At 62.4% G+C, this 113792-nt stretch carries 95 protein-coding genes and 1 tRNA gene (2 of these 96 cut by a window edge); 36 read left to right on the forward strand and 60 right to left on the reverse strand.

Annotated features, from left to right (window positions below; all coding sequences use genetic code 11):
• Together pcaD and pcaC are read left to right on the forward strand one after the other, a co-directional pair.
• Window positions 1-775 carry the 3' portion of a 3-oxoadipate enol-lactonase gene (gene pcaD / locus ACIPZH_RS12060; RefSeq protein ID WP_400636292.1) on the forward strand. 17 nt of this gene lie to the left of the window's left edge, so only the last 775 of its 792 coding nucleotides appear in the window; its start codon lies beyond the left edge, outside the window; it ends in the stop codon at window positions 773-775.
• Window positions 776-785: 10 nt separating this feature from the next.
• The gene (gene pcaC, locus ACIPZH_RS12065) at window positions 786-1184 is read left to right on the forward strand and encodes a 4-carboxymuconolactone decarboxylase (protein WP_241804785.1); all 399 of its coding nucleotides are present in this window, start codon (window positions 786-788) and stop codon (window positions 1182-1184) included.
• A 34-nt stretch (window positions 1185-1218) separates the two neighbouring features.
• On the opposite strand, the gene ACIPZH_RS12070 is transcribed toward pcaC, so the two are convergent.
• The 5 genes from ACIPZH_RS12070 to ttgA form a co-directional block, all read right to left on the reverse strand.
• A complete protein-coding gene (locus ACIPZH_RS12070) occupies window positions 1219-1731 on the reverse strand; it encodes a DUF962 domain-containing protein (RefSeq protein ID WP_241804786.1) in 513 nt (170 codons plus the stop codon).
• 154 nt (window positions 1732-1885) lie between these two features.
• Window positions 1886-3139 (reverse strand): OprD family porin, encoded by a 1254-nt coding sequence (locus tag ACIPZH_RS12075; RefSeq protein ID WP_400636293.1) that lies wholly within the window; start codon window positions 3137-3139, stop codon window positions 1886-1888.
• Between the two features lie 437 nt (window positions 3140-3576).
• Complete coding sequence (locus tag ACIPZH_RS12080; protein ID WP_241804788.1) at window positions 3577-5031, reverse strand: AdeC/AdeK/OprM family multidrug efflux complex outer membrane factor; 1455 nt, start codon at window positions 5029-5031, stop codon at window positions 3577-3579.
• Window positions 5028-8180 (reverse strand): multidrug efflux RND transporter permease subunit TtgB, encoded by a 3153-nt coding sequence (gene ttgB, locus ACIPZH_RS12085; RefSeq protein ID WP_241804789.1) that lies wholly within the window; start codon window positions 8178-8180, stop codon window positions 5028-5030. Before ttgB ends, ACIPZH_RS12080 begins: the two co-directional genes overlap by 4 nt.
• Before the next feature lie 3 nt (window positions 8181-8183).
• Window positions 8184-9338 (reverse strand): toluene efflux RND transporter periplasmic adaptor subunit TtgA, encoded by a 1155-nt coding sequence (gene ttgA, locus ACIPZH_RS12090; RefSeq protein WP_012312947.1) that lies wholly within the window; start codon window positions 9336-9338, stop codon window positions 8184-8186.
• A gap of 255 nt (window positions 9339-9593) precedes the next feature.
• Between ttgA and ttgR the strand changes: the two genes are divergently transcribed.
• Entirely contained in the window at window positions 9594-10226 is a 633-nt protein-coding gene (gene ttgR, locus ACIPZH_RS12095; RefSeq protein ID WP_241804791.1) for an efflux transport transcriptional regulator TtgR, read from the forward strand.
• Between the two features lie 73 nt (window positions 10227-10299).
• On the opposite strand, the gene ACIPZH_RS12100 is transcribed toward ttgR, so the two are convergent.
• Window positions 10300-11751, reverse strand: a complete 1452-nt coding sequence (locus ACIPZH_RS12100) for an MDR family MFS transporter (RefSeq protein WP_400636294.1) — start codon at window positions 11749-11751, stop codon at window positions 10300-10302.
• 382 nt (window positions 11752-12133) lie between these two features.
• On the opposite strand from ACIPZH_RS12100, the gene ACIPZH_RS12105 reads away from it, so the two are divergent.
• On the forward strand, window positions 12134-13003 hold the full coding sequence (locus ACIPZH_RS12105; RefSeq protein WP_241804793.1) for an oxaloacetate decarboxylase: 870 nt from the start codon (window positions 12134-12136) through the stop codon (window positions 13001-13003).
• A 106-nt stretch (window positions 13004-13109) separates the two neighbouring features.
• On the opposite strand, the gene ACIPZH_RS12110 is transcribed toward ACIPZH_RS12105, so the two are convergent.
• Window positions 13110-13985 (reverse strand): LysR substrate-binding domain-containing protein, encoded by an 876-nt coding sequence (locus ACIPZH_RS12110; RefSeq protein ID WP_400636295.1) that lies wholly within the window; start codon window positions 13983-13985, stop codon window positions 13110-13112.
• Between the two features lie 111 nt (window positions 13986-14096).
• Between ACIPZH_RS12110 and ACIPZH_RS12115 the strand changes: the two genes are divergently transcribed.
• Entirely contained in the window at window positions 14097-15734 is a 1638-nt protein-coding gene (locus tag ACIPZH_RS12115; RefSeq protein WP_400636296.1) for a 5-guanidino-2-oxopentanoate decarboxylase, read from the forward strand.
• Between the two features lie 12 nt (window positions 15735-15746).
• Here the strand turns inward: ACIPZH_RS12115 and ACIPZH_RS12120 are convergent, their stop codons facing one another.
• Window positions 15747-16667: an AraC family transcriptional regulator N-terminal domain-containing protein gene (locus tag ACIPZH_RS12120; protein ID WP_400636297.1), complete on the reverse strand. Its 921-nt coding sequence runs from the start codon at window positions 16665-16667 to the stop codon at window positions 15747-15749.
• Between the two features lie 202 nt (window positions 16668-16869).
• Here ACIPZH_RS12120 and ACIPZH_RS12125 point away from each other — a divergent pair, with 202 nt between their 5' ends.
• Both ACIPZH_RS12125 and ACIPZH_RS12130 read left to right on the forward strand, forming a co-directional pair.
• Window positions 16870-17163, forward strand: a complete 294-nt coding sequence (locus ACIPZH_RS12125; protein WP_400636298.1) for an antibiotic biosynthesis monooxygenase family protein — start codon at window positions 16870-16872, stop codon at window positions 17161-17163.
• 57 nt (window positions 17164-17220) lie between these two features.
• Window positions 17221-17454 carry a hypothetical protein gene (locus ACIPZH_RS12130; protein ID WP_349976197.1) on the forward strand — a complete coding sequence of 78 codons (234 nt, stop codon included), beginning with the start codon at window positions 17221-17223 and terminating at the stop codon, window positions 17452-17454.
• On the opposite strand, the gene ACIPZH_RS12135 is transcribed toward ACIPZH_RS12130, so the two are convergent.
• From ACIPZH_RS12135 to bglX, 6 genes are all read right to left on the reverse strand, one after another.
• Window positions 17455-18060: a flavin reductase family protein gene (locus tag ACIPZH_RS12135; protein WP_400636299.1), complete on the reverse strand. Its 606-nt coding sequence runs from the start codon at window positions 18058-18060 to the stop codon at window positions 17455-17457.
• A 116-nt stretch (window positions 18061-18176) separates the two neighbouring features.
• Window positions 18177-18542: a heme utilization protein gene (locus tag ACIPZH_RS12140; RefSeq protein ID WP_349976199.1), complete on the reverse strand. Its 366-nt coding sequence runs from the start codon at window positions 18540-18542 to the stop codon at window positions 18177-18179.
• Window positions 18543-18930: 388 nt separating this feature from the next.
• Window positions 18931-20250 (reverse strand): MFS transporter, encoded by a 1320-nt coding sequence (locus ACIPZH_RS12145; protein ID WP_400636300.1) that lies wholly within the window; start codon window positions 20248-20250, stop codon window positions 18931-18933.
• A gap of 276 nt (window positions 20251-20526) precedes the next feature.
• On the reverse strand, window positions 20527-21861 hold the full coding sequence (locus ACIPZH_RS12150) for a sigma-54 dependent transcriptional regulator (RefSeq protein WP_241804802.1): 1335 nt from the start codon (window positions 21859-21861) through the stop codon (window positions 20527-20529).
• A complete protein-coding gene (locus tag ACIPZH_RS12155) occupies window positions 21855-23612 on the reverse strand; it encodes an ATP-binding protein (RefSeq protein ID WP_400636301.1) in 1758 nt (585 codons plus the stop codon). Before ACIPZH_RS12155 ends, ACIPZH_RS12150 begins: the two co-directional genes overlap by 7 nt.
• An 82-nt stretch (window positions 23613-23694) precedes the next feature.
• A complete protein-coding gene (gene bglX, locus ACIPZH_RS12160; protein ID WP_400636302.1) occupies window positions 23695-25986 on the reverse strand; it encodes a beta-glucosidase BglX in 2292 nt (763 codons plus the stop codon).
• Window positions 25987-26172: 186 nt separating this feature from the next.
• Between bglX and ACIPZH_RS12165 the strand changes: the two genes are divergently transcribed.
• Both ACIPZH_RS12165 and ACIPZH_RS12170 read left to right on the forward strand, forming a co-directional pair.
• Entirely contained in the window at window positions 26173-26790 is a 618-nt protein-coding gene (locus ACIPZH_RS12165; RefSeq protein WP_400636303.1) for a TPM domain-containing protein, read from the forward strand.
• Window positions 26791-26889: 99 nt separating this feature from the next.
• The gene (locus ACIPZH_RS12170) at window positions 26890-28104 is read left to right on the forward strand and encodes a class I SAM-dependent methyltransferase (protein WP_400636304.1); all 1215 of its coding nucleotides are present in this window, start codon (window positions 26890-26892) and stop codon (window positions 28102-28104) included.
• 80 nt (window positions 28105-28184) lie between these two features.
• Here the strand turns inward: ACIPZH_RS12170 and ACIPZH_RS12175 are convergent, their stop codons facing one another.
• The 3 genes from ACIPZH_RS12175 to ACIPZH_RS12185 all read right to left on the reverse strand — a co-directional run bounded on the left by ACIPZH_RS12175 (window position 28185) and on the right by ACIPZH_RS12185 (window position 30978).
• On the reverse strand, window positions 28185-29096 hold the full coding sequence (locus tag ACIPZH_RS12175) for an EamA family transporter (protein WP_400636305.1): 912 nt from the start codon (window positions 29094-29096) through the stop codon (window positions 28185-28187).
• A complete protein-coding gene (locus ACIPZH_RS12180; RefSeq protein WP_400636306.1) occupies window positions 29093-29323 on the reverse strand; it encodes a hypothetical protein in 231 nt (76 codons plus the stop codon). Before ACIPZH_RS12180 ends, ACIPZH_RS12175 begins: the two co-directional genes overlap by 4 nt.
• A 644-nt stretch (window positions 29324-29967) precedes the next feature.
• Complete coding sequence (locus tag ACIPZH_RS12185) at window positions 29968-30978, reverse strand: DUF4917 family protein (RefSeq protein ID WP_400636307.1); 1011 nt, start codon at window positions 30976-30978, stop codon at window positions 29968-29970.
• Between the two features lie 113 nt (window positions 30979-31091).
• Between ACIPZH_RS12185 and ACIPZH_RS12190 the strand changes: the two genes are divergently transcribed.
• Complete coding sequence (locus ACIPZH_RS12190) at window positions 31092-32159, forward strand: glycerophosphodiester phosphodiesterase (RefSeq protein WP_400636308.1); 1068 nt, start codon at window positions 31092-31094, stop codon at window positions 32157-32159.
• A 92-nt stretch (window positions 32160-32251) separates the two neighbouring features.
• On the opposite strand, the gene ACIPZH_RS12195 is transcribed toward ACIPZH_RS12190, so the two are convergent.
• The 5 genes from ACIPZH_RS12195 to ACIPZH_RS12215 form a co-directional block, all read right to left on the reverse strand.
• A tRNA-Gly gene (locus ACIPZH_RS12195) sits at window positions 32252-32325 on the reverse strand.
• A 119-nt stretch (window positions 32326-32444) separates the two neighbouring features.
• Window positions 32445-33335, reverse strand: coding sequence for an alpha/beta fold hydrolase (locus tag ACIPZH_RS12200; protein ID WP_400627736.1), 891 nt, complete (start codon window positions 33333-33335; stop codon window positions 32445-32447).
• 344 nt (window positions 33336-33679) lie between these two features.
• The gene (locus ACIPZH_RS12205; protein WP_349976206.1) at window positions 33680-34372 is read right to left on the reverse strand and encodes a pseudouridine synthase; all 693 of its coding nucleotides are present in this window, start codon (window positions 34370-34372) and stop codon (window positions 33680-33682) included.
• Window positions 34373-34405: 33 nt separating this feature from the next.
• Window positions 34406-34636: a cysteine-rich CWC family protein gene (locus ACIPZH_RS12210; protein WP_400627740.1), complete on the reverse strand. Its 231-nt coding sequence runs from the start codon at window positions 34634-34636 to the stop codon at window positions 34406-34408.
• Window positions 34629-36119 carry a diguanylate cyclase gene (locus ACIPZH_RS12215; protein WP_400636309.1) on the reverse strand — a complete coding sequence of 497 codons (1491 nt, stop codon included), beginning with the start codon at window positions 36117-36119 and terminating at the stop codon, window positions 34629-34631. Before ACIPZH_RS12215 ends, ACIPZH_RS12210 begins: the two co-directional genes overlap by 8 nt.
• Before the next feature lie 211 nt (window positions 36120-36330).
• On the opposite strand from ACIPZH_RS12215, the gene ACIPZH_RS12220 reads away from it, so the two are divergent.
• Complete coding sequence (locus tag ACIPZH_RS12220) at window positions 36331-36771, forward strand: hypothetical protein (RefSeq protein ID WP_400636310.1); 441 nt, start codon at window positions 36331-36333, stop codon at window positions 36769-36771.
• Window positions 36772-36802: 31 nt separating this feature from the next.
• Here the strand turns inward: ACIPZH_RS12220 and ACIPZH_RS12225 are convergent, their stop codons facing one another.
• Window positions 36803-37909, reverse strand: a complete 1107-nt coding sequence (locus ACIPZH_RS12225; RefSeq protein WP_400636311.1) for an enoyl-CoA hydratase/isomerase family protein — start codon at window positions 37907-37909, stop codon at window positions 36803-36805.
• A gap of 125 nt (window positions 37910-38034) precedes the next feature.
• Between ACIPZH_RS12225 and ung the strand changes: the two genes are divergently transcribed.
• A complete protein-coding gene (ung, locus tag ACIPZH_RS12230) occupies window positions 38035-38727 on the forward strand; it encodes a uracil-DNA glycosylase (RefSeq protein ID WP_241804817.1) in 693 nt (230 codons plus the stop codon).
• 329 nt (window positions 38728-39056) lie between these two features.
• Here the strand turns inward: ung and ACIPZH_RS12235 are convergent, their stop codons facing one another.
• The 5 genes from ACIPZH_RS12235 to ACIPZH_RS12255 form a co-directional block, all read right to left on the reverse strand.
• Window positions 39057-40088 (reverse strand): AbrB family transcriptional regulator, encoded by a 1032-nt coding sequence (locus tag ACIPZH_RS12235; RefSeq protein ID WP_241804818.1) that lies wholly within the window; start codon window positions 40086-40088, stop codon window positions 39057-39059.
• The gene (locus tag ACIPZH_RS12240; protein WP_241804819.1) at window positions 40081-41595 is read right to left on the reverse strand and encodes a tripartite tricarboxylate transporter permease; all 1515 of its coding nucleotides are present in this window, start codon (window positions 41593-41595) and stop codon (window positions 40081-40083) included. Before ACIPZH_RS12240 ends, ACIPZH_RS12235 begins: the two co-directional genes overlap by 8 nt.
• 3 nt (window positions 41596-41598) lie before the next feature.
• Window positions 41599-42057, reverse strand: coding sequence for a tripartite tricarboxylate transporter TctB family protein (locus tag ACIPZH_RS12245; RefSeq protein ID WP_400627748.1), 459 nt, complete (start codon window positions 42055-42057; stop codon window positions 41599-41601).
• Between the two features lie 119 nt (window positions 42058-42176).
• Complete coding sequence (locus ACIPZH_RS12250; RefSeq protein WP_400636312.1) at window positions 42177-43157, reverse strand: Bug family tripartite tricarboxylate transporter substrate binding protein; 981 nt, start codon at window positions 43155-43157, stop codon at window positions 42177-42179.
• Between the two features lie 31 nt (window positions 43158-43188).
• Window positions 43189-44478, reverse strand: coding sequence for an OprD family porin (locus ACIPZH_RS12255; RefSeq protein ID WP_400636313.1), 1290 nt, complete (start codon window positions 44476-44478; stop codon window positions 43189-43191).
• Between the two features lie 200 nt (window positions 44479-44678).
• Here ACIPZH_RS12255 and ACIPZH_RS12260 point away from each other — a divergent pair, with 200 nt between their 5' ends.
• Both ACIPZH_RS12260 and ACIPZH_RS12265 read left to right on the forward strand, forming a co-directional pair.
• On the forward strand, window positions 44679-45350 hold the full coding sequence (locus ACIPZH_RS12260; RefSeq protein WP_241804823.1) for a response regulator: 672 nt from the start codon (window positions 44679-44681) through the stop codon (window positions 45348-45350).
• Window positions 45343-46722: a sensor histidine kinase gene (locus ACIPZH_RS12265; protein ID WP_241804824.1), complete on the forward strand. Its 1380-nt coding sequence runs from the start codon at window positions 45343-45345 to the stop codon at window positions 46720-46722. The genes ACIPZH_RS12260 and ACIPZH_RS12265 overlap by 8 nt, the downstream gene beginning before the upstream one ends.
• 39 nt (window positions 46723-46761) lie before the next feature.
• Here the strand turns inward: ACIPZH_RS12265 and ACIPZH_RS12270 are convergent, their stop codons facing one another.
• Together ACIPZH_RS12270 and ACIPZH_RS12275 are read right to left on the reverse strand one after the other, a co-directional pair.
• Complete coding sequence (locus ACIPZH_RS12270) at window positions 46762-47568, reverse strand: HDOD domain-containing protein (RefSeq protein WP_241804825.1); 807 nt, start codon at window positions 47566-47568, stop codon at window positions 46762-46764.
• A 31-nt stretch (window positions 47569-47599) separates the two neighbouring features.
• Window positions 47600-48541, reverse strand: a complete 942-nt coding sequence (locus ACIPZH_RS12275) for a folate-binding protein YgfZ (RefSeq protein WP_241804826.1) — start codon at window positions 48539-48541, stop codon at window positions 47600-47602.
• 133 nt (window positions 48542-48674) lie between these two features.
• Here ACIPZH_RS12275 and ACIPZH_RS12280 point away from each other — a divergent pair, with 133 nt between their 5' ends.
• The gene (locus tag ACIPZH_RS12280; protein WP_008094993.1) at window positions 48675-48929 is read left to right on the forward strand and encodes a succinate dehydrogenase assembly factor 2; all 255 of its coding nucleotides are present in this window, start codon (window positions 48675-48677) and stop codon (window positions 48927-48929) included.
• Window positions 48913-49371 (forward strand): protein YgfX, encoded by a 459-nt coding sequence (locus tag ACIPZH_RS12285; RefSeq protein ID WP_400636314.1) that lies wholly within the window; start codon window positions 48913-48915, stop codon window positions 49369-49371. Before ACIPZH_RS12280 ends, ACIPZH_RS12285 begins: the two co-directional genes overlap by 17 nt.
• Window positions 49372-49422: 51 nt before the next feature.
• On the opposite strand, the gene nadB is transcribed toward ACIPZH_RS12285, so the two are convergent.
• A complete protein-coding gene (gene nadB, locus ACIPZH_RS12290; protein WP_400636315.1) occupies window positions 49423-51027 on the reverse strand; it encodes an L-aspartate oxidase in 1605 nt (534 codons plus the stop codon).
• Between the two features lie 435 nt (window positions 51028-51462).
• On the opposite strand from nadB, the gene rpoE reads away from it, so the two are divergent.
• The 10 genes from rpoE (at window position 51463) to pdxJ (ending at window position 61369) form a co-directional block, all read left to right on the forward strand.
• Entirely contained in the window at window positions 51463-52044 is a 582-nt protein-coding gene (gene rpoE, locus ACIPZH_RS12295) for an RNA polymerase sigma factor RpoE (RefSeq protein ID WP_003252049.1), read from the forward strand.
• A 31-nt stretch (window positions 52045-52075) separates the two neighbouring features.
• Complete coding sequence (locus ACIPZH_RS12300) at window positions 52076-52666, forward strand: sigma-E factor negative regulatory protein (protein WP_241804834.1); 591 nt, start codon at window positions 52076-52078, stop codon at window positions 52664-52666.
• Between the two features lie 12 nt (window positions 52667-52678).
• Window positions 52679-53644 (forward strand): MucB/RseB C-terminal domain-containing protein, encoded by a 966-nt coding sequence (locus ACIPZH_RS12305; protein WP_400636316.1) that lies wholly within the window; start codon window positions 52679-52681, stop codon window positions 53642-53644.
• A gap of 209 nt (window positions 53645-53853) precedes the next feature.
• Window positions 53854-55260 (forward strand): DegQ family serine endoprotease, encoded by a 1407-nt coding sequence (locus tag ACIPZH_RS12310; RefSeq protein ID WP_400627884.1) that lies wholly within the window; start codon window positions 53854-53856, stop codon window positions 55258-55260.
• 182 nt (window positions 55261-55442) lie between these two features.
• On the forward strand, window positions 55443-57242 hold the full coding sequence (gene lepA, locus ACIPZH_RS12315; protein ID WP_241804837.1) for a translation elongation factor 4: 1800 nt from the start codon (window positions 55443-55445) through the stop codon (window positions 57240-57242).
• A gap of 5 nt (window positions 57243-57247) precedes the next feature.
• The gene (gene lepB, locus ACIPZH_RS12320) at window positions 57248-58102 is read left to right on the forward strand and encodes a signal peptidase I (protein ID WP_241804838.1); all 855 of its coding nucleotides are present in this window, start codon (window positions 57248-57250) and stop codon (window positions 58100-58102) included.
• Between the two features lie 161 nt (window positions 58103-58263).
• Window positions 58264-58953: a ribonuclease III gene (rnc, locus tag ACIPZH_RS12325; protein ID WP_012312992.1), complete on the forward strand. Its 690-nt coding sequence runs from the start codon at window positions 58264-58266 to the stop codon at window positions 58951-58953.
• Window positions 58946-59848, forward strand: a complete 903-nt coding sequence (gene era / locus ACIPZH_RS12330; RefSeq protein WP_400636317.1) for a GTPase Era — start codon at window positions 58946-58948, stop codon at window positions 59846-59848. Before rnc ends, era begins: the two co-directional genes overlap by 8 nt.
• A gap of 53 nt (window positions 59849-59901) precedes the next feature.
• Window positions 59902-60585 carry a DNA repair protein RecO gene (recO, locus tag ACIPZH_RS12335; RefSeq protein WP_400627764.1) on the forward strand — a complete coding sequence of 228 codons (684 nt, stop codon included), beginning with the start codon at window positions 59902-59904 and terminating at the stop codon, window positions 60583-60585.
• A 61-nt stretch (window positions 60586-60646) separates the two neighbouring features.
• Complete coding sequence (pdxJ, locus tag ACIPZH_RS12340; protein ID WP_372490472.1) at window positions 60647-61369, forward strand: pyridoxine 5'-phosphate synthase; 723 nt, start codon at window positions 60647-60649, stop codon at window positions 61367-61369.
• Between the two features lie 327 nt (window positions 61370-61696).
• Here pdxJ and cmoB read toward each other — a convergent pair whose 3' ends face one another.
• The 7 genes from cmoB to ACIPZH_RS12375 all read right to left on the reverse strand — a co-directional run bounded on the left by cmoB (window position 61697) and on the right by ACIPZH_RS12375 (window position 72688).
• A complete protein-coding gene (gene cmoB / locus ACIPZH_RS12345; protein ID WP_241804841.1) occupies window positions 61697-62653 on the reverse strand; it encodes a tRNA 5-methoxyuridine(34)/uridine 5-oxyacetic acid(34) synthase CmoB in 957 nt (318 codons plus the stop codon).
• Complete coding sequence (cmoA, locus tag ACIPZH_RS12350; protein ID WP_400636318.1) at window positions 62650-63393, reverse strand: carboxy-S-adenosyl-L-methionine synthase CmoA; 744 nt, start codon at window positions 63391-63393, stop codon at window positions 62650-62652. The genes cmoB and cmoA overlap by 4 nt, the downstream gene beginning before the upstream one ends.
• Window positions 63394-63482: 89 nt before the next feature.
• On the reverse strand, window positions 63483-63875 hold the full coding sequence (locus ACIPZH_RS12355; protein ID WP_241804843.1) for a protease inhibitor I42 family protein: 393 nt from the start codon (window positions 63873-63875) through the stop codon (window positions 63483-63485).
• Window positions 63876-64042: 167 nt separating this feature from the next.
• Window positions 64043-66469, reverse strand: a complete 2427-nt coding sequence (gene lon, locus ACIPZH_RS12360; RefSeq protein WP_400636319.1) for an endopeptidase La — start codon at window positions 66467-66469, stop codon at window positions 64043-64045.
• Window positions 66470-66645: 176 nt separating this feature from the next.
• Complete coding sequence (locus tag ACIPZH_RS12365) at window positions 66646-69057, reverse strand: glucose/quinate/shikimate family membrane-bound PQQ-dependent dehydrogenase (RefSeq protein WP_241804845.1); 2412 nt, start codon at window positions 69055-69057, stop codon at window positions 66646-66648.
• 28 nt (window positions 69058-69085) lie between these two features.
• The gene (locus ACIPZH_RS12370) at window positions 69086-70432 is read right to left on the reverse strand and encodes a carbohydrate porin (RefSeq protein ID WP_400636320.1); all 1347 of its coding nucleotides are present in this window, start codon (window positions 70430-70432) and stop codon (window positions 69086-69088) included.
• 216 nt (window positions 70433-70648) lie between these two features.
• Window positions 70649-72688, reverse strand: coding sequence for a TonB-dependent receptor (locus tag ACIPZH_RS12375; protein ID WP_400636321.1), 2040 nt, complete (start codon window positions 72686-72688; stop codon window positions 70649-70651).
• Window positions 72689-72856: 168 nt separating this feature from the next.
• Between ACIPZH_RS12375 and ACIPZH_RS12380 the strand changes: the two genes are divergently transcribed.
• Window positions 72857-73078: a VF530 family DNA-binding protein gene (locus tag ACIPZH_RS12380; RefSeq protein WP_012313003.1), complete on the forward strand. Its 222-nt coding sequence runs from the start codon at window positions 72857-72859 to the stop codon at window positions 73076-73078.
• A 1-nt stretch (window position 73079) separates the two neighbouring features.
• On the forward strand, window positions 73080-73760 hold the full coding sequence (locus ACIPZH_RS12385; RefSeq protein ID WP_241804847.1) for a Pr6Pr family membrane protein: 681 nt from the start codon (window positions 73080-73082) through the stop codon (window positions 73758-73760).
• A gap of 9 nt (window positions 73761-73769) precedes the next feature.
• On the opposite strand, the gene ACIPZH_RS12390 is transcribed toward ACIPZH_RS12385, so the two are convergent.
• From ACIPZH_RS12390 to ACIPZH_RS12400, 3 genes are all read right to left on the reverse strand, one after another.
• Window positions 73770-74528: a siderophore-interacting protein gene (locus ACIPZH_RS12390; protein ID WP_400627775.1), complete on the reverse strand. Its 759-nt coding sequence runs from the start codon at window positions 74526-74528 to the stop codon at window positions 73770-73772.
• A complete protein-coding gene (locus ACIPZH_RS12395; protein ID WP_241804849.1) occupies window positions 74521-75063 on the reverse strand; it encodes a PadR family transcriptional regulator in 543 nt (180 codons plus the stop codon). Before ACIPZH_RS12395 ends, ACIPZH_RS12390 begins: the two co-directional genes overlap by 8 nt.
• Before the next feature lie 89 nt (window positions 75064-75152).
• Window positions 75153-78290 carry a transglycosylase domain-containing protein gene (locus tag ACIPZH_RS12400; protein WP_400636322.1) on the reverse strand — a complete coding sequence of 1046 codons (3138 nt, stop codon included), beginning with the start codon at window positions 78288-78290 and terminating at the stop codon, window positions 75153-75155.
• Window positions 78291-78683: 393 nt separating this feature from the next.
• Here ACIPZH_RS12400 and ACIPZH_RS12405 point away from each other — a divergent pair, with 393 nt between their 5' ends.
• Window positions 78684-80102: an amino acid permease gene (locus ACIPZH_RS12405; RefSeq protein ID WP_241804851.1), complete on the forward strand. Its 1419-nt coding sequence runs from the start codon at window positions 78684-78686 to the stop codon at window positions 80100-80102.
• 40 nt (window positions 80103-80142) lie between these two features.
• Here ACIPZH_RS12405 and ACIPZH_RS12410 read toward each other — a convergent pair whose 3' ends face one another.
• Both ACIPZH_RS12410 and ACIPZH_RS12415 read right to left on the reverse strand, forming a co-directional pair.
• Complete coding sequence (locus tag ACIPZH_RS12410) at window positions 80143-81762, reverse strand: FMN-binding glutamate synthase family protein (protein ID WP_400636323.1); 1620 nt, start codon at window positions 81760-81762, stop codon at window positions 80143-80145.
• Between the two features lie 100 nt (window positions 81763-81862).
• On the reverse strand, window positions 81863-86137 hold the full coding sequence (locus tag ACIPZH_RS12415; protein WP_400636324.1) for a DEAD/DEAH box helicase: 4275 nt from the start codon (window positions 86135-86137) through the stop codon (window positions 81863-81865).
• Between the two features lie 117 nt (window positions 86138-86254).
• Between ACIPZH_RS12415 and ACIPZH_RS12420 the strand changes: the two genes are divergently transcribed.
• Entirely contained in the window at window positions 86255-86668 is a 414-nt protein-coding gene (locus ACIPZH_RS12420) for an NUDIX domain-containing protein (protein WP_400627785.1), read from the forward strand.
• Here ACIPZH_RS12420 and metR read toward each other — a convergent pair.
• Window positions 86652-87569 carry a transcriptional regulator MetR gene (gene metR, locus ACIPZH_RS12425; RefSeq protein ID WP_400636325.1) on the reverse strand — a complete coding sequence of 306 codons (918 nt, stop codon included), beginning with the start codon at window positions 87567-87569 and terminating at the stop codon, window positions 86652-86654. The genes ACIPZH_RS12420 and metR overlap by 17 nt on opposite strands.
• A 196-nt stretch (window positions 87570-87765) precedes the next feature.
• Here metR and ACIPZH_RS12430 point away from each other — a divergent pair, with 196 nt between their 5' ends.
• On the forward strand, window positions 87766-88761 hold the full coding sequence (locus tag ACIPZH_RS12430) for an alpha/beta fold hydrolase (RefSeq protein ID WP_400636326.1): 996 nt from the start codon (window positions 87766-87768) through the stop codon (window positions 88759-88761).
• Between the two features lie 27 nt (window positions 88762-88788).
• Here the strand turns inward: ACIPZH_RS12430 and ACIPZH_RS12435 are convergent, their stop codons facing one another.
• From ACIPZH_RS12435 to ACIPZH_RS12460, 6 genes are all read right to left on the reverse strand, one after another.
• A complete protein-coding gene (locus ACIPZH_RS12435; RefSeq protein ID WP_267821381.1) occupies window positions 88789-90117 on the reverse strand; it encodes a sigma-54 dependent transcriptional regulator in 1329 nt (442 codons plus the stop codon).
• Window positions 90114-92018: an ATP-binding protein gene (locus tag ACIPZH_RS12440; RefSeq protein ID WP_267821383.1), complete on the reverse strand. Its 1905-nt coding sequence runs from the start codon at window positions 92016-92018 to the stop codon at window positions 90114-90116. Before ACIPZH_RS12440 ends, ACIPZH_RS12435 begins: the two co-directional genes overlap by 4 nt.
• Before the next feature lie 69 nt (window positions 92019-92087).
• Window positions 92088-92822, reverse strand: a complete 735-nt coding sequence (locus ACIPZH_RS12445; protein ID WP_241804858.1) for an amino acid ABC transporter ATP-binding protein — start codon at window positions 92820-92822, stop codon at window positions 92088-92090.
• Window positions 92819-93490 (reverse strand): amino acid ABC transporter permease, encoded by a 672-nt coding sequence (locus ACIPZH_RS12450; RefSeq protein WP_241804859.1) that lies wholly within the window; start codon window positions 93488-93490, stop codon window positions 92819-92821. Before ACIPZH_RS12450 ends, ACIPZH_RS12445 begins: the two co-directional genes overlap by 4 nt.
• Complete coding sequence (locus ACIPZH_RS12455; protein ID WP_400636327.1) at window positions 93491-94237, reverse strand: amino acid ABC transporter permease; 747 nt, start codon at window positions 94235-94237, stop codon at window positions 93491-93493.
• A 142-nt stretch (window positions 94238-94379) separates the two neighbouring features.
• Window positions 94380-95297, reverse strand: a complete 918-nt coding sequence (locus tag ACIPZH_RS12460; RefSeq protein WP_400636328.1) for a glutamate/aspartate ABC transporter substrate-binding protein — start codon at window positions 95295-95297, stop codon at window positions 94380-94382.
• 337 nt (window positions 95298-95634) lie between these two features.
• On the opposite strand from ACIPZH_RS12460, the gene ACIPZH_RS12465 reads away from it, so the two are divergent.
• The gene (locus ACIPZH_RS12465) at window positions 95635-99765 is read left to right on the forward strand and encodes an NEL-type E3 ubiquitin ligase domain-containing protein (protein WP_400636329.1); all 4131 of its coding nucleotides are present in this window, start codon (window positions 95635-95637) and stop codon (window positions 99763-99765) included.
• A 35-nt stretch (window positions 99766-99800) separates the two neighbouring features.
• Here ACIPZH_RS12465 and glpD read toward each other — a convergent pair whose 3' ends face one another.
• The 4 genes from glpD to ACIPZH_RS12485 form a co-directional block, all read right to left on the reverse strand.
• Window positions 99801-101330: a glycerol-3-phosphate dehydrogenase gene (gene glpD, locus ACIPZH_RS12470; RefSeq protein ID WP_400636330.1), complete on the reverse strand. Its 1530-nt coding sequence runs from the start codon at window positions 101328-101330 to the stop codon at window positions 99801-99803.
• Window positions 101331-101503: 173 nt separating this feature from the next.
• Window positions 101504-102259, reverse strand: a complete 756-nt coding sequence (gene glpR, locus ACIPZH_RS12475; RefSeq protein WP_241804864.1) for a DNA-binding transcriptional repressor GlpR — start codon at window positions 102257-102259, stop codon at window positions 101504-101506.
• Between the two features lie 112 nt (window positions 102260-102371).
• Window positions 102372-103871 (reverse strand): glycerol kinase GlpK, encoded by a 1500-nt coding sequence (gene glpK / locus ACIPZH_RS12480; RefSeq protein ID WP_267821395.1) that lies wholly within the window; start codon window positions 103869-103871, stop codon window positions 102372-102374.
• 41 nt (window positions 103872-103912) lie between these two features.
• Window positions 103913-104764: an MIP/aquaporin family protein gene (locus ACIPZH_RS12485; RefSeq protein ID WP_349976223.1), complete on the reverse strand. Its 852-nt coding sequence runs from the start codon at window positions 104762-104764 to the stop codon at window positions 103913-103915.
• Between the two features lie 300 nt (window positions 104765-105064).
• Here ACIPZH_RS12485 and ybaK point away from each other — a divergent pair, with 300 nt between their 5' ends.
• Entirely contained in the window at window positions 105065-105535 is a 471-nt protein-coding gene (gene ybaK, locus ACIPZH_RS12490; protein ID WP_400636331.1) for a Cys-tRNA(Pro) deacylase, read from the forward strand.
• Between the two features lie 45 nt (window positions 105536-105580).
• Here the strand turns inward: ybaK and ACIPZH_RS12495 are convergent, their stop codons facing one another.
• Together ACIPZH_RS12495 and argF are read right to left on the reverse strand one after the other, a co-directional pair.
• A complete protein-coding gene (locus ACIPZH_RS12495; RefSeq protein WP_400627800.1) occupies window positions 105581-106690 on the reverse strand; it encodes an ABC transporter ATP-binding protein in 1110 nt (369 codons plus the stop codon).
• Window positions 106687-107607 carry an ornithine carbamoyltransferase gene (gene argF, locus ACIPZH_RS12500; protein WP_046787764.1) on the reverse strand — a complete coding sequence of 307 codons (921 nt, stop codon included), beginning with the start codon at window positions 107605-107607 and terminating at the stop codon, window positions 106687-106689. The genes ACIPZH_RS12495 and argF overlap by 4 nt, the downstream gene beginning before the upstream one ends.
• Before the next feature lie 362 nt (window positions 107608-107969).
• Here argF and ACIPZH_RS12505 point away from each other — a divergent pair, with 362 nt between their 5' ends.
• A complete protein-coding gene (locus ACIPZH_RS12505) occupies window positions 107970-110078 on the forward strand; it encodes a molybdopterin oxidoreductase family protein (protein WP_400636332.1) in 2109 nt (702 codons plus the stop codon).
• Window positions 110079-110169: 91 nt separating this feature from the next.
• Entirely contained in the window at window positions 110170-110505 is a 336-nt protein-coding gene (gene grxD, locus ACIPZH_RS12510; protein ID WP_241804870.1) for a Grx4 family monothiol glutaredoxin, read from the forward strand.
• 57 nt (window positions 110506-110562) lie between these two features.
• On the opposite strand, the gene bfr is transcribed toward grxD, so the two are convergent.
• Complete coding sequence (gene bfr, locus ACIPZH_RS12515; protein ID WP_012313030.1) at window positions 110563-111036, reverse strand: bacterioferritin; 474 nt, start codon at window positions 111034-111036, stop codon at window positions 110563-110565.
• A gap of 199 nt (window positions 111037-111235) precedes the next feature.
• Window positions 111236-111457 (reverse strand): bacterioferritin-associated ferredoxin, encoded by a 222-nt coding sequence (locus tag ACIPZH_RS12520; protein WP_039601808.1) that lies wholly within the window; start codon window positions 111455-111457, stop codon window positions 111236-111238.
• Window positions 111458-111670: 213 nt separating this feature from the next.
• Here ACIPZH_RS12520 and ACIPZH_RS12525 point away from each other — a divergent pair, with 213 nt between their 5' ends.
• Window positions 111671-112273 carry a peroxiredoxin gene (locus ACIPZH_RS12525; protein ID WP_012273884.1) on the forward strand — a complete coding sequence of 201 codons (603 nt, stop codon included), beginning with the start codon at window positions 111671-111673 and terminating at the stop codon, window positions 112271-112273.
• Between the two features lie 211 nt (window positions 112274-112484).
• Here the strand turns inward: ACIPZH_RS12525 and rnt are convergent, their stop codons facing one another.
• Window positions 112485-113096, reverse strand: a complete 612-nt coding sequence (gene rnt, locus ACIPZH_RS12530; protein ID WP_372490474.1) for a ribonuclease T — start codon at window positions 113094-113096, stop codon at window positions 112485-112487.
• A gap of 59 nt (window positions 113097-113155) precedes the next feature.
• A protein-coding gene (gene pyrC, locus ACIPZH_RS12535; RefSeq protein ID WP_267821412.1) for a dihydroorotase crosses the window boundary here: on the reverse strand, window positions 113156-113792 show its 3' portion. 410 nt of this gene lie beyond the right edge of the window; only the last 637 of its 1047 coding nucleotides appear in the window; its start codon lies beyond the right edge, outside the window; the stop codon is at window positions 113156-113158.

The following is a 113792-nucleotide window of genomic DNA, read 5'->3' on the forward strand; positions in this document are numbered from 1 at the left end:
GGCCGATGGCGTACTGAACTATCGACTCGATGGCCCGGATGATGCCCCGGTGCTGGTGCTGTCCAACTCCCTGGGGACCGACCTGGGCATGTGGGACAGCCAGATTCCGCTGTGGAGCGAGCATTTCCGTGTACTGCGTTACGACACCCGCGGTCACGGCGCTTCGCTGGTCACCGAGGGCCCCTACAGCATCGAGCAACTGGGCGGTGATGTGCTGGCGCTGCTCGATGCGCTGGATATCGCCCATGCCCACTTCGTTGGCCTGTCCATGGGTGGCCTGATCGGCCAGTGGCTGGGGATCAATGCAGGCGAGCGCCTGCACAGCCTGACCCTGTGCAATACCGCTGCCAAGATCGCCAATGACGAGGTGTGGACTACCCGCATCGACATGGTGCTCAAAGGCGGGCAGCAAGCCATGGCCGACCTGCGCGACGCCTCGATCGCTCGCTGGTTCACCCCTGCTTTTGCCCAGGCTCAACCTGAGCAGGCGCAGCGCATCTGCCAGATGCTCGCGCAGACCTCTCCACAGGGCTATGCCGCCAACTGCGCGGCGGTACGCGATGCCGACTACCGTGAGCAACTCGGCCGTATCCAGGTGCCTACGCTGGTTGTCGCCGGTACCGAGGACGTGGTGACCACGCCGGAACATGGCCGCTTCATGCAGGCCGCGATCATCGGTGCCACCTATGCCGAATTCCCGGCAGCGCACCTGTCCAACGTCGAGATCGGCGAGGCGTTCAGCCTTCGCGTACTTGACTTCCTGCTGGCTCGCTGAGGACTCTGCCATGGATGAGAAACAACGCTACGACGCCGGCATGCAAGTACGCCGCGCGGTACTGGGCGATGCCCATGTAGATCGCAGCCTGGAAAAACTCAACGACTTCAATGGCGAGTTCCAGGAAATGATCACCCGCCATGCCTGGGGTGATATCTGGACCCGCCCGGGCCTGCCACGGCATACGCGCAGCCTGATCACCATCGCGATGCTGATCGGCATGAACCGCAACGACGAACTCAAGTTGCACCTGCGCGCGGCGGCCAACAACGGTGTGACTCGCGATGAGATCAAGGAAGTGCTGATGCAGAGCGCTATCTACTGTGGTATCCCGGCGGCCAATGCCACCTTCCACCTGGCAGAGTCGGTGTGGGATGAACTGGGTGTAGAGTCTCGTCAACAGCCGTGAAGCTCACGCCTGTAGGGGCGGCCTTGGGTCGCGCCTACACAGAGCGCAGCGCCACCGGCCCGGCATTGGCCTCTACAGCCTGCTTTAGCGCCGGGCACATGCCCAGCATGAATGCCGCTTCTGCCACCACGAACAGCGGCCCTATGATCAGCCCACTGATATCGTCGACGAACGCAGGCTTGCGGCCTTCGTAGTAATGCCCGACGAACTGGATGATCCAGCCCAGCACGAACGCTCCTGCCCCAGCACTTAGCCACAGCGCGGTGCTTTGCAGCGCCAATGCCTGGCCAACCCATAGGCACAGCCCCAGCAGCAAGCCCATCACCAAGCCGAAACGCAGGTCCAGGCGCAGGTAGAACCACACCGACGCCGCAGCGGCCAGCAGGGCAGGGGACAGCCACACTCCGGCCACGTCCCAGCCTGGGCGCGACAGCAGGATGGTCACTGCCAGCACGATCAGCGGAATGCCGACGAAGTGGGTAGCGATATTGCGTGGGTCGCGGTGGTAGCTTGCGTACTGGCTCAGGTGTTCGACGAGGTTTTTCATTGTCGTTCCTCCCTCGGTGGCCTGCCTGCATGGGGGTAGCCTGTGCCGCCGTGGTGGGGGCACAGGCCACTCATGATGCTCAGGATAGCCTGTGGCGCACCACCATCATCAGCTTAGCGAATGGTGGCACTGCGCATGGCTGATGGCCGGGGGATCACAACAGGTTCAACGGGTAGCTGACGATCAACCGGTTCTCATCGAACGCGTTGGTGCTGAAGTCCCTGCGCATGGTGGAGTTGCGCCATTTCACCGAAAGATCCTTGAAGGACCCCGACTGCACCACGTAGGCCAGTTCGGTTTCCCGCGCCCATTCCTTGCCGTCGTCGATGCTGCCAGAGGTGACATTGTCACCTTTGATGTAGCGGTTCATCAGGGTCAGTCCGGGGATACCGACGCTGACGAAGTTGAAGTCATGGCGCACCTGCCAGGACCGTTCCTTGGCATTGTCGAAGCTGGAGTTGTAGCTGTCGTTGGCCAGGGTGCCACCGCTGGTGCCGTTGACCCGCAACCAGGCATCGTCGCCACTGACTTTCTGCAGGCCGACGTAGAAGGTGTTGCCCTTGTAGCGTGCAGAGAGCATCGCCGAGGCAGTACGGTTGTCGAGCTGGCCTGCACGTTCGGCGCCGTCTTCCTTGCCGATGAAGTAGCCGAGGTTGGCGCCCAGGGTCCATTCGCCCAGCGGCTGGCTATGTACCAGGTTGATGTATTGCTGACGGTAGATGTCCTTGAGCTGGGCATCCCACAGGCCGATCATCGTGCGCTTGTCGTTGAAGGTGTATTCGCCACCGCCAAAGTTGAAACGATCGGAGGTGAACGCCGCTCGGCCGTTGAGCGACATGTCTTCCATGCTTGCGTCGTTGCGTGGGCTGTTGGCGCGGAACTGACCTGCGTACAGGGTCAGGCCCTCGATCTCTTTCGAGGTGAGCTGGCCGCCACGGAAGGTCTGCGGCAGCGACCGGCCGTCATCCGAGCGCAGGATCGGCAGCACGGGCATCCATTCGCCTACTTTCAGCTCGGTCTGCGACAGCTTGGCTTTCAGCGCAACGCCCAGGCGGCCGAAGTCGTCGGCAGGCCGGCCGTCATCGTGGACCGGTAGCAGGTTGGTGTTGGTGGTGCCTTTGCCGCCGTCGAGCTTGACCGAGTACATGCCCAGCACATCCACGCCGAAGCCTACGACGCCCTGAGTGAAGCCGGAGCGGGCATCGAGGATGAAACTCTGTGTCCATTCCTCGCCCTTGGCTTGGGAGTGCGCCGGGTCGACGAAGTTGCGGTTGATGTAAAAGTTGCGCAGGTTGAGGGTGGCCTTGGCGTCCTCCATGAAACCACCTTCGGCGGCCAATGCGGGGAGGGCGCAGGAGATGGCCAACAGGCCGGGCAGCAGCTGGCGTGCGGGGTGCGAAATGCTCATCTGTCGTGGATCTCTTGTTTTTATTGGCGAACCGGTGCGCTGCAGCGTGCGGCCTGCAGGGCGGGTCTTTTCTGTCAAATTGGCAACGTGTTGCTGGGGAGGATGGTGCGGGGGAGGGCAGCGGTGAGGCAATTCGTCGCAAGCGGAAGCGGGCGATAATCGAACGGAATGTTCCAGGTGGTTAATTATTTATCAGGCAGCGTGGTGATGTATAAACATCCCTGGCAGCCAGTAAGCGTTTTCAGGGCTGCTACGCACCCCATCGCCGGCAAGCCGGCTCCCACAGGGATCTGGGCTGCCCCCCAAAAGATGGAGGATGTCCGCTATCTGAGGTGCACCCTAGAACTCTGTGGGAGCCGGCTTGCCGGCGATGGGCCGCAAAGCGGCCCCAATATGCCGGACTGACTGGCACCACCTGGTGCTTTAAACCCGAGCACTCAGCTCTTCGGTGTTGCCGCCGATGCCTGCTGATTGGCCTGGCCAGTCTTCTCATACCAGCCACCGCCGAGCGCTTTGTACAGGTTGACCTCGCTGGTCAGCTGCGACAGGCGATCGGTGATCAGTGACTGCTGTGCACTGAACAGGTTGCGCTGGGCATCGAGGAAGGTCAGGTTGCTGTCGATGCCGATGCGGTAACGGCGTTCGGCCAGGCGGTAGTAATCCTGGTTCGCTTGCACCAGGTCACGTTGCGCCTGCAACTGCTCTTCGAAGGTCTTGCGCGCCGCCAGGCCATCGGAGACTTCCTGGAAGGCGGTCTGGATGGTCTTTTCATACTTGGCGACGTTGATGTCCTTCTGGATCTTCGAATAGTCCAGGCTGGCCTTCAGGCTGCCGGCGTTGAAGATCGGCAGGTTGATCTGCGGCTGGAACAGCCAGGTCCCCGAACCACCCTTGAACAGCCCGTCCATGTCCGGGCTCAGGGTGCCCGCGTTGGCGGTCAGGCTGATGCTCGGGAAGAACGCTGCGCGCGCTGCGCCAATGTTGGCATTGGCGGCCTTGAGCAGGTGTTCGGCTTCCTGAATGTCCGGGCGGCGCTGAAGAAGGTCCGACGGCAGGCCAGCCGGCACTTCCGCCAGCTGGTCGGCATCGAGCTCCAGCGGCTTGGGCAGGTTGGCCGGGATGCCGGTACCCACCAGCACAGCCAGGCTGTTGAGGTCCTGGGCTACCAGGCGCTGGTATTGCGAGTACTTGACCCGCGCCCCTTCCACAGCGGTGCGCGCCTGGCTGAGGTCGAGCGCCGACGCCACACCGACTTCGTTGCTGCGGCGGGTCAGGTTGTAGCTTTCTTCGTAGGTCTTGAGCGTTTCTTCGGTCAGCTTGAACAGCGCCTGGTCGGCCTGCCAGGTGTAGTAGGCGTTGGCCACGCTGGCCACCAGGGCGATCTGCGTGGAGCGACGCGCCTGCTCACTGGACAGGTAGGTTTCCAGAGCCTGCTCGGTCAGGCTGCGTACGCGGCCGAACAGGTCCAGCTCATAGGCGCTGACACCCAGGGTGGCCGAGTACTGGCTGGTGATGTTGGCTTCGCCGGTGGTCGACAGGTCAGCCGGGACGCGCTGGCGGCTGCCGCTGCCAGTGGCCGAAACCGCCGGGAACAGGTCAGCGCGCTGGATGCGGTACTGCGCACGGTAGGCATCGAGGTTCAGCGCCGCCACGCGCAGGTCGCGGTTGTTGACCAGCGAAGTCTGGATCAACTGCTGCAGTGCCGGGTCGTGGAAGAACTGGCGCCAGCCCTGTTCGGCGGCGGCCACATCGGCCGACTCGGTCGGCGAGTACGCAGGGCCTTGCGGCCACTGCGCAGCCACCGGTGCTTCCGGGGTCTGGTAGTCAGGGATCAGCGAGCAGCCGCCGAGAATGAAAGCGGTTACCGCAAGGGACAACAAAGACTTGGTCATTGCCCAGCCTCATAACGTGGAGTTTCAGGGGTGGCGTCCTTTTCCGGCTTTTTGCTGCCGAACAGCGACGACACTGCGACGAAGAACAGCGGTACCCAGAAGATGGCCAGTACGGTCGCACTGATCATGCCGCCAATTACCCCAGTACCGATGGCATGCTGGCTGCCCGCGCCCGCGCCGCTGGAAATGGTCAACGGTACCACGCCCAGGATGAATGCCAGCGAGGTCATGATGATCGGGCGAAGACGCATGCGGCATGCCTCGATCGCTGCGTCAAACAGGCTCTTGCCTTGCTCGTGCAGTTCCTTGGCGAATTCCACGATCAGGATCGCGTTCTTCGCCGCCAGGCCGATGGTAGTCAGCAGGCCGACCAGGAAGTACACGTCATTGGACAGGCCGCGCAGGCTGGTGGCGATCAGCGCACCGATGATGCCCAGTGGAACGACAAGCACGACGGCGATCGGGATCGACCAGCTTTCATACAGTGCAGCCAGGCACAGGAACACGAACAGGATCGAGAGGGCGAACAGTGCCGGCATCTGCGAGCCGGAGAGCTTTTCCTCGTAGGACATGCCGGTCCAGGAGTAGCCGATACCGTCCGGCAGTTCGCCAGCGATACGCTCCACCTCGGCCATGGCTTCACCGGTACTGTAGCCTGGGGCCGGGGCACCGAGGATTTCCATCGCCTCGACACCGTTGTAGCGCGAGAGCTTGGGCGAACCGTAGGTCCACTCGCCGGTGGCGAAGGACGAGAACGGCACCATCTCGCCTTCGCCGTTGCGCACGTACCACTTCTGCAGGTCTTCCGGGCTCATCCGGGCGTTCGCTTCGCCCTGGATGTACACCTTCTTGACCCGGCCGCGGTCGATGAAGTCGTTGACGTAGCTGGCACCCAAGGCAATCGACAGGGTGTTGTTGATGTCGGAGATGGTCACGCCCAAGGCGCTGGCACGTTCGTCATCGATGGTCAGCTGGTACTGCGGCTCATCGTTCAGGCCGTTCGGGCGCACGCCGCTGAGCACCTTGCTCTGGCCGGCCTTGGCCAGGAACTGGTTGCGCGCTTCCATCAGTTTTGCATGGCCGACACCCCCACGGTCCTGAAGGAACACGTCGAAGCCGGTGGCGTTACCCAGTTCCATTACCGCAGGCGGCGCGAAGGCGAACACCATCGCATCACGGAAGCTGAAGAAGTGCTGCTGGGCACGCTCGGCCAGGCCGAACACGCTGTTCTCCTTGGTGCGCTCGTCCCATGGCTTGAGCATGATGAACGCCATGCCCGAGCTTTGCCCGCGACCGGCAAAGTTGAAGCCGTTGACGGTGAACACCGACGACACGGTATCGGCTTCGTCCTTGAGCAGGTAATCACGCATGTTGTCGATCACCACCTGGGTGCGCTCGGCACTGGAACCGGCCGGGGTCTGTACCTGGGCGAACAGTACGCCCTGGTCTTCCTCTGGCAGGAACGCGGTAGGGATGCGGGTGAACAGCCAGATCATGCCGACGACAATCAAGACATAGCCCAGCAGGAACGGCACCTTGTTGCGCAGGATGGTGCCCACGCTGCGCTCGTAGCCGGTCACGCCGCGGTCGAAGTTACGGTTGAACCAGCCGAAGAAGCCACCTTTGGCTACATGGTGCTCGCCCTTTTTGAGTGGCTTGAGCATGGTGGCGCACAGGGCCGGGGTGAAGATCAGCGCCACCAGCACCGACAGGCCCATGGCCGAGACGATGGTGATGGAGAATTGCCGGTAGATCACCCCCGTGGAGCCGCCGAAGAAGGCCATCGGCAGCAGTACTGCCGACAGTACCAGGGCGATGCCCACCAGCGCGCCCTGGATCTGCTCCATCGACCGCTTGGTTGCCTCTTTGGGCGGCAAGCCTTCCTCGGACATGACCCGTTCGACGTTCTCCACCACGACGATGGCGTCGTCCACCAGCAAGCCAATGGCCAGAACCATGGCGAACATGGTCAGGGTGTTGATGCTGAAGCCCGCTGCGGCAAGGATGCCGAAGGTGCCCAGCAATACCACCGGTACGGTCATGGTGGTGATGATGGTGGCGCGGAAGTTCTGCAGGAACAGGTACATCACCAGGAATACCAGGACCACGGCTTCGATCAGGGTGTGGATAACCCCGCTGATCGATTCGGTGACCACCGGTGTGGTGTCATACGGGAATACCGCTTTCACCCCTGGCGGGAAGAACGGCTCCAGCTCGCTGATGGTCTTGCGCAAGGCCGTGGCGGTATCCAGGGCGTTGGCACCGGTTGCCAGCTTGACCGCAAGGCCCGAGGCCGGCTTGCCGTTGAACTGGGCGCTGATGGCGTAGTTTTCGCCACCCAGGCCGACCTGGGCAACATCACTCAGGCGAACCTGCGAACCGTCGCTGTTGACCTTGAGCAGGATCTTCTCGAACTGCTCGGCGGTCTGCAGGCGGGTCTTGCCGATGATGGTGGCGTTCAGCTGGGTGCCCGGCATCGCAGGCAGGCCGCCGAGCTGGCCGGAGGAGACCTGCACGTTCTGCGCGGCGACCGCGTTCTTGACGTCGACCGGGGTCAGCTGGAACTTGTTCAGCTTGGCCGGATCGAGCCAGATACGCATTGCGTACTGTGCACCGAATACCTGGAAGTCACCCACACCTGCCGTACGCGAAATCGAGTCCTGCATGTTGGAAACGATGTAGTTGGCAAGGTCATCCTTGGTCATGCTGCCGTCTTCGGACACCAGGCCGATCACCATCAGGAAGTTCTTCACTGCCTTGGTGACGCGGATACCTTGCTGCTGCACTTCCTGCGGCAGCAGTGGGGTGGCCAGGTTCAGCTTGTTCTGTACCTGAACCTGCGCGGTATCAGGGTTGGTGCCCTGCTCGAAGGTGGCGGTGATGGTCATGCTGCCGTCGGAGTTGCTCTCCGAGGACACATAACGCAGGTTGTCGATGCCGTTGAGCTGCTGCTCGATCACCTGCACCACGGTGTCCTGCACGGTTTGCGCCGAGGCGCCCGGGTAGGTCACGGAGATGGCGATAGCCGGCGGCGCGATGCTCGGGTACTGGTTGATCGGCAGCTTCAGGATCGACAAAGCGCCGACGAGCATGATCACCAAGGCGATCACCCAGGCGAAGATCGGGCGATCGATAAAGAACTTCGACATGGTTTACTCCGCTTTGGCGTCTGCTTTGGCCGCGCTGGCCTGATCAGGGCTGCCCGGTTTCTTGACGTTGGTGGCATCGCTGACCTTGACCTCGACACCTGGGCGCACGTACTGCAGGCCTTCGGTGATCAGGCGGTCGCCCGGGTTCAGGCCTTCTTCGATCAGCCAATCGCTGCCCAGGGTGCGGCTGGCCTTGAGCTGGCGCAGTTCGACCTTGTTCTCCTGGTTGACTACCAGCGCAGTCGGTGCACCCTTGAGGTCACGGGTCACGCCTTGCTGCGGGGCCAGGATGGCATTGCTGTTGACCCCGGCCTTGAGCCGCGCGTGCACGAACATGCCGGGCAGCAGGGTGTGGTCAGGGTTGGGGAAGATGGCGCGCAGCGTCACCGAACCTGTGGTCTCGTCGACCGCCACTTCGGAGAACTCCAGGCGACCTTCCTGCTTGAACAGGCTGCCGTCTTCGAGCACCAGTTGGACGGAGGCGGCGTTGTCGCCGGACTTCTGCAGCTGGCCACTTTCCAGGTCACGACGCAGTTTGAGCAACTCGGCGGTGGACTGCGTGACATCGACGTAGATCGGGTCGAGTTGCTGGATGGTAGCCATGGCATTGGTCTGGCCATTGCTCACCAGCGCACCTTCGGTGAACGACGAGCGACCGATGCGGCCACTGATCGGCGCCAGTACCTTGGTATAGCGCAGATCGATCTGGGCGCTCTTGAGCGCGGCCTCGGCCTGCAATCGTTTGGCATTGGCGTCGTCGTATTCCTGCTTGGACACCGCCTGTTCGTCGATCAGCTGCTTGTAGCGCTCGGCCAGCGAACGGGTAGCCTGCAGGTTGGCCTGGGCGTTGGCCAGGGTCGCCTCGTAGACGGCAGGGTCGATCTGGTACAGCTGCTGACCGGCCTTGACGTCGCTGCCTTCCTTGAACAGGCGCTTGAGAATGATGCCATTGACCTGTGGGCGCACTTCGGCAACGCGATAGGCGCTGGTGCGCCCCGGCAGCTCGGAGGTCAAGGTGAAGGCCTGGGGCTGGATTGTCACGACGCCGACCAGAGGAGCCTGTGCTGCGGGCGCGGCTTCTTCTTTCTTACAGCCACTTAGCAGAGTTGCCAGGGCGACGGCGGAAACCAGAGCGGTAACGGCTGGCTTGAATTGCATGAGGATCCTCGGGTCGCTAGAGCAGGGAGACGCTCAAGAGTAATGGAAGAGTCTTGTCAGAAAAAATGCTATCAGGTTGGATAAATAGCTTACTAACGAATATACTTACATTCATGTTGTTTGTAAATACCGTAGGGTGGTACTTGGCTACTATCCGGCCCCTTGATTAGCCCATCCGGAGGCGCCCTTCAGAGGTGACCCCGGCGGATTCCCCACCGGCAGCGTGCCTGTGGGCCCAGATGAGGTTGTACTGCCATGGTCCGTCGAACCAAAGAAGAAGCCCAGGAAACCCGAACTCAGATCATCGAGGCGGCGGAAAAGGCTTTCTACAAGCGTGGGGTTGCACGAACCACCCTTGCTGACATCGCCGAGCTGGCGGGCGTGACCCGCGGTGCCATCTACTGGCATTTCAACAACAAGGCGGAGTTGGTGCAGGCGCTGCTCGACAGCCTGCACGAAACCCATGACCATTTGGCGCGGGCCAGTGAAAGCGAGGACGAGCTGGACCCTCTCGGCTGCATGCGCAAGCTGCTGTTGCAAGTGTTCAACGAGCTGGTGCTCGACGCCCGGACCCGGCGTATCAATGAGATCTTGCATCACAAGTGCGAGTTCACCGATGACATGTGTGAAATTCGCCAGCAGCGCCAAGGCGCGGTGCTGGATTGCCACGAAGGCATTACCCTGGCGTTGGCCAATGCCGTACGCCGTGAACAGTTGCCGGCCGGGCTGGATGTGGAGCGAGCGGCCGTGGCCCTGTTTGCCTATGTCGATGGCCTGATCGGGCGCTGGTTGCTCCTGCCAGACAGCTTCGATCTGTTGCGCGATGCCGATAAATGGGTGGACACCGGGCTGGATATGCTGCGCTGGAGCCCGGCGTTGCGCAAATGACACTTTGTTAAGGATTGTGAGGGAGTGTTTTCCCTGAGTATTAAGGGATGATTAATACCTTCAAGGTGTGCCCCTAGCGTCCACGCAACTGCCGGTCTGGCAATGCCACCGCCGCGACCAGCCCGAGCATCGCCACTGCGGCGCTGCCCAGCAGCAGGTACCTGAAGGTTTGCAGTAATCGTGCCTGGGTTGCTGGGTCCGCTTCGCCTGCCTGCAGGCTCCCCAGCAACGGATTACCCAGCAGCTCGAACCCACCCTGGTGCAGCAGTGCCAGCAATACGCTGGACATGCATGCCACGCCCATCGCGCCGCCCAGTGAGCGGAACAGGTTGGTCGTGCTGGTGGCCACGCCGATGTCCTTGCTCTCCACAGCGCTCTGTGTGCCTACCAGCGATGTCGGGAACTGCAGCCCGCAGGCGATCCCGGTGCACAGCATGAAGAGCGCGCTGAGTACGCCCGACTGTGGTGGGGTGATGGCCATGGCGAAGATTGCCACCGGCATCAGCAACGCACCGGCGAGGATCTGCGGCTTGTAGCGGCCAGTGAAGCTGGTCATGCGCCCGCCGGTGAATGCACCGATAGGCAAGCCGATGGCCAAAGGCAGCAGGTGTAGCGCCGCGCTGTCGGCCCCGGCCCCGGTGATGCCCTGGTAACGCAGGGGCATCAGCATGGTCAGAGAGATCGATTGGAAGCTGGCGAAGAAAATCACCGCCCAGCACAGCACGGCAACCCGGTTGCCGAACAGCCCCAGTGGCAGCAATGGCTCCTGGCAGCGACGTTCATGCCCGATGAACAAGGCCGCGCCAAGCCCGGCGCAGGCGAACAGGGCCACCACGGCGGGCGCAGTCCAGGCATGGCCCTGGCCGACCAGGGTAATGCCCAGCAGCAGGCTGCCCAGGCCAAGGATCAACAAAACCGCCCCCACATAGTCCACCTGGGCCCGCCGCCGTTGCACGGGTATGCCCCGTAGGGCGCGGTGGAGGGCCCACAGGGCGACCAAGCCCAAGGGCAGATTGATCCAGAACACCCAGCGCCACGACAGGTATTCGGTCAGCCAGCCACCTAGCACCGGCCCTGCCACACTCGCTGCGGCATACATGCTGCTGAAATAGCCCTGGTAGCGCCCACGCTCGCGCGGCGGCACGAAGTCGCCGATGATCGCCTGGCTCACCGAGACCATTCCGCCCGCACCGATGCCTTGCAGTACGCGCGCCAGCACCAGTTGCTGCATGTCTTGGGCCAGGGCGCAGGCGATGGAGGCCAGGGTGAACAGACTGATGCCGGTAAGGATCATGCGGCGGCGCCCATACAGGTCCCCCAGCTTGCCGTAGATCGGCACCGCCACGGTCATCGCCACCATGTAGCCCGAAATCACCCAGGCCAGCAGCCCGACGTCATTGAACTGCGCAGAAATGGCGGGCAGTGAGACGGCGACGATGGTCTGGTCCAGGGCGCCAAGGAAAATGGCCAGCATCAACGCGTTGAGCACGTTACGCAGGCCGGCAGGAGGCAGGGCGGCGGTCACGGGGGTACCTTGTTTGAACGACGGCGGTGGCTTTGCCGGCCCGCGGAACGGGTCGGCATGAAGGGTGCAATTGTAACCCGACTTAGGTAGCTACCTATCCACTATCTGCATCGCCTATGCAAGATCGGCATTGGTGCATTCATCCAGTGCTGCATGGCCGCGTGATATCGTGCATAGGCCGCAGAGCCTTGAATCCTGGGGTTGCACCAGCGTGGTGCAACATTATGTCGCAGGTTTCCAGTGCCGCTGTTTCCCACACCTTTTATTCCTCTGCCTGCATGTCGAGCATGACCGCCCAGATGGCGACGGTTGGAACAGGTCAGGTAGACCCGATTCAGGGGTCGGTAGCAACCGTTCATTTTTACGTATAAGCGGAGTGATCATGCCCAAGGCTTCCCATCAAGATCTGCGTTTTGCCTTCCGCGAGCTGCTCGCTTCAGGTTCCTGCTATCACACGGCGTCCGTGTTCGACCCGATGTCGGCGCGTATCGCCGCTGACCTGGGCTTTGAAGTCGGCATTCTCGGCGGCTCGGTCGCCTCGCTGCAGGTGCTGGCCGCACCAGACTTCGCCCTTATCACGCTGAGTGAATTCGTCGAGCAGGCTACCCGCATCGGCCGGGTGGCCCAGCTGCCGGTGCTCGCCGATGCCGACCACGGTTATGGCAATGCGCTGAACGTCATGCGCACCGTCGTCGAACTGGAACGCGCCGGTGTGGCTGCGCTGACGATCGAAGACACGCTGCTGCCGGCCCAGTTCGGGCGCAAGTCCACCGACCTGATCCCGGTCGAGGAGGGCGTTGGCAAGATCCGTGCGGCGCTGGAGGCACGGGTAGACGCGTCGCTGTCGATCATCGCCCGGACCAACGCCGGTGTGCTCAGCACCGAAGAAATCATCGTGCGCACACAGAGCTACCAGAAGGCCGGTGCCGACGCCATCTGCATGGTGGGTGTCAAAGACTTCGAGCAACTGGAGCAGATTGCCGAGCACCTGAGCGTGCCGCTGATGCTGGTGACCTATGCCAACCCGAACCTGCACGACGATGAGCGCCTGGCGCGCCTTGGCGTGCGGATCGTGGTCGATGGCCATGCCGCCTATTTTGCCGCGATCAAGGCCACTTATGACTGCCTGCGCCTGCAGCGCGGTCGGCAGAACAAGTCGGAAAACCTCACCGCCACCGAGCTGTCGCACACCTACACCCAGCCTGAGGACTACATCCGCTGGGCCAAGGAATACATGAGCGTCGACGAGTGACCGGGATGGCGCCGTTCCGCCTGGCGGGCGGCGCTCAACGGGCAAGCACCATAGGGCATTCGTTGGCCGGTGCTTGCCGATACTGCCGCGCTGCGGGCTCAGGCGTTCAGCGGTTGGCGCGCGCTTGCAGCCAAGCCATCAACTCGACCAGCCCAGGCGGCACATTCCTGGCCTGACAGGCCAGGTAATAGCCTTTGCCGGTCATCACCTTGAGCCCGAACGGCATGCACAGCCTGCCGCTTTTCAGGTCGTCACCTATCAGCGCCCAATCACCTATGGCCACCCCGGTGCCCTGGGAGGCCATTGCCATGGCCATGTCCAAGGTTTCGAAATGCTGCCGGGGCCCTTGAGTGTCGAAGGCGACCCCAGCGGCCTGTAGCCATAGGCGCCAGTCATGTTCATCACGCGAGGGGTGCAGCAGCATGTGGCGCTGAAGATCCCCAACCTCTTTCAGTGGCACCGGCCCTGCCAGTAACGAGGGGGCGCATACCGGCGTGAGCTGTTCATCGAACAGCTTGCACACGTGCAGCCCATGGTTCGGCGCATCGCCGTAGACGACCGCTGCATCGAACCCTTCACGACGAAAATCCACGCCATGCTGCACTGTGGTGGTCAGCTCTACAGGCACATCCGGGCGCAGCGCCTGCCATTCCATCAGGCGCGGCAGCAACCAGCGCATCACGCAGGTCGGCGCCTTGAGCTGGAGGGTCGCGCTGCGCCCGCCCACTTCCCGTACGCCCTGATCGATCAAGGCAAATATCTGCTGCACGCGCGGCAGCCAGTCCTGCCCTTCACGGGTCAGGCTCAGGCCACGGGCCTGGCGCTGGAACAAGGCGTACCCCAGGTGCTCTTCGAGCCCAGCGATCTGCCGGCTGACGGCGCCCTGGGTGATATGCAACTGCTGTGCGGCACGGGTGAAGTTGCAGTGCTGGGCGGTGATCAGGAAGGTGTGCAGGGAGGAAAGCGGTGGTAGGCGTTTCATCGCTCAAGCCATGATTTAAAGACATGGCTAGTATGTTTTTTTTTGCCTTGTCGCGATAGCCCCGGTTGGGTCCAATGAGCGCAGATTCCAACGGATACAAGGTGAAACGTGATGGCTACCTGCGGCGAAGTACTGGTCAAACTCCTCGAAGGCTATGGCGTTGACCATGTTTTCGGCATTCCCGGCGTGCATACCGTGGAACTCTACCGAGGCCTGGCGGGCTCGTCGATCCGGCATGTCACACCGCGCCACGAGCAAGGCGCGGGCTTCATGGCTGACGGCTATGCGCGTACGCGTGGCACGCCGGGGGTATGTTTCATCATCACCGGCCCCGGGATGACCAACATCACCACCGCGATGGGCCAGGCTTACGCTGATTCGATCCCGATGCTGGTGATTTCCAGCGTGCAGTCGCGCAGCCAGCTGGGCGGGGGGCGTGGCAAGCTGCATGAGTTGCCCAACCAGAGCGCCCTGGTGGCTGGGGTGGCCGCGTTCTCGCACACCTTGATGAGCGCTGATGACTTGCCGCAGGTACTGGCGCGCGCGTTCGCCGTGTTCGATGGCGCCCGGCCGCGCCCGGTTCATATCGAGATTCCGTTGGATGTGCTGGTCGAGCCTGCCGACCACCTGCTACCGGGGCGCCCTGTGCGCAGCAGCCGGGCGGGCGCTGCGCCGCAGGCGGTCGCACGGATGGCCGAACGTCTGGGCAAGGCGCGCAAGCCATTGATCCTGGCCGGCGGCGGTGCGTTGGCTGCCGGCCCTGCGTTGGCGCGCATGGCCGAGTATCTGCAGGCACCGGTGGCACTCACCATCAATGCCAAGGGCCTGCTGCCCTCTGACCATCCGTTGCAGATCGGTTCGACCCAGTCGCTGGTCGCTACCCGTGCGCTGGTGGCAGAGGCTGATGTCGTGCTGGCGATTGGCACCGAGCTGGCTGAAACCGACTACGACGTGACATTCAAGGGCGGCTTTGAAATCCCTGGCGCACTGCTGCGCGTCGACATCGATCCGGACCAGACCGTACGCAACTACCTGCCGGAGCTGGCGCTGGTCGCCGATGCCGAGCTGGCAGCGCAGGCACTGCTCGATGCCCTGCACGACCTGCCACAGCCTGCTCGCGATGGCGCGTGGGGGGCGGCACGCGTAGCGCGCCTGCGCGCGTCACTGAGCGCGACATGGGACCAGCCAACCCTGAGCCAGACCCGTTTGCTGACCAGCATTCTGGAACGTTTGCCCAACGCCATCCTGGTGGGTGATTCGACGCAGCCTGTGTACAGCGGCAACCTGGCCCTGGATATGGACCAGCCACGCCGCTGGTTCAATGCCTCGACCGGCTACGGCACCTTGGGCTATGCGCTGCCAGCGGCGATGGGAGCGTGGCTGGGCAGTGCCGAGCGACCCGCCGCGCGTGCCCCGGCAGTGTGCCTGATCGGGGACGGTGGGCTGCAGTTCACTTTGCCGGAGCTGGCCAGTGCGGTGGAGGCCCAGGTGCCGCTTATCGTGCTGTTGTGGAACAACCAGGGCTATGAGGAAATCAAGAAGTACATGGTCAACCGTGCCATCGAGCCGGTCGGGGTGGATATCCATACCCCTGATTTCATCGGCGTGGCACGTGCCTTGGGGGCTGAAGCGGAACAGGTCGGCGATGTGCAGCAGCTGCAGGCGGCCCTGGGGAGGGCCGTGGAGCGTAATGGGCCGACGTTGATCCAGGTCGATCAGAACCAGTGGCAGGCAGCGGTCAAAGGCTGAGCCCGCAAACCATCACCCGGCACTGGCCCGCAGCCGTGCCACATCCCGGATCGGCGGGGCGCCATACAGCCGGCTGTATTCGCGGCTGAACTGCGAGGGGCTTTCATAGCCCACCCGATAACCTGCCACCGCCGCCTCGAGGCCGTCGTTGAGCATCAGGCGGCGGGCCTCCTGCAGGCGCAATTGCTTCTGGTATTGCAACGGGCTCATGGAGGTCACGGCCTTGAACCTGTGGTGCAAGGTTGACGTGCTGAGGTTGACCTCACGCGCCAGGTCCTCGATGCGCAGCGGCTGCTGGAAGTTCTGGTTGAGCCAGGTAATGGCTTGGCACACCCGGTGCGTCTGGCTGTTGGCCAGGGCTATTTCATACAGGCGGTAGCCCTGAGGGCCGCGCAGCAGTCGGTAAAGGATTTCCCGGCGGATCAGCGGCGCGAGCATGGCGATGTCACGCGGCGAGTCCAGCAGACGAATCAGGCGCAGCAGTGCGTCGAGCAGTTGCGGGTCGGTCCTTTCCACGTACAGGCCGCGGCCTGAGGGCAGGTTGGGCACCAGCATCGGCCCGCTTTCGGCGATCAACTGGCTGATCTCGGCCGGGTCGAGGTCCAGGCGCAGGCCCAGGCTGGGGTTTTCCGGGCTGGCATCGAGCTTCGCGCCGCTGAGCGGCAGGGTCACCGACACCACCATATAGTGCAGCGGGTCGTAGGCATACTGCTCGTCGCCCAGAAACAGCGTCTTGCTGCCCTGGGCAAGGACACACAGGGCCGGCTGGGCCAAGGTCGGCACCGAGCGCACATTCTCGGTGTAGCGCACCAGGTATAGGTCGTCGATGGCCGACGCGGGGCCGTGGGCCTCGCCGGCATGTCGTCCGATCAGCTCGGCCAGTTCCTGGCGCTGCACTTCCAGGGTCGGATCAATGGACGGGACGGTGGTCATGATGGCTTTCCTCTGCTGATCGACGCAGCATAGGTTTGGGCAATGGTGGGCGCTAGTCCAAAGCTGCACGTCGATTGCCTGATCCTGCCGCGCGGCAGGATCAGGCAATCGACGTGCAGTAATGGCCTAACGCGCCGCGCGAGGGCGCCACTAACCTTGGCAGCCTGGTTTTCCCGTCCATCTGCTCCAAGGAGATCGTGCAATGGCCCTTCTACAACCGGTCACCCACTTGGCTTTCATCCGTGCCAGCAGTGGTCGCTCGGCAGAGCTCGGCGTGCGTTTGCGGGACCTGGTCGAACCCTCGCTGAGCGCGCCTGGCTGCCTGAGCTTTACCGTACAGCGCTCGCAGGCCGATGCCGATCTGTGGCTGCTCAGCGGGAGCTGGCGTGACCAACAGGCGATGACAGGTTATTTCGAGTCGCCGGCCCTGCAGGTGTTCGGCGAGCTGGTGCAAGCCCAGGTGGTCAGCAGCCTGGATCTGCATACCTTTGGTTGAATGCCACGCCGCGCGGGGTAGAATCCCGCCCCTCGATCAACGACGCGGATTGCAACAATGGCACGTAAAGAATTCCCGCATTTCGAAGCGGTTTCGGCGATGGTCCCGGTGGAGGGCGGCGGTTACCACGCGGCTATCGCGGTCAAGGCCTTGGGCATGGGGGGAGCGCCGCGTTTCCACAAGGTGCTCGATGGCCAGGTGTTCAAGAGCGCCATGGCGGCCGACGAGGCCGCCTGCGCTGAGCTTGATCGCCTCAAGGGCGTGGGTGAAGAAGGCGAATTGCTCTGGTGATCACACCTGTGGCCTTCTCATCTTGAACAGGTTGCCCAGTTCGAAGTAGTCCGCCGGGCCACCGCCTCGCAAGATCGGCTCGGCGGCCGCGGTATCGTAGATACCGTCCTTGAGCAGGTGCTCAGCGATGTGCACCGCCACCACTTCGCCCAGTATCAGCCAGCTCGGCACCGGCTCCTGGTCGGCCCGCGTGAGCTGGACGATCTGGCTCACCTTGCATTCGAAGGCCACCGGGGTTTCGCCCACACGGGGCACCTTCACCAGGCTCGACGGGGTTGCGCTCAACCCGCTCAAGTCGAATTCGTTGACCTCTGCCGGTACGGCTGCGCAGCTCTGGTTCATGGCTTCGGCCAGCGGGCGGGTGGCCAGGTTCCAGACGAACTCGCCGGTCTGCTCGATATTGTTCAGGCTGTCTTTGCGCCCGACGCTGCAGAAACCGATGATTGGCGGGATGTAGTTGAAGGCGTTGAAGAAACTGTAGGGCGCGAGGTTCAAGCGGCCTTCGCGGTCCTGGGAGGAGATCCAGCCGATCGGACGTGGGCCGACGATGGCATTGAACGGGTCGTGGGGCAGGCCGTGGCCTTTGGCGGGTTCGTAGTAGTACATCTGTGGGGCTTGGGGCCCTACCTCCAGAGGGGACGAGGCGCCTAGTGTGCCAAGCTTGTGCCCGCCTGGAAATGATCAAGCCCGACCGAGGCCGGGCTGGTGGCACGCATCAGGGATCAGCTGATGCGGTGGGCGTTGGTGCGATCGAAGCCATCTTCGGCGAAGCGTTGTGCGCCAGTGCGGTCGAAGCCATCTTCGGCGAAGCGTTGTGCGCCAGTGCGATCGAAGCCATCTTCGGCGAAGCGTTGTGCGCCAGTGCGGTCGAAGCCGTCTTCGGCGAAGCGTTGTGCGCCAGTGCGGTCGAAGCCGTCTTCGGCGAAGCGCTGTGCACCGGTACGGTCGAAACCGTCTTCAGCGTAAGTGGCCGCTTGGCTGTGGGCCGCTGCGAAGCTGTGGCTGTTGGTGCGATCGAATCCATCTTCGGCAAAGGCGCCAGTGGCGAAAACCGAGAAGGCCAGGGTAAGGATCAGTTTGTTTTTCATGGTCGTTGCTCCGTTGGGTTCAAGAGGTGTTTCGTTTCTATGGGTTCAATACTACGCCGATTAATTTGATTAAAAAGCGCAAAAATCCGCGCTAATAAATCGAATTAGCAGATGTTTTTGGGCGCGCTCATGGCGAACATCGCACTTGGTGAAGCCACCGGAACGCCGGTGAGGCAGTTCGTTTGCAATGGGCTTATCAGCGTATGCAGGATGGCGCAGCGGAATTAATGCGGAGTTAAGGCGGGTATTGGGTTGGCTGAAGGGCAGGTGTCACGGGCCGCAGAACACTCGAACCCTGCACTCAGCGGCATCACAAATGCGTTTTTGCACAATGAAAAAAGGGGCTCCCAGTTACCTGGGCGCCCCTTTTCAAACCGCAGGATCACGGTCAGTCAGTCGTAATCCGCGAATGCTGCTTGGTGTCCTTCATGGTTGCGTACACCAACAACGAACAAGCGATGCACGCTGTGACGTACCAGTAGAAACCGCTCTCCATCCCGGCGCTCTTGAACCACAGGGCTACGTATTCTGCGGTGCCGCCGAAGATCGAGACGGTCAGGGCATAAGGCAGACCGACGCCCAGCGCGCGAATCTCGGTCGGGAACAGTTCCGCCTTGACCACGGCGTTGATCGAGGTGTAACCGCTGACGATGATCAACGCGGCCATGATCAGGAAGAACGCACCCCACCACGTCTGGATGGTGTGCAGGGTGCTGAGGATCGGCACGGTGAACAGGGTGCCCAGCACGCCAAAGGCAATCAGGATCGGGCGACGGCCGATCTTGTCGGACAGGCCGCCAATGATTGGCTGGAGGCACATGAACAGGAACAGCGTGGCCGCGGAGATGGTGGTCGAATCACTGATGCTCATGCCGACGGTGTTGACCAGGTATTTCTGCATGTAGGTGGTGTAGGTATAGAAGGCCAAGGTGCCGCCCATGGTCAGGCCGACCACGGTCATCAGTTCCTTGGGGTGGCGCATCAGGGTGCGCATCAGGCTTTCCTTGGCCTTTTCCTTCTTGGTGAACGAGGCGGTTTCTTCCATGCCACGGCGCAGATACAGCGCGACCACCGCGCACAGTGCGCCAATCACGAACGGCACGCGCCAGCCCCAGGCATACAGTTGCTCGGTGGTCAGCGTCTGCTGCAGAACGATCAGTACTGCCAGGGCGATGAGCTGGCCGGAGATCAGGGTGACGTACTGGAAGCTGGAGAAGAAACCACGGCGGTCCTTGCTGGCCATTTCGCTGAGGTAGGTAGCCGAGGTGCCGTATTCACCACCCACCGACAGGCCCTGCAGCAGGCGGGCGATGACCAGCAGGACGGGGGCGGCGACGCCGATGGTTTCGTAACCCGGGGTCAGGGCGATAACCAGGGAGCCGGCGCACATCAGCAGCACAGACGCCATCAACGCAGCCTTGCGCCCCTTGCGGTCGGCGTAAAGGCCCATCAGCCAGCCACCGATCGGGCGCATGAGGAAGCCCACGGCGAAAATCGCGGCAGTGTTGAGCAGTTGTGCGGTGGAGTCGCCGGCCGGGAAGAAGGCCTTGGCGAAATACAGCGAGAATGCTGCGTAGACGTACCAGTCGTACCATTCGACCATGTTGCCGATGGAGCCGCTGAAGATCGACTTGAGGCGGCTGGCGGTGGTTCTGTCTGCGGCGGGCGCGACAGCTGCCCCGGTTGGCAGGGAGGTGGCGTTATCCATCAGGGATACCTTCTCGTTGTTTTTGTGGAGCGCGCCGAAGCGCAGCTTGCCAGCAAGATTGCAGAAGGTGTGCCAAACGGGTGCGTGGTGATTCATTTGAGGGCGCGTCGCGCCGTTCGTGGGCGTGCCGGGGCCACGGGAGGCGCGCTGCTGCTGGCCCGTCGCGGTTGCATCGGCGCGAGCTCGCAGGTGAGGAACTGCAGGGCAGGCCTATGAAAATACGTAGCAGTAAGCGGATTTTTGCTTATTGAGGTTAGCCTGTAGGCGGATTTCCGCTCATTCCCTTGCGATGAAATCCTCGCGTACCAGCCCATGGCGCTGCATTTTTTCGTTGAGGGTGCGCCTGGGCAGTTGCAGGTCGTGCATCACCCCTTTGATTTCGCCCTTGTGCAAGCGCAGTGCCGCGCGCAGGCATTGCGCCTCGAACGCTTCCATCTGCGCTGCCAGGGAATGGCCTGCAGGCAAGCTGTCCAGGCTCGGCGAACCCAAACCCAGGGCGTGGCGTTCGGCGGCATTGGCCAGTTCCCGCACGTTGCCCGGCCAGTCATGGGACAGCAGCTGCGCCAGTTGCGTACCCGACAGCGGCGGGGCTGAGCGGCCGAGTTTCTGCGCTGCGGCATGGGCGAAATGTTCGAACAACAGCGGGATGTCCTCGCGCCGCTCGCGCAACGGCGCCAGGCGCAGCTCGGCGACATTCAGGCGGTAGGCCAGGTCTTCGCGAAAACGCCCGGCCCGCGCTTCTTCAAGCAGGTCAGGCTTGGTTGCAGCGATGATTCGCAGGTCCACACTGATGCTCTGATTGGCCCCCAGCCTTTCCAGCTTCTGCTCCTGGATCACCCGCAGCAGTTTGGCTTGCTGGGCCAGTGGCATGCTTTCTATTTCATCGAGAAATACCGTGCCGCCGTTGGCATATTCGAGCTTGCCGATGCGCTTGCCCTGGGCGCCGGTAAAGGCACCGCTTTCGTGGCCGAACAGCTCGGCTTCGAACAGCGACTCAGGAATGGCTGCGCAGTTGAGTGCCACGAAGGGTTTGCCGGCACGCGGGCCGAAGTCGTGCAGGCAGCGCGCCACGCGCTCCTTGCCACTGCCGGTTTCGCCGCGGATGAGCACATTGACCGGCAGGCTGGCCAGGTCCAGCACCTGCCGACGCAATTGTTGCAGGCCTTGGGACATACCCAGAAGCGTGGATTCCAGGCGCGACTTGAGGTCTGCCTGCTCATGCAGGCGGCGGTTCTCCAGCACCAGTTGGCGCTTCTCCAGCGCGCGGCGCAGGCTACCCAGCAGGTGCTGTGGGGTGAAAGGTTTTTCCAGGAAGTCATAGGCACCGTTGCGCATGGCTTCCACCGCCATCGGCACATCGCCATGCCCGGTCAGCAGGATGATCGGCAGGTCCGGGTCATCGGCCTGCACACGCTCGAGCAGCTGCAAGCCACCCATGCCCGGCATGCGCACGTCGCTGATCACGACCCCTGGAAAATGACGGGGCAACTGAGCCAGGCAGTCCTCGGCGCGGGCAAACAATTGCACGTTGAAACCTGACAGGTTCAACCATTGCTCGACGGCGCTTCGAATGCTGGCTTCATCATCGACGACGATCACTGAATTCAACATACAGGCTCCAGGTCACGGGGCAGAGTTAGGCTCAGGCGCGCACCGCCTGGCAGGTTTTCGGCCTGCAGCTGGCCGCCGGCCTCATGGATGATGCCATAGGAAATCGCCAGGCCCAGGCCGAGCCCCTCACCCACGGGTTTGGTGGTGAAGAAGGGGTCGAACACTTTGGCCAGGTCGGGCTCGGCAATCCCGCCGCCAGAGTCGAGCACGCTCAGGCGCCATTGATCGTGCTCGGGCTCGATGCGGATTTCCAGGCGTTTGTAACGTTTGTCGGCCATGGCGTCGAGGGCGTTGCGCAGCAGGTTTATCAGCACCTGCTCCAGGCGGATCGCATCACCGCGGACCCATGCCGGGCGGGCCAGGTAGAGCGCCACTTCGACCTCGTCGTTACGGATGCGTGTGTCCAGCAGGTGCAAGGCCTGATCGACGACGGTCGCCAGGTCCAGCGGCTCGCGCAGACCGACCGGGCTGTTACGGGCGAAGGTTTTCAGGTGGCTGGTCAGCGCGGCCATGCGCGTGAGCATCTGCTCCAGCGGTTCCAGCGCCTGGCGTGCCTCTTCGTAACGGCCGTGATCAAGCAACAGGCGCAGGGTCTCCAGTTGCATGCGCTGGGTTGTCAGCGGCTGGTTGATCTCGTGGGCCATGGCGGCTGACATCTGCCCCAGTGCGGCCAGCTTGGCCGACTGCACCAGGCCCTCCTGGGCGGTACGCAGCTCGCGGGTGCGCTCTTCCACCTGGCGCTTGAGCTCTTCGCGGCTGCGCCGGCGCAAGCGGGCCAGGCGCAGCCGCTGGCTGACCAACAGTGCGGCGAACACCAGGCTCAGCCACGCGGCGGCTGCGCCCAGGGCTGCGTTACGGCCATCAGCGGCCAATTGTGGTTTGCGCAACAGGTGCAAGGTCCAGTCTTCACTTTCCAGCGGCAGGCTTTCCCACAGGTACTCGGCCTGCCCATCAGGCCCCTGCACGCGGCTGAGGGTGCTGTTGCTGGCGAAGCGGGTCAGCACCTGATGCTGCAGCGGTATCAGCGGCTGCTTGTCGTACTGGCGGGTCTCGGCCAGTTCTGCGCGATCGGGGCCGCTGAGCGGTTGCAGTTCGCGGTAGCGCCAGCCGTCCTGGTTGGCGATGAAGGTGATACCGCGGGCGTCGCTGACCAGCAGGATGTCGTTGCCCTGGCGCCACTCGCGTTCAAGTTCGGGAAATTCCAGCTTGACCACCATGGCCCCGAGAAAGCGCCCTTGTTCATCGGTGACTGCACTGGACAGGAAATACCCCGGCACGCCGCTGGTCACGCCCACGGCATAGAAGCGGCCGCTGCCCTGGCTGAGAGTTTGCTTGAAATACGGGCGAAAGCCGTAGTTGGAGCCTACGTAGGTGGTGGGCAGCCGCCAGTTGCTGGCCGCCACGGCAAGCCCGGTGCTGTCGAGCAGCTCCAGGGTGGAGGAATTGGCGGCACCATTGATGCGTTCGAGCTTGCGGTTGAGTGCGTTCTGCACCGGCTCGCTGATCGGGCCGCGCAGTGCCTGGATCAGTTCAGGGTCCAGCGCCAGCACCGCAGGCAGGGCGCGATAGCGTTCGATCAAGGTATGCAGCGAGGTGGCGTACAGCCCCAACTGTTGGCTGGCGCGGCGGGCATCCTCCTCCATGGCTTGGCGCTTGGCCTGTTGCATGGCCCAGCCGGCACTGAGCGCAGTGCCGGCCAGGATCAGCAGGGTGATCAGCCCCAAACGCAGGGCGCGAAAGGAAAATGGCATGGGGCAGGTCCGGATGATGGGGTTGTCCGTACCGTCCTGTCGCCGTCAAGCCAGCGAGAGGACGGTAAGGCTTGCAGGGCCGTTACAGCAGGTTGAAGCCCTTTTGTTGCACCGCCTCTGAGTCCAGGCCGACCTGGACATTGAACGCGCCAGGCTCAGCGACCCGCTGCAGCTGCCCATTGAAGAACTTCAGGTCTTCTTCGCTGATACGGAAGGCCAAGGTCCGCGACTCTCCGGCCTTGAGCATCACTTTCTGGAAGTTCTTGAGCTCTTTGACCGGACGGCTCATGGATGCCGCGACGTCCTGCAGGTACAACTGGACCACGGTCTCGCCATCGACGTTGCCGGTGTTCTTCACCGTCACCTTGGCCTCCAGCGTGTCGCCGCGCTTGAGGTCCTTGTGCGACAGGTTCAGCCCCGACAGTTCGAAAGTGCTGTAGCTCAAGCCGTAACCGAATGGATACAGCGGGCCGTTTGGCTCTTCGAAGTACTGTGAGGTGTAGTTGCCCGGCTTGCCTGGGGTGAACGGGCGGCCAATGCGCGTGTGGTTGTAATACATCGGGATCTGCCCGACCGAACGCGGGAAGGTAATGGCCAGCTTGCCCGACGGGTTGTAGTCACCGAACAGCACGTCGGCGATGGCATTGCCGCCCTCGGTGCCAGCGAACCAGGTTTCCAGGATGGCATCGGCCTGTTCGCGTTCCCAGGCGATCGACAGCGGCCGGCCGTTCATCAGCACCAGCACCAGCGGCTTGCCGGTGGCTTTCAGGGCCTTGATCAGCTCGCGCTGGCTGGCCGGGATCTCCAGGGTGGTGCGGCTGGACGACTCGTGGGACATGCCACGGGACTCGCCCACCACCGCCACCACCACATCGGATTGTTTCGCTGCCTTGACCGCTTCATCGATCAGCACCGCGGCCGGGCGCGGATCGTCAACGATTTCCGGGGCATCGAAGTTGAGGAAGTTGAGGTAATCGACGATCGCCTTGTCGCCGGTAACGTTGGAGCCTTTGGCGTAGACCAGCTTGGCCTTGCCCTCGACGGCGCGGCGCAGGCCTTCGCGCACGGTGACCGAGTGCATCGGCTTACCGTCGGCAGCCCAGCTGCCCATCATGTCGATCGGCGCATCGGCCAGCGGGCCGACCAGGGCAATGGTGCCGGTTTTTCTCAGCGGCAGAGTCTGCTTGCGGTTTTCCAGCAGCACCAGGCTGCGGCGCGCCACGTCGCGCGCGGCCTCACGGTGCAGCCGGTCCTCGCCGTAGTAATCCTTAAGGTCGGTTTCGGCTTTGCCGATACGCACGTACGGGTCCTTGAACAGGCCCATTTCATACTTGGCGCCGAGTACTTCGCGCACGGCCTGGTCCAGTTCGGCCTGGGTCACCTCGCCTGACTTGAGCAGCCCTGGCAGCTCTTCGCCGTACAGGGTGTCGTTCATGCTCATGTCGATGCCGGCCTTGATCGCCAGTTTGGCCGCTTCGCGACCATCATGGGCAACGCCGTGGCGGATCAGCTCCTGGATGGCGCCATGGTCACTGATGGTCACGCCCTTGAAGCCCCACTCCTTGCGCAGCAGGTCGTTCATCAGCCAGGTATTGGAGGTGGCCGGCACGCCGTTGATCGAGTTCAGCGCCACCATCACCCCGCCGGCACCGGCGTCGAGCGCGGCGCGGTAGGGCGGCAGGTAGTCGTTGTACATCTTGGGCAGGCTCATATCGACCGTGTTGTAGTCGCGCCCGCCTTCCACCGCGCCATACAGGGCGAAGTGCTTGACGATGGCCATGATGCTGTCGGCGTTGGCCGGGCTGCTGCCCTGGAACGAGCGGACCATCGCCTGGCCGATCCGCGAGGTCAGGTAGGTGTCTTCACCGAAGCCCTCGCTGGTGCGGCCCCAGCGAGGGTCGCGGGCGATGTCGACCATGGGCGCAAAGGTCATGTCCAGGGCGTCGGCGGCGGCTTCGATGGCCGACGTGCGGCCGACCTTGGCGATGGCGTCCATGTCCCAGGTGGCGGCCAGCCCCAGGCCGATCGGGAAAATGGTGCGCTCGCCGTGGATGGTGTCGTAGGCGAAGAACATCGGAATCTTCAGGCGGCTGCGCATGGCGGCGTCCTGCATGGGCCGGTTCTCGGGGGCGGTGCGCGAGTTGAAAGTACCGCCGATACGGCCTGCGGCGATTTCCTCACGGATCTTTTCCCGTGGCATCTCCGGGCCGATGCTGATCAGGCGCAACTGGCCGATCTTTTCAGCCTCGGTCATCTGGCTGATCAGATGCTCGATGAATGCCTGCTTGTCCTGCAGGGGCGGGGCGGTGGGGGCGGCAAGGGCCGCCTGACTGGCAAGGCCCAAGGCCAGGCCCAGCAAAGACAGTTTCATCATGAATCCCGTTGTCGAGGCCTGTGCCGTATCCACAGTGATACGCGCGCGGCAGAAGTTTTCAGGCGGCTATTGTTGTACGATTTACCGGCATTAATTCCAGCGGCGGATTATGCCTGATTATGTCGCTCGCTGAGGATCGCCCGCGTGCCGGGACAACAACTATAAAAACGATCAGAGACCGAAGGCATGACCCCCCTCGACGAATACCAGCAGCGCCAGATCGCTGAGGCCATAGCGCGCGTGGAACGGCGCACCGATGCCGAGCTGGTGACCGTGCTGGCCCGACGCGCCGATGATTACCCCTATCTTCCACTGTTTTGGGCCGCCGTGCTGGCGCTGACGGGGCCTGGCCTGCTGCAGCTGGTGCTGGGCTGGCCGGTTGGGCACGCGCTGCTGGTGGCCAACCTGCTGCTGTTCATTGGCCTGTGCGCGCTGCTGCGCATCCCACGCCTGAACGCCTGGTTGGTGCCCCCTGCGCTGCGCCGCTGGCGGGCATCGCGCCTGGCCCGGCAACAGTTTCGCGAGCAGAGACTGCATTGCACGGCCAAGGGGGCTGGGGTGCTGATCTTCGTGGCCGAAGCTGAGCTGCATGTGGAGATTCTGGTCGATCAAGGTATCGATCGGCACCTCGATGCCCATGCGCGTGCGGTGATCGGCGCCCGCTTTGCCGAGCAGGTGCGCCAGGGCCACACCCTTCTGGGCTTCATCGAGTGCATCGAGGCTTGCGGTGAGCGGCTGTGCGAGCACGTGCCACGCACCCACGCAGGCAACGAGCTGCCGAACCGCCTGGTGATTCTGGAGTGAACCACGCCCATCGCGAAAACCTTCGCCTGAGCCGGGCATCAACGTAGAATGCGCGGCATTGTGCAACGCACTCACCGCTATCCGAGGCACCTGTTTTCCATGTCCGCCAGTACTTCCGCTTCCATCGCGCCGGATGCGCGCGCCCAGTTTCTCGACCTGCTGAGCGCTGCCTTGCACGGCAACACCCTGGTCAAGCTGGTGCTGGCGCGCCATGTCGGCGCCGACCCGACCCTGCAGCGGATCATCGCCAAGCCGGTGCAGGTCAAAGGGCAGGCCAACCTGTCGCTGGTCTACCGCCATCAAACGCGCGACATCACCCGTAACGTGCCGCTGGAGCAGGTCCAAGCATTGATTGCCGGGCTGCTGCCGGAAAGCTTTCGCAATGCCCACTTGTTCGACGCCGAGGGTGAAGTGCAACTGACCTTCAGCAAAAAGGGCAAGCCGATGCTCCAGCGCCACGGTGCGCAGGCGCCGCGCGACGCTGCTGCCAGCACGGGCCACGACCGCGAGAAGAAGCGTTACCTGGAACTGTCGCGCCCCTTCCTGCGTGATCTGGGCGTGACCGACGCACAGGGAGCGCTGATCCCGTCCATGTCGCGCAAGTGGAAGCAGATCAACAAGTTCGTTGAAGTGTTCGATCACGCCCTGGCCAATGCGCCGGTGCCGGCTGAGCAGGTGCTGCGGGTGGCCGACTTCGGCTCAGGCAAGGGCTACCTGACCTTCGCCATGCACGACTACCTGACCAACAGCCTGGGCCGCGCGGCGCAGGTGACCGGGGTGGAGCTGCGTCCGGACATGGTCGATTTGTGCAATGCAGCCGCTTCGCGCCTGGAGCATCCGGGCCTTGAGTTTCAGTGCGGCGATGTGCGCAGCGTCGTACCCGAGGCCATCGAGGTGATGATCGCCCTGCATGCCTGCGACATTGCAACTGATTATGCGATCCACACCGGAATCCGTTGCAACGCCGCGATCATCATGTGCTCACCGTGCTGCCACAAGCAAATTCGCCCGCAACTGCAAAGCCCAGGCTTGCTGCAGCCGATGCTGCAATATGGGCTGCATCTGGGGCAACAGGCCGAGATGCTCACTGACAGCTTGCGCGCGCTGTATCTGGAAGCCTGTGGTTACGAGACCAAGGTGTTCGAGTTCATCTCGCTGGAGCACACCAACAAGAACAAGATGATTCTTGCCGTGAAACGCAAACAGCCCGCACCGGCGCAAGCGTTGCTGGAGAAGATTGCGCAACTGAAAGCGTTTTATGGCGTGCAGGAGCATTGCCTGGAGACGTTGTTGCGAGGGGATGGTTTGATTTAAACCCGTCACGGGGCTAGCGGGCCGGTCGGACCGTGGAGTTACGCTAGCCCCGAAAACGATAAACCTGCGCAGCTCTGCCATCAGCGCGCAGTCAGTGAGATCACCGCGACGCCAGCCACGATTACGAGTATTGAAGCAATTTTTCGGAATAAGCTGGTCGGCGCGATATCTTCGGTTAGCGTATTCGGAAAATACCGTGTTGCGACGTAACCGAAGAGAAGAACAAACAGTGGATGTATGCTGACGACGACGGATACCAGTGCAGCTCCACCACCTGCAGACAATGCAGCCATGAAAAAAACATAGCCGCCTACATCCAAGGTGTTGGTGGTGCCAAAAATGCAATATTCTTTGGTGGTTAGTCGCTTCAGGTCGTGAGTGATCAGCTTTCGGCAGAAGGGGACTAGCAAGAGCAGTACCCCGCCAAGTGCGTAGCCTGCAAGGTTGAAAAGCAGTACGGATTCCAGGCTTTTTGTTTTGAGTATTTCATCTGAGATGATGGTGGATGCCGCACCGAAAAAAGCGGACACCAAAATCATTGATAGGTGCCTCTTCTGGCCTAATCCGCTCATTGTTTTACGTGAAATACAGAGCAGCAAAATACCCCCGGTTATCAGCACGAATCCACTTGCCTGCCCGTATGTGGGGATCGAATTGAATAGCAATGCTGAGGCGATGAGAACGAACAGCGGTTCCGATTGATGGATCGGGATTACGGCGGAGACGTCCATTTCCTCCAGTGAATAGCTATAGGCGAAATATTGCAAGAATATTGCCAGGCCGGACAGTAAGTTTATACTTGCGGTCAAAGGGTCTAGATCAGTTGGTCGAAGCAAAAAGTAAATGCCAATGGCGAAGAATATGTTGCCAATGCTCAGTAGAAAGGTGAATGAAATATAGTGCGATGTGATGTTATTGATCGCAAATTTGTCCACCATGTTAGAGAGACTCCACAGCAGTGGCGCCATCAGCGAAAAATATAACCAGCTCATGTTGGCCTGCCTAAAACTTCAAGAATCGTAGAGCGGCTATGGTTGAGTAATGCTTGGGGACTCTCGTAGGCAGGGATGCTGAAGCGCAGTACTTGTACCTTCGTCTCTTTATCTTTTGCTGAGGGTGCGATGATTTTCAGCGATTTTATTTCGTGGAGTAGCTCCTTGATAAGAAGGGGGAGGGCTGCGCGGGATAACGCTCCGTAGCCAATAATGATGAGTTTCATATGCTAACGCCCTGGTTGTTATTGTTGTGTGAAGGTGCGCGTGGTGTGCCGGGAGTAATGTTTGGCACAATGTTTTTTAATGTGTACTTTCGATGGGTTGTTATGGTGCAGGTGGCGCGGTTCAAGTTAGTGTGTATAACGAAGCGTTAAGTGGTTTTTAATCCGTGCCTTGGTGTCGTATTTCATCGGGTAATGACGTTTTGTGAGTCCATACAATAGCTGTATTGCTAATAGGTCAAGGGTATTCTCGTGAATACCTGATTTTTCAGACGTGTACTACAGATATAGCGCTGCGTTGCGTGGGATTTTTCTTATTAGTAGCTAGTTCGAGCTAGATATTTGAGATCTGGTGTGCACTTTCGAAAGTGCATGGTTGGTACGTGACTATCCAGGCATAGATACGCCACCCATGAGGGAAGTTGATTCATGCCTTCATGATGCCGGAATGGAGTTCGCATCAAGGGAGTACCTCCCTTGGCATCGCCAACGTGCTGGCCTGGTTGCAGACCAGCGGAAGTCATAGCATCGGCCAAGACATGCTGGCCTGACTCAGGATGCAATGGTCGCGATGTGTTAAGCGCTCATGCACGCACGACCAAGGGCACACGGCTTCTGCTTATTGAGAACGAACCCTGGAAGCGGTCTTAACGGCGCACCGTCGGCACTTCGATCGCCAACGCTGCAGCCCCCAGCGGATGCGTACCCGCATCGAAGAAATGCAGCGCTGTGCCCGCCAGATCACCAAACCGTTCCACAAAGTGCTGTTTCTGATTGATCACCGAAGCCTCGCTCAACGGCCGTATGGCAATCGCAAGATGGCGCGGCCGCGCCTGGCGAATGGCGTCGAGCAGATGCTGGTCGCTGCTGTCCAGATGCTGCCCGAACAGGCATATGCCCTGGCTTTCCTGGGCCAACTGGCCCAGGCACCAGCCCAGGTAGTCCGAGTTGCGAATGGCGCGCAATTTTTCGTCGCTCCGGTCTTCGTTGACGAACAGCGGTACTTCCCCCGGGATGTTCACGGCAAAGCCGTCCAGCAGTTCGGCGCTTTCGGCGCTGCGCTGACGGGTGGTGCCGTCTGGCAGCTTGAGCAGGTGCAGGCCACCGTGCACATGCAGCACGCGCGTCCCTTCGCTGCGGGTGCGGCGTACGTCAAAGAAACCTTGCTCATCGAACAGCGTGGCGAAGCCCTGAGGTGCATGCTGCACTGCCCAAGGCAGGATCAGGTCATAGTTGCTGGTGTAGACACTACGGTAGCTGCGTAAGGCTTGGTTGATGGACGCCAGGGTCGTCACTGGCATCTTTGGCCATGGCAGGTGCACGGTGCGCACGGCGTGGATCAGCGCTTCCTTGATCGAGTAGTAGCGGTTCAGCGGTGCAGTAGAGTTGATCGCCAGCGCCGCATTGGCGCGCACGGTCTGGTTCAGTGTAGTGAGTACCGGTTCGAACAGTTCGGTGCCCAAGGACTTGAACAAGGCTTGGTCGCTGATCGCCAGCCCTTTCTTGCGGCCGGCGCGCTGGGCCTCTTCGAACAGCGAAAAGTAGCCGAATGGTTTCCACAGTACACGGCTGGCGCCGTTGCCCAGTAGCAGGGCTTCGCAGGGGTGGCGGTGGGCGAGTTCCTGCCAGGTGGCGAGGTGGGCGTCTAGTGCGGGCATGATGGGTCCATTCGCTGGAGCGGGAAACGGGGGCGACTTTAGCATGTCATGCAATGTGTGCGAGGGTTGCGCTAGAGCCACGACCAGGTTCGCAGAACGAAAGAGGACTTCAGATGCGCAATTGTTTGATCGGGATGCTGGCCTTGGCAGCGCTGGGGCCGGCCGGCGTGGCATTGGCAATGGACGGCAAGGCCCTCGCCGCAGCCCAAGGCATACCCTACCCGGCAGTGATCGCTCACCGCGGCGCCTCCTATGATGCACCGGAATCCACCAAGCCCGCCTACCTGTTGGCCCGCGAGTTGGGCGCCGACTATCTGGAACTGGACCTGCAGCGCACGCGCGACGGCGTGCTGGTTGTGGTCCACGACGATGAGCTGTCACGTACCAGCGATGTCGCCGAGCGTTTCCCCGAGCGCAAACACAGCCCAGTCAGTGCCTTTACCCTCGCCGAGCTCAAGTCCCTGGACGCCGGCAGCTGGTTCAACGAGGCCTATCCGGCACGTGCACGGGCGTCGTTCGCCAACCTGCCGATCCTCACCCTCGACGAAGTCATCGATATTGCCGAAGGCAACCCGCAGCGCCAGCCCGGGTTGTACATCGAGACCAAGGTGCCCAGCCAGTTTCCCGGTATTGAGCGCCAGCTCAAGGAGCGCTTGAAGGCCCGTGGCTGGCTCGACCGGCCTGGGCGCGTGGTAGTGCAGACATTCGACCGCAACAGCCTGGCGCTGCTGCACGAGACGATGCCGCAGGTACCGAAGATTCTGCTGCTGTGGGTGGGTACCAAGGCCATCGCACCGGCCTCGGGACACGATTTCGCGGGTTCAGGCGAAAGCGACAAGGCCGCTTTTTATGCCCGCCAACAACCCAAGAGCCGGGCTGAATTCCTGCGCTGGCTGGACTTGGCCAAGCAGGGCGGTGCAATTGGAACCGGGCCTTCTGCCAAGCGCGGCAAGCTGGGCGAACAGAGCTACGCCGATCTCATTGAGCCATGGATGAACCAGGCCAGCCATGAGCGTGGGCTGTTGGTGCACGTCTATACGCTCGACGAGGCGCAGGACTTCGACGCAGCCATGAAGGCGGGGGTGGACGGGATCTTCACCAACAGGGCGGGTGCGCTATTGCGCTTTTATGATCGCGCGGCTGAACGTGAGTCGGGTGTGCTGAAAAGGCTGGGGTACTGAGCGTTTGGAGGTGTCAAGCCGGCCGGCTTGGGGGTGATCTTCGCCTCGAGGGCAGCGATGACGTTCTGGAACGCCATGCGGGGGATGCGGAGTGGAGCGGGTAGAGGGAATCGAACCCTCGTCGGAAGCTTGGGAAGCTACTGTTCTACCATTAAACTATACCCGCGTCTGCGCTCGACTTTTTACCAGAACCTGCCTGGAATTAGAAGCCCTCGTTATAAACCGGTGAAAAAAAACTGTCGGCGCCCATAGCCTGCAGGCCATGGCTACAGGGCGCCGATGCACTCATATTGCCCATGCATGCTGCTCTTGGCTGGCATTGTACGCAGTACGTGCCCGCACCTGGCGCACGGTCGGCTTGAGGAAACCGAGCAACGCGCTGCGGGTGGCTTCGCAGGCCGTCTTGTTTTCCATGTCCAGGAAGTGCCCGGCATCCCGGATCACCGTGAAGTGACTGTTGTCGACATGCTTGCCGAACTGGCGAGCGTCTTCGGCTGTGGTGTACTCGTCACGGTCGCCGTTGATGAACAGCACCGGGATGTCGATGTTACGTGCGCCTCGCAGTGCCCGTTCCAGGTCATGCTGCAGTACCTGATTGATGTGGAAGTGCATCTGCGCATATTCATGGCTGTCCAGGCTGCTGACGTGCCGGTAGTTGAAGCGCTTGAACAGCGATGGCAAGTGCTTGCCGATGGTGTCGTTGACCAGGTTGCCGACCTGGTAGCGATCGCAGGCAGCCAGGTACTGGCAACCGCGGTTCAGGTAGTCGCGCATCGGTTCGTTGATCACCGGCGAGAACGAGCTGACCACCGCCTTTTTCACCATACGCGGCTGGTGCGCCAGCGCCAGCAGGGTGCAGGCACCGCCCCAGGAGAACGACATCACGTGGTCGGCCTGGAAGTGCTCGATCAGCTCAAGCAGGATATGCGCCTCGTCTTCCTTGCTGATCAGGCGTTCCTGGCGGTTGTGCGCCTTGGACTTGCCCGAGTAGGGCTGGTCGTACAGCACGACATTGAACTGTGGGTGCAGGTTACGCACCGTCTGGGCGAACGAAGCCGTGGTGGCCAGCGAGCCATTGATCAGGATGATCGTCTTTTCGGCTGCATCCGCGCGATAGAACTCCGTGTAAACCCGATACTGACCTTGGATATCAAGTACAGCGATTTCTGGCCTCATGTCATCGACTCCTGGCGCAAAAAGGGTGTTCGCGTCACCTAGGGTGCACGTTCTTTATGACAGGTAGGCATTTGCCTGAAGGAATTACCGGGCCCTGTGTCGATCCTTGGCACACGTGTCGACGGTATTGTTTTTGGCGGGCAATCTGCCGTGCCCCAAGGCATCGAGGCCTTGGGTAGCCGACAAAAAGATGTCTTGGCGCGCAGCGTGACCGACGAGTCACGCGCGGACCGACGAGTTAGGAGTCAAGCATCGGGTCTGGCATCACGCAAGTGCCGGCTGGATAAAATTGTGACTTTTCTCGCCGGGCGGTCGTACGACGTGTGGGCCGTGCCTGAACCGGTCTAGACCGAGGCGATTTCTGCAGCCGTGAGCGCCCGGAATTCGCCCGGTGCCAAGCCTGGATCGAGCTGTATCGCCCCCATGGTTTCGCGGTGCAGCCCCACAACCTTGTTGTCGAAGTAGCCGAACATGCGCTTGACCTGGTGATAACGCCCTTCAGTGATGGACAGCTGCGCCGTACGCGGGCCAAGGATGTCCAGGTGCGCGGGGAGGGTAGTCAGGTCTTCGAAGGCGAAGTAGAAGCCTGCGCGAAACTTGTCGATGTAGTGCGCGCCGATTTCATCTTCCGTTTCCACCCGATAGCGCTTGGGCAGCTTCGTCGCCGGCTGCGTCAGGCGCCGGGACCACTGGCCGTCGTTGGTCAGGATCATCAGGCCGGTGGTGTTGTAGTCGAGCCGCCCGGCAATGTGCAGGTCCTCGCGCAACGGCGCAGGCAGCAGGTCGAGTACGGTGCGGTGCTGTGGGTCGTGAGTGGCGCTGACGCAGCCGGGCGGTTTGTGCAGCATCAGGTAGCGCGCCGGGCGCCCGGCCTGCAGCAGCTGATCATCCACCTCGATGCGGCTGAACACACGGACTTCGGCCTGCGGGTCGGTTACCGTTTCGCCATCCACCCGCACGCGGCGCTGTACCAGCAGCAAGCGTACTTGCTGGCGGTTGTAGCTGGGCAGGTTGGCAAGGAAGCGGTCGAGGCGCATGGCGTTGAGGTGGTCCAGGGAGGGGCGCGCAGTCTAGCGCTTTTTTGCCTCGATCCGTGCAGGCGCGTCCTCGGCCAGGCCGGCGCCTGCGGCGCAGCGCGGGCACAGGCAGGATTTGTCGCGCAGTTCATCTGGCAGAGCCTGCAGAACTGCAGGGTCGATTGTCACCGCATAGCACCAGCAGGCTGCGGCTGCGGTACGTGGGTCGGCCAGGGTGCACTGGTTGAGGGCGCCACAGGCAGGGCAGTGCTGGCTGTCATTCATACACAAGTCCGGAATTTTCACTGCAGACGCGGTTGCGGCCGGCCTGCTTGGCACGATAAAGCGCACGGTCGGCGCGGGTCAGCAGGGCTTGTAGGGTATCGCCCGGCTGCAGGCCGCTGAGGCCTATGCTGGTGGTCAGGCGCAACGGCTGTTCGTCATGGCTGAAGGTCAGTTGCTCGGTACGCCGACGGATCTTCTCCGCCACGTCGATCGCTTGCCGGCCTTGAGTTTCACGCAGCAGCACGATGAACTCCTCGCCGCCCCAGCGGCACAGTATATCCGACTGGCGCAGGCTGCCCTGGAGCACATTGGCAAACTGGCGCAGCACTTCGTCGCCTGCCAGGTGGCCGTGGTTGTCGTTGAGCGTCTTGAAGTGGTCCAGGTCGATCAACAGCGCCACCAGCGGGGCGCAATCGCGCTGGGCTTGTTGCAAGGCTTTTGCCGCCAGCAGATCGAAGCTGCGCCGGTTGGGCAGCCCGGTAAGGCTGTCGAGCGTGGCCAGGGACTCGATACTGGCCTGATGGCGCCTGAGCATGGCATGCAGCAGCGACACTACCACCAGGCTGATCATCGCGCAGATCGCCAGGTTGAGGTAGAGCGAGTGGCGAATGCGCGCCAAAGCGCCGGCCTCGCGTTTATCCACCAACAGGTACCAGTCAAGTTCGGGCAGGTGCCTTACGTTGAGAAAGTGGCTGTGGCCCTCGCTGTCTTTGTATTCATGGCTGCCCTCGGCGGGTACCGGCTGCTGAGCCTGCAAGGCATCCAGTTCGGGGTTGTCGCGCAGTGGCTGGCCGACCCGCAGGCCATGCGGGCCGCCGTCGGAGCCGGTGAGCAAGATTTTGCCCTTGGCATCGGTGAACAACACCGAACGCTGGTAACGCCGCTGGTAGGTGTCGATCAGCTTGACCACCGTGTCCACGCTCAGGCCCACCCCGGTCGCACCGATGAACCGCTGCTGGTAGTCCAGCACGCGGTAGTTGATGAACACCGTGAGGCTGTCCTGGTTGGCCATGTCCAGGTCGACGTTGATTTCATAGGGTGCTTTCTGGTCGCGCAGGCGGAAATACCAAGCGTCGCGCCAGCTGTCGGGCTCGACCTGCTTGAGCACACCTTTGGCCTGGTAATAGGTCAGGGTGCGGTCGGAGACGAAGAACGAAGTGAAGGTGTCCTGCTTGCCCATGACTTCGCCAAGGAAGCGCGTGATGCGCTGAGTGTCCTGCTCGCCAGCGAGCACCCAGTCACGCAGGAAAGTGTCCTGGGCCATCATCGAGGCGATCAGTACCGGCCGGATGAGGTCTTTCTGGATTTCCGAATAGACCGTGTCGGAGGTCAGCGGCAGTTCAGTGTTGACGATGCCATCGCGGATCGCGCTGCGGGAGGCGAAATAGCTGAGCAGCGAGGTGGCGATGAAACCGCAGGCCAACAGCATCAGGATGGTGAGGATCAGCGAGCGGTGCGCGAACAGAGCGGAACGTGAGGGCATGATCATCCCGTGATGTGTGCCGAGGCGATCATTCTAGTGATAAGCCCGGGAAAAGACTGCAGGTTTATTGGGGGTATCCAAGCTATTTCAAATTATTGCGGAAATGGCACTGCACGATGGCGACAATGTCTTATTCCTTGTCGATGTTCGCTTTGGCGTCGACGCTCGGCAGCGCCGCTGTGCGGGCACCCCAGCGGTCCAGGAGGCCGCCATGTCCTATCGAATTCTGTTGATCGCCCTGTTGGGCCTGATGACAAGCGCGTGCGTGCCCTACCACGAGGGTGGCCGTTATTATCGTACCGATTACTACACCGCTGACCGGTATGTCTCGCCGGGCTATTACCGTCATGACCGCTATTACGTCGCCCCCCAGCCGCGCTACTACTACCAGCCGGCGCCGCGCTACTACCGGCCTGCGCCGGTGCCGCAATACCGTGCGCACCCTCAGCCGGGGGTGAAGCAGTGGCATGGCAACCCGCGTAACGACTATGGCAATCGCCAGCGTTATGACTACGGCCGTGATCGCGACCGGCATGATTACCGCAATGACAGCCGGCGGTATCAGAACGACCGCTGGCACTCCAATGGCCGGGGTGATCGTGATCGCCGTCCGGAGGGTAGGCGCTCAGGTGACCGCAACTGGCAACGGTGAAGGTGTGTCGGGAGGGGCATAGCGGCCCCGGTCAGGCAAGATCTGCCAAGGGATGACGCCCCTCCCATACCTTTTCAAAATGGGCCTCGACCACGGCCGCCGGCACTTGCGCAACATCCGGCCAGTGCCAGCGTGGCTGGTTGTCCTTGTCCAGCAGGCGGGCGCGCACGCCTTCGCTGAATTCGGGGTGACGGCAGCAATTGAGGCTCATGCTGTATTCCATCTGGAACACCTGGGCCAATGACAGATGCCTGGCCCGACGGATCTGTTCCCAGACCAGGTGCGCCGTGAGCGGGCAGCCCTCGTGCAGGCGTTGCCCAGCGGCGGCCAGCAAGGGGTCTTCATGCTGCTTGAGCCCCTCCAGTGCCCGCCACGCGGCCGCCGGGTCGGCAACATCGAGCAGGGCGTCGATCAGCTGGCGCCGCGGCAACCACTGCGCCTGCGGCAGTTCGGCATAGGCACGGTGCTGCTCCGCCTTGAGCAGGCTGTTCAACTGCAGGTCGGTCTGTTCTTGCCAGTTGAGTTGCAACAGCTCTTCGATAAGCCCGTCTTGTTGATGCTCGCCAAAGAATCGGTCCGCCAGGCCCAGGTCGATGGCGTCCCGGGCGTTGATGGGGGCGCCGGTCAGCCCCAGAAACAGCCCAAGCCTGCCCGGCAGGCGCCCAAGAAACCAACTGGCGCCCACGTCGGGGTACAGGCCAATACTTATTTCTGGCATAGCCAGGCGGCTGCTGGGCGTGACGATGCGTACCCCGGCCCCCTGCAACAGCCCCATGCCACCCCCCAGTACATGGCCGTGGCCCCAGCACAGCAACGGCTTGGGGTAGGTGTGCAGGAGATAGTCGAGGCGGTATTCGGCGGCGAAGAAGGTGGCTGCCAGCGGTGGCACGCTGCCAGGGTGGTCGCGGCACGCCTGGGCCAGTGCCCGTACATCGCCGCCGGCGCAAAATGCCTTGGCGCCGTTGCCACGCAGCAATACACAGACTACGCCCGGGTCGCGTGCCCAGTCCTGCAGGTATTCGCCGAGCACTTCGATCATCGGCAGGCTCAGGGCATTGAGCGCCTTGGGCGCGTCCAGTGTGGCAATGCCGATGCGGGCGCCATCGGCGCCGGTAAGTACCTCGCAGTGAATGGTCATGGCTACCTCGTTCAAGTCATCGCTCAAGTATGGCTTGCCTGGGCGATCATGCAGGCCACAGGTCGGACTGATTGACAAGGGCAGATGGCTTACCTAGTGTCGCGCCATTGTTTACGGATGGCCCCATGACTGACGACGATCGCATCAAACTCGAACCCAGCTGGAAAAACGCCCTGCGGGCCGAGTTCGACCAGCCCTACATGCACCAGCTGCGTGAATTCCTGCGCCAAGAGTATGCCGCTGGCAAGGAAATCTACCCACCCGGCCCGATGATCTTCAATGCGCTCAACTCCACCCCGCTCGATCAGGTGAAAGTCGTCATCCTCGGCCAGGACCCGTATCACGGCCCGGGCCAGGCTCACGGCCTGTGCTTCTCGGTGCAGCCGGGTGTGCCGACCCCGCCGTCGTTGGTCAACATCTACAAGGAACTGCAGCGCGACCTGAACATACCCATTGCCAGCCATGGTTACCTGCAGAGCTGGGCCGAGCAGGGGGTGCTGCTGCTCAACACGACCATGACCGTCGAGCGCGCCAATGCCGCTTCGCATGCCAAGAAAGGCTGGGAATTCTTTACCGACCGGATCATCCAGGTGGTCAGCGAGCAGTGTTCGAACGTGGTGTTCCTGCTGTGGGGCGCGCATGCCCAGAGCAAGCAGAAGCTGATCGATGGCACCAAGCATCTGGTATTGAAGTCGGTGCACCCCTCGCCACTGTCGGCGTACCGGGGGTTCCTGGGTTGTGGGCATTTCAGCCGGGCCAATGGCTTCCTCGAACAGCGTGGCCTGGCGCCGATCAACTGGGCGTTGCCGCCGCTTTGAAAGGCAGGGGGCTCTGAGGGGGGAGTGAGCGGCTGCCTGCCTGGGTTGTCGATGCAGCGCTGCATGGCACCGGCTTCGCCGGTGATCGCCGGCAAGCCGGCTCCCACATGGATTGCGCCGGCTTTTAGAAGATGGTTGCCTCCCCCAGTAAAGCGCAGCCCTGAAGAACTGCGCGGTCGCGGTGGGGGTAACTGTTCTTGCTCAACTTCTAAAAGTTGGCGCGGTTGGGGTGGGAGCCGGCTTGCCGGCGATGGGCTGCGCAGCAGCCCGGACCACACTGACTGTCTGGCATCAACCTCAGGACGCCTCCCACAACTGTTGCGTTCGCTTCAGTCCTGGCCTTTCACCCAGCATCTGAACAGCGGTTCGGCCAGAAACAGCACGAACAGCAAGCGCATCACTTGCAACGCGGTCACCAACGGCACCGACAACTGCAACGTCTCTGCGGTCAGGCTCATCTCGGCAATGCCGCCCGGCATCATGCCCAGCGTCAGCGAGCGCAGATCCAGCGCAGTCATCACGCTCAACCCCCAGGCGGCAGCGCCCGCGATCAACATGCACAGCGCGGTGGCGAGCAACGTGCGCAGCAAGAACGACGGCGCTCGGCGGAAGAACGTGCGGCTGAAGTGGCAGGCCAGGCCACTGCCGATCAACCATTGGCCAATCTGGCTGGCACCGTCGGGCAGGGCAATCTGCAGGTTGCCCGCCAGGCTTAGCGTGGCGGCCACCAGCAGCGGCCCGAACAGCCAAGGGTTGGGCTGGCGCAAGCGCTGCCAGGCGAGAGCGACCGCCACACCCAGCGGTGCGATCAGTGCCAGCCAGCCCCAGCTCACACTGGCGGTATGATTGAGCGGCACACCGTCACCGATCAGGAACTTGAACAGCGCCGGTACGCACAGCACCACCGCCAGCACCCGCAGGCTTTGCGCCGCAGCCACCTGGCTGAGCACCGCGCCGTTACGCGCGCCGAGGTTGACCATCTCCCCGGAACCCCCGGGCATGCTGGCAAAAAATGCCGTGGCACGGTCTTCGCCGGTACGCCGCAGCAACCAGACGCCCACCCCGCTGGAAACCGTGGTTAGCAGCGCGGCAAAGAAGATCAGCACGAAATGGCTGGCCACCTGTTCGATCACGGCAGGGGTGAAGTGCAGGCCGATACCCAGGCCGATGATGCATTGGCCGCATTTGCGGCCATTGGGGATTTCCGAAAGTTGCCAGGGCGTCAGGCAGCGCACCAGGATGATCGCCAGCAAGGCGCCGACCATCCAGGGCAAGGGCCAGCCGACCAGGCTGGCGAGATACCCGCCCGCCAGGCCGACCAGCCCTGTCGCCCAGTACAGCGGTAACGACCGATCAGGCATCGGCCATCGCCCGGCGCTGCAGGCTGCGCTTGCGCCAGATACGCAGCAGCGGCAGGCAGAGCATGAACACCACCAGTGCCCAGATGCCCATGCTGATCGAGCTCGACCACAGAATGCCCAGTTCGCCATTGGAAATCGACAGCGCACGGCGCAGGTTCTGCTCCATCAGGCCGCCCAGAATGAAGCCGAGCAGGATGGGCGAGAGCGGGAAGTCCAGCTTGCGCAGGATGTAGCCCATGATGCCGATGCCGACCATCAGGAACAGGTCGAAGGTGGTGGCGTGCACGGCGTATACACCGATCGCGGTGATGATCGCGATTACTGGCACCAGCGCCCAGTTCGGTACGGCGAGGATGCGCGTGAAGATGCGGATCATCGGGATGTTCAGGATCACCAGCATGATGTTGGCGACGAACAGCGAAGCGATCAGCCCCCAGACAATGTCAGGTTGCTGTTCGAACAGCAGGGGGCCGGGGGTGATGTTGTACAGGGTCAGTGCACCGATCATCACCGCCGTGGTGCCCGAGCCGGGAACACCCAGGGTCAGCATCGGCACCAGGGCGCCGCAGCAGGACGCGCCGATGGCCGTTTCCGGGGCAGCCAGGCCACGGGCATCGCCCTTGCCGAACTTGCCACTTTCGCCGGCGATACGCTTCTCGGTCATGTAGGCCACGGCGCTGGCCAGGGTCGCACCCGCACCTGGCAGCACGCCCATGATGAAACCGAGCACGCCACAGCGAACATTGATGACGAACACCGAGGCTGCTTCCTTGAAGTTGAACAGCATGCGCCCCGTGGCTTTGACCGCCTGGTGGCCATGATGAGTCTTCTCCAGCAGCAGCAGGATTTCGCTGATCGAGAACAGGCCCAGCACCAGCACCACGAACTGGATACCGTCGGCAAGGTGCACACTGTCACCGGTGAAGCGGTACACGCCGCTGTTGGCGTCGATGCCCACCGCTGACAGGAACAGGCCGATCAGTGCGGCGATGAAGGTCTTCAGCGGTTTGTCCCCGGCCATGCCGCCCAACGCAACGATGGCGAACACCATCAGCACGAAGTACTCCGCCGGCCCGAAGGCGATCGCCCATTTCGCCAGCAATGGGGCGAACAGCACCATGCCGCAGGTGGCGATGAGTGCGCCGATGAACGAACTCCACGCCGACAGCGACAGGGCAACGCCAGCCAGGCCGTTGCGGGCCATCGGGTAGCCGTCCAGGGTGGTCATCACGGTCGAGGCTTCGCCCGGGATATTCAACAGGATCGAGCTGATCCGCCCGCCGTATTCGCAGCCCAGGTACACCGCTGCCAACAGGATCAGTGCCGACTCTGGGGGCAGGCCGAGGGCGAAGGCGATCGGGATCAGCAACGCCACGCCGTTGATCGGGCCCAGGCCCGGCAGCAGGCCGACCACGGTGCCGATGAGGGTGCCCGAAAGGGCGGTAACCAGGTTGTAGGGGGTCAGGGCAACGCCAAAGCCCTGGCCCAGGTAGCTCAAGGTATCCATCTGTCAGTTCTCCAGTACGCTCAGCAGGCCGAGGGGCAGGGGCACATCCATCACGCGGTCGAACAGCCAGTAGAGGAACAGGCTCATGCCTACCACCACGAGGGTGCTGTGCAGCCAGCGGCCGCCGTACAAGCGCGCCATGGGGATGCCAACCAGGATGGCGCTGAGGATGAAGCCCAAGGCTTCAAAGGTGCTGGCGAAGACCAGCAGCAGGCCGACGCAGACAGCAATCTTGGTCAGGGTCGCGCGGTCCAGCGCAGGCTCGTCGTCCTTGTGCACGATGGGCGTGGGGCGTATGGCGAGATAGAGCAGGCCAAGGCTCATCAGGCCAAGCATCAACAGCGGGTAGGCCCGTGGGCCGACCGGTTCGTAGGAAAAGGCCGCCTGGTAGGGCCAGGCCATCACGGCCAGGACGGCGCACAGCGCCAGCAGAGCCAGGGCGAAGAGGCGTTGCAGGATCATTGGGAATCCTCATTGAGGTTGCAGTGGCCGTGCAGGCCTTTTCGCCGGCTAGCTGGCTCCCTACGCTGTCGCCGTGGGGGCCGGCTTGCCGGTGATGTGGCCAGTACAGGCGCCCAGGCTTACTGAACCAGGCCAAATTCCTTGGCCAGTGCCTTGTAGTCCGCCACTTGCTTCTTCACATAGGTGTCCAGCTCTGCGCCGGTCATTGCGAACGGGAACAGCTCGCGCTGGTCACGCAGCTTGGCGAAGTCTTCAGAGGCAAGCATCTTGTCGAAGGAGTCCTTCCACCAGGCATACTCCTCGTCGCTCACTTTCGGCCCAAGGTAGAAACCGCGCACCACCGGCCAGACGATGTCGTAGCCCTGTTCCTTGGCGGTGGGGATGTTTTTCATCTCCGGCTCGTCGAGGCGGTTTTCCGAGAACACGGCGAGGATGCGCATGTTGCCGCTCTGGATGTGGGGCATGGAGTCGGAGATATCGGTGGAGCCGACCTGGATATGGCCACCGAGCAGCGCAGTGGCAATCTCACCGCCACCTTCAAGGGCCACGTAGCGCAGGTCGCGTGGGTTGATGCCGGCGGCCTTGGCGATCAGGGCTGTCTGCATCCAGTCCTGGCTGCCGACGGTACCGCCAGAGCCGATCACCACCTTGCTCGGGTCTCTCTTCAGCGCTGCGACCAAGTCATCCAGGGTCTTGTAGGGGGAATCGCTTTTCACCGCGATGGCGCCGTAGCTGGTGCCGACCGCCGCCAACCATTTCACGGCATTTTCGTCGAAGCGGCCGAATTTGCCCTGGGCCAGGTTGAGCAAGGAGCCGCTGGACCATGCCACCAAGGTGCCGGCATCCGCTGGGCGCTGCGCTACCACCGCGTTGTAGGCCACTGCGCCGACACCACCTGGCATGTAGGTGACGCGCATCGGTTTGCTGAGGATCTTCTCCTGCACCAGGGCACTTTGCACCAGCTTGCAGGTCAGGTCGAAGCCGCCACCGGGCGAGGCCGGGGCGATGCATTCGGGGCGTTTGGGTTCGGCGGCGATGGCATGGCCGGCCAGCAGCAGGCAGCCGGTAGCCAGGGCGAGGCGGCGCAATGAAAAGGTCATCGTCTATCTCCGTTAGCGTTGTTGTTATGGGTTACCACAGGGCGACGCTGTAGCTCACCAGCAGCCGTACTTCGTCGGCATCGCGGGCGAAATTCGAGCGGAAGGTAGCGTTGCGCAGGCGCACGGCGACGTTTTTCAACGGGCCGCTTTGAACCACGTACTTGAACTCGGTATTACGTTCCCACTCCTTGCCCTCGCTGCCATCGGCGCGGCTGACGTTGTCGCCGTTGATGTAGCGGGTCATGAAGGTCAGGCCCGGGACGCCCAGCGCTGCGAAGTTGTAGTCGTAGCGTACTTGCCACGAGCGCTCGTCGGCCCCGGCGAAGTCGTTGATCTGCACGAAGTTGACCAGGTATGGGTCGGCACCATCGACATAAGGGAAGGCGCTGTCACCTGACAGGTGTTGGTAGGCGGCGCTCACCTTGTGCCCGCCCAAGGCATAGCTGAACATGCCGTTGACGGTGGTGTTGTCGATGCTACCGGCCTTGGCCTGGCCCTGATCGTCGCTCACGGCCAGGCGCAGGTCGGCACCGAAGGTGCCCGGGCCCCAAGGCTGGGTGGCGACCATGCCGAGGAAGTGCTGGCGGTAGATGTCATCGAGCTGAGCGAAGTGGTAGCTGCCGGTGATGCGATCGGTGAACTGGTAGTCGACGCCACCCAGGTCGAGGTTGTCGGCCGAGAACGTGCCGCCGAAGCGGCCGTTCTTGTTGTTCAGGGCCAGGTCTTCCCAGTTGGTGTCGTTGCGATCCTTGGCCTTCTCCAGCCGCCCGCCGGTGAAGGTGAGGTGCTTGATCTCCTTGGAGGTGACCAGGCCGCCCTCGAAGGTTTGCGGCAGGATGCGCCCGTCGTTGGGCTGCAGGGTCGGCAGTTCGGGGATCAGCGAGCCGATTTTCAGTTCGGTCTGGGACACTTTCACTTTGCCGGTCAGGCCGAGTTTGGAGTACTCATCGGCGGCCTTGCCATCATCGTGGGTCGGCAACAGCCCAGAGCCTGCGCGGTCGGGGCTTGAGTCGAGCTTGATGCCGAGCATGCCCAAGGCGTCCAGGCCAAAGCCCACGGTGCCGTCGGTGTAGCCGGACTCAAAGTTGAGCATCAAGCCCTGGGCCCACTCGTCGCGCTTGGACTGCTGCGCACTGGTGCCGTCGCGAAAGTCGCGGTTGAAGTACATGTTGCGGGTTTCGAAGGTTGCCGTGCTGTCTTCGAAGAAGGCGGCCTGGCTCATCGGGGCGACGCCGGCAAGCGCGAAGGCACAAGCGTATGCGTATGGGCGTGCGGGAAGGGAACGGGTAGGCGCGAACGCCTGCGGCTGCGATGACAGCATCGAGGATGACTCCGTTATTGTTCTTATTGGTTGCACCTTGCTGGTGCTTTTTTTCGGCGCATGGGGCGACCGTGGTGCGATGCTAGGTAACGAACCTTTCGCTAACCTTTCAGCCTGAAAGGTTTGTTACGAGGGGCTTCACAGACCGGGCTACAGCGGTACACTCCGCGCCACCGCCCCACCCGAGCAGGGAGAATCCGATGCGTGTGCTGCTGGTCGAAGACCACGTACAACTGGCCGAAAGCGTGGCCCAGGCCCTGAAGAGCCATGGCTTGACCGTGGATGTGCTGCATGACGGCGTGGCCGCCGACCTGGCGCTGGCCAGCGAGGAGTACGCCGTTGCCGTGCTCGACGTGGGCTTGCCGCGCATGGACGGCTTTGAAGTGCTGGCCCGCCTGCGTGGGCGCGGCAAGACCCTGCCGGTGCTGATGCTGACTGCGCGCAGCGATGTGAAGGACCGGGTGCATGGCCTGAACCTGGGCGCCGACGACTACCTGGCCAAACCTTTTGAGCTCACCGAACTGGAAGCACGGGTCAAGGCGCTGCTGCGGCGCAGCGTACTGGGCGGCGAGCGCCAGCAACGCTGCGGTCCGCTGGTGTATGACCTTGATACCCGGCGGTTCACCCTGGGCGAGGACACCTTGACCCTGACCTCCCGTGAACAGAGCGTACTCGAGGCGCTGATCGCCCGGCCCGGCCGGGTGATGAGCAAGGAGCAGTTGGCCGCCCAGGTCTTTGGCCTGGACGAAGAGGCCAGCCCTGACGCCATCGAAATCTACATCCACCGCCTGCGCAAGAAGCTCGACGGCCAGCCGGTGGCCATTGTCACATTCCGCGGCCTCGGCTACCTGCTCGAGCACCGCGATGCGTGACAACGGCAGCCTGCGCGGGCGCTTGCTGGGCAACCTGGCGCTGCTGCTGGTCGTGCTGATGCTGGCCAGCGGCCTGAGCGCCTACTGGAATGGGCGCGAGGCTGCCGATACGGCCTACGACCGGACCTTGCTGGCATCGGCGCGGACCATCGCCGCCGGCCTGTCCCAGCGCGACGGCACCCTCAGCGCGGACGTGCCCTACGTGGCGCTGGACACCTTTGCCTACGACAGTGCCGGGCGCATCTACTACCAGGTGCTGGACATCAACCAGAAACTGATCTCGGGCTACGAGAACCTGCCGCCCCCGCCGCCAGGCACACCGCGTACGGACGATTACCCGGCGCTGGCGCGCTTCTACAACGCCACCTACCTCGGGCAGGACGTGCGCGTGGTCAGCCTGCTCAAGGCTGTGAGCGAGCCGAACATGAACGGCATGGCTGAAATCCGGGTGGCCGAGACCGAGGAGGCGCGGGTGAGCATGGCCCGTGGGCTGATGGCCGACACCCTGCTGCGCCTGGGTATGCTGGCGCTCGGGGCATTGGGGATGGTCTGGTTCGCGGTGAGTGCGGCGCTGCGCCCTCTGGAGCGTCTGCGCAAAGCCGTGGAAGAGCGTCAGCCGGATGACCTGCGCGCGCTGCCGCTGGTACAGGTGCAGCGTGAGCTTGACCCGCTGGTGCGTGCCTTGAATCACTTCACCGAACGCTTGCGAGGGCAGTTCGAGCGCCAGGCGCAATTCATTGCCGAGGCCGCCCACGAACTGCGCACGCCGTTGGCGGCTCTCAAGGCGCGGGTCGAGCTGGGCTTGCGGGCGAAACAGCCCGAACAGTGGCACCAGACGCTGGAGTCTGCCGCCCAAGGCACTGACAGGCTGACCCATCTGGCCAACCAGCTGTTGTCGTTGGCCCGTGTGGAAAATGGCGCCCGGGCAATCGCCGAGGGTGGCGCTCAGCGCCTGGACCTCAGCCAGCTGGCCCGCGAGCTGGGCATGGCCATGGCGCCGCTGGCGCATAAACGCGGTGTGGCCTTGGCGCTGGAGGCCGCGGCGCCGGTGTGGCTCAAAGGTGAGCCGACCTTGCTCAACGAATTGCTCAGCAACCTGATGGACAACGCGCTGGCCCATACCCCGGCGGGCGGTAACGTGATCTTGCGGGTGCTGGCGCCAGCGATACTGGAGGTCGAGGATGATGGCCCCGGTATTCCCGAAGATGAGCGCGAGCGGGTGTTCGAGCGCTTCTATCGACGCAGCGCCCAAGGCACTGGCTTGGGGTTGGCGATCGTCGGTGAGATCTGTCGCGCGCACCTGGCGCAGATCAGTCTGCACGACGGCGAGAAGGGCGGGCTGAAAGTGCGCGTGAGTTTTATCGCTGACTGAGGCCTTGCCTGCGCGGCACCGTTGGCGGGCAAGCCACGGCTAGCGCAGCATGCTGCGCGCTTCCAGCAGCTCGCCAACCTCCAGCTCCGTGCCAAACGGCAACCCCAGGTGGCGATAGGCCGGCAACGCCGCCAGAGGCCGGCTGCGCCCGCGCTGGCTGAGGCAGCGGGCGATCTGCACCACGTCGATGTAGTCGATTTTGTCGGTGCGCCGGTCCAGGTCCTGCACCTGGCTTGGCAGGTTGACCAATTGCTCGGGGAATTCCCATGACGAAAGGATCTTGTCCCCCAGCACAGGCTGGATCTGCTCGATCACGTAGTGCAGGCATACCGGGTCCGAGAGCAGTTCGTTGTGCTCTTCGGCGTAGATCAGTACCGGCAGCGCGCCGATCTGGTTGACCAGGCCGCCGAGGGTAGCCTGGTCAGGCTTGAGGTGGGTGAAGCGGCGGCAGATTTCATAGCTGATGCCCGCCACTTCAAGGCTATTGGCCCAGATATCCCGTAATTTTTGCTCGACTGCCGCTGAGCGTGCGTGGAAGATCTGTTCGATCACCAGGCCGATGGCCAGGTTGCAGCTGTAGTTGATGCCCAGGCGGGTGATGGCCGTATGCAGGTCGGTGACCTCGATCGCCGCCCGCAGCAGGGGGCTGTTCACTACCTTGATCAGGCGGGCGGAGAGGGCCGCATCGCGGCCAATCACCTTGCTCAGGGCAGCAACGCTGATTTCCGTGTCCTCGGCGGCCTCACGGATGCTCAAGGCAACTTCCGGTAGGGTCGGCAGGACCAGGTCATCGTTGGCGATGGCAGCCAGCAACTGTGCTTGAACCATCTCGGCCAGCTTGTTCATTTACTTCTCTACAGCAGGGGTGGCGGGCTGGTCAGCGCTGGATTTCCCGGTCGCGATCCAGTTCGTAGGGTAGGCTCGAAACCTGCAGGCGTGGGCCTTGCAGGCTGCCCAGGTGCAGGTTGTCATCCTCCACGGCCTCGGCACTGAGTACCGCTAGCAGTTCGCAGCCCTGGCCCGTGCCAGCGGCAATGACCACTTCGCCAACCGATGAGCCATGGGTCGGCGAGAAGATCTGCGCCCCTGGGGCAGGAATAGCTTGCTGGTCCAGCAGCAGGCGGTACTGGCGTCGCTTGAGCTTGCCCAGATACTGCATGCGCGCGACGATTTCCTGGCCGGTGTAGCAGCCTTTCTTGAAACTCACGCCATCGACCGCCTGCAAATTGATCATCTGCGGGATGAACAGCTCACGGGTCGGGCCCATGACCTGGCCGATGCCGGCACGGACCTGCCCCAGCAGCCAGTCGTTCAGCGGTGCTTCAGGCAATGAGGTTGCCAGTTTTTCGCGCACGCTGGCGGCGGCGTCCGCCGGTACCCAAAGCTCCACGCGCCCCTCGGAGACGGCCACGGCGATCAGGCCTTCATGGCGTTCGGTGGCGCCCGCGTTGGTCGGCACCTTCAAACCCAAGGCCAGCAGCGCCGCGTCACCGCCCTGCAGGCCAAACCGCGCCCAGGCAGCGCTTTCGTCGCTGAGCGTGGCCTTGGAAAACACAGCGTACTTTTTCAGGTCGGCCAGCTGTGCCTCGAGCAGCTCGCTGGCCATGGCCAGCAGGTAGCCGTTGCCTTCGGGCAGGATGCGGAAGCTCGACTGCATGCGCCCCTTGACCATGCAGCGGGCGCCCAGGCTAGCGTACTCGGGGCTGAGGTAGTTGATGTTGCAGGTCAATTGGCCCTGCAGGAACTTGCCGGCATCGGAGCCGCGGACGGCGAGGATGCCCTCGTGGGACAGCGGGCAGTAGAAAGCGGAATCGGCCATGGGGGATCGCGGTGGCTAAAGACTGGCGGCCATCATAGAACGCCAGTAACAAAATAGGTAGGTGACTAGACCAACGCCTCGTGCCGCTTCGTGCGCCTGGCTGTATACTGGCCGCCCATTTGAGGAGGGCCCCATGGTCGAACAAACTGAACTCAACCGGCTTTTCTGGCACAGCCGTCGCGGCATGCTGGAACTCGACGTACTGCTGGTGCCTTTCACCCAGGAGGTCTACCCGACCCTGAGCGAAGCCGATCGCGAACTCTACGTTCGCCTGTTGAGCTGTGAGGATCAGGATATGTTCGGCTGGTTCATGGAGCGTACCGAGTCCGAAGACCCGGAGCTGCAGCGCATGGTTCGCATCATTCTGGACCGTGTCCAGCCCAAGTGAATTTTTCGAGTGCCGTTGGCAGGGTTCGCGCCTGCTGCTGGCGGCCTACCTGATCTGCCAGGTGCTGGCGTTGCTGGCCTTGTGGCTGAGTGCGCTGCCCTGGTGGTTTTCCCTCGCTGTCTCAGGCGCTTGCCTGGCCCACGCCCGCTGGGTGATCCCTCGACGCATACTGCTGACCCATGCTCAAGCCGTCACTGGCCTGCGCCGGGATCCAGAGGGCTGGCAGCTTTTCAGCCGTGCCGGGGGCTGGCAGGCGGTGCGCCTGTGTCGCGACAGCGTGGCGCTGCCGGGCCTGGTGGTATTGCGGTTCACCAGGCCTGGGCGCTGGCTGGCCGAGAGCCAGTGCGTTGTCGGCGATGCCACGGCGGCTGATCAGCATCGGCGTCTGCGGGTACGGCTGAAATTCAGCCGGCGCCGGTGGGCAGAGGTCGCGGCCCGCTAGGCAGGCGCCGCGTCTGCCCTTGCGGTTTGCCTGCCAAAGCGGCATCGACCCTCAGGCTGGGCTCAGGATGGTGTCTTTGGCCTCAGCCAGCATCCCGGGGTAGTCCAGGGTGTAGTGCAACCCGCGGCTTTCCTTGCGCTGCATGGCCGAGCGGATCATCAACTCCGCCACCTGTGCCAGGTTGCGCAACTCGATCAGGTCGCGGCTGACCTTGTAGTTGCTGTAGAACTCGTCGATCTCGTCCAGCAGCAGGCGCACGCGGTGCTCGGCACGCTGCAGGCGCTTGCTGGTGCGCACGATGCCCACATAGTCCCACATGAACCGCCGCAGTTCGTCCCAGTTGTGGGCAATGATCACATCCTCATCCGAGTCGGTGACCTGGCTGGCATCCCAGCAGGGCAGGGCTTTGGGCATGGCGATCTGGGCCAGGCGGTCCTCGATGTCTGCGGCAGCCGAACGGCCGTAGACGAAACACTCGAGCAGCGAGTTGCTGGCCATGCGATTGGCGCCGTGCAGGCCGGTGAAGCTGGTCTCGCCGATGGCGTACAGGCCCGGGACGTCGGTATGGCCGCGATCGTCGACCACCACCCCACCACAGGTGTAGTGGGCGGCCGGCACTACCGGGATCGGTTGGCGGGTGATGTCGATACCGAAGGTCAGGCAGCGCTCATAGACGGTCGGGAAGTGGCTTTTGATGAAGTCGGCCGGTTTGTGCGTGATGTCCAGGTAGACGCAGTCCACACCCAGGCGCTTCATCTCGTGGTCGATGGCCCGGGCCACGATGTCGCGCGGAGCCAGTTCTTCACGGGGGTCGAAACGCGGCATGAAGCGCTCACCATTGGGCAGGCGCAGCAGGGCGCCTTCGCCGCGCAGGGCTTCGGTGACCAGGAAGCTTTTGGCTTGCGGATGATAGAGGCAGGTCGGATGGAACTGGTTGAATTCCAGATTGGCAACCCGGCAGCCGGCGCGCCAGGCCATGGCGATGCCATCGCCGCAGGCACCATCTGGGTTGCTGGTATACAGGTAGACCTTGGCGGCACCGCCGGTAGCAAGCACGGTAAAGCGCGCGCCGAAGGTATCCACCTCGCCACTGTTGCGGTTCAGTACATAGGCGCCCAGGCACCGCTCGCCGGGCAAGCCAAGGCGCCGCTCGGTAATCAGGTCGACCGCTACGCGTTGCTCGAGCAGTTCGATATTGGGGCGTTTGCGGGCTTGCTCCAGCAACGTGGTGAAAATGGCCGCGCCCGTGGCGTCGGCGGCATGGATGATGCGCCGGTGACTGTGCCCGCCTTCGCGGGTCAGGTGAAATTCGAAACCGCCATCGTCAACGCTGGCGTGCTCATCGCGGGTAAAAGGCACGCCTTGCTCGATCAGCCACTCGATGGCTTCGCGGCTGTGCTCGACGGTGAATCGCACCGCCTCTTCATGGCACAGGCCGCCACCGGCGTTGAGGGTGTCCTCGACATGGGACTGCACGGTATCGGAATCGTCCAGCACCGCCGCCACGCCGCCTTGCGCCCAGAAGGTCGAGCCATTGGCCAGGTCGCCCTTGCTCAGCACGGCGATGCGCAGGTGGGCGGGCAGGTTGAGTGCCAGGCTGAGACCGGCTGCGCCGCTGCCGATCACCAGGACATCATGTTGGAATTGTTGGCTCATGTCGGGACACTAGTAATCTTTGGAGGGGGCACGGCACAATAGTCACGCGTAGATGGCATTGTGAAACTATCGTGAATAGCGGCCGGGTTGCCTTTATAGCAGCCTGTGGTGGCCAATTTCCATGCCACTTGCGACGTAAGGGTAATCTTCCTGGGAACTTTCCTACATGGCTGGAAATCCTAGGAAGGCTGCCCGTGCGCCATCATTTCGCGCGGCGACGCGAGGCGGCGGCTCTATCCGGGCTGACACCTGCGTATCCGAAACCTGATTATCGACGCTGCCGGCCTTGCCCGCGCTGCGTCTTCCGTGCGAGCCAGTCAAGGGCCGCAGGAAACTTGCTTGGAGGAGAGAACTTTTGCGAAAAGCCCGAGTCTATGTTTGCAAGCCTGAACGATGGCTGATGCAACGCTCCTTCGAGTCCATTGAGGAGTGTTCATGCTAACCCAGGAAGAGGATCAGCAGCTTGTAGAGCGCGTGCAGCGCGGCGACAGGCGAGCGTTCGATCTGTTGGTGCTGAAGTATCAGCACAAGATTCTCGGGTTGATCGTGCGGTTCGTTCACGATACCCACGAGGCCCAGGATGTGGCGCAGGAAGCCTTTATCAAGGCCTACCGTGCGCTTGGCAATTTCCGCGGTGACAGCGCGTTTTATACCTGGCTGTACCGCATCGCCATCAACACGGCGAAGAACTATCTGGTGTCCCGTGGAAGACGGCCGCCAGACAGCGATGTGAGCTCCGAGGATGCGGAGTTTTACGACGGCGATCATGGCCTCAAGGATCTCGAGTCCCCAGAACGCTCCCTGTTGCGGGATGAAATCGAAGGCACAGTCCATCGCACCATCCAGCAACTGCCCGAAGATTTGCGCACGGCACTGACCCTGCGTGAGTTCGACGGGTTGAGTTACGAAGACATTGCCAGTGTCATGCAATGTCCGGTGGGTACCGTGCGCTCTCGAATCTTCCGCGCTCGGGAGGCCATAGACAAAGCCCTGCAGCCCTTGTTGCAGGAAACCTGAGACAGCGGCGATAGCCAAGAGAGGAACCGCCATGAGTCGTGAAGCTTTGCAGGAATCGCTGTCCGCGGTAATGGATAACGAAGCGGACGAACTGGAATTGCGACGGGTGCTGAGCGCCGTCGATGATGCCGAAACCCGTGCCACCTGGTCGCGTTACCAGGTTGCCCGCGCAGCGATGCACAAGGAGCTGTTGCTGCCGAAACTGGATATCGCCTCGGCGGTGTCTGCCGCCCTGGCTGACGAAGCCGTGCCGGCCAAGGTCAACAAAGGCCCATGGCGCAGCATTGGTCGCCTGGCCGTTGCCGCTTCGGTGACTGTCGCTGTGCTGGCGGGTGTGCGCATGTACAACCAGGACGAGATCACCGGTGCCGAACTGGCTGCGCAACAACCTGCCCAGCAGGGCCTGAGCATGCCACAAACTCAGGGCCCAGCCGTTTTGGCAGGCTATAGTGAAAGCAGTGAGCAACCGACCGGGCCGATGGCCAATGGCGTGCTGCAGAACCAGGCCGGCTGGGATCAGCGTCTGCCGGGCTATCTGCGTCAGCATGCGCAGGAATCCGCGCTCAAGGGTACTGAAACTGCCCTGCCGTATGCCCGCGCCGCCAGCCTGGAAAACCGCTAAGTAAGGAGGATCATGCGCGCGCTACCTCTCTTGTCGCTGCTTTTAGGCAGTTGCATGACGGTGCCAGCGTTGGCAGCCAATTCGTCGCCTGAGGCAAGCGAATGGCTGAGCAAGCTGGCACAAGCCGAACAGAAGCAGAGTTATCAGGGCTCCTTCGTTTACGAACGAAATGGCAGCTTCTCCTCCCACGATATCTGGCATCGGGTGCATGACGGCAAGGTCAGCGAACGGCTGCTGCAGCTTGACGGTACCGCTCAGGAAATCGTGCGCGTGGATGGCAAGGTGCAATGTATTGGCGGTGCCTTGGCAAGTGGTGTGAGCGACTTGCCTGATGCCGCGCCGCGCATGCTCGACCCCCTCAAGTTGATGAGCTGGTACGACTTGGCTCTAGCAGGCAAGTCACGTGTCGCCGGGCGCGATGCGGTCATTGTCACCCTGACACCGCGCGACCAGCATCGCTACGCATTCGAATTGCATCTGGACAGCAAGACCGGCCTGCCGCTGCGCTCGTTGATGCTCAACGACAAGGGGCAATTGCTCGAACGCTTCCAGATGACGCGCCTGGATACCGATGACTTGCCAACCGATGCCGATCTGAAGGCCAGTGCCGCCTGCAAACCGGTGGAGCGGGTGGCCAGCACCAAGACCGAAGCGGTCGCAGGCTGGCGCTCGGACTGGCTGCCGCCGGGTTTCGAGCTGATCAACAGCGCGGTGCGGCGTGACCCGTCTCGCAACAGCACCGTCAGCAGTCTCATGTACGACGATGGCCTGGCGCGCTTCTCGGTGTTTCTGGAGCCGGTTACCGAAGATGCCAGTGCCGATGTGCGTACTCAACTGGGCCCCACGTCTGCCGTTTCACGTCGCCTGAACACGCCCAAGGGCAAGGTGATGGTCACCGTGGTCGGCGAAATTCCGCTGGGTACCGCAGAACGCGTCGCACTCTCGATGCGGCCACAGGATGCTCAGGCGCGCCAGTAATGGCGCCCTTTTTCGGCTCATGCCAAGGCGCACGGACATGCAGCTGAAATGAAATTAAAGCATTGTCATTTGCAATCCATCTGTAAATTTTCTATAGGTCAGGCTTCTTGGAGTCTGACCTTTCCTGCTTTTGCAGGCGGTCTTATGTTAACTACGCTCGTTGTGACGGGAGCCGTATGTCAATACCACGCTTGAAATCCTATCTATCGATGTTCGCCGCCGTGCTGATGCTCGGCCAGGTGCTTACTGCCCAGGCCGAGGAAGCCTTGCCTGACTTCACTACTCTGGTCGAGCAGGCCTCGCCGGCAGTGGTCAACATCAGTACCAAGCAAAAACTGCCGGACCGCCGTATTGCTGCCGGGCAGATGCCGGACCTCGAAGGGTTGCCGCCGATGTTCCGTGAGTTCTTCGAGCGCAACATACCGCAGCAGCCGCGTTCGCCCCGAGGTGACCGTCAGCGTGAGGCCCAGTCGCTGGGTTCAGGCTTCATCATTTCCAGTGACGGCTATGTGCTGACCAACAACCACGTGGTTGCCGATGCCGACGAGATCATCGTCCGTCTGTCGGATCGCAGCGAGCTGCAGGCCAAGCTGGTCGGCACCGACCCGCGCACCGACGTGGCCCTGCTCAAGGTCGACGGCAAGAACCTGCCCACCGTCAAACTGGGCGACTCCGAGAAGCTCAAGGTGGGTGAGTGGGTGCTGGCCATCGGTTCGCCGTTCGGTTTCGATCATTCGGTGACCAAAGGGATCGTCAGCGCCAAAGGCCGCACCCTGCCCAATGACACCTATGTGCCCTTCATTCAGACCGACGTGGCCATCAACCCGGGCAACTCCGGTGGGCCGCTGTTCAACATGAATGGCGAAGTCGTGGGTATCAACTCGCAGATCTTCACCCGTTCGGGTGGTTTCATGGGGCTGTCGTTCGCCATCCCGATCGATGTCGCCCTCGATGTTTCCAATCAGTTGAAGAAAGACGGCAAGGTCAGCCGCGGCTGGCTGGGTGTGGTCATTCAGGAGGTCAACAAGGACCTGGCTGAATCCTTCGGCCTCGACAAGCCGGCCGGCGCCCTGGTGGCGCAGGTGCTGGAAGATGGCCCGGCAGCCAAGAGCGGCCTGCAGGTGGGCGACGTGATCCTGAGCATGAACGGCCAACCGATTGTCATGTCGGCCGACCTGCCACACTTGGTCGGCACCCTGAAAGCTGGCGCCAAGGCCAAGCTGGAAATCATCCGCAATGGCAAACGCCAGAACCTGGATGTGACCATTGGTGCGATGCCTGATGACGATGCCGATATCGGTACCGGCACGGGTGCCGATGGCAGTGCCGAGCGCAGCAGCAACCGCCTGGGTGTGTCCGTCTCCGACCTGACTGCCGAGCAGAAGAAGTCCCTGGAGCTCAAGGGTGGCGTGGTCATCAAAGAAGTCCAGGATGGCCCGGCTGCCATGATTGGCCTGCGTCCAGGTGACGTTATCAGCCACTTGAACAACCAGGCGATCGCCTCGGCCAAGCAGTTCACCGAAATTGCCAAGGAGCTGCCGAAGAACCGTTCGGTATCCATGCGCGTGCTGCGCCAGGGCCGTGCCAGCTTCATCACCTTCAAGCTGGCCGAATAAGCCGGCTTGTCAGTCGCAAAGGGCAGCTTCGGCTGCCCTTTTTCATGAACGTTCACAATTATTGGGGGCACTCAGCCTGTATCGTGCGTCAGAGGAATCTCCCATATCCCTGCTGGTTGAGGTACAATTCCCGGCTATTTTTCGGCGGGCGTCCGGCTCGCAGCCTTTTCGAGTGTTGACCCGTGAGTGATTTGAGTCATATCCGCAATTTCTCCATCATCGCCCACATCGACCATGGCAAGTCGACGCTGGCCGACCGTTTCATCCAGTTGTGCGGTGGCCTGACGGCACGCGAAATGGAAGCTCAGGTTCTCGACTCCATGGACCTGGAGCGCGAACGCGGGATCACCATCAAAGCCCACAGCGTCACGCTTCACTACAAGGCGCTGGACGGCAAGACCTACCAGCTGAACTTCATCGATACCCCCGGCCACGTCGACTTCACCTATGAAGTCTCGCGTTCCCTGGCGGCGTGTGAGGGTGCGCTGCTGGTGGTGGACGCCGGCCAGGGCGTCGAAGCCCAGTCCGTCGCCAACTGCTACACCGCCATCGAGCAAGGCCTTGAGGTCATGCCGGTCCTGAACAAGATGGACCTGCCCCAGGCCGACCCTGATCGGGTCAAGGACGAGATCGAGAAGATCATCGGCATCGACGCCACCGATGCGGTAGCGTGCAGTGCCAAGAGCGGCATGGGCGTCGACGAGGTGCTCGAGCGTCTGGTCCACACCATCCCCGCGCCTGTGGGCGAAATCGATGCCCCGTTGCAGGCGTTGATCATCGACTCCTGGTTCGACAACTACCTGGGCGTGGTTTCGTTGGTGCGCGTGCGCCAGGGCCGCGTCAAGAAGGGCGACAAGATTCTGGTCAAGTCCACCGGCAAGGTGCACCTGGTCGACAGCGTGGGTGTGTTCACCCCGAAACATACCCAGACCGCTGACCTGAAAGCCGGTGAAGTTGGCTTCATCATTGCCAGCATCAAGGACATCCATGGTGCGCCGGTCGGCGACACCCTGACCCTGTCCTCGACCCCCGAGGTCGAAATGCTGGCAGGCTTCAAAAAGATTCAGCCGCAGGTTTATGCCGGCCTGTTCCCGGTCAGCTCCGACGATTTCGAGGACTTCCGCGACGCCCTGCAGAAGCTGACCCTGAACGACTCGTCGCTGCAGTACATGCCCGAGAGCTCCGACGCACTGGGCTTCGGCTTCCGTTGCGGCTTCCTGGGCATGCTGCACATGGAGATCATCCAGGAGCGCCTGGAACGCGAGTACGACCTGGACCTGATCACCACCGCGCCAAGCGTGATCTACGAGCTGGAACTCAAGACCGGCGAAACCATCGTGGTCGACAACCCGTCCAAGCTGCCTGATGTTTCGTCTGTCACCGACTTCCGCGAGCCGATCGTCACCGCGACCATCCTGGTGCCGCAGGAGCATCTGGGCAACGTCATCACCCTGTGCATCGAGAAGCGTGGGGTACAGCGCGACATGCAGTTCCTCGGCAGCCAGGTGCAGGTGCGTTATGACATGCCGATGAACGAAGTGGTGCTGGACTTCTTCGACCGCCTCAAGTCGACCAGCCGCGGCTATGCTTCGCTGGACTATCATTTCGATCGCTATCAATCGGCCAACCTCGTCAAGCTGGATGTACTGATCAACGGCGACAAGGTCGATGCCCTGGCATTGATCGTGCACCGCGACAACGCGGCCTACAAAGGCCGTGCGTTGACCGAGAAGATGAAGGAACTGATCCCGCGGCAGATGTTCGATGTGGCGATCCAGGCAGCCATTGGCGGCCAGATCATTGCGCGGACAACCGTCAAGGCGCTCAGAAAGAACGTACTGGCCAAGTGCTACGGTGGTGACGTCAGCCGTAAGAAAAAGCTGCTGGAGAAGCAGAAGGCCGGTAAGAAACGCATGAAACAGGTGGGCAACGTGGAGATTCCACAAGAAGCCTTCCTCGCCGTGCTCAGGTTGGATAGCTAGGTCCTATGTCGCTAAATTTCCCGCTGTTGCTAGTCATCGCCGTAGCCGTTTGCGGTCTGTTGGGCTTGATCGACCTGCTGTTCCTGGCTCCGCGCCGGCGGGCGGCGGTCGCCAACTACCAGGGTAGTGTCACTCAGCCAGAAATGGCGGTGGTCGAGCGCCTGAACAAGGAACCGCTGCTGGTCGAGTACGGTAAGTCGTTCTTCCCGGTGCTGTTCATCGTACTGGTGCTGCGCTCCTTCCTGGTAGAGCCGTTCCAGATTCCTTCGGGGTCGATGAAACCTACCCTGGAAGTGGGCGATTTCATCCTGGTGAACAAGTTCTCGTATGGCATTCGCCTGCCGGTGATCGACAAGAAGGTCATCGAGGTGGGTGACCCGCAACGCGGTGATGTGATGGTGTTCCGCTACCCAAGCGACCCGAACGTCAATTACATCAAGCGTGTGGTGGGCCTGCCAGGCGACCAGATCCGCTACACCAGCGACAAGCGGCTGTTCGTCAATGGCCAGCCAGTGGCCGAGCAATTGGTCGGTGCCGAGCCAGGTACCCTGGGCAGCGCCGAGCTGTTCAAGGAAAAACTTGGCGAAACCGAGCACTTGATCCGCAAGGAAATGACCCGTTATCGCATGCCGCCGGATCAGCAGTGGACCGTGCCGGCTGGCCATTACTTCATGATGGGCGACAACCGCGACAACTCCAACGACAGCCGTTACTGGGATGACCCGAACATTCCCAAGGAACTGCACGGCATGGTTCCGGACCGGAACATTGTCGGCAAGGCCTTCGCGGTCTGGATGAGCTGGCCAGAGCCAAAGCTCAGCCACTTGCCCAACCTGTCGCGGGTCGGCCTGATCCATTGATACCCTTCGGCGCTGTCCAGCAGACAGCGCCGAATGCATTTCTGACATAGGCTGTGTTCTCAGGGATCGAGAGATTCGTTGCTCGCCGCGACGGGCCACAGCCAAACAGTCTTTCAGGATGTTGATTTGAACAACGCGTTGAACAACCAGCGGGTGGCTGCATGAGTGCTTCCCTTGCCCGTCTCGAGCGCAAGCTCGGTTACACCTTCAAAGACCAGGACCAGATGGTGCTGGCCCTGACCCATCGCAGCTACGCCGGGCGCAACAATGAGCGCCTGGAGTTTCTTGGCGATGCCATTCTCAACTTCGTGGCCGGCGAGGCGCTGTTCGAGCGCTTCCCGCAGGCCCGCGAAGGGCAGTTGTCGCGCTTGCGTGCCCGTCTGGTCAAGGGTGAGACCCTGGCCCGTCTGGCCCGTGGTTTCGACCTGGGTGAGTACCTGCGCCTGGGCTCCGGTGAGCTCAAGAGCGGCGGTTTCCGCCGCGAGTCGATCCTGGCCGACGCCCTCGAAGCCCTGATCGGCGCCATCTATCTTGATGCCGACATGCAGACCGCTCGCGAGCGCGTGCTGGCCTGGCTGACCGACGAGTTCGAAAGCCTGACCCTGGTCGATACCAACAAAGACCCGAAAACCCGCCTGCAGGAGTTTCTGCAGTCGCGTAGCTGTGAGCTGCCTCGCTATGAGGTGGTGGACATCCAGGGCGAACCGCACTGCCGTACCTTCTTCGTCGAATGCGAAGTGGTGCTGCTGAACAACAAGAGCCGTGGCCAGGGCGTGAGCCGGCGTATTGCCGAGCAAGTCGCCGCCGCCGCCGCATTGATCGCCCTGGGCGTGGAGAATGGCAATGACTGAGAACAATCCGACCCGCTGCGGTTACGTGGCCATCGTCGGCCGCCCCAACGTGGGCAAGTCCACCTTGCTCAACCATATCCTCGGCCAGAAGCTGGCGATCACCTCGCGCAAGCCACAGACTACCCGCCACAACATGCTCGGCATCAAGACCGAGGGTGATGTGCAGGCCATCTATGTCGATACCCCCGGCATGCACAAGGCCAACGACAAGGCCTTGAACCGCTACATGAACCGCAATGCCTCGGCGGCCCTCAAGGACGTCGATGTGGTGATCTTCGTGGTTGACCGTACGCGCTGGACCGATGAGGACCAACTGGTGCTCGAACGCGTTCAGTACGTGACCGGCCCGCTGATCATTGCCGTCAACAAAACCGACCGCATGGACGAGAAAGCCGAGCTGATCCCGCACCTGCAGTGGCTGCAGGAGCAACTGCCCAATGCCGAGGTGGTACCCATCTCTGCCCAGCAAGGTCACAACCTCGACGCACTGGAGGCGCTGATCGCCAAGCACCTGCCGGAAAACGATCACTTCTTCCCGGAAGACCAGATCACCGACCGCAGCAGCCGTTTCCTGGCCGCTGAACTGGTGCGTGAGAAAATCATGCGCCAGCTGGGTGCCGAGTTGCCCTACCAGATCACCGTGGAGATCGAGGAGTTCAAGCAGCAGGGTCATGTGCTGCACATCCATGCGCTGATCCTGGTTGAACGTGACGGCCAGAAGAAGATCATCATTGGCGACAAGGGCGAGCGCATCAAACGCATCGGCTCCGACGCCCGCAAGGACATGGAAACCCTGTTCGACGCCAAGGTCATGCTCAACCTCTGGGTCAAGGTCAAAGGCGGCTGGTCCGATGACGAGCGCGCACTGCGCTCGCTGGGCTACGGCGACCGGTAACCCTTCCAGTGGCCCGGATCTCTCCGGGCCGCTTTGCTTTCAGGCCACACTTCATGGAACAACCTGTCGGCCAACCAGCCTACGTGCTGCACAGCCGTGCCTATAAGGAAACCAGCGCGCTGGTGGACTTTTTCACGCCGCAAGGGCGCGTGCGCGCGGTGTTGCGCCGAGCACGGGGCAAGGGTGGCAGCCTGGTGCGGCCGTTCGTGCCGCTGGAAGTGGAACTGCGCGGGCGCAGTGAGCTCAAGAACGTCGGGCGCCTGGACAGCATGGGCGTCGCTGCCTGGCTGCATGGCGATGCACTGTTCAGCGGCCTCTACCTCAATGAGCTGCTGATGCGCCTGCTGCCTGCCGAGGCACCACAACCCGAACTTTTCGAGCACTACGCACTGACCTTGCAGGCCCTGGCCGCCGGGCGGCCGTTGGAGCCCCTGCTGCGCTCCTTCGAGTGGCGCCTGCTGGAAGACTTGGGCTACGCCTTTGCGCTTGACCACGACGTCAGCGACGAGCCCATCGAGGCTGATGGGCTTTACCGCTTGCAGGTCGATGCCGGCCTTGAGCGCGTTTACCTGGTGCAGCCTGGTTTGTTCAACGGCGCGCAGCTGTTGGCCCTCGCCCAGGCGGACTGGGATGCACCTGGTGCTCTGCTGGCGGCCAAGCGCCTGATGCGTCAGGCGCTGGCGGTCCATCTGGGGCCAAAACCGCTGGTCAGTCGGGAACTGTTTCGCAAGCGCTGAGCACGTCGTATGCTGTGGGGCTAAATCTTCAGGAGAGCCTTTCGTGACTCACAGCAACCGTATGCTTCTCGGCGTCAACATCGACCACGTGGCTACCTTGCGCCAGGCCCGCGGCACACGCTATCCGGACCCGGTCAAGGCTGCGCTGGATGCCGAAGAAGCAGGCGCCGATGGCATCACCGTGCACCTGCGCGAAGACCGCCGGCATATCCAGGAGCGCGATGTGGTGTTGCTCAAGGACGTGTTGCAAACCCGCATGAATTTCGAGATGGGCGTCACTGAAGAGATGATGGCGTTCGCCGAGAAGATTCGCCCGGCACACATCTGCCTGGTGCCTGAAACACGCCAGGAACTGACCACCGAGGGCGGCCTCGACGTGGCTGGCCAGGAGGCACGGATCAAGGCTGCGGTAGAGCGCCTGTCGCGCACTGGCGCTGAAGTGTCGCTGTTCATCGACGCCGACGAGCGGCAGATCGAGGCATCCCGCCGCGTCGGGGCCCCGGCGATCGAATTGCACACCGGCCGTTATGCCGATGCTCAAACGCCAACTGAGGTGGCTGAGGAGCTCAAGAGGATCGTCGATGGCGTCGCTTTTGGCGTCGGCCAGGGGCTGATCGTCAATGCCGGCCATGGTCTGCATTACCACAACGTCGAGGCGGTGGCGGCAATCAAGGGCATCAATGAATTGAACATTGGCCACGCCTTGGTGGCCCATGCACTGTTCGTAGGTTTCAAGGCGGCGGTGGCAGAGATGAAGGCGCTGATCGTTGCAGCTTCGCGCTGATCATCGCTGCATCGCTGTTTGCGGACGGGGCAGGGGTTAGTGCCGTCAGTCAGGCAGTTTGGGGCCGCTCTGCGGCCCATCGCCGGCAAGCCAGCTCCTACAGGTACAGCGCAGTTCTTGAGGTTTGCGCTGGATCTGTGGCGGCCTTGGTGGCCCAGGATTAGTGCCAGTCAGTCAGGCAGTTTGGGGCCGCTTTGCGGCCCTTCGCCGGCAAGCCAACTCCCACAGGTACAGCGCAGTTCTTGAGGTTTGCGCCATACCTGTGGGAGCCGGCTTGCCGGCGATAGGGCGGTTAGCAACTGACTGGCATGACGCTGCGCAAAGCCGTCATTTGCGCGCCAACAGGGTGGCGCGGCGTGGGGCGGGCAATCCCTCAATGGTCTTGCTGTGGTCGTGCGGGTCGAGGAAGTCCCCCAGCGACTGGTAGCGCATCCACTCGGTGCTGCGCTGCTCCTCGACACTGGTCACACTGACATCCACACAGCGCACATCGCTGAAACCCGCACGGCGCAACCAGCGCTCCAACGCCGGTACCGATGGCAGGTACCAGACGTTGCGCATCTGCGCATAGCGGTCTTCAGGCACCAGTACCTGCTGCTCGTCGCCCTCGACCACCAGCGTCTCCAGTACCAGCTCACCCCCTTTGACCAGGCAGTCCTTGAGCGCCAGCAGGTGCTCGATGGGGGAGCGGCGATGGTAGAACACCCCCATGGAAAAGACCGTGTCGAAACCTTCCAGGTTGGCTGGCAGCTCTTCCAGCGCAAACGGCAGGTGCCAGGCCGGCAAGTCGGGCAGGTACCGCTGCACGGCCTGGAACTGGCAGAAGAACAGCCAATTGGGGTCAACGCCGATGACCATGTCGGCGCCTGCGCCGAGCATGCGCCATTGGTAATAGCCGTTGCCGCAACCCACATCGAGCACACGCTTGCCCTGCAGGTTCAGGTGCGGAGCCACGCGCGACCACTTCCAGTCCGAGCGCCACTCCGTGTCGACATGCACGCCGAACAGGTCGAACGGCCCTTTGCGCCAAGGCGACAGGCCCATCAGGGCCTGGCGCATCTGCGCGCGGGTGGCATCGTCGCAGTCACAGTCCAGCCGCAGGCCGTCGACCAAGTCGATTTCGCTTGGCAGCAGTGCCGGCAGGGCGTCCAGCGCACCGCGCCAGCGCTCGAGATCGCCGTGGCCTTTCTCCAGCTTGGCTTGAAGTTGTGCTTGCAGGCCTTGCGACCAACAAGCCAGTGGGGTGCCCGCCAGGCGGCGGACGAGAGGGGACAGATCGATCATGGCAGGGCTATCAGCGAGGCGAAATTAAGGCATTGGAACCACGGCACCACCTTGCTGAAGCCTGCCGCGTGCAGGCGCTCGGTGTGGGTGTGCAGGGTGTCGGGCTTCATCACGTTCTCGATGGCGCTGCGCTTCTGGGCGATTTCCAGTTCGCTGTAGCCATTGGCACGTTTGAAGTCCAGGTGCAGTTCATTGAGCAGATCCTGCTCTTGGTCATCGGCGAAACGCAGCTTTTCCGAGAGGATCAGTGCGCCACCGGGCAGCAACGCCTGACGGATGCGGCCAAGCAACGCCAGGCGCTGTTCCGGGGCGATGAACTGCAGGGTGAAGTTCATCGCCACGACCGAGGCGGGCTCGAAGGGCAGGGCCAGTATGTCGGCCTCCAGTACCTGAACCGGCAGCAGTTCCTGGAACATCGAGTCCTGCGCGGTGAGGTACTGGCGGCAGCGCTCGACCATGGCGGCGGAGTTGTCCACGGCGATGACCCGGCAGCCCTCGCTGCGCACATGGCGGCGCAGCGCCTGGGTAACGGCACCCAGCGATGCGCCGAGGTCATAAAGGGCGGTATCAGGCTGGGCGAAGCGCGCGGCCAGCACACCAAGGTTCTCGACGATGGTCGGGTAACCGGGCACCGAGCGCTTGATCATGTCCGGGAACACACGCACCACGTCTTCGTTGAACACGAAGTCGGGAACTTGCTCCAGAGGCTGGGCGAAAAGGCGGTCGGGTTGTTTGCTCACGGTGAATCCAGGCGGCTGACGATTGGCAGGGCCGGCATTCTAGCCAAACCGTGCCAAGGATGCATGGTCGGCTGACCAGCGCTGTGCGTTCAGTCGACCCGCACCGCGCAATCGAAGGTCTGCACCGGCCGAACTTCCGGGGCCCAGGGCTGCTGATAGACCAGCACCAGATGGCCTTCGCCGGCGGCGCGGGCTTCGAAGCGCCAGGTGGATAAGCCCGCGCTGCCGACGATGCCGGCGTCCTCGGGCGCGCTGTAAACCTCGGGGCCAAGGCTGCGCAAGATGTTCGAGGCCGGGTTCTGCACCAGCCAGCGGTAGCCGGTGGAGGGATTACTGGGCAGGGTCAGGGTGAGCGGCTGGCCGACCTTGAGGCGCTGGGGGCATTCACTTTCAGCGTCAAGTTCGACGGTGTGCCTGGGCTGCTGGGCGCAGGCGGTGAGCAGGGCAAGGCTCAGGGGAACGAGCAGACGAGGGGCAGTCATGGTGGCTCCAGAGGCTGGCGAAGGCCTGAGGATAACCGAACAGAGAGGGGTTTTGTGTTGTCAGTGCCGGCCTCACCGCCTGCACGCCCGCCCCCACCGGTACTCCACTGAACCACAAACAATTGGAATACCGGGGGTGGCCTTGCAGGCGATGGGGCCGTCGCGGGTCAGAACAGCACTTTGGCCACGTCGGCAAAGCGCTTGGCGAAGTGTACGGTCAGCCCTTCACGCAGGTAGTCAGGCAATTCGTCGAAATCCCCGCGGTTGGGCTCGGGCAGGATCAGTTCGAAGATCTTCTGCCGCCGCGCCGCGATGACCTTTTCGCGTACGCCACCAATCGGCAGGACCTGGCCGGTGAGGGTCAGCTCGCCGGTCATGGCCACACCTTTTTTCGGTGCCTGGTCACGGGCCAGCGATAGCAGTGCGCTGGCCATGGTGATACCGGCGCTCGGGCCATCCTTGGGCGTGGCACCTTCCGGCACGTGCAGGTGAACGAAGGCTTCGTTGAAGAACGCCGGATCGCCGCCGAATTGCTTGAGGTTGGAGCTGACGTAGCTGTAGGCGATCTCGGCAGACTCCTTCATCACATCACCCAGCTTGCCGGTGAGCTTGAAGCCGCGATTGAGCGTGTGGATGCGGGTTGCCTCGATCGGCAGTGTCGCGCCACCCATGCTGGTCCAGGCAAGGCCGGTAATCACGCCTTTGCCTGCCAGCACCTGCTCACTGCGGAACACAGGTATGCCGAGTGCGGCCTCCAGGTCCTTGGTGCCGATCTTGAGCTTGGCATCCGGGGCATCCAAGAGCTTGATCACCGCCTTGCGCACCAGTTTGCCCAGCTGTTTTTCCAGCTGGCGGACGCCGGCTTCGCGGGCATAGCCCTCGATCACGGCGCGCAGGGCGCTATCGCTGATGGCCAGGCTGGTCTTGGCCACGCCGGCCTTTTCCAGCTGTTTGGGCCAAAGGTGGCGCTTGGCGATGGCCAGCTTCTCTTCGGTGATGTAGCCGGACAGGCGGATCACTTCCATACGGTCGAGCAGTGGGCCGGGGATCGAGTCCAGCGTGTTGGCGGTACACACGAACAACACCTTGGACAGGTCCAGGCGCAAGTCCAGGTAATGGTCGAGGAAGTCGACGTTCTGTTCTGGGTCCAGGGTTTCGAGCAGCGCCGAGGCCGGGTCGCCCTGATAGCTCTGGCCCATCTTGTCGATTTCGTCGAGCATGATTACCGGGTTCATCACCTCGACATCTTTCAGCGCCTGCACAAGCTTGCCTGGCTGGGCGCCGATGTAGGTGCGCCGGTGCCCCTTGATCTCGGCCTCGTCGCGCATGCCGCCGACACTGAACCGGTAGAACGGGCGGCCGAGCGATTCGGCGATGGATTTGCCGATGCTGGTCTTGCCCACGCCAGGCGGGCCCACCAGCAGGACGATCGAACCACTGATCTCGCCCTTCCAGGCGCCCACGGCGAGGAACTCCAGAATGCGTTCCTTGATGTCATCGAGGCCCGCGTGATGCTGGTCGAGCACCTTGCGCGCATGCTTGAGGTCGAGCTTGTCCTTGCCGTACACGCCCCAGGGCAGGGCACTGGCCCAATCCAGGTAGTTGCGGGTGACGGCGTACTCGGGGGAGCCGGTTTCAAGGATGGCCAGCTTGGCCATTTCTTCATCGATGCGCTTTTGGGCCTGCTCCGGCAAGGTCTTGCCTTGCAGGCGCTGTTGGAACTGTTCGAGGTCGGCACTGCGGTCGTCCTTGGTCAGGCCAAGCTCTTGCTGGATGACCTTGAGCTGTTCCTTGAGGAAGAATTCGCGCTGGTGCTCGCCGATCTGCCGGTTGACCTCGGCCGAAATCTCATTCTGCAGGCGTGCGACCTCGACCTCTTTGCGCAGCATCGGCAAGACCTTTTCCATGCGTTTGAGCATGGGCACGCAATCGAGCACTTCCTGCAACTGGTTGCCGGTGGCGGAAGTGAGGGCGGCGGCAAAATCGGTAAGAGGCGATGGGTCGTTGGGGCTGAAGCGGTTGAGGTAGTTCTTCAGCTCTTCGCTGTACAGCGGGTTGAGCGGCAGCAGTTCCTTGATCGCGTTGATCAGGGCCATACCGTAGGCCTTGACCTCGTCGGTCGGCTCGCTTGGCTGGCGTGGGTATTCGACTTCGACCAGGTAAGGCGGGCGATGGTGCTTAAGCCAGGTGCGGATGCGTACGCGAGTCAGGCCCTGGGCGACGAACTGCAGTTTGCCGTTTTCGCGGCTGGCATGGTGCACCTTGACCAGGGTGCCGTACTCGGGCAAGGCGGCGGTGTCGAAATGGCGGTGATCTTCGGGCGGGGTGTCCATGAAGAACAGGGCGAGGCAGTGATCCGGTGTCTTGGCCACCAGATCGAGGGTTTCGGCCCAGGGTTCTTCGTTGACGATGACCGGCAGTACTTGTGCGGGGAAGAACGGGCGGTTGTGAATCGGAATCACGTAGACCTTGTCTGGCAATTGCTGGCCGGGCAGGGCTAGTGCGTGGCCAGGCGCGCTTTGGGCCTGACCCTCAAGGTGTTCAATTTCGCTGTTTTCGTCGGGTTGTTCCGGAAAATCCTGCTGGTCGCTCATGGGGCACCTGCGTGAATGGCTATGGTGCTTAGATGGGGCGCTGGCCCATGGGTTTCAAGCTTCAAGCTTCAAGCTTCAAGCTGCAAGAAAAAAGCGGGACCGCGCAGGCCCCGCTCTCGCTTGTAGCTTGTAGCTTGTAGCTTGCCGCTTGCCGCTTGCCGCTTGCCGCTTGCCGCTTACTCGGCGAGTTTGTAAGCGATGATGTAATCGCCCATTTTGGTGCCCAGGGAACCGTGGCCGCCGGCGACGATCAGCACGTACTGCTTGCCGTCCTTGCCGGTGTACGTCATCGGCGTGGCCTGGCCACCCGCTGGCAGGCGGGCTTTCCACAGCTCCTTGCCATTGTTCACGTCATACGCACGCAGGTACTGGTCCAGCGTGCCGCTGAGGAAGCCCACACCACCGGCAGTGACGATCGAGCCGCCCATGCTCGGCACACCCACCGGCAGGCCGATCGGAATCGGCGTGCTGTCACGGGTGGTGCCGTTCTTGCGCTTCCACACCACCTTGTTGGTGAACAGATCGATGGCTGCCACGTAACCCCAGGCCGGCGCCTGGCACGGAACGCCCAGCGGCGACATGAACGGGTGCATGATCACGGCGTAAGGCGCGCCAGTGTTGGGCTGCACGCCGCTGGTTTCACTTTCGCGCTTGCTGCCGGCGGCAACCTGCTCGCGCGGCACCATCTTCGACACGAAGGCCATGTAGTTCGGCGAGGTGAACAGCAGTTGGCGCACCGGGTCGACCGAGACGCTGCCCCAGTTGAACACGCCGACGTTGCCTGGGTATACCAACGAGCCTTGCTCGGACGGTGGCGTGTACTGGCCCTCGTAGCGCAGTTCACGGAACTGGATACGGCATAGCATCTGATCGAACGGCGTGGCGCCCCACATGGCCTGTTCAGTCAGGTCCGGGCCCAGCAGGTTGAGGTCGGAGCGGGCCTGGGTCGGTGCAGTGTGGTCACCCTTGACCGCACCTTGCGGTACCGGGATCTCACGGATCGGCACGATGGGGGTACCATCACGACGGTCGAGTACGTACAGGCTGCCCTGCTTGGTCGGTACGATGATCGCGGGCTTGACGCCTTCCTTGGTCTTCAGGTGAACCAAGGTTGGCTGGCTGCCGACGTCCATGTCCCACAGGTCGTGGTGAGTGAACTGGTAGTTCCAGCGCGCCTTGCCGGTGGCAAGGTCCAGGGCCACCACGCCAGCGCTGTACTTCTCTGCACCCGGGGTGCGGTTGGCGCCATACTGGTCGGGTGTCTGGTTGCCCAGCGGCAGGTAGACCATGCCCAGGTCTTCATCGACGCTGGCCAGCGACCACATGTTGGCCGAGTTGCGGCTGTAGGTCTTGCCCGGGGCCAGTGGCTGGGTGTCTTCGGGGTTGTTGCTGTCCCAGTTCCAGACCAGGCGACCATCGTGCACGTCGTAGGCGCGGATCACGCCGGAGGGCTCGTTGGTCGACTCGTTGTCGGTGACATGGCCGCCGATGATCACCAGGCTGCGGGTGATCGCCACCGGCGAGGTGGAGTAATAACCGCCGGCAGTGAACGGCCCGATACCGGTAGTCAGGTCGATCGCGCCCTGGTTGGCGAAGCCTTCGCAGACTTTGCCGTTGTCGGCATTGATGGCGATCAGGCGGGCGTCGGCCGTCGGCAGGTAGAGGCGGCGCGGGCAGGCTTGAGCGACAGCCTGGCCTGCGTCGGAGACTTTCGGCGCCGGGCTGCCATCGCGGCTGACGTAGTTGTTCTCGTCATAATACGAAACGCCGCGGCAAGTCATGTGGGCGAAGCCCTTGAAGGTACCCACCGGGCTCTTGATCTGCGGGTCGTAGCGCCAGATCTCGGCGCCGGTGTCCGGGTCCAGGGCCAGCACCTTGCTGTGGGCGGTGCAGGCGTACAGCATGCCGTTGGCCTTCAGCGGCGTGTTTTCGTTGGTCAACTCGACCGGGTCGTTGTCCGTTGGCAGGTCACCGGTGCGGATGCGCCAGGCTTCTTCCAGGCGGTAGGCATTTTGCGGGGTGATCTGGCGCAGCGGCGAATAACGGTCACCATGCTCGGTGCGGCCATAGGCTTGCCAGTCGCCGTCGGGCATCGCGGGGGCGGCACTGCCCATTTCGCTGTTGTCGCGGCCCAGTTCGCCAAACACTTCACCCGGGTGGGTGAACTGGCTGCCCAGCGCGCAAGCGCCCGAGGCGAGCACGGCAACGCTGAGCAGGGCGGTATTGGCCTTGTTGCCCGGCCCGGTCAGCGGGCGGCGTGCCCAAGGCAGCAGCAGCACAACGCCGATGGCGAACCAGATGGCCAGGCGTGGCACCAGTTGCCACCAGTCCAGGCCCACCTCCAGCAGTGCCCAGGCCGTGCTGCCCAGCAGCACCAGGCCGTACAGGCCCAGGGCAAGCCGGCGCTGAGCCAGCAGCAGTGCGCCCGCCACGGCGAAGCCGATACCGGCGATCAGGTAATAAAGTGACCCGCCGAGCTGGCTGAGCTTGATACCGCCCGCCAGCAAAGCCAGGCCCATCAACAGCAGCAGTACGCCTATCAGGCGCGGTAGCCAGCGGCTTCCATTCTTGGCACCGTCAGTGCTCATCGTATGTTCTCCGTTAGGTGAAGGGTTGTCAGAAAGTGCTTTGGATCTTCAGGCCGCCGATCAGGGCATCGTCCACCTGCGACACCCCGCCCGGATGGCGGATGTACTGCAGGTTCGGGCGCACCGTGAGCCAGTCGGCCAAGTGAATGCCGTAATAGAGTTCAGCGCTGTACTCGGTGTCCTGCACGGGCAGGTAACCGGGATTGTCGTAGTCGTAAAGGCCGGCTGCCTGGTTGGCCAGGCGGGCGTTCTTGCGGTAGGCGGGGTTGACGTGCACGCGGGCGAGGGCGAAACCGATGTCGTCCTTGGCGCGGGCATCGAAGGGGCCCTTGTATACCAGTCCTGCCTGCACATAGTTGTCGATGGCATTGGTCTTCTTGTCGTGCACTGTGGCATTGGCGAACAGGCTCAGGCCGCGCGACTGGTCAGTGGCCAGCGAGGTAACCTGCTGCTGGGCACCGATCCACAGGCCGTGCTTGCTCGAACTGCTGCGGTAGGTGGCGCCACTGATGGCGGCCGGCCGGCCGTCGCTGTCCTTCAGAACATCCTGTGCCTTGGCATTACTGTAGTAGTACCCGGCGCGATATTCCCCTTTCAGGCCATTGACCCGCGGGCTCCACACCAGTTCGATCGGCATTACGGCACCCTGGGTACCGCTGCCGCTGAGTTTGAAACCGTTGCCAGATTCCAGGTTGGAGGGGTTTTGTTCGAACACGCCGACCTGAGCGTAGAGCGCGTCGTTGATGTTGTAGCGCACGCGCAGCGCCCACTGGCTGACGGGCCAGTTGTACCAGATGCCGCCAACCCAGTTGCCCACCTGCGAGCCGCAGAAGGCCAGGTTCTGGAAGTCGCACGGGAAGCTGTTGAAGTCCTCGCCTTCACCGAAGCGGCCGAATTTCACGTCCAGGGCGCCATCGAAGTATTTCTGCCTGATCCACATCTGGGTCAGCCGCCAGGTTTCACCGCGGCCCCAGACTTCCTGGGCTGAAGTGAAGCCGCCGACCCGCGGGTCGTTGATGCGGTCGTTGCTGATATTGTCCCCGTGGCGTTCGGTGATGGTCAGCTGCAGTTCGGTGTCTTGCCAGCCCAGGATCTTTTCCAGGTCCAGGTGGCTGCCAAAGGTGAACTGGTCGCTGTAACGCGCGGTGCGATCATGGTCGTAGCCGCCGTGCAGGTTGCTGCCCATCTCGCCGGTGTAGCCGAGGTTGAAGTCGTAGCCTTTTTCCAGCAGTTCGCTGCGGGTGCCGCCCCAGTCACCCAGCATCCATGGCGAGTCGCTGGCGAACATTTCACTGGCGCTGGTGGTGGACGTAAAACAGGCGGTCATGGCAAGCAGAGCGGTGCCGGTGTAGCGAATGTTGGGCAGTGAGAACATGAGATAGCGCTATCTTTTGATTGTCGAAAAAAACGGCAAGCGCACCGATGAGCGAGCTCTTCGATGGAAATGGCGACAGGTGAGGTAAGTGAAGCGATTCAGCTTGCGGCGGGGAGGATATAGGGGAACTTGTAAGAAAAAAAGACAAATTGTCGCAGTTGATTGTTGCCGCAGCGGTAACAGTGAGCGAAAGGGGCGCAGCGCGCCCCTAGGTGGTCAGAAGGTTGTACGCAGGCCCACTTCGACGCTGCGCCCCGGCGCCGGCGCGATATCGCGCAGAATCGAACTGGCATAACGCACGGTCTGATCTGTCAGGTTTTCACCGCGCACGAAGGCCAGCCACTGGCTCTGGCCGATATCGAAGCGATAGCCGACACTCGCGCCCAGGGTGGTGTAACCCTCGGTGCTGGTCTCGTTCGCCGGCTTGCGATGCTGCGACGCGGCATGCTGCACATCCACACGCGCCTGCCAGCGGTCCCGCTCCCAGACCAGTGCGCTGTTCAGGCGCAACGGCGCGATACGCGGCAGCGGCTCGCCGCTGTCGAGGTTCTTGGCACGGGTATAGTCGCCCGACAGCTCCAGGGCGAAACTGCCGTAGCGGTTTTCGACCAACTGCCAGCGGTCCTGGGCTTCGAGGCCGTAGAAGCGCGCCCGTACGCCCCGGTACTGATACTCAGGGAAGCCGCCATCGTCGTGATCATGGTCGTCGTCGCCATCATCGTGGTCATGGCCCTCGCGCAGGGTGCCCGTGCCAATCAGGCCGATGTAGTTGCGAAAGTGGCTGTAGAACACCCCGACGCTGCCCTTGTGGGTGCCATTGTCGAAGCGCAGCGCCAGGTCGGCGGAGAGGGCTTTTTCCTTGTTCAGGCTGGCGTCGCCGACTTCATAAGCCCCGGTGGCGACGTGGGCGCCGTTTGCGTAAAGCTCGTAAAAGGTCGGGGCCCGCTCGGTGTAACCGACGTTTGCAGCGAGCGCCCAGACCGGGTCGAGTTGATACACCGCCCCCGACGACAGGCTCAGGGCATTGAAGCTGCTGGCGCTGTCGGCATCGACGAAGTTTTCGTTGCCTTTGGCATCCGGGTCGACGCGGGTGTGTTCCAGGCGCGCACCCAGGCTCAGGTTGAGCCGTTCGGTGGCCTGCCATTGCTCGAGCATGAACAACGCCAGGCTATCGGTATCGGTGTGCGGCACGAAGGCTTCTTCACCCAGTGCCGAGAATTCGTTGCGACTGACCTGGGCGCCGATCACGCCTTCCAGAGGGCCGATCGGTTGGTGCCTGGCCTCGATCCGCGCCTCATAGCCCTTGTTCTTGAAGGTGGTGTGCACTTCGCCTTCTTCGATTTCGCTGTGCTCGTAATCGGTGTAACCGGCATCGAGCTTGACCGAGCTGAAGGGGCCATCGAGGTCACGCAGTTCCGAGGCGAAGCCGTAGTGATCCTGCTTCATGTCCAGGCGCACGCCGGACTCGGCCACTGAGCCGTAGTTACTGTCGTAGCGGCTGTAGGACAGGCCCGCATAGCCGTGATCCCAGTGGTAGGACCCGCCCACTGCGCCGCCATCCTGGCGACCGTCGCTGTTTTCCAGGCGGTGCTTGCTGCCGGGCTCGTCAGCGTCACGCACCTTGGAACTGCGGGCGTAGCCCGGGATGCGCAGGTCGTTGAACTGGCGGCTGTTGGCATCCAGGTGCAGGGCGAAGGTGCCGTCACCGGCTTCCAGTTTGCCGGCACTGCTGCGCGTGGTATCGGCACCGCCGTAGCGTAGTTCGCCGGCACCGTGAATACCCTCGATGGGCGCATCGGGGATGCGGTTGTCGAAGGTATTGACCACCCCACCGATGGCGTTGCCGCCGTAGAGCAGGGCGGCGGGGCCCCGGACGATTTCGACGCGCTCGACGGTGACCGGGTCCAGTGGCACGGCATGGTCATAAGACAGCGCCGAAGCGTCGAGGGCGCCGACGCCGTTGCGCAGGATGCGGATACGGTCACCGTCCAGGCCGCGAATCACCGGGCGGCTGGCGCCTGGGCCAAACCAGGTGGAGGCGACGCCGGGCTGTTTGTTGAGGGTTTCGCCCAAGCTACCGTGCTGCTGCTGCAGCAGGTCGTCGCCTTCGAGCACGGTGGTGGGAGCAGCCAGTTCGCGGTTGCCCAGAGGGTTGGCAGTGATGACCTGGGGATCGAGCTCAACAGCCTGGCTGGGTGATGAGGCGAGCAAAAGCGCAACGGCGAGCGGAGAGAGGCGTAGGGGAGAGCACAACATGGGAAGTAGCGGTCCTTGGCAGAGGCAATATTTTGTTACTGTATAACGTACCTATTTCAGCACAGAGGTTTCATCGCTTGCCAGTGGTTTTTGTAATGGCAGTGCTGCGCCCCCTTCATCACTACACTCGTGTAATGTGCGCATCTTTTTATCCGCGGGAGTACTGGCATGAGCACGGCCAACCACAATGCGCTGCACGGCAAGACCCTCGAGCAGATCCTCACCGAGCTGGTGGCGCACTACCAATGGCAGGGCCTGGCCGAACGCGTGGATGTGCGCTGCTTCAAGAGCGACCCGAGCATCAAGTCGAGCCTGACCTTCCTGCGCAAGACGCCCTGGGCCCGGGAGAAGGTCGAGCAGCTGTACGTGAAACTGCAGCGCAACGCCTGAGATGCCGCGTCATCCCTGGCTGACCCTGGCCGCAGTGCTTGGCTGGTTGGGCCTCGCTGTGCAGGTCTACCTGGTGCTGCTGGCGCGCTGGCAGGAAGCGGCGAGCCTGATCGGCGGGCTGATCAATGTGTTTGGCTATTTCACGGTGTTGACCAATACCCTGGTGGCGACGGTGCTCAGCTATGCGGCGTTCGGGCGGGAATCGCGCGCCAAGCGCTTGTTCCTTTCGCCTTCGGTAAGTTCCGCTGTGGCCGCCAGCATCGTGCTGGTGGCGCTGGCCTACAGCGTGCTGCTGCGGCACCTGTGGCAACCCCAGGGTTGGCAATGGCTGGCGGACGAACTGCTGCACGATGTGATGCCGGCGCTTTACGTTGTGTACTGGTGGTTCGCCGTGCCCAAGGGGCATTTGCGGCTCTGGCACCTGGGGCCGTGGGCGCTGTACCCGGCGGTCTACTTTGGCTATGCACTGTGGCGGGGGAGTGAGATCGGGGTTTACCCGTATCCGTTCATAGACGTTGCAAGCCTTGGCTACGGGCAGGTCATGCTCAATGCTCTGGGCGTGCTGGCCGGGTTTTGGGCCATTGCGTTGGTACTGCTCGGGCTCGATTGTTGGCGCGGGCGCTGGCTTGCCAGGCCGGTGCAGGCCCCTTCGCGGGTGAAACCGCGAAAGGACCGGGCCTGACACCACAGGTCATTCGTCGTCCGCTGTGCCTTCTGCCCGCCAATAGGCAGCCGCTTTGAGGGCATCTTCGGGGGCACCCTTCTCCAGCAGCAGCGCCTTGGCCTGCCGGGTCAGCGATTTCTCCAGTGCCACCCAGCTGTACAGCTTGCCCTCAGGCAAGCTCAACCCCTGCACCAGCGCGAGTAGATCCTCATCCCGCTTCACCCAGATCACTTCAACCTCAGCCTTGCTCGGCAGCGCTTGGCGCTCCTGCTCATCTTCGATCTGGATGATCGCCAGTACCCGCCGGCCTGCCGGCAGTTCTTCAAGGCGACGGCCGATGGCCGGAATCGCTGTTTCGTCACCAATGAGCAGGTAGCTGTCGAAGATGTCCGGGACCACCATCGAAGCCCGTGGCCCGGCAATGTTCAGCGTCTGCCCCGGTTCAGCCTGTGCGGCCCAGGTGGATGCAGGGCCATCGCCGTGCAGGACGAAATCGATGTCCAGTTCCTGGTTGGCCAGGTCGATGCGCCGCGGCGTGTACTCACGCATGGTGGGCCGCGCTCCGCCGTCGCGGCCCATGTTGCGGGCGTCGATGGCCTGCTGTTGTTCGGTGTTTTCGGCGAACAGCAGCTTGATATGGTCGTCACTGCCCAGGCTGGTGAAGCCTTGCAGCTCGGGGCCGGTGAGGGTGATGCGGCGCATGCGCGGGGTGAGGTCGGTGACCCGCAGCACCTGCAGGCGACGCTGGCGGATTTCGTGATTGACGCGGTGGATGGTGTCACTCATGGAGGTTCTCCGTAGCAGGGGCCGGCCCGTCGGCGATGGCCTTGGCAGTGTCGTTGAGCAGGGCGCGGACCCGCTCGATTTCTTCCGGTGTCCAGCGGCCGCTGTGCATATGCAGGGCGTGGCGCAGGTTGCCGACGGCTTCGTGAATTTCTGGTGGGCGGTCGTGACCACGCAGGGCGCGCTTGCCGACTTCGATGCGCATGCGCACGCCGTCCAGGGCCACGGCCTGGTCAGCCAGGGCTGCGCTACCGGCTTGGGTGATGGCGTAGAGACGTTTGCTGCCTTGCACCTGGCCGTAGATCAGCTCCGCTTCCTCGAGAAAGTTGAGGGTGGGGTAGATGACCCCGGGGCTGGGCGTGTAGCTGCCATCGAACAAGTTCTCGATCTGGCGGATCAGGTCATAGCCGTGCCCAGGTTGCTCGGCCAGCAGCGACAGCATCAACAGCTTCAGGTCGCCGGGGGCGAATACCCGTGGGCCGCGTTCACCCCGGCCGGGCCGGCGCTCGAAAGGGTCGTGGGCGGAATGTTCACGCATGGCAGCGAGGCTCCGTGTGTTTAGATATATCGCAAGATATTACTCAAGATATATCTAAACACAAGCGGTCAAATGCCGATGGTTATCATTCAAATATTAGATGGGTTACTCGGGAGCATCGCAATCTTCCTTGGTTTGCACTCGTTCGGATTGCCAGGCTCAAGGTAGGGCATGAGGATCGGCGCCATACCCTTGAGCACCTGCACCGGCAGCGCCGAGGTGAACTTGAACGCCTCCGCGGAGCGCCCGGGCACGAATGCGGTCAGCGTGCCGAAGTGGTTGTCACCGAGGAAGAATACGAAAGTGGCGGTGCGGTTCAGCGAACGCGAGCCGATCAACCGGCCACCGGCGCCGAAGCTTTCGATGCGGTTGTCGCCGGTGCCGGTCTTGCCGCCCATCACCAGCGGGGTGCCGTCATGCAGCTTGAAGCTGCCGGAAATACGCCGCGCCGTGCCTGCGTCGACCACTTGCGACATGGCACCCTTGAGTGCCCGGGCGACTTCCACGGGGAGAATTCGCTGGCCACGGTCGGGGTCGCTGCTCAGCTTGGTTTCATAAGGCGTATCGGCGGCGAAGTGCAGCGTATCGATGCGCAGTGTGGGCAGGCGCACACCGTCGTTCTGAATGATGCCGACCAGCTCGGAAAGCGCCGCCGGCCGGTCGCCGGAGCTGCCGATGGCGGTGGCCAGCGACGGCACCAGGTGGTCGAACGGGTAACCCACGCCCTTCCAGCGCCGGTGAATATCGAGGAAGGCTTCGATTTCCACCATGGTGCGGATACGGCTGTCGCGGGCACCCTGATGGCGGCTCTTGAACAACCAGCCATAGACTTCCTGACGCTCGAAGCGGCTGGCATTGACCATCTCTGTGATTGAGGCGCTCGGGTTCTTCAGCAGGTAGCCGAGCAGCCACAGGTCCAGCGGGTGAACCTTGGCGATGTAGCCTTGGTCGGGCAGGTCATATTTGCCTGGGCCGTAGGCCTCGTACATCTCTGCCAGGCGGCCATCGGTAAGTTTGCTCAGGGCGCGCTTGTCTTCCTTGAGGTGCGCGCGCACGAAAGCATTGAATGTTTCCTGGCCCGCTGCCGGGAACAGATAGCGGTGTACTGCGGCCAGGCGCTGCGGTGTGACGCGCATGCTGTCGAGGAAGGTATCCAGGCGTTGCTGCGAGGTTTTGCGCTGGTACTTGCGCCAGAAGCGCATCAGGTAGCTGGTGCCTTCCTTGTCGGCAAAGCGTGCCAGGTATTCCTGGCGGCGCGGGTCCGAATCGTCCTTGAGCAGTGGCACGCGGTTGAATGGCTGTTGGTAGGTCACATAGCGCACCAGGTCGCGCATCAGGCGAATGAAGGGCAGGTTGATCGACTCGCGCAGGGCTGCCTTGAGCGTCGGGTTGCGGCTGTTGTCCTCCTTGCGGAAGTTGTTGAACACGTGCATGCCGCCGCCGGTGAAGAACGCTTCGCCGGTGTTGGCCGAGTACTTGCGCTCCAGCGCCGCGTCGAGCATGGCATCCAGGCTCTGGTTCTTGCTGTTCTGCGCCAGCCATTCCAGCGACCATTGGGTGATGCGATCGAGTTCGGCGACCTCGACCTTCTTCAACTCGGCGGCTGGCATGCCGGCGTACTTGTCGTGCAGCTCGGCGATTATCTGCAGGTAGGTGGTGAGCACTCGCAGCTTGGCCGTCGAACCCAGCTCAAGCTTGCTGCCTTCGTTGATGTCGAAGGGCTGGTCGGTGCTGTCAGTCTGCACCCGCACCCGTGAGCCATCGGCAGTGCGCTCGAACAAGGTGAAGCTGTAGCGCACCTGGTCGGTGGTCTTGCTGGTGAGCAGGCGCTCGCCGATCAGGCCAATCTGTGCAGCGAATTCAGGATCGGAGAGGTTCTTCAGGTACTGGCTGACCTGTAGCTGAAGGTCGGCCTGCAAGGTGCTCGTTGCCGAGAGGTCGAGGCGGTCAAGGTCATACAGCGGGCGGTTGAGCATGCCTGACAGGCGGTTCCGGGCCAGGCTGATGCCTTTGTTGGTGATGATCGGAACGATGGTTGGCTGTGCCACCCAGTCCCGGTACAGCGCCTTGCTGGCCAAGGCTGCGTCGGCCAGGGCGCGATCGATGATGCCGTTGGCAGCGAGCACGCGGATGTGCGAATCGGTGAGTTCGGCCAGCTCGACGCGGCCCTTGGTCAGGTAATGCGAGGGGCGGCGCTGGGCAATCATCAACGACAGTACCTGACGCAGGGCCAAGCCGCGTGCGGCCATGCTGTCGGGGTCTGTTGCGGTCGAGGTGAGGGCCTGGTTGACCTGGTCGAAATCGGCGCCGTACCACACACGCAGGCCTTCGGCCATGCCATGCACTTCGCCATGGCCGGGCACCGCCGACAGCGGCACGCTGTTGAGGTAGTCGCGCACGATGCGCTGGCGGGCTTCGGTGGTATCAGGCCCGCCCTGATAGGCACGGACGCTGGCGGAAATCATCTGGCGGATCTTCTCGGCACCGGAGACAGTCAGGCCGTCCGGTGAGTGGCGGTATTTTTCCAGCTGCGTGGCCAGGGTGCTGCCACCGGCGGACTGGCCGGGCAAGGCCAGGTATTTGGCCACCTGGCTGTAGGCGGCCTTGGCGAAGCGCGGCCAATCGACTGCCGGGTTGTTTTGCGGGTCTTTCGGGTCCAGCAGGTCGCGGTTTTCGATGAACAGCAGGCTGTTGACCATCACGGGTGGGATTGCGGCGAAGTTCGGGTACAGGTATTGCGGGTAGTTGTACTGGTACAGCGTCTCGCCGCGGCAATCGGTGATCGACAATCCGGCCTGGATTTTCTCGATGTAGGGGGCGAACAGGCCGTGATCCACGTAATTCATCAACGCAGGCGAAAACCGTACCTGCTCGCTGATCAGGTAGTCGCGCTTGAGCAGCCGCGGCAGGAACTCGCCCAGCGCGCTATAGCCCAGGCGTTTGTCGAACGGCCCCTCGCCGGGGTAGACGATGGCATCGCTGGGGCCGGGCTGCAGCGAATAGGTCAGGGTGCTGGCCAGCTTGCTGAATTCGCGGGACTGCAGGTCGGATGTACGGAACTCGTCATAGGCGGCGAAGCCGATGGCGATGATCGCGACCAGCAGGATCAGCAGGATCAGCCGCCACCAAAGCCGACGCTGACGTGGGGGCTTTGGCTGCGGCGTCTCGGCCAGAGGTGTTTCGGGTGCTTCCGTTCTGGATGGTTCCGATTGCCACAGTGCGCCCATAGTCTTCAATCCGGCCAGGTATTTTCGTCTTGCTTGTCTGAAGCTTAGACGTTGAAGGCAGTAGGTGAAAAATTTGTAGAAAGTGCAGAAACCTCATGTGCCCTCTGCGCCTTTGGTGTGAGTTTTTTCATACAACCCTGTTGCCGGGGTAGCTGGGGTGAGCCAGGAGGCTGCAGCAGACGTGCGGGTTTCTCTCCAAATTTTTGGTTATTTATAGTGAAAAGCCCTACAGCGAGCTTCCTATACTGCTCGGCCCCTTCGCCCTGCCGGGCCGCTCTACACCGGCACACGGGCCGGCCCACAAGGCCAGCCTGGCAAGCCAACGCCACGCCTATCGGCATGGCCGGCGCTGCACGAAGGTCTAATCCAATAACAAAATGAGGTTGTATTGCTATGCCAGTCGGCAACCACCCTGCCCATGGCGAGACCGCACAAGGCGGCCCGCTCAAGCGTGAACTGGGCGAACGGCACATCCGCCTGATGGCGCTGGGCGCCTGTATCGGCGTCGGTCTGTTCCTCGGTTCGGCCAAAGCCATTGAGATGGCCGGCCCTGCGATCATGCTGTCCTACATCATCGGGGGGCTGGCGATCCTGGTGATCATGCGCGCCCTTGGCGAGATGGCCGTGCACAACCCCGTCGCCGGGTCATTCAGCCGCTATGCCCAAGACTACCTTGGCCCGTTGGCGGGCTTTCTGACCGGTTGGAACTACTGGTTCCTGTGGCTGGTGACCTGCGTTGCGGAAATCACCGCCGTGGCGATCTACATGGGCATCTGGTTCCCGGACGTGCCGCGCTGGATCTGGGCCCTGGCGGCGCTGGGCAGCATGGGCGCGGTGAACCTGATCGCGGTCAAGGCGTTCGGCGAGTTCGAATTCTGGTTCGCCCTGATCAAGATCGTCACCATCATCGCCATGGTCCTGGGCGGCATCGGCATCATCGCCTTCGGCCTGGGCAACGACGGTGTGGCAGTCGGCATCTCCAACCTGTGGAGCAACGGCGGCTTCATGCCCAACGGCGTGACCGGTGTGCTGATGTCGTTGCAGATGGTCATGTTCGCCTACCTGGGCGTGGAAATGATCGGCCTGACGGCCGGCGAAGCCCGCAACCCGCAAAAAACAATCCCGCAGGCCATTGGCTCGGTGTTCTGGCGCATTCTGCTGTTCTACGTCGGTGCCCTGTTCGTGATCCTGTCGATCTACCCGTGGAATGAAATCGGCAGCCAGGGCAGCCCGTTCGTCATGACCTTCGAGCGCCTGGGTATCAAGACTGCCGCCGGCATCATCAATTTCGTGGTGATCACCGCCGCCCTTTCGTCCTGCAACGGCGGTATCTTCAGCACCGGGCGCATGCTTTACAGCCTGGCGCAAAATGGCCAGGCGCCGGCTGTCTTCGCGCGTACTTCAAAAAGCGGTGTGCCACGCAACGCGTTGCTGCTGTCCATCGGCGCCTTGCTGCTGGGTGTGCTGGCCAACTACCTGGTGCCGGAGAAGGTGTTCGTCTGGGTGACATCGATCGCCACCTTCGGCGCGATCTGGACCTGGGTGATGATCCTGCTGGCGCAGCTCAGGTTCCGCGCCGGGCTATCGGCCGCCGAGCGCAAGGGCTTGAAGTACCGCATGTGGCTTTGGCCGCTGAGCTCCTACCTGGCACTGGCCTTCCTGGTACTGGTGGTGGGCCTGATGGCGTACTTCGAGGATACCCGTGTGGCGCTGTACATCGGGCCGGCGTTCCTGGCACTGCTGACGGTGCTGTACTACACGTTGCGCCTGGCGCCCAAAGCAGTACAAGGGGTAGCCAGTTCCGCTTCCTGATCTGCAACTGCAGGGGCTGCAAAGCGGCCCCCGCGTTCCCTCAGGCCGCCACCTCATCGTGCGGCTCAAAGCTGTCCGCCCGCGCCAGTTGCCACATCCGCGAATAGAACTGCCCGTTCACCTCGCCATTGAGCAACTCCCCCGGTTTCAAGAACACATGCATTTGTGAGAACAGCTTGATTTCGGTGGCCGAGGTGCGCCGCACCAAGTGCTTGGCTTCCAGTTGCGCCGGGTGTTCCAGGCCGGCCGCTGCGAGCATTTCTGCCAGGGCGCGCAAGGTGTTGTGGTGGAAATTCACTACCCGCTGGGCTTTGTCCGGGACCACCAGCGCACGCTGGCGCAACGGGTCTTGCGTAGCGACGCCAGTGGGGCACTTGTTGGTATGGCAGCTCTGCGACTGAATGCAGCCGATGGCGAACATGAAGCCGCGCGCTGAGTTGGCCCAGTCGGCACCGATGGCCAGCACGCTGGCGATGTCGAAGGCGCTGACGATCTTGCCGCTGGCGCCGAGCTTGATCTTGTCGCGCAGGTTCAGACCAACCAGGGTGTTGTGCACGAACAGCAGCCCTTCGCGCAGCGGCACGCCGATATGGTCGGTGAACTCCACGGGGGCTGCCCCGGTACCGCCTTCCTTGCCATCGACCACGATGAAGTCGGGGAGGATGCCGGTTTCCAGCATGGCCTTGGCGATGCCCATGAATTCCCAGGGGTGGCCCAGGCAGAACTTGAAGCCCACCGGCTTGCCGCCGGACAGCTCACGTAGTTGAGCGCTGAACTGCATCATTTCGATGGGGGTGGAGAAGGCGCTGTGGCGCGATGGCGAAATGCAGTCCTCACCCATGAGAATACCGCGGGTCTCGGCAATTTCCTGGGTTACCTTGTGCTTGGGCAGGATGCCGCCGTGGCCGGGCTTGGCGCCCTGGCTCATCTTGATCTCGATCATCCGCACCTGCGGGCTGCGCGCCTGGGCGGCAAAGCGCTCGGGGTCGAAGCGCCCGTCTGCCGTACGGCAGCCGAAGTAGCCGCTGCCCAGCTCCCACACCAGGTCGCCGCCGTGTTCGCGGTGGTAGGGGCTGATGCTGCCTTCGCCGGTGTCATGGTGGAAGTTGCCCAGCTTGGCCCCTTGGTTGAGCGCGCGGATGGCATTGGCGCTCAGCGAGCCAAAGCTCATGGCAGAAATGTTGAAGATCGATGCCGAATACGGCTGGCTGCACTGCGGTCCGCCAATGTGGATGCGAAAGCTTGCAGGGTCGGCCAGCGGCGCCGGGCGCATGGAGTGGCCGATGAACTCGAAGCCGGACTCGTACACGTCGATCAGCGTACCGAAGGGTTTGTCCGACGCCTCGTTCTTGGCCCGCGCGTACACCAGCGAGCGTTGCGCGCGGGAAAAGGGCAGGGCATCGCTGTCGGCTTCCAGCAGGTACTGGCGGATCTCCGGGCGAATACCCTCGACCAGGTAGCGGATGTTGCCCAGTATCGGGTAGTTGCGGCGTACCGCGTGGCGTCGCTGCAGCAGGTCGAACAGGCCGATCAGGCTGAGCACGGCCGTGGTCAGGGTGAATGGCCACAGCCATTGGTGGTGGAGCAGCGGCAGGCTCGCCAGGGTGAACAGAACACAGGCGGCAAACACTGCGTAGCGACTGAGAAGTGACAGGCTCATACGGGGTCCTTACGATGGCGCGGTCAGGCTCAGGGCCTGGGGAAACCCCGACCATAGCCCGGTTGGGCAGCGCTGAACATGAAAATCGGCTTATCGAAAATCATTCGCGCAGCAGTCTCTGCCGCCACCGTTGCTGCTCGTCATCCGTGGTTTGCACAAGGTAGGTGTATCGGTTGGCGACTCGCGCGGCCACCGGCACGCCATCGCGGTACAACACACGGTTGCCGCCGGCCGCCGGTACCTTCGCTCCGGGCAGCAGCGACCCGATCAGGTTCAGCGGGTCACTGGCACTGACCACCACCAGCGCGCCCTCCATCTCGCGTCGGCGCACCTGGCGCAGCAGCCCGACTGCCTCCGGCAGGGCGAACTGCTCACCGGCCAAGCCGGCGATGAAGCGCCCGCCGCGAATCTCGCCGCGCGCCTCAAGCCGGTGGTAGCAACGCAGCAGCTCACGCCAGGGTGGCAGCACATCACTTTCGCGCGCCAGCAGCCGCCAACAGATCACGCCATAGCGCCTCAACAGGGTGCGAGCGACGTGTTCCAGCCGTTGCCCGTGGTCACCTTCGGCATTGCCCCTGCGTAACAATGCCCAGCGCCCGGCGTGCGCCATGCTGGTGGAGATCGGCGCATGGCCGCGCCGGCTGGTGCGCGCTGAGCGTTTCGCCGCCGGGGTGATCAGGCTACGCAGCCCTGTAAAGCTGTCGGCACTCGCCAGGCCGGAACCGACCAATTCCTGTAACGCTGTTTCCAGCTCGCTGGGCAACAAGTGGGCTTGCTGGGTCAATTCGTCGAAGAACAGTGCACCGTGCGCCTGCAGTACTTCGTGCACACGTGTGGCACGCGGGCTCAGCTCATCCAGAGCCGGCGCAGGCACCAGGCTGCGCCACAAGCCCAGGTGTTGACGTGGCAGCAGCACCAGCGGCGTACTCGCCAGCGTACTGCTCGACACCTTGCCCGCCAGGCGGCTCCAGGCGAACTGCCCGCTGCGGCACACCTCGTCGAGCCAGTGCGCGCTGTAGTCCTTGATTCTTGCCGGCAATAGTTCTGCCTCCCAGGCGCCAGCCGCGCCAGGGAACCCCTGCAACTGGTCGAGCACCTCGGCCACGGCTTGAGGCCCACGCAGTTTTTCGTCGGCCGCCAGGTGCTGCCAGTCAAACAGAAAGCGCATGAAGTCCTGCAGACTTACCGGCTCGATCTCCCGGCGCAGGCGTTTGACGGTATAGCGATGGATACGCGCCAACAGGTGGCGTTCGCACCATTGCCGTTGGACCTCTCCCGGGCTGAACTGGCCGCGCAGTACGTAGCCCTCTGCTTCCAGGCGGGCCAATGCCTGTTCGATGGCTGGCTGCGGCTTGCCCAGTGGTGCGGCGATCTGCGCCAGGGTCAGGGGGCCGTGGCCGCTCAGGCGGGCGCGCAGCAGCTCGCTCAGAGCGCTGTCCGGGTCCAGGGCCTGGTCGAAGCCAGGGAGCACATTGAGCTCGGGCTCCAGGCGTGCATCCGGGTACACAGTTTGAAGCAGGCTCAGGCGCTCGCGGGCCAGCCACAGGTGCTGGTCGGGCAAGCGTAACGCTCGGCCTGCCTTGGCCAGTTGCCGCAGCAGCAAGGCCCAGCCCGGGTTGGCCTGGACTTCGTGCTGGCTGACGGCGCCCAAGGTCATCAAGGCTTCGTGCATCTCGTCGGCGCTGCCGGGTTGCGGCCAGGCCTCTGCCTGGACAGCGCTGATGGCATCGGCGTCCAGCGCGCCCAGGTCATCGCTACTGTGCACCTCGTTCCAGCGCCGGTTGAGTACCGCCTGGGTGCGGCGCTCCTCCAGTGGGGCATCGTCAAGGAAGGCATAAGGCCTGGCATTGAGGATGGCCGAGGCCAGCGGCGAGGGGGCCGGCAGGTCGCGGCACAGCAAGCGCACCTGGCCACTCTCCATGCGCCTCAACAGGGCCAGCCAGCCCTCGCTGTCCATGGCTTCGTGCAGGCAGTCGTCGAGGGTTTGCTCGACCAGCGGGTGATCCGGAATTTGCCGTTCACCGACGATGTTTTCCAGGCAGGCGATCTGGTCGGGGAAGACCGCGGCAATCAGGTCTTCGCTTTTCATGCGTTGGACCTGTGGCGCGACCTTGCGCCCCCCGACGTAGCGGGGCAAGGCCATCGCCACGGCTGCGTTCCAGCGCCATCGCACACCGAACAACGGGGCCTCAAGCAGGGCCTGGATGAGTATCTGCTCGGCGCTGCGACTGGACAGGTAGCGCCACACTTCGTCCAGTTCGAAACTGTGGCTGGTCGACAGCGACAGCACGATGGCGTCCTCGCTGGCTGCCGCCTGCAATTCGAAATTGAACGTGCGGCAGAACCGTTTGCGCAGGGCCAGGCCCCAGGCGCGGTTGATGCGGCTGCCATAGGGCGAATGGATGATCAACTGGGTGCCGCCGGACTCGTCGAAGAAGCGCTCCATCACCAGTGTGCTCTGCGAGGGCAGGGCGCCCAGCACTTCACGGGTACGGCCCAGGTAATCGAGCAGTTGGCTGGCGCAGGCCTCGTCCAGTGCATAGGTACGCTGCAGCCAAGACAGCACTGGGGCGAAAACGCCGTTACTCAGCCCCAACTGCTCATCGATGCGTGCCTGCAGGCGGGCAACGGCGGCGGACAGTTCATCACTGCGTCCCGGCGCCTCGCCAAGCCAGAACGGAATGGTCGGCGGCAGGCCTTGGGCATCTTCGACCCTTACCCGGCCGGGTTCCACCCGCAGGATGCGGTAGGACGCATTGCCCAGCTGAAAGATGTCGCCAGCGATGCTCTCCACGGCAAAGTCTTCGTTGACGCTGCCGATGTTCAGCGCCTGCGGCTCCAGCAGCACTGCATAGTCGGCGGTTTCGGGGATGGTCCCGCCGCTGGTGAGCGCGGCCAGCTGGCTACCCCGGCGCCCGCGCAAGGTGCCAGTCACTGCGTCGCGGTGCAGGTAGGCGCTGCGGATGCCTTGGCGCCCGTTGTAGCCCTCGGCGAGCATGCTCAGCAGGGCCTGGTAATGTTTGCTGTCCAGCGCTGTGTAGGGCGTTGCCTGGCGCAGGCAGTCGAACAATGCCTGTTCCTGCCACGGCTGGTTGCTGGTTTCGGCGACGATCTGCTGAGCCAGTACGTCCAGTGGCGCTTGAGGGATGTGCAACAGGTCGAGCTCGCCCTGGCGCACACAGTCGAGCAAGGCGGTGCACTCGATCAGGTCATCCCGCGAGGTGGCGAACAGGCGCCCTTTGGGGATGCCGTCGACCTGATGCCCGGAGCGGCCGACCCGCTGCAAAAAGCCGGCGATAGAGCCTGGCGAGGCGATCTGGCAAACCAGGTCGACATCACCGATATCGATGCCCAGCTCCAGGGAAGCGGTGGCCACCAGCACCTGCAACTGGCCGTTTTTCAGGCGCTGCTCCGCATCCAGGCGCAGCTCTTTGGCCAGGCTGCCGTGGTGTGCGGCCACGGCCTCGTGGCCAAGGCGGTCGCTGAGGTGGCGGGTGAGGCGCTCGGCCAGGCGCCGAGTGTTGACGAAGACCAGCGTGGTGCGGTGTTCGCGGGCCAGCGCTGCCAGGCGATCATAGACCAGGTTCCACACATCCGTGGCCATCACCGCGCCCAAGGGTACAGGGGGCACTTCAAGGGCAAGGTCGCGCTGGCGGGTGTGGCCGATATCGACGACCGCGCAGGGCCGTTGGTGGCCAACCAGAAAGGCTGCCACGCGCTCCACCGGACGCTGGGTCGCAGACAGCCCGATGCGCCGCAGCCCGCGCCCGGTGAGCGCCTGAAGGCGCTCCAGGGTCAGGGCCAGGTGCGCGCCGCGCTTGTTGCCGGCCAAGGCGTGAATCTCATCGACGATCACCGTGTGCACGCCGCTCAGGCCAGCACGGCCCGAGGCAGACCCCATCAGTACGTACAGCGACTCAGGTGTGGTCACGAGGATGTGTGGGGCCAGCTTGCGCATGGCCGCGCGCTTTTTTTGCGGCGTGTCGCCGGTGCGTACGGCAGTGGTGATGCGTGGGGGCGTCAGCCCCTGGTCTACCAGTGCCTGGCTGATGCCCTCCAGCGGCGCCTGCAGGTTCAGGCGGATGTCGTTGGACAGTGCCTTGAGCGGCGAAACATACACCACCTGGGTTCGCGCAGGCAGTTCGCCCGCGTGTTCAAGGCCCTGGCGAAACAGTTCATCGAGCACCGCGAGAAAGGCGCTCAAGGTTTTGCCCGACCCGGTCGGCGCTGCCAGCAGCGTCGATTGGCGCGCGTGAATCAACGGCCAGGCGCGGGCCTGGGCGTCGGTGACCGTGGCGAAATGGCGACGGAACCAGGTGCCGATCGCGGGGTGGAAAAGCTCCAGCACGGGGTGCTGTTGGGCAGGCAGGTTCATGAGAAGGTTATGGAGGGTCGCTGGCGGATTGGCAAGGGACCGTTCGTCTGTGCAACCGCCTTGCCCGGTAACAGGGCCCTATGGGATCCTCAGCGGCTTTCAAGAGCGAGCCTGACCATGCCCAACGTTATCCGCATTGCCGCTGCCCTGCTGATCGACCCATCGGGTCGAACCCTGCTGGTACGCAAACGGGGTACCCAGGCGTTCATGCAGCCTGGGGGCAAGATCGATGCGGGGGAAACGCCGCTGCAGGCGCTGGTGCGCGAACTGCAGGAGGAATTAGGGGTGTGCATTGACCCTGCTCAGGCCATCCCGATGGGCCGTTTCAGCGCCCCGGCCGCCAACGAACCTGGCTACGAGGTGCAGGCCGAGCTGTTCCGGGTCGACAGCGCCGAGACCGTGGTCCCGGCGGCGGAAATCGAGGAAGTGCTCTGGTTGGCCGCAGACCAGGAATCGATGCCTGAGCTGGCGCCGCTGACCCGCGACCTGATACTGCCGCTCTACCGCAAGGCCCTCAGCGTACCGCGCTGACCCCATCGAGCGTGGCGAACGAGGTGTCCTTGGCGGTGAGCAGGAAGTCGCGCATGTAGGGGGCATCGAGCATGTCGGTGCGCACGGCCGCATACAGCGTGGCGAACAGGCCTTTCTCGCCAAGGCGTTTGCCCTTCACATAGCCGCGCGAGCTGTACTCATGCAGCGCCCAGTGCGGCATGCCGCAGACCCCGCGGCCGCTGGCCACCAGTTGCATCATCATCACGGTCAGCTCCGAGGTGCGTACGGCCGCCGGCTCGATGTCGGCCGGTTCCAGGAAGCGGGTGAAGATATCCAGCCGATCGCGCTCCACCGGGTAGGTGATCAGCGTCTGGTCGAGCAGGTCCTGGGGTACGATGTAAGGCTTGTTGGCCAGCGGATGCTGGTTGGCCACGGCGAGCATGGCTTCATACGTGAACAGCGGTACGTAAGTGATGCCGGCAAGGTCCAGTGGGTCGGAGGTTACTACCAGGTCCAGGTCGCCACGGGCAAGGGCGGGCAGTGGCGCGAATGCGAAGCCTGACGCCAGGTCCAGCTCCACTTCCGGCCAGGCATTGCGGAACTGGTCAATGGTGGGCATCAGCCACTGGAAGCAGCTGTGGCATTCGATGGCCATGTGCAGGCGCCCGGCAGTACCCCCCGCCAGGCGGGCGATATCGCGTTCGGCGCTGCGCAGCAGCGGTAGGGTGGCATCTGCCAGCTGCAGCAAGCGCAGGCCGGCACTGGTGAAGCGGATAGGTTTGGTCTTGCGTGCGAACAGCGGCAGGCCCAGGCGTTCTTCAAGCTCCTTGAACTGATGCGACAGTGCCGACTGGGTCAGGTGCAGCCGTTCTGCGGCCTCCACCAGGCTATCGGCCTCGCGCAGGGCATGAAGGGTTTTCAGGTGGCGGATCTCCAGCACGGCTGACTCCGAGAGCATAATTTGTGTGAACAGCGAATGAGTTGAGTTTCTCTCATGTTGCGCTGGCTGTCGACTGGACCTTGCGCCGCACCACTGGGCGGGGTTCATCAAATTGTCACGCAACTGTGGCAGCGCGCCCGAATGAATTTCATCAGACTCGCGCTCTACTGGGGATCTGCATTCTGGTGTTTCTTTCATGCGGGCTTTTTTGCTTTTTTTCGTGTTCCTTCTCAGCGTGCCAGCGAGCTTCGCCGATCAGCGTTGTGACACTCATGTCCCGGTCCAACGGGCCGAGGCGGGCGATCTGAGCCTGGTTTACCAAAGTGTCGGCGCGCCGCAGGACCCTGCGTTGCTGCTGGTCATGGGGCTGGGTGGGCAGCTGATCCACTGGCCCGATGACGTGGTCCAGGCCTTGTGTCTGCAAGGCTTTCGGGTCATTCGCTATGACAACCGTGACGTTGGCCTGTCGCGCTGGAACCAACAGCCGCCCTCGGCCAACCTCACGGTCGAGCTGTTGCGCTACAAGTTCGGCCTGCCGGTTGCCGCGCCCTATACGCTGACCGACATGGCCGGTGACGGGCTGCGCCTGATGGACGCCTTGGGGATTGGCCAATTCCATGTGCTGGGTGTGAGCATGGGCGGGATGATCGCCCAGCACATGGCCGCGATTGCGCCGCAGCGGGTGCGCAGCCTGACACTGGTCATGTCCAGCTCTGGTGCGGCAGGGCTGCCGGCGCCGGCGCCAGCCCTGGTGCAGTTGCTGGCCCGGCGCAGTGCGCCGAACCGGGAAGTGGCCATCGAGCAGCAGGCTGACCTGCTGGCGGCATTGGGCAGCCCGCGGGTGCATGATGACCGGGCCTCTTTGTTGCAGCAGGCTGCGGTGGCCTATGATCGGGCGTTCAACCCTGAAGGTGCCAAGCGCCAGATCATGGCGATCCTGGCCGAGCCAAGCCGGGTAGCGCTACTCAACCAGCTGCGCGTTCCGACATTGGTGGTGCACGGTACGGCTGACCCATTGTTGCCGGTGATGCATGGGGTGCACCTGGCGGCGCATATCCGTGGTAGCCAGCTGCGGCTGATCCCGGGGTTGGCACATCGTTTCCAGGAACCCTTCAAGGCACCCTTGCTGGGGGCCGTGCTGCCTTATCTGCAGTCACATCGTGAGGACGTGGCGCACCTTGCCGGGTTATGACAGTGCGCAGGCCCCTCAGGTGGGCGTTCAGCCCAACCCGTACTTTTTCACTTTGTCGAACAGCGTGGTCTTGGCCATGCCCAGCTCCTGGCTGGCTTGGCTGAGGTTGCCGCCGGTGCGCTGCAGGGCATCGCTGAGCAGATTGCGCTCGAACGCCTCGACCGCCTCGGCAAAGCCAAGCCCTTGGCTGGCGCCACCGCTCGGGCCTTTCTTGAATGCCGGCAGGCCCAGGGCATAGCGCTCGGCAACGTTGCGCAGTTCACGCACATTGCCGGGCCAGTCGTGGGCCATCAGGCGCGACAGGGTCTGGCTGTCCAGTGTCGGTACTTCCCGGTCGAAGCGCAGCGCCGATTGCTGCAGGAAGTGTTCGAACAGCTGCAGCACGTCTTCACGGCGTTCGCGCAACGGTGGTAACTCCAGGGTCACCACATTGAGGCGGTAGTACAAGTCGCTGCGAAACTGCCCGCTTTTGCCAAGCGAATCGAGGTCGGCCTTGGTCGCAGCGATCACGCGGCAGTCCACCGCAATGCTCTGGTTCGAACCCAGGCGCTCCAGGGTCCGCTCCTGCAATACCCGCAGCAGCTTGATCTGCAGGTTGATCGGCATGCTCTCGACTTCATCGAGGAACAGCGTGCCGCCGTTGGCATGCTCGATCTTGCCGATACGACGCTTGCCCGCGCCGGTGAACGCATTGGCCTCGTGGCCGAAGATCTCGCTTTCGAACAGGTTTTCCGGCAGGCCGCCACAGTTGAGTGCCACAAAAGGTTGGCCCTGGCGTCGGCTGAAATCGTGCAGGCAACGTGCGACCAGCTCTTTGCCGGTGCCGGTCTCGCCCTCGATCAGCACGTTGGCCGAGGTGTCGGCAACGTTGGCGATCAGCTCGCGCAGTTGCTCCATGGCGGGGGAGCGGCCAATGATGCGGCCTTCCAGGCTGCTCTTTTCGGCCAGTTGGCGGCGCAGGGCCAGCACTTCGCGCGAGAGCCCGCGCTGTTCGAGTGCGCGGCGCACCACGTCGACCAGGCGTTCCGGCGAAAAGGGCTTCTCCATGAAGTCGTAGGCACCATTGCGCATAGCGCCGACGGCCATGTCGATATCGCCATGGCCGGTAATCAGGACCACCGGCAGGCTGCGGTCGCGCGCCTTTAGGCGGTTGAGCAGTTCCAGGCCGTCGATACCCGGCAGGCGGATGTCACTGACGACGATGCCGGCGAAGTCATCGCCGATCCGTTCCAGGGCCTGTTCGGCGCTGCCGACCCCTTCGCAGGCGATGTCTTCCAGGGCCAGCGCCTGCTGGCAGCCGAGCAGCACATGCGGGTCGTCTTCGACGATCAGGACGGTAAGAGGCGCTTGGTTCATGGGAGCTCTGCCGGTTCATTAGGGGGGGACACCAGTGGCAGGGTGAGAACGAAGGCCGTTCCGCCACTGACAGGATGCTCGACGTTGAGGCTGCCCTTGGCGGCGGCGGCAAGGCTCGCCGACAGGGTCAGGCCCAGGCCCAGGCCGTGTTCGCCCGGTTTGGTGGTGAAGAAGGGTTCGAACAGGTGCTTGCGCGCCTCGTCATCGATACCGTGGCCATTGTCACGTACCCGCAGGCGATACTTGTCGCCCTGCAACTCGCCCTCCAGCCACAGCTCAGGTGCCGGCTGGGTTGCCATGGCATCCAGGGCGTTGCCGATCAGGTTGACCAGAATCTGCTCCAGGCGGGTCTGGTCAATGGCCAGTTGCAGGTCGTCGAACTGGCTGTGCAGCTTCAGGTGACAGCCACTGATGCGAGTGGCCAGCACCTGCAAGGTGGCCTCCACTGCCTTGGCCAGCGATGCCTGGCCGCGGTCGTCACCGCGGCGGGCGAACGAACGCAGGCTGGCGGTGATGCGGCCCATGCGGTCGATCAGTTCGTTCATGGTGCGCAGGTTGGTACTGGCGGTGTCCAGCGCACCTCGTTCGAGAAAGCGCACGGTGTTGCCGGACAGTGTGCGCAGCGCCGCCAGGGGCTGGTTGAGCTCGTGGGCGATGCTGGTGGACATCTGCCCAATGGCGGCCAATTTGCCGGCCTGGACCAGTTCGTCCTGGGCGTGGCGCAGGGTCTGCTCGGCGTGACGGCGTTCGCGGATCTGCCCCTTGAGCCTTTCGTTGCTGGCGCGCAGGTCGGCAGTGCGCTCAGCGATGCGCCGCTCCAGCTGGCTGTTGGCCTCCTCGAGCGCTTCGCGTGCAGCCAGGCGGGTGGCGATCACCTTGCGCCGCTCGTTCCAGGCGATACCCAGGATCGCCAGCAGGGCGAACGCCACGCCTACCAGAATGCCTTGCACCATCGACTCGCGGCGCAGGTCCTGCAGGGGAGTGAGCAGGGTGAAATGCCAGGGCGTATCCACCAGGCGCCGGGTTTGCGCCAGGTAGGCGACCTCATGCGGTTTGCCGTGGGCGGTTTCACTGTTGGCCGGGAACGTCAGTTTCTCTACGCCATCGGCGAGCGTCTCACGGGCCAGTGGCTGCAGCTCGTTCAGCGGCCACCAGTAATATTGCAGGCTGCGCGCCAGGCGCTCCTTGATCTGCGGGGTCATGGGGCGCACCGACTTCAGGCGCCGCGCCGGGTCGCTGGAGAGGATGATGATGCCGTTTTCGTCGCTGACGAACGCTTCCAGGCGGGCGCGCTGCCAGCGCTCTTCCAGGGTGTCCAGGCGTACCTTGATCACCGCTACGCCAATGATCTTGCCGTGTTCTTCAAGGCCGTGGGCCAGGTAATAGCCGGCCTCGCCGGTGGTGCTGCCAATGCCGTAGAAACGGCCCGGCTCGCCGCGCACGGCAGTCTGGAAATAGGCGCGGAAAGACAGGTCTTCACCGAGGAACGAGTCGGCATCGCGCCAGTTGCTGGTGGCCTGTACCCGGCCATTGGTATCGAGCACGAAGATGGCCCGGCTGCGGCTGCGGCGGTTGAGGCCTTCGAGGTATTCGTTGACGGCCTGGCGTGAGCCGCCGTCGGGGTCGGTGAGCAGGTGCGAGACGCTGTCTTCGAGCTCCAGCAGGCTCGGCAGGTAGGTGTACTTGCTGATTTCGCTTTCGACCGTACGCGCATGCAACTCCAGCTGGCGCTCGCCGTTTTCACTCAGAGCGCGTATGCCGTTGCTCTCGCTGATCAGGTAGCCAGCCAGGCCCAGCCCGACCATCAGCAGGATGATCAGGGGCGGCAGCAGCAATTGGCGGATCAGGCGGGATTTCACGGCAGGCTTGGCAGGGAGAAGAAGCGAGGGGTCGCATTTCATCACAGTGGCCTTGTCACGACCAGCATCCGCTGCCCGGTGAAGCCCTGGGCAGCGGTTACTGTGGCCGGCTCAGTGTTGCAGGATCTTGCTGAGGAAGTGCTGGGTGCGTTGGTCGCGGGTACCTTGGTCACCGAAGAACTCTTCCTTGGTGCAGTCTTCGATAATGCTGCCCTTGTCCATGAAGATGACCCGGTTGGCGACCTTGCGGGCGAAGCCCATCTCGTGGGTCACGCACATCATGGTCATGCCTTCGTTGGCCAACTGCACCATCACATCCAGCACTTCGCTGACCATTTCCGGGTCCAGCGCCGAGGTCGGCTCGTCGAACAGCATGACGATCGGGTCCATGGCCAGGGCGCGGGCGATCGCCACACGTTGTTGCTGGCCACCGGAGAGTTGGCCTGGGTGCTTCTTGGCGTGCGCGCTGAGGCCGACCCGTTCGAGCAGGGCCAGGCCCTTCTTGGTGGCCTCCTCTTCACTGCGGCCCAGTACCTTGCGTTGAGCGATGGTCAGGTTCTCGGTGATGGTCAGGTGCGGGAACAGCTCGAAGTGCTGGAACACCATGCCGACGCGCGAGCGCAACTTGGGCAGGTTGGTCTTGGGGTCGGCAATCGACGTGCCATCGACCACGATGTCGCCTTTCTGGAACGGTTCCAGGGCGTTGACGCACTTGATCAGTGTGGATTTACCCGAGCCCGAAGGGCCGCACACCACCACCACTTCACCTTTCTTGACCTCGGTGCTGCAGTCGGTCAGTACCTGGAAGTCGCCGTACCACTTGTTGACGTTCTTGATGGAAATCATACGGTGATCCTTTTTTGCAGGCGCTTGACCAGCCACGAAGCGGAGAAGCTGATGAGGAAATAGACGACCCCGGCGAAGATCAGGAACTCATGGGAGCGCCCAATGATGTCGCCGTTGGAACGGGCTGAGTTGAGGAAGTCTACCAGGCCCACGGTGTAGACCAGCGAGGTGTCCTGGAACAGGATGATGCTCTGCTGCAGCAGCAGCGGGGTCATCTTGCGGAAGGCCTGGGGCAGGATGATCAGGCGCATGGTCTGGGCGTAGTTCATGCCCAGTGCTTGCGCGGCGCCCATCTGGCCTTTGGAAATCGACTGCACGCCGGCGCGGACGATTTCACAGAAGTAGGCGGCCTCGAACATCATGAAGGCCACCACGCACGAGGTGAAGGCACCCACCGGGGTATCCTCCCCGGTGATCCAGCGCAGCACGAAAGGCACGGCCAGATAGAACCAGGTGATCACCAGCAGCAGCGGGATCGAGCGGAAGTAGTTGACGTAGGCACCGGCGAGGTTCGAAAGCAGCTTGCTCGACGACAAGCGCATCAATGCCAGGAGGGTGCCCAGCACGATACCGCCGATCACGCCCATGACCATCAGCTTGAGGGTCATGACCATGCCTTCCCAGAGGGCGGGCAGGGCCGGGATGATTTCGCTGAAATCCATTTCCATTTACTTGCCTCCCACGGAAATCAGGCCAGGCACGGCGACTTTTTTCTCGATCAGGCGCATCAGCAGCATCAGGCCCATGTTCAGGGTGAAGTAGATCAGCGTGGCCAGGGTGAACGCCTCGAACAGGTTGGCGGAAAACTCTGCGGTCTGTTTGGTCTGTGCCAGCAGCTCCATCAGGCCGATCAGCGACGCCACCGAAGAGTTCTTGAACACGTTGAGGAACTCGGAGGTGAGCGGCGGAATGATGATCCGGTACGCTTGCGGCAAGAGCACGTTGTTGTAGATCTGCGGCAGGCTGAAGCCCATGGCGCGGGCGGCAGCTTCCTGGCCGCGCGGCAACGCCTGGATGCCGGTGCGCACCTGTTCGCACACGCGGGCAGCGGTGAACAGGCCCAGGCAGATGACCACGCTGATCAATGCCGAGGTGGTCGGGTTGAGGTCCTGCTTGAACCACTCCTGCAGGCCTTCAGGCAGCAGGTCTGGTATCAGGAAGTACCAGATGAACAGTTGCACCAGCAGCGGTACGTTGCGGAACAGCTCTACGTAGACGGTGGCGATACCCGCTACCAGGCGGTTCGGCACGGTACGCATGACGCCAAGCAGCGAGCCCAGCAGCAGCGCGATGATCCAGGCGGAGATGGCGATGGCGATGGTCCAGCCCAGACCGGTGATGTACCAGTCCAGATAGGTTTCGCTGCCCACGCCGGTGGACTTGAAGAACACGCCCCAGTCCCAGTTGTAATTCATCGGGATTTCCCCTCAGACGGTTGTTTCACGGGCACCTTCGAGCATCCGGGGGCGCTTGGCGCCCTCGGAGGAAAGGTTAGACACTAATGAGTGGCTTGCAGGATTGATTCGTGCGCTTGCGCACCAGGCCACTAACTGAGGATCAGGATTTCTTCTCGTCTGCGGCCTTGTCGGTCGGCTCGGCGATCAGCTTTTTCAGTTCATCGCTCATCTGGAAGTTGAGGTTCAGACCTTTAGGCGGGATCGGCTGCATGAACCACTTCTCGTAGCTCTTGTTGACGTCGCCGGATTTGAAGTAACCCACGATGGCATCGTCGACGGCTTTCTTGAAGCTCTTGTCACCCTTGCGCATCATGCAGCCGTAGATCTCGTAAGACTGCGGCGTGCCGGTGATCACCCAGTCCGCAGGCTTGCGCGCTTTGGCCATTTCACCGGCCAGCAGGGCATCGTCCATCATGAAGGCCACGGCGCGGCCGCTTTCGAGCATGTTGAAGGCTTCACCGTGGTCCTTGGCGGAAATCACGTTCATCTTCATCTGCTTGTCGGCGTTCATCGCCTTGAGGATGCGCTCGGAGGTGGTGCCGGCGGTGGTCACCACGTTCTTGCCGCCCAGGTCGGTGAAGTCTTTATAAGAGGGTTGGCCATCCTTGACCTTGGTCAGCAGGCGCGTGCCGACTTCGAAGATACCCACCGAGAAGGCGACTTGCTGCTGGCGCTCGACGTTGTTGGTGGTGGAGCCGCACTCAAGGTCGACGGTGCCGTTCTGCACCAGCGGGATACGGGTCTGGGAGGTGACGAGGTTGTACCTGACCTTGATATCGGTGCCCAGTTGCTTCTTCAGGGCGTCGACCACGGCCATCTGGATGTCGTGGGAGTAGCCCACAGGCTCGGGTTTACCGGCCAGGTAGGAAAACGGGATGGAGGAGTCGCGGTGGCCCAGGGTGATGGTGCCCGAATCCTTGATCTTCTTCAGGGTGCCAGTCAGTTCTTCGGCCATGGCCGGCGAAGCGATCACAGCGGCCGCGATGGCGGCGCCCAGCAATTGACGAACGATACGCATCAAATTTTCCTCGACGTGTTTGTTTTTTTTATGGAGCCGTTGGCGGACTCTTTCGTTCAACGAATACAGCAAGAAGCGAGTGCATTCGGCTACCAAGTGTAGAGCATGAGTCGTGCCAAGCCCTGTGACAGATCATAACCCCGCGCAAAGCCTGGGCATGAACCCTCTGTGAAGGTTTTTCTGCACCACGGATTGGTCGGAACACCGAATGAGTTGATAAGTCGCGTTCGGCAATCCGAACGATTACTTGCACCGCGCTCCGCTCCCAGATTTAAGTATTACCTGAGGGCGCGAAACACATGATGAGCTCGCTGGCTAACCACCAGGAGCTCATACCGTGTCCGCTATTGCGATTCCTTCCGATTCCGTCGATGCCTTCATCGCCGGCCAGTTGCCAGGCTGGTTGAAGTCTGCCGATGTCGATCTGCTTCTCACCCTGCACCGGGCGTTGCGTCATCAGCAGGCCGCTGCTGAAGGCGTCAGAAACCTATTGGCGCAGATGCCAAGCATCGAGGCCTTTGCCACGCCGCTGCTCGAGACTGCGCTGGGGCAAAGTGGCCTGGCCGACGCAGACGTGCGCAACATGAAGGTCTACATCGAGAACGATGTGCCTTTGCCCAGTGCGGCGCCCCGACTGCATACCCCGTGGACGACGCTACATAGCAACCAGCCTTTGCTGACGGCGGCGTTGCACAACTTTCATGAGGCCGAGACGCGTCCCTCGGTTCATCGCCGTGCCCATCTGCAGGACGTTCACGGCATCAAGCTGCCGCTGGCATTCGAAGCGTTTGCCAGCTGTTGCAGAACGCTGGATATAGGGGGGCGCTACCAGGAAATGTTGCACGCGCGGCTGTTTCCGAAAAGCAGGCCCCCTGCGCCAGAGGGGTTTGCCCGCGCGGCGGTGGAGCGTGTGCTCGAAGAAAATCTGCGCGCGAAGATGGAAGTTGCGGTGCGCATGGCCAGGATCAAGTCCGAGCTGGACGATGTCGACTACCTGCGTCTGTTGCCTGTGTGCGCAAGCAAACCTATCGTGCCGGCGGCATCAGGCATCGCCACGCCTCGCCAGCTGTACCTGTTGGGCAAACGCATCCATGGCCCCGTGGCCTTCGAGATGCGCGACAGTGCCGCAGGGCCGCTGTCGGGAATCATCAGTTGGATACCACAGGATCCCTCCCGGCAGATCGCCAGGTACCCCACCTGGGCCGCCCTCTATCAGTCGTTGTCCAAACAGCTGCGTGCGCCCCATTACCGTTCGTTTTTCTGTCGATTCATCAGTGAGCGTGATAAACCGACCTTCACGGCAACCCTCGAACGGCTGATCCAGGCGAGCGACGGCAAGCAGCCAGTTGATCTGGATGGGCGCAATTTCTCGATCGATATGCCCTTGTTCGCCTATCTGCGGGCCCAGCAGGTGGACAAGATACTCGATGATGCAAGGGTCCTGGCGGTGCCCACCGGTGACGAGACTGCGATCGAGCGACATCAGCGCCTGGAAGTGCTCAAGAGTGCTGGCTTCGATCTGCTCAACCTGGCGGCGCTGTTCGTTCCGGTGTTGGGCGAGGTGATGATGGCCGTGGCAGCGGTGGACGTTGTCAGCGAGGTGTACAAAGGTTATGCCGACTGGCGCATTGGCGATCGCCAGGGGGCGCTGGATCACCTGTTTGGCGTGGCAGAGAACCTGGCGGTCGGCACGGTGATCGGCGCCGCGCAGGTAGGCGTAGGCCGGGTGCTTGAGCGCATCCCTTTTGTCGATGCACTGACCCCCTTGCACGAGGGTGAGGGGCGATACCGGCTGGCGGACCGGCCCGTTTCAGCTCACCACATCGACGGTGGTGGGGCACTTTTGCGCAGCTTTGGTGGGCGCTGGGCGCAAATATCAGACCAAAGTGCCGAAACGCTACTGCGCGTCACCGGGTTTGAGCAGGATCACCTGCGCCACGTGCACCTGCAGGGCGAAGCTCCTCCTGCTCGCCTGCTCGATGTCCATGAGCGCCACGAACTGCATACCCTTGAGCCGCACCTGCAGGGGGCCGCCCTGGAGCGTGAACTGGCAGCTCGGCAAGATCAGCCTTCTGCTGCTGGCGCATTGCTGATCAGGGTCTTCCCTGGGCTGTCCGTTCGCGGCGCTGAAAGCGTGCTCGAACAGGCCAGTGGTGAGCAGGTCAAGGCGTTGCTCACCACTGGCCGTATACCCTTGGAAATGGCCGAGCGCGCCCGTTGGCTCTTGCGCGAAAGCCGCCTGGACCGTGCGTTGCTGGGGTTCGAGCACCAAGGCGCGGTCAACGATGCCACTCAGCGCCTGGTGCTCAAGTGGGTCAACGAACTCGCGCCCTGGCCGGCTTCGGTTCGCATTGAACTGCGCCTGGGCGAAGCGAAGGGGCGGCTGCTCGCATCGGTGGGAAGCACCACTGCGACCCGCGTACGGTGCCTTGTGCAGACCGAGCAGGGCTATCAGCTGAGTGATGCCGCGCAGCCAATGATTGGCCAAGGGTTGTTGGCCTGCCTGATTCAGACACTTGAGGAGGGCCAGAAAGTGGCGCTCGGGGAGGGCTTGGTAGACGCCCGTGCTTTGGGCAACAGGGTTGCTCAAGCGGCCAGCGCTGACCGGCAAAAGACAGCTCAGTTGATGGGCTTGCGGCCGATCGCAGAACGCTTTCGCCCGCCGCAGCGCTTCGCTGACGGCCGTTTCGGTTATGCACTCAGTGGAAGGGGAGAGAGTAGCCGTCAGGCGATTCGCCGCGGGATACATGAAATCTTCCCAACCCTGACCGACGCACAACTTGACGCCTACCTGGGCGACCTGATGCAGCGCCGCATCGGGCTCTGGGACCACCTCAGCACGCTGCAGCGGCAGCTGGATAGCTTGCGCGACGCGCTGGATGCCTGGCAACGTGAGCGCGTGAGCTTCTTGGATGGGCGCAGGCGACAACGTGTGGCCAGCCAGATCCGCCGGGCCTGGCGGCGCAAGACGGCAGGCTTGGCAGGTGACGATTTCAGCCTGCATATCGAGGGTGAACGGGTGGGCAGCCTGCCGATCCTCCCCGAAGGCGTCGAATTCGCTCATGTCCAGCGGTTGACGTTGCGTAACATGAGCCTCGACCACATGGATGAACAGTTCCTGCTCAGGTTCACCGGCGTTCGTGAGCTCGACCTGCGGGACAATCAGTTGGTCACCCTGCCGGCGGGCCTGGAGCGCCTGACCGCTCTGCGCAGGCTGCATCTGGCAGGGAACCGGATTGCCTTCGATGCTCAGAGCAATCTCCGGTTGGCAAGCCTTTCCATGCTGCAGCAGCTGGATCTGACCTACAACCCGCTGGGCCTGGTCCCCGACCTTTCCGGGTTGCGCCACTTGCGCGAAGTATCGTTGCGCGCCACAGGGCTGCAAGCGTTGCCCGACGCTTCGGCGTTGCCGTGGAGGGGGCTTGTCGACTTGCGTGAAAACCAGATCCGCCAGGTCACCGATGATTTACGCAACCTCAATGGTCGATTGCAGCGCCTGTCGTTACACGACAACCCGCTGGATGAGGCCAGTGAGTCATTGCTTTCGCGCAGCGCCAGCAGTGACTACCCAGCGAATCGGCGCAGCTCTTACCATCACGCCATCGCCGATGCCAACCTGCAAGAGCGGTGGATGGGCAGCGTTACCGGGGACTTGCTGGAGCAGCGCAGAGCGCTATGGGCGAGGTTGACCGAAGAGCCGCAATCGGCAGACCTGTTCAGGTATCTGGCGGATTTTGCCAGGTCTGACGATTTCCGTGACCACCCGCGCTACTACCGTGCCAGGGTATGGCGGATTCTTGAGCTTTGTGCAGACAACACCGATGTGCGTGAGGCCGTTTTCTGGCAGGTGCAAGGGCCCAGAACCTGCGAGGATCAGTTGCTGCTCATACTCAGCCAACTGGAAGTCAGGGCCCACATCGCCTTGCACAGCGCGGGGGCTGGCACAGAGCGCGCCGAAGCCACCTTGTTACGGCTGGGGCGCTCGCTCTATCGCCTGGATCAGGTAGACAGTATCGCTACCCGGCATATCGAGGAGATGCGCCAGAACCCTTACGCGTCGGTGGATGACATTGAGGTTTACCTTGCCTATCGGGTCAACCTGGCTGACACCTTGGGCTTGCCGGCCCAGCCCCAGCACATGCATTACCCCGAGCATAGCGGTGTAACGGGAACACGGATTCTGCGCGCCCGCGCACAGGTTGTTGCCGGTGAAAGTACCGAGGCACTGAGCAATGCGCTGGCGCAGCGGGAGTTTTGGCAAGGCTATGTGCGCAACCGCTACCCCGAGCGTTTCGAAGCGCTCGCTGCGCCTTACCATGAGCAGTTGGAGGCTTTCGAGCGCGAGACGGGCGAGTCTGGCGAGCAGCTTTACCTTGAGCGTGCCGATGCATTGATGGCCGCGCTCAATGCCGAGGAGCGTGCGCTTTACCTGGAGCTGGCCAGGGAGGCATACGAGCGGGAAGTCTGAGAACCGGCGACCGCCTGGCGGTCGCCGTGCAAGGTTCAGGCAGCGTCGCTGCGAGCATCGCTTTGCGCAAGGTAATCGGCCAATGCGCGTTGCTCGCTCTCGCTGGTGAACAAACCCAGCTTGGTCCGCCGCCAGAGGATGTCCTGGGCACTGATGGCCCACTCGCTATCGCGCAGGTAATCGACTTCACGGGCGAACAAACCACCGCCGATCGCCTGGCCAAGATCGTCAGGGCCGTTGACCCCCTCCAGCAGCTGCCAGGTGCGGCTGCCATAGGTCACGGCCCAGCGCTTGGCGATATCCACGGCAAGCCATGGATGCTGGGCCAGCAGTTCGTCGACCAGTACCTGAGGCGTGCTCATGCCTTCACCGCCGGGCAGTGCTGAGCTGGCGGTCCAGCTCTGGCCCATCTGGCTGAAGAACGGCTTGAGTTCTGCCATGGCCGACTCGGCAAGCTTGCGGTACGTGGTCAGTTTGCCGCCGAACACCGACAGCAACGGCGCCTCGCCCTGAGTTGCCGACAGTGCCAGGGTGTAGTCACGGGTGACTGCCGACGGGTTGTCCGATTCGTCGTTGCACAGCGGACGCACGCCAGAGTAGGTGTGCAGGATATCGCCGGCGCTCAACTGATGATTGAAATGAGCGTTGACCACCTCGAGCAGATAGCCGGTTTCCTGCTCGGTGATCGCTACCTTGGCGGGATCGCCGCTGTATTCGCGATCGGTGGTGCCGACCAGGGTGAAGCGGTCCAGGTACGGGATGCAGAATACAATCCGTTGGTCCTCGTTCTGCAGGATGTAGGCATGATCCCCTTCGTACAGGCGCGGCACGATGAGGTGGCTGCCCTGGATCAGTCGAATGCCGTACGGCGCAGTGAGCTTGAGGTCATCCTTGATGAACCGGGCGACCCACGGACCGGCGGCGTTGACCAAGGCGCGCGCGCGAATGGTCTGCAGGCTGCCGTCGGCGTGCTGCAGCTCTACCTGCCACAGGCCATCGATACGTTCTGCGCGCAGGCAGCGGGTGCGGGTACGAATGTGCGCGCCATGTTCGCGTGCAGCCATGGCGTTGACCACTACCAGGCGGGCGTCGTCAACCGCGCAGTCGGCATATTCGAAACCGCGGGTGATCGCCGGTTTGAGCGGGTAGCCCGGGCCGAAGCGCAGGCTGCGCGAGGCACCCAGACGCTTGCGTTTGCCCAGGTGATCGTAAAGGAACAGGCCGGCACGGATCATCCACGCCGGGCGCAGGTGCGGGCGGTGCGGCAGCACGAAGCGCATCGGTTTGACGATGTGCGGTGCCTTGGCCAACAGCACTTCGCGCTCGGCCAGGGCCTCCCGTACAAGGCGGAATTCATAGTGTTCCAGGTAACGCAGGCCGCCATGGATCAGCTTGCTGCTGGCCGACGAGGTGTGCTGGGCCAAGTCGTCCTTCTCGCAGAGGAAGACCTTCAGGCCACGCCCTGCGGCGTCGGCAGCAATGCCCACGCCGTTGATGCCACCGCCGATCACGGCAAGGTCATAGCAATCGGCAAGTAGGGGCTGGGACGAAACGGGCTGGGACACGGGCAAGGCCTCCTGGGGCTGTTCACATCGAATATGAACATTAATGTTCGTTTCCGAAAATACTAGCGCAACAGAACGCCCATCGCCAGTCACCTTTTATAGAAAAAACTGATCGGATGGCAAGAAAGTGAACAATATCGAAAATTACGAGCCCTTCCGGGCCCGCTTGCGTTTCACACCACGTCGAGGCGGATCTTGTTCTGGTTGAGCAATTCACTCAATGCAGGCGATGGCGGCTGGTCGGTCACCAGGCAGTCGACCAGGCTGATCGAGCCCAGACGTACCATGGCGTTACGCCCGAATTTGCTGGAGTCCGCCGCCAGGATGACCTGGCGGGCGTTGGCGATGATCGCCTGAGATACGCGTACCTCTTGGTAATCGAAATCCAGCAGGCTGCCGTCTTCATCGATACCGCTGATGCCGACCAAGGCGAAGTCGACCTTGAACTGGCTGATGAAGTCGACGCTGGCCTGGCCGACCACGCCACCGTCACGGCGTACGGTGCCACCTGCGACCAATACTTCGAAATCATCCTTGGCTGCCAGGATCGCGGCCACGTGCAGGTTATTGGTGATGACCTTCAAGTGGCTGTGGTTGAGCAGCGCCCGGGCAATCGACTCGGTGGTGGTGCCGATATTGATGAACAGCGAAGCATGATCGGGAATTTGCCGGGCCACGGCATCGGCAATGCGCTGTTTTTCGTCACGCATCTGGTCGGCGCGCATGGCGTAAGCAGTGTTCTCGATACTCGAGTCATAGGCTGCCCCACCGTGGTAGCGGCGTAGCAGATTGAGCTCAGCGAGCTGATTGATGTCGCGACGGATGGTTTGCGGAGTGACGACGAATAACTGCGCCATTTCCTCGATGCTGACGTAGCCGCGTTCGCGGACCAGCTCGAGGATTTGTTGTTGGCGTGGGGGCAGATTCATGGGCGGTCCTTATGGGCTGCCGGACAAATTCTGCAATGATGCCGTAGGAAACAGACTACGGCCAGTAGGCCATGGCATGGCGGGGCCGCGAAGCAGCCCCTGTCCAGCGTGATCAGGCCTCGTGATCTTCCCAGTCGCGGGTGCGCTCGACGGCTTTGCGCCAGCCGGCGTAAAGTTTTTCCTTCTGCGCTTGCTCAAGCTGCGGGCTGAATTCGCGCTCGATGATTGCCTTGTCACGCAACTCGTCCAGGCCACTCCAGAAACCACAGGCCAGGCCCGCCAGGTAAGCGGCGCCAAGGGCCGTGGTTTCACGCATTTTCGGGCGCTCTACGCAGGTGCCGAGGATGTCGGCCTGAAACTGCATCAGGAAATTGTTGGCCACCGCGCCACCGTCGACACGCAACTCGGAAAGGCGTTGGCCGCAGTCCTGCTGCATGGCGTCGAGCACGTCGCGGGTCTGATAGGCGATCGACTCCAATGCCGCGCGGATGATGTGGTCGACTTTCACCCCACGGGTCAGGCCGAACAGCGCGCCACGGGCGTAAGGGTCCCAGTACGGTGCGCCCAGGCCAGTGAAGGCGGGCACCAGGTACACCCCATTGCTGTCCTTGACCTTGCTGGCGAAGTACTCGGTGTCCAAGGCATCGTTGACGATCTTCAGTTCGTCGCGCAGCCATTGCACGGTGGAGCCGCCGTTGAACACTGCGCCTTCCAGGGCATAGGCCACTTCACCTCGTGGTCCGCAGGCAATGGTGGTGAGCAGGCCGTGGGACGAGGTTACGGCTTTGTCGCCGGTGTTCATCAGCAGGAAGCAACCCGTGCCATAAGTGTTCTTGGCCTGGCCGGGTTCCACGCACATCTGGCCGAACAGCGCTGACTGCTGGTCACCGGCGATACCGGCGATGGCGATGCCGCTCTTGGTGTGGCCGTAGACTTCGGAAGACGGGCGCACCTGGGGCAGCATCTGGCGCGGGATGCCGAGAATTTCGAGCAGCGTGTCATCCCACTGCAGGCTGTGGATGTTGAACATCAGTGTGCGCGAAGCGTTGGTGTAGTCGGTGACATGCACCTTGCCGCCGGAAAACTTCCAGATAAGCCAAGTATCCACGGTGCCGAACAACAGCTCGCCGCGTTCGGCCCGCTCACGTACGCCCTCTACATTGTCGAGGATCCACTTGAGCTTGGTGCCGGAAAAGTACGGATCGGTGACCAGGCCGGTGGTCTCGCGAATGTATTGTTCATGCCCGTCGCGCTTGAGTTGTGCGCAGATCTCTGTGCTGCGGCGGCACTGCCAGACGATGGCGTTGTACACCGGGCGCCCGGTTTCCTTGTCCCACACCACGGTGGTTTCACGTTGGTTGGTGATGCCCAATGCGGCGACCTGGGCATGGCTGATGCCGGCCTGCGCCAGGGCTTCGACCATGGTCGCGCTTTGTGTGGCGAAGATCTCCATCGGGTCATGTTCGACCCAGCCGGCTTGCGGATAATGCTGGGCGAACTCGCGCTGGGAGGTGCCAACCACATTGGCGTCACGGTCGAAGATGATCGCCCGCGAGCTGGTGGTGCCCTGGTCCAAGGCGATGATGTAGTTCTTGTCCTGGGTATCTGTCATGGTCATAGGCCTTGCAAAATGAGGAGGTCAGGGCGCCAGCATCAGTTGGCTTGAGTATCGCCCTGGCGATTGCCGTTTGTCTCTGGGTCCGCGCATTGAGCCGTCGGCAGGTTGCGGGCGATCAAGCCACGATAGGTCGCAGCACCCAGGCAGGCACCGAAGATCGGCGCGAACACCGGAACCAGGAAATAAGGGATGTCCCGACCGCCAGTGAAGGCGATTTCGCCCCAGCCGGCCAGGAAGGTCATCAGTTTGGGCCCGAAATCGCGGGCCGGGTTCATCGCGAAGCCGGTCAGCGGGCCCATGGCGCTACCGATCACGGCGATCAACAGGCCGATCAGCAGCGGTGCCATCGCACCACGGGGCAAGCCGTTGTTATCGTCGGTCAGGGCCATGATGACCGCCATCAGGATTGCAGTGATCACCACTTCGACCAGAAACGCTTGTGCGGTGGAAAGCGATGGGTGCGGGTAGGTGGAGAACACCGCCGCCAGCTCCAGGCTTTCGCGACTGCCGCGCAGCATGGCGTGGGCTTGTTCGAAATCGAAGAACAGGTTGCTGTACAGGGTATAGACCAGCGCTGCGCCGCAGAAGGCGCCACAAACCTGGGCCAGCATGTAGAACGGCAGTTTGCGTTTGTCGAAGCTTGCGAACAGGGTAAGGGCGATGCTCACGGCCGGGTTCAGGTGCGCACCAGAGATGCCGGCGGTGAAGTAGATCGCCATGCTCACGCCGACGCCCCAGATGATGCTGATTTCCCACAGGCCAAAGCTGGCGCCCGCGACCTTGAGGGCGGCGACGCACCCTGTGCCGAAAAAGATGAGCAGTGCCGTGCCGAGGAATTCGGCCAGGCATTGGCTGGACAGCGTAGGTTCGCGTAGAGCAGTCGTCATGTATGACCTCTTTGTTTTTGTTGTGAGGCGCTAAGCGCTCGACAGCAAAGTCCGGCGTCCATCCCCATTGACCCCGGGCACAGGTAGGAATGCACTTAAAAAGTGCACCATTTATTCAGAAACGAAAAAATATAGACAAGAAACGCTTATGTCAAAGGTCGAAAGTGAACGATCAGTCACGATCTGAGCGTTGAATGCGGTCGTGAATCCCAAGCTAGAGCGGCGTGTCAGTTGCTAACTGGCTGGAGTGTAGGATTTGCCCTAAAGTAGCCGCCGAATTGTCTCGGAGCGGAGCACTGCATGACCCCGGCCCTCGATCTTCTGAAAAAAACGCGCGCGCCACATCGCGTGCACAGTTACGAACACGATCCCAAGTCGGCGTCTTATGGGCTGGAGGCGGCTGAAAAACTGGGGCTGGAACCGCAGCAGGTGTTCAAGACCTTGTTGGCCAGCAGTGAGAAGGGTGAGTTGCTGGTGGCTGTAGTGCCTGTTGTGGGAACGCTGGACCTCAAGGCGCTAGCTCACGCCGCCGGCGTGAAAAAATGCGAGATGGCTGACCCCATGGCAGCTCAGCGTGCCACCGGCTACCTGGTGGGTGGAATCAGCCCGCTGGGGCAGAAAAAGCGTCTGCGCACCTTCATCGACGAATCGGCGCAGCGTTTTGCAACTATCCATGTCAGTGCGGGGCGGCGGGGATTGGAAGTCGAACTGGCTTCCGCTGTACTGGCCGAGCACACCCAGGGCACCTTCGCCAGTATCGGCCGGGGTTGACCCGCGCAAGGGGCCGCCTGGCAGCCCCTTGGCCGAATCGCCGAATCAGGTCGCTGAGCTGTAGCGACGCACCCCGTTCTCCTGCCGTGGCAACTGCGCCGCGACACTGCCAGGGACCGGGAACAGCACCAAGTGGTCAGCTTTCACGCTAATGCCGACCTGCTCGCCTACCTGGTGATCGACATGGCTGGGGAAGATCGCTTCCAGCTGGCTGCCCGTCGGCAACTGCAGCCGGTACAGCGTCGATGCACCCAGGAAGCTCTTGCCCACGATGCTCGCGCGCAGTGCGCTGTTCGCGTCCGGGACGATGTCGTCAGGGCGCAGCAGCACGTCTACCGAGCTGCCGGGCGCCATGATGTAGGCGCGGTTACCCCGCAGCTCACCGAGCTCGGTGTTGACTGCCTCATGGCTGCTCATCTGGCCACGTATGAAATAACCCTGGCCGATGAAACTGGCGACGAATGGCGTCTGCGGCTCATGGTAGAGGTTGTAGGGCGTGTCCCACTGCTCCAGCCGGCCTTCCTTGAACACACCCACATGGTCGCTGACCGCGAAGGCTTCTTCCTGGTCATGGGTCACCAGAATCGCGCTGGTACCGCGGCTTTTGAGGATGTCACGGACCTCGTGGCTCAGGCGCCGGCGCAACTCGACGTCCAGGTTGGAGAACGGCTCATCGAGCAGCAGCAATTGCGGCTCGGGGGCCAGCGCGCGGGCCAGGGCCACGCGCTGTTGCTGGCCACCAGAGAGCTCATGTGGATACCGCCCGCCGAGCCCACCGAGCTTGACCAGGTCGAGCATTTCCTCGACCACCTGCCCCTGGGCGGGGTGCTTGGCGATGCCGAAGGCAATGTTTTGCGCCACGGTCAGGTGGGGGAACAGCGCATAGTCCTGGAACACCATGCCTATGCGGCGCTTCTCCGGGGACAGGGTGAAACCGGCGCGGGAAATCACTTCGCCCGCCAGCTGGATCTCACCTTCGTGGACCGGCTCGAAGCCGGCGATGGCGCGCAAGGTGGTGGTCTTGCCGCACCCCGACGAACCCAGCAGGCAACCAATGTCGCCTGCGTTCAGGTGCAGGTTGAGGTTCTGGACGATGCGCTGGTCGCCGTAGCCGCAGGCGAGGTTGCGCAGGTTGAGCAGTAGGGTTTGACTCATGCGTGGTGGTAAGCCGGTTCGACAAGGAATTCGAGAAGGGCCTTCTGTGCATGCAGGCGGTTTTCAGCCTGGTCCCACGCGACCGAACGGGGGTCGTCGAGCAGGTCATGGCTGATTTCCTCGCCGCGATGGGCGGGTAGGCAGTGCATGAACAGGGCATCGGGTGCCGCCAGGTCAAGCAGTTCGCGGGTGACCTGGTAAGGCGCGAAATGCGCCAGACGCCGTGCAGTTTCCTCTTCTTGGCCCATGGAAGTCCAGACATCGGTGGTCACCAGATGCGCGCCACGTACGGCTTCACGCGGATCTCGGATGATCTGCACGCGATCTGCGCCCAGTGCCATGAAGCGTGGGTCCGGGTCATAACCCTCCGGGCAGGCGATACGCAACTGGAAATCGAACTGCCGGGCGGCCTCGATGTACGAGTTGCACATATTGAAACCATCGCCGATCCAGGCCACGGTCTTGCCTTGGATGGCGCCACGGTGCTCGTGGAACGTCTGCATGTCGGCCAGCAATTGGCAGGGGTGCGACTCATCGGACAGGCCATTGATCAGCGGTACACGCGAATTGGCGGCGAATTCGGTGAGGGTGCTGTGCGCGTGGGTGCGGATCATCACCGCATCGACCATGCTCGACAGCACGATGGCGCTGTCGCTGATCGGTTCGCCCCGGCCCAGCTGGGTGTCGCGTGGCGACAGGAAGATGGCCTGGCCGCCGAGCTGGATCATGCCGGCTTCGAACGACACCCGGGTCCGGGTGGAGGATTTCTCGAAGATCATGCCCAGCACACGATTTTTCAGCGGTTCGAACAGCACGCCGCGCTTGCGCAGGTCCTTCAGCTCGATGCCTCGGCGGATCACACCGAGCAATTCGTCGGTGGTGAAATCCAGCAGGGAGAGAAAGTGCCTAGCGCTCATGATTGACTACCTTATCTGCAACGGTATGCAGGTCGACCGTATGGTTTTTTTGACAACGGGAGTGACCTGCGGCGTAAGCCGCACGGGGCGGACGAAATCGGGAAAGGCGCAATACTATAATTAAATGTCGCCTGAAACCAAGAGGGGTAACAGCGGCTCTGTTGCAAAGGGTGTCATTACCCCTTGAGCCTGCGCTGTTTTTTATTTGCTACACAGGTTTTACACGGCTTGCTGGCAATTTGGCAAATGGCTGTCGCAAATCGTGCGCCTGATGTCGGGAGATTCACACAGCGAAGCGCGCTGGCAGGGTGCGGGGCGGGGGGCCATAGTCGAGGTTCGATAATTGCGAGGCAGAGGCCGCCATGACCAAGACCCTGCACCACCGTGCCTGCCACCTGTGTGAGGCGATCTGCGGGCTGAACATCGAGGTGAGCCACGAACACGACGGGAGCGCGCGCATCAGCGCGATCAAGGGCGATCCCCTGGACCCGTTCAGCCGTGGCCACATCTGCCCAAAGGCCGTGGCGCTGCAGGACATCCAGGAGGACCCGGACCGCCTGCGCCAACCGCATCGACGGGTGGGGGGCCAGTGGCAGGCCATCAGTTGGGAGGAGGCGTTTGCCCTGGCCGCCGACAAGCTGTGGTCAATACAGCAGGCGCATGGGCGCAACGCCGTGGCGGTTTACCAAGGCAACCCGAGCGTGCACAACTATGGCTTGATGACCCACAGCAACTACTTTCTGGGGCTACTGAAGACACGTAACCGTTTCTCCGCAACTTCGGTGGACCAGTTACCGCAGCACCTGACCAGTTACCTGATGTATGGCCACGGCCTGCTGTTGCCGGTCCCTGACATCGATCACACCGATTTCATGCTGATCCTCGGTGGCAACCCGTTGGCCTCCAATGGCAGCATCATGACCGTGCCGGATGTGGAGAAGCGCCTCAAAGCCTTGAAAGCCAGAGGCGGGCAACTGGTGGTGGTGGACCCGCGGCGCAGTGAAACTGCGGCCATGGCAAGCCAGCACCTGTTCGTGCGCCCCGGCGGCGATGCGGCGTTGCTCTGCGCTTTGCTCAACACCCTCTTCGACGAAGGCCTGGCGAGAGGTTCGCATCTGCCGGTCAACGGCCTGGAGCAGGTGCGCACGGCGATCCAGCCGTTCACCGCCGAGGCCATGAGCGCCCAGTGCGGCATCGACGCTGCCAGCATTCGCCAGCTGGCGCGGGATTTCGCCGCTGCGGACAAGGCGGTCTGCTATGGCCGCATGGGGGTATCGACACAGGCGTTCGGCACCCTGTGCCACTGGCTGGTGCAAGTGATCAATCTGGTAACCGGCAACCTGGATCGTCAAGGTGGTGCACTGTGCACCGAGCCTGCCGTGGACCTGGTGGCCAGTACCTCGGGCGGGCATTTCAATGCCTGGCAGAGCCGCGTATCGGGGTTGCCCGAGTACGGTGGTGAACTGCCCGTGGCGGCCTTGGCCGAGGAAATGCTCACGCCGGGCGAGGGGCAGGTGCGGGCCCTGGTCACCGTGGCCGGTAACCCGGTGCTGTCCACACCCAATGGCAGGCAGTTGGATGTGGCGCTGCAGGGGCTGGAGTTCATGCTCAGCATCGACCTGTACATCAACGAGACGACCCGCCACGCTGACCTGATCCTGCCGTCTACCTCGGCACTGGAAAACGACCATTACGACAGCACCTTCAACCTGTTGACTGTGCGCAATGTCACCCGCTTCAACCGGGCCATACTGGCCAAGCCTGCAGGCGCGTTGCACGACTGGGAAATATTCGTAGGCCTGGCGCAAGCCTTTGCCAAGCGTGCAGACCAGGAGCTGAAACCGACCCTCGCACCTGCGCAGATGATCGACCTGGCGTTGCGCAAGGGCCGCTATGGCGACGAAAGTCCCCGCAAGCTTTCCCTCGAAACGCTTGATCAATACCCCCATGGCCTTGATCTGGGCCCCCTGGGCGCTAACCTGCGAGGGCGTCTGGCAACGGCCAGCAAAGCCGTGGAAGCGGCGCCCCAGGTTGTGCTGGATGACTTGCGCCGGTTGGCTGAATGCGTGCCGACGGCCGCGGGTGATTTGCTGCTTATTGGCCGTCGTCATGTACGCAGCAACAACTCATGGATGCACAACTACCATCGCCTGGTCAAAGGTAAGCCACGCCATCAGTTGCTGATGCATCCCCAGGACATGCGTCAGCGGCAGTTGGAGGATGGCCAGCGGGTGCGTATCCGCTCGCGCACCGGTGACCTGGAAGTCGAGGTGCAGGCCTGTGAGGACATCATGCCTGGCGTGGTCAGCCTGCCCCATGGCTTCGGTCATGGCCGCCAGGGCGTCAATCTGCAGATCGCCCAGGCGCAACCCGGCATCAGTGCCAATGACCTGACCGATGAGCGCCTGCGTGATGCTGTGTCCGGAAATGCGGCGCTCAATGGCGTACCCGTGCAAGTGAGTGCCGCCTGAGCACCGGCAAGGCCGAGCACAAGGCTCAGGTTTCCGATACAATGCGTCACCGTGCCGACCATCGAGTCGGAAAGTTCAGACGAGGTGTTCCATGGATATCATCGAAACGATCAAAGAGCAGATTGCCAACAACACCATTCTGCTTTACATGAAGGGCTCGCCGAATGCCCCGCAGTGCGGGTTCTCGGCCAAGGCATCGCAAGCTGTGATGGGTTGTGGCGAAAAGTTTGCTTACGTGGATATCCTGCAGAACCCGGAAATCCGCGCCAATCTGCCCAAGTACGCCAACTGGCCGACCTTCCCGCAACTGTGGGTAGCTGGCGAGCTGGTCGGCGGCAGCGACATCATGTTGGAGATGTTCGAGAACGGTGAGCTTCAAGCACTGATCAAGGACGCCGCTGCCAAGGCCAAGGCTTCTGAAGCCTGATCTTCCGGCAAGCATGAAAAAACCCGCTCATGGCGGGTTTTTTTATGGGGCTGGAATTTATTCTTCGCCCATCTGCGACTGCAGGTAGTTCTCGATGGTGATCTTGTCGATCAGGCTCAATTGAGTTTCCAGCCAGTCAATGTGTTCTTCCTCGGACTCGAGGATGTCTTCAAGCAGTTCACGCGAGCCGAAGTCACCGACGGTTTCGCAGTGGGCGATGGCGGCTTTGAGATCGATCAGGCCTTTCTGCTCGATCTTCAGGTCGCACTCGAGCATTTCCTTGGTGTGCTCGCCGATCAGCAGCTTGCCCAGGTCCTGAACGTTAGGGATGCCTTCGAGGAAGAGAATACGCTTGATCAACTTGTCAGCGTGTTTCATCTCATCGATGGATTCTTTGTACTCATGCTTGCCGAGCTTGTTCAGGCCCCAATCTTCGTACATACGTGCGTGCAGGAAGTACTGGTTGATCGCGACCAGCTCGTTTCCGAGGATCTTGTTGAGATGCTGGATGACGCTTACGTCGCCTTTCATTGCGGGTTCCTGCCCTAGAAGTGTGCCAATACAGCGAAGTTTGAGCCTGATACTTAGGGCTGTCAAACCTAAGTTCTTGAATAATAAGTGAAAATTAATAGGAATAAGAATGTTTGTGAACCGCGTTGGGGCGCTAACTTATTGAATTTTAGGCATAAAAAAACCGGACACGAGGTCCGGTTCTTCGAATTGGGCGATATCAGGCGGCGGTAAATTCCACCGGATAGGGCAGGGCGGCTTGCTGGCTCACCTGAAGCTCGGTCAGGGTCTCGCGGACGACCTGCTTGGCCAGGCAGGCGCATTTGCCACATTGGCTGGCGACATTGGTCGCGGCTCTGACGTCCTTGTAGCTGCAGCATCCTTCATAGATCGCATCGCGGATCTGTCCGTCGGTCACGCCGACACAAAGACACACATACATAAAGTCGGACCATCGCTGGTTGAGTCGATGGGTGGAGAGTAATGGTAATGAGAATGCTTGTCAAAACACTTTCTGTAAGTGCCGTGCTTGAGCGACCGGCGGTTGGATTCGGCCTGTCAGCGGAAGCCGTGTATGATGGTCGGCCTTTGTTGGATGTCGGGCAAGCCCGCCTTGGCCTGGCAAACGGTTCTTCACCCTCATCTGGAGATTACAATGAGCGTACTCGTTGGCAAAAAAGCCCCCGACTTCACCGTCCCGGCTGTACTGGGCAATGGCGAAATCGTCGACAGCTTCAACCTGGCCTCGGCCATCAAGGGCAAGTACGGCCTGGTGTTCTTCTACCCACTGGACTTCACCTTCGTATGCCCGTCCGAGCTGATTGCCCTGGACAACCGCATTCCGGACTTCCAGGCCCGCAACGTTGAAGTGATCGGCGTTTCGATCGATTCGCACTTCACCCACAATGCCTGGCGTAACACCCCGGTCAACAATGGCGGTATCGGCCAGGTCAAGTACACCCTGGCAGCCGACATGACCCACGAAATCTGCAAGGCCTACGACGTTGAGTCCGAAGGCGGCGTGGCTTTCCGTGGCGCTTTCCTGATCGATACCAACGGTGTTGTCCGTTCGCAGATCATCAATGACCTGCCACTGGGCCGTAACATGGACGAGCTGCTGCGTCTGGTCGATGCCCTGCAATTCCACGAAGAGCACGGCGAAGTCTGCCCGGCCAACTGGAAAAAAGGCGACAAGGGCATGAACGCTTCGCCAGAAGGCGTCGCTGCATACCTGAGCGAGAACGCTGGCAAGCTGTAATTGCTGAGCGCCAAAAAAAACCGGCCTTCGTGGCCGGTTTTTTTTGGCTTCAAGCTGCAAGCTTCAAGCTGCAAGCTGCAAGCTTCAAGCTTCAAGCTGCAAGCTGCAAGCTGCAAGCTTCAAGCTTCAAGCTTCAAGCAAAAGCCAGAGCGATCCGCGTACTGCTTTGGCTTTTTCTTGTAGCTTGTAGCTTACAGCTTGCAACTGCACCTCAATCGTTGAAATCGCGCCAGCCGCCCATCTCTTTCCAGCGGTTGACGATGCCGCAGAAGAGTTCGGCGGTCTTCTCGGTGTCGTAACGTGCCGAGTGCGCCTCACGGCCGTCGAAGTCGATGTCAGCGCTCTGGCAGGCCCTTGCCAGCACGGTCTGGCCGTACGCCAGGCCAGCCAGGGTGGCGGTGTCGAAGCTGGAGAACGGGTGGAACGGGTTGCGCTTCAGATCGTTGCGCGCTACCGCGGCATTGAGGAAACCCAGGTCGAAGCTGCTGTTGTGGCCGACCAGGATCGCCCGCTTGCAGCCATTGGCCTTCAATGCCTTGCGCACGCCGCGAAAGATGTCGGTCAGCGCGCTGTCTTCGCTCACCGCCATGCGCAGCGGGTGGTCCAGCTTGATACCGGTGAACTCCAGCGCGGCAGCCTCGATATTGGCCCCCTCGAACGGCTCCACACGGTAGAAGTAGGTGTGCTCCGGGAACAGGAAACCTTTCTCGTCCATACCGATGGTTACCGCAGCGATTTCCAGCAGGGCATCGGTGGCGCTGTTGAAACCGCCAGTCTCCACATCCACCACTACTGGCAAATAGCCGCGGAAGCGCTCGGCCATCGGGTGGCGCGAGCCGCTGCCGGCTTGCCCGTCCTGGTCGTCTTCGTAGAGGTCTTCGCTCACGCGTTGTCCTCCAGCAGGCGCCAACGCAGTTTTTCACCGGCGCGCAGCGGGATCACCGTCTGATCGCCAAACGGCAGGCTGTCCGGGGCCGTCCATTCTTCACGGACCAGGGTAATGGTGTCGGTATTCGCTGGCAGGCCATAGAAGGCCGGGCCATGCAGGCTGGCGAAACCTTCCAGCTTGTCCAGCGCATGACGCTGTTCGAAAGCTTCGGCGTACATCTCGATGGCCGCATAGGCGGTGTAGCAACCGGCACAACCACAGGCAGCTTCCTTGGCGTGGCGGGCGTGGGGTGCCGAGTCAGTGCCGAGGAAGAACTTCGGGTTGCCACTGGTAGCCGCGTCCAGCAGCGCCACCTGGTGGGTGTTGCGCTTGAGGATCGGCAGGCAGTAGAAGTGCGGTCGAATGCCGCCGACCAGCATGTGGTTGCGGTTGTACAACAGATGCTGTGCGGTGATGGTCGCCCCGACGTTGGCAGGCGCCTCGGTGACGAATTGCGCTGCATCGGCCGTGGTGATGTGCTCGAACACCACTTTCAGCGTGGGGAAGCGCTCGACCAGGCGACGCATGTGTTCGTCGATGAAGCGTTTCTCGCGGTCGAACACGTCGATCTCGCTGCGGGTCACTTCACCA

Source organism: Pseudomonas sp. NPDC089758, assembly GCF_044748705.1.
Lineage (GTDB): Bacteria > Pseudomonadota > Gammaproteobacteria > Pseudomonadales > Pseudomonadaceae > Aquipseudomonas > Aquipseudomonas putida_X.

Excerpts from the sequence above, each read along its gene's own strand:
- ACIPZH_RS12485 (WP_349976223.1), bottom strand. The coding sequence starts at position 104,764 with ATGACGACTGCTCTACGCGAACCTACGCTGTCCAGCCAATGCCTGGCC.
- ACIPZH_RS12080 (WP_241804788.1), bottom strand. The coding sequence starts at position 5,031 with ATGACCAAGTCTTTGTTGTCCCTTGCGGTAACCGCTTTCATTCTCGGC.
- ACIPZH_RS12400 (WP_400636322.1), bottom strand. The coding sequence starts at position 78,290 with ATGGGCGCACTGTGGCAATCGGAACCATCCAGAACGGAAGCACCCGAA.
- rpoE (WP_003252049.1), top strand. The coding sequence starts at position 51,463 with ATGCTAACCCAGGAAGAGGATCAGCAGCTTGTAGAGCGCGTGCAGCGC.
- ACIPZH_RS12250 (WP_400636312.1), bottom strand. The coding sequence starts at position 43,157 with ATGACCTTTTCATTGCGCCGCCTCGCCCTGGCTACCGGCTGCCTGCTG.
- ACIPZH_RS12240 (WP_241804819.1), bottom strand. The coding sequence starts at position 41,595 with ATGGATACCTTGAGCTACCTGGGCCAGGGCTTTGGCGTTGCCCTGACC.
- ACIPZH_RS12110 (WP_400636295.1), bottom strand. The coding sequence starts at position 13,985 with ATGAAACGCCTACCACCGCTTTCCTCCCTGCACACCTTCCTGATCACC.
- ACIPZH_RS12375 (WP_400636321.1), bottom strand. The coding sequence starts at position 72,688 with ATGTTGTGCTCTCCCCTACGCCTCTCTCCGCTCGCCGTTGCGCTTTTG.
- ACIPZH_RS12215 (WP_400636309.1), bottom strand. The coding sequence starts at position 36,119 with ATGCCCTCACGTTCCGCTCTGTTCGCGCACCGCTCGCTGATCCTCACC.
- ACIPZH_RS12455 (WP_400636327.1), bottom strand. The coding sequence starts at position 94,237 with ATGAATTACAACTGGGACTGGGGCGTGTTCTTCAAGTCCACCGGCGTG.
- argF (WP_046787764.1), bottom strand. The coding sequence starts at position 107,607 with ATGAGCGCTAGGCACTTTCTCTCCCTGCTGGATTTCACCACCGACGAA.
- ACIPZH_RS12170 (WP_400636304.1), top strand. The coding sequence starts at position 26,890 with ATGTCCGCCAGTACTTCCGCTTCCATCGCGCCGGATGCGCGCGCCCAG.
- nadB (WP_400636315.1), bottom strand. The coding sequence starts at position 51,027 with ATGAGCCAACAATTCCAACATGATGTCCTGGTGATCGGCAGCGGCGCA.
- lepB (WP_241804838.1), top strand. The coding sequence starts at position 57,248 with ATGTCGCTAAATTTCCCGCTGTTGCTAGTCATCGCCGTAGCCGTTTGC.
- ACIPZH_RS12190 (WP_400636308.1), top strand. The coding sequence starts at position 31,092 with ATGCGCAATTGTTTGATCGGGATGCTGGCCTTGGCAGCGCTGGGGCCG.
- ACIPZH_RS12245 (WP_400627748.1), bottom strand. The coding sequence starts at position 42,057 with ATGATCCTGCAACGCCTCTTCGCCCTGGCTCTGCTGGCGCTGTGCGCC.
- ACIPZH_RS12385 (WP_241804847.1), top strand. The coding sequence starts at position 73,080 with ATGCCGCGTCATCCCTGGCTGACCCTGGCCGCAGTGCTTGGCTGGTTG.
- ACIPZH_RS12140 (WP_349976199.1), bottom strand. The coding sequence starts at position 18,542 with ATGAAAAACAAACTGATCCTTACCCTGGCCTTCTCGGTTTTCGCCACT.
- ACIPZH_RS12280 (WP_008094993.1), top strand. The coding sequence starts at position 48,675 with ATGGTCGAACAAACTGAACTCAACCGGCTTTTCTGGCACAGCCGTCGC.
- ACIPZH_RS12380 (WP_012313003.1), top strand. The coding sequence starts at position 72,857 with ATGAGCACGGCCAACCACAATGCGCTGCACGGCAAGACCCTCGAGCAG.
- ttgB (WP_241804789.1), bottom strand. The coding sequence starts at position 8,180 with ATGTCGAAGTTCTTTATCGATCGCCCGATCTTCGCCTGGGTGATCGCC.
- ACIPZH_RS12445 (WP_241804858.1), bottom strand. The coding sequence starts at position 92,822 with ATGATTTCCATCAAGAACGTCAACAAGTGGTACGGCGACTTCCAGGTA.
- ACIPZH_RS12235 (WP_241804818.1), bottom strand. The coding sequence starts at position 40,088 with ATGCCTGATCGGTCGTTACCGCTGTACTGGGCGACAGGGCTGGTCGGC.
- rnc (WP_012312992.1), top strand. The coding sequence starts at position 58,264 with ATGAGTGCTTCCCTTGCCCGTCTCGAGCGCAAGCTCGGTTACACCTTC.
- ACIPZH_RS12270 (WP_241804825.1), bottom strand. The coding sequence starts at position 47,568 with ATGAACAAGCTGGCCGAGATGGTTCAAGCACAGTTGCTGGCTGCCATC.
- bglX (WP_400636302.1), bottom strand. The coding sequence starts at position 25,986 with ATGATGAAACTGTCTTTGCTGGGCCTGGCCTTGGGCCTTGCCAGTCAG.
- ACIPZH_RS12430 (WP_400636326.1), top strand. The coding sequence starts at position 87,766 with ATGCGGGCTTTTTTGCTTTTTTTCGTGTTCCTTCTCAGCGTGCCAGCG.
- era (WP_400636317.1), top strand. The coding sequence starts at position 58,946 with ATGACTGAGAACAATCCGACCCGCTGCGGTTACGTGGCCATCGTCGGC.
- ACIPZH_RS12440 (WP_267821383.1), bottom strand. The coding sequence starts at position 92,018 with ATGAAATGCGACCCCTCGCTTCTTCTCCCTGCCAAGCCTGCCGTGAAA.
- ACIPZH_RS12210 (WP_400627740.1), bottom strand. The coding sequence starts at position 34,636 with ATGAATGACAGCCAGCACTGCCCTGCCTGTGGCGCCCTCAACCAGTGC.
- cmoB (WP_241804841.1), bottom strand. The coding sequence starts at position 62,653 with ATGATCGATCTGTCCCCTCTCGTCCGCCGCCTGGCGGGCACCCCACTG.
- ACIPZH_RS12415 (WP_400636324.1), bottom strand. The coding sequence starts at position 86,137 with ATGAACCTGCCTGCCCAACAGCACCCCGTGCTGGAGCTTTTCCACCCC.
- ACIPZH_RS12075 (WP_400636293.1), bottom strand. The coding sequence starts at position 3,139 with ATGAGCATTTCGCACCCCGCACGCCAGCTGCTGCCCGGCCTGTTGGCC.
- ACIPZH_RS12070 (WP_241804786.1), bottom strand. The coding sequence starts at position 1,731 with ATGAAAAACCTCGTCGAACACCTGAGCCAGTACGCAAGCTACCACCGC.
- ACIPZH_RS12305 (WP_400636316.1), top strand. The coding sequence starts at position 52,679 with ATGCGCGCGCTACCTCTCTTGTCGCTGCTTTTAGGCAGTTGCATGACG.
- ACIPZH_RS12370 (WP_400636320.1), bottom strand. The coding sequence starts at position 70,432 with ATGTTCTCACTGCCCAACATTCGCTACACCGGCACCGCTCTGCTTGCC.
- ACIPZH_RS12365 (WP_241804845.1), bottom strand. The coding sequence starts at position 69,057 with ATGAGCACTGACGGTGCCAAGAATGGAAGCCGCTGGCTACCGCGCCTG.
- ACIPZH_RS12125 (WP_400636298.1), top strand. The coding sequence starts at position 16,870 with ATGGCCCTTCTACAACCGGTCACCCACTTGGCTTTCATCCGTGCCAGC.
- pcaC (WP_241804785.1), top strand. The coding sequence starts at position 786 with ATGGATGAGAAACAACGCTACGACGCCGGCATGCAAGTACGCCGCGCG.
- ACIPZH_RS12300 (WP_241804834.1), top strand. The coding sequence starts at position 52,076 with ATGAGTCGTGAAGCTTTGCAGGAATCGCTGTCCGCGGTAATGGATAAC.
- ACIPZH_RS12155 (WP_400636301.1), bottom strand. The coding sequence starts at position 23,612 with ATGCCATTTTCCTTTCGCGCCCTGCGTTTGGGGCTGATCACCCTGCTG.
- ACIPZH_RS12105 (WP_241804793.1), top strand. The coding sequence starts at position 12,134 with ATGCCCAAGGCTTCCCATCAAGATCTGCGTTTTGCCTTCCGCGAGCTG.
- ACIPZH_RS12505 (WP_400636332.1), top strand. The coding sequence starts at position 107,970 with ATGACCAAGACCCTGCACCACCGTGCCTGCCACCTGTGTGAGGCGATC.
- ACIPZH_RS12225 (WP_400636311.1), bottom strand. The coding sequence starts at position 37,909 with ATGACCATTCACTGCGAGGTACTTACCGGCGCCGATGGCGCCCGCATC.
- ACIPZH_RS12165 (WP_400636303.1), top strand. The coding sequence starts at position 26,173 with ATGACCCCCCTCGACGAATACCAGCAGCGCCAGATCGCTGAGGCCATA.
- lon (WP_400636319.1), bottom strand. The coding sequence starts at position 66,469 with ATGAGCGACCAGCAGGATTTTCCGGAACAACCCGACGAAAACAGCGAA.
- ACIPZH_RS12145 (WP_400636300.1), bottom strand. The coding sequence starts at position 20,250 with ATGGATAACGCCACCTCCCTGCCAACCGGGGCAGCTGTCGCGCCCGCC.
- ACIPZH_RS12395 (WP_241804849.1), bottom strand. The coding sequence starts at position 75,063 with ATGCGTGAACATTCCGCCCACGACCCTTTCGAGCGCCGGCCCGGCCGG.
- ACIPZH_RS12410 (WP_400636323.1), bottom strand. The coding sequence starts at position 81,762 with ATGAGCCTGTCACTTCTCAGTCGCTACGCAGTGTTTGCCGCCTGTGTT.
- rnt (WP_372490474.1), bottom strand. The coding sequence starts at position 113,096 with ATGGCCGAGCGCTTCCGCGGCTATTTGCCAGTAGTGGTGGATGTGGAG.
- ACIPZH_RS12355 (WP_241804843.1), bottom strand. The coding sequence starts at position 63,875 with ATGACTGCCCCTCGTCTGCTCGTTCCCCTGAGCCTTGCCCTGCTCACC.
- ACIPZH_RS12130 (WP_349976197.1), top strand. The coding sequence starts at position 17,221 with ATGGCACGTAAAGAATTCCCGCATTTCGAAGCGGTTTCGGCGATGGTC.
- ACIPZH_RS12115 (WP_400636296.1), top strand. The coding sequence starts at position 14,097 with ATGGCTACCTGCGGCGAAGTACTGGTCAAACTCCTCGAAGGCTATGGC.
- pdxJ (WP_372490472.1), top strand. The coding sequence starts at position 60,647 with ATGCTTCTCGGCGTCAACATCGACCACGTGGCTACCTTGCGCCAGGCC.
- ttgA (WP_012312947.1), bottom strand. The coding sequence starts at position 9,338 with ATGCAATTCAAGCCAGCCGTTACCGCTCTGGTTTCCGCCGTCGCCCTG.
- ACIPZH_RS12135 (WP_400636299.1), bottom strand. The coding sequence starts at position 18,060 with ATGTACTACTACGAACCCGCCAAAGGCCACGGCCTGCCCCACGACCCG.
- ACIPZH_RS12460 (WP_400636328.1), bottom strand. The coding sequence starts at position 95,297 with ATGCGTATCGTTCGTCAATTGCTGGGCGCCGCCATCGCGGCCGCTGTG.
- ACIPZH_RS12200 (WP_400627736.1), bottom strand. The coding sequence starts at position 33,335 with ATGAGGCCAGAAATCGCTGTACTTGATATCCAAGGTCAGTATCGGGTT.
- ACIPZH_RS12275 (WP_241804826.1), bottom strand. The coding sequence starts at position 48,541 with ATGGCCGATTCCGCTTTCTACTGCCCGCTGTCCCACGAGGGCATCCTC.
- ACIPZH_RS12220 (WP_400636310.1), top strand. The coding sequence starts at position 36,331 with ATGTCCTATCGAATTCTGTTGATCGCCCTGTTGGGCCTGATGACAAGC.
- ACIPZH_RS12120 (WP_400636297.1), bottom strand. The coding sequence starts at position 16,667 with ATGACCACCGTCCCGTCCATTGATCCGACCCTGGAAGTGCAGCGCCAG.
- ACIPZH_RS12180 (WP_400636306.1), bottom strand. The coding sequence starts at position 29,323 with ATGAAACTCATCATTATTGGCTACGGAGCGTTATCCCGCGCAGCCCTC.
- glpK (WP_267821395.1), bottom strand. The coding sequence starts at position 103,871 with ATGACAGATACCCAGGACAAGAACTACATCATCGCCTTGGACCAGGGC.
- ACIPZH_RS12495 (WP_400627800.1), bottom strand. The coding sequence starts at position 106,690 with ATGAGTCAAACCCTACTGCTCAACCTGCGCAACCTCGCCTGCGGCTAC.
- ACIPZH_RS12150 (WP_241804802.1), bottom strand. The coding sequence starts at position 21,861 with ATGTTGAATTCAGTGATCGTCGTCGATGATGAAGCCAGCATTCGAAGC.
- ACIPZH_RS12260 (WP_241804823.1), top strand. The coding sequence starts at position 44,679 with ATGCGTGTGCTGCTGGTCGAAGACCACGTACAACTGGCCGAAAGCGTG.
- recO (WP_400627764.1), top strand. The coding sequence starts at position 59,902 with ATGGAACAACCTGTCGGCCAACCAGCCTACGTGCTGCACAGCCGTGCC.
- ACIPZH_RS12175 (WP_400636305.1), bottom strand. The coding sequence starts at position 29,096 with ATGAGCTGGTTATATTTTTCGCTGATGGCGCCACTGCTGTGGAGTCTC.
- ACIPZH_RS12405 (WP_241804851.1), top strand. The coding sequence starts at position 78,684 with ATGCCAGTCGGCAACCACCCTGCCCATGGCGAGACCGCACAAGGCGGC.
- glpR (WP_241804864.1), bottom strand. The coding sequence starts at position 102,259 with ATGAATCTGCCCCCACGCCAACAACAAATCCTCGAGCTGGTCCGCGAA.
- ACIPZH_RS12420 (WP_400627785.1), top strand. The coding sequence starts at position 86,255 with ATGCCCAACGTTATCCGCATTGCCGCTGCCCTGCTGATCGACCCATCG.
- ACIPZH_RS12390 (WP_400627775.1), bottom strand. The coding sequence starts at position 74,528 with ATGAGTGACACCATCCACCGCGTCAATCACGAAATCCGCCAGCGTCGC.
- ACIPZH_RS12265 (WP_241804824.1), top strand. The coding sequence starts at position 45,343 with ATGCGTGACAACGGCAGCCTGCGCGGGCGCTTGCTGGGCAACCTGGCG.
- ACIPZH_RS12525 (WP_012273884.1), top strand. The coding sequence starts at position 111,671 with ATGAGCGTACTCGTTGGCAAAAAAGCCCCCGACTTCACCGTCCCGGCT.
- grxD (WP_241804870.1), top strand. The coding sequence starts at position 110,170 with ATGGATATCATCGAAACGATCAAAGAGCAGATTGCCAACAACACCATT.
- ACIPZH_RS12520 (WP_039601808.1), bottom strand. The coding sequence starts at position 111,457 with ATGTATGTGTGTCTTTGTGTCGGCGTGACCGACGGACAGATCCGCGAT.
- ACIPZH_RS12205 (WP_349976206.1), bottom strand. The coding sequence starts at position 34,372 with ATGCGCCTCGACCGCTTCCTTGCCAACCTGCCCAGCTACAACCGCCAG.
- ybaK (WP_400636331.1), top strand. The coding sequence starts at position 105,065 with ATGACCCCGGCCCTCGATCTTCTGAAAAAAACGCGCGCGCCACATCGC.
- ACIPZH_RS12450 (WP_241804859.1), bottom strand. The coding sequence starts at position 93,490 with ATGGAAATGGATTTCAGCGAAATCATCCCGGCCCTGCCCGCCCTCTGG.
- ACIPZH_RS12185 (WP_400636307.1), bottom strand. The coding sequence starts at position 30,978 with ATGCCCGCACTAGACGCCCACCTCGCCACCTGGCAGGAACTCGCCCAC.
- ACIPZH_RS12255 (WP_400636313.1), bottom strand. The coding sequence starts at position 44,478 with ATGCTGTCATCGCAGCCGCAGGCGTTCGCGCCTACCCGTTCCCTTCCC.
- bfr (WP_012313030.1), bottom strand. The coding sequence starts at position 111,036 with ATGAAAGGCGACGTAAGCGTCATCCAGCATCTCAACAAGATCCTCGGA.
- ung (WP_241804817.1), top strand. The coding sequence starts at position 38,035 with ATGACTGACGACGATCGCATCAAACTCGAACCCAGCTGGAAAAACGCC.
- ttgR (WP_241804791.1), top strand. The coding sequence starts at position 9,594 with ATGGTCCGTCGAACCAAAGAAGAAGCCCAGGAAACCCGAACTCAGATC.
- ACIPZH_RS12310 (WP_400627884.1), top strand. The coding sequence starts at position 53,854 with ATGTTCGCCGCCGTGCTGATGCTCGGCCAGGTGCTTACTGCCCAGGCC.
- ACIPZH_RS12435 (WP_267821381.1), bottom strand. The coding sequence starts at position 90,117 with ATGAACCAAGCGCCTCTTACCGTCCTGATCGTCGAAGACGACCCGCAT.